General features: G+C 59.6%; 131 protein-coding genes and 1 tRNA gene (2 of these 132 running past the window's edge). 50 read left to right on the forward strand and 82 right to left on the reverse strand.

All coding sequences use genetic code 11. From position 1 onward, the window contains the following. The 6 genes from rpsN to rpmC all read right to left on the reverse strand — a co-directional run. Nucleotides 1-200 carry the 5' portion of a 30S ribosomal protein S14 gene (gene rpsN, locus Q0859_RS00310; RefSeq protein WP_299146835.1) on the reverse strand. Its footprint begins 106 nt before the window's first position, so only the first 200 of its 306 coding nucleotides appear in the window; the start codon lies at nt 198-200; its stop codon lies off the left edge, out of view. A gap of 19 nt (nt 201-219) precedes the next feature. Next, the gene (rplE, locus tag Q0859_RS00315) at nt 220-783 is read right to left on the reverse strand and encodes a 50S ribosomal protein L5 (protein WP_299146836.1); all 564 of its coding nucleotides are present in this window, start codon (nt 781-783) and stop codon (nt 220-222) included. After that, the gene (gene rplX / locus Q0859_RS00320) at nt 783-1,088 is read right to left on the reverse strand and encodes a 50S ribosomal protein L24 (RefSeq protein WP_299146837.1); all 306 of its coding nucleotides are present in this window, start codon (nt 1,086-1,088) and stop codon (nt 783-785) included. The genes rplE and rplX overlap by 1 nt, the downstream gene beginning before the upstream one ends. Next, on the reverse strand, nt 1,088-1,456 hold the full coding sequence (rplN, locus tag Q0859_RS00325; RefSeq protein ID WP_113821507.1) for a 50S ribosomal protein L14: 369 nt from the start codon (nt 1,454-1,456) through the stop codon (nt 1,088-1,090). The genes rplX and rplN overlap by 1 nt, the downstream gene beginning before the upstream one ends. Nucleotides 1,457-1,532: 76 nt before the next feature. Beyond that, nucleotides 1,533-1,763, reverse strand: a complete 231-nt coding sequence (gene rpsQ, locus Q0859_RS00330; protein ID WP_076628854.1) for a 30S ribosomal protein S17 — start codon at nt 1,761-1,763, stop codon at nt 1,533-1,535. Between the two features lie 12 nt (nt 1,764-1,775). Next, nucleotides 1,776-1,976: a 50S ribosomal protein L29 gene (gene rpmC, locus Q0859_RS00335; RefSeq protein WP_299146843.1), complete on the reverse strand. Its 201-nt coding sequence runs from the start codon at nt 1,974-1,976 to the stop codon at nt 1,776-1,778. A 273-nt stretch (nt 1,977-2,249) separates the two neighbouring features. Here rpmC and Q0859_RS00340 point away from each other — a divergent pair, with 273 nt between their 5' ends. Then, the gene (locus Q0859_RS00340) at nt 2,250-2,948 is read left to right on the forward strand and encodes a hypothetical protein (protein ID WP_299146845.1); all 699 of its coding nucleotides are present in this window, start codon (nt 2,250-2,252) and stop codon (nt 2,946-2,948) included. 6 nt (nt 2,949-2,954) lie between these two features. Beyond that, nucleotides 2,955-3,575: a TIGR02466 family protein gene (locus tag Q0859_RS00345; protein WP_299146847.1), complete on the forward strand. Its 621-nt coding sequence runs from the start codon at nt 2,955-2,957 to the stop codon at nt 3,573-3,575. Here the strand turns inward: Q0859_RS00345 and Q0859_RS00350 are convergent. Further along, nucleotides 3,556-3,768 carry a hypothetical protein gene (locus tag Q0859_RS00350; protein ID WP_299146848.1) on the reverse strand — a complete coding sequence of 71 codons (213 nt, stop codon included), beginning with the start codon at nt 3,766-3,768 and terminating at the stop codon, nt 3,556-3,558. The genes Q0859_RS00345 and Q0859_RS00350 overlap by 20 nt on opposite strands. A 394-nt stretch (nt 3,769-4,162) precedes the next feature. Between Q0859_RS00350 and Q0859_RS00355 the strand changes: the two genes are divergently transcribed. Continuing rightward, nucleotides 4,163-4,747, forward strand: a complete 585-nt coding sequence (locus Q0859_RS00355; protein WP_299146849.1) for a thermonuclease family protein — start codon at nt 4,163-4,165, stop codon at nt 4,745-4,747. 84 nt (nt 4,748-4,831) lie between these two features. On the opposite strand, the gene rplP is transcribed toward Q0859_RS00355, so the two are convergent. The 14 genes from rplP to rpsL form a co-directional block, all read right to left on the reverse strand. Continuing rightward, nucleotides 4,832-5,245, reverse strand: coding sequence for a 50S ribosomal protein L16 (gene rplP, locus Q0859_RS00360; RefSeq protein ID WP_299146850.1), 414 nt, complete (start codon nt 5,243-5,245; stop codon nt 4,832-4,834). A 15-nt stretch (nt 5,246-5,260) separates the two neighbouring features. Then, nucleotides 5,261-5,968: a 30S ribosomal protein S3 gene (gene rpsC / locus Q0859_RS00365; RefSeq protein ID WP_299146851.1), complete on the reverse strand. Its 708-nt coding sequence runs from the start codon at nt 5,966-5,968 to the stop codon at nt 5,261-5,263. After that, entirely contained in the window at nt 5,968-6,348 is a 381-nt protein-coding gene (gene rplV / locus Q0859_RS00370) for a 50S ribosomal protein L22 (protein WP_299146852.1), read from the reverse strand. Before rplV ends, rpsC begins: the two co-directional genes overlap by 1 nt. After that, complete coding sequence (gene rpsS, locus Q0859_RS00375) at nt 6,345-6,623, reverse strand: 30S ribosomal protein S19 (protein ID WP_025059469.1); 279 nt, start codon at nt 6,621-6,623, stop codon at nt 6,345-6,347. The genes rplV and rpsS overlap by 4 nt, the downstream gene beginning before the upstream one ends. A 3-nt stretch (nt 6,624-6,626) precedes the next feature. Then, entirely contained in the window at nt 6,627-7,469 is an 843-nt protein-coding gene (gene rplB, locus Q0859_RS00380; protein ID WP_299146853.1) for a 50S ribosomal protein L2, read from the reverse strand. A 228-nt stretch (nt 7,470-7,697) separates the two neighbouring features. Then, nucleotides 7,698-8,852: a Fic family protein gene (locus tag Q0859_RS00385; protein WP_299146854.1), complete on the reverse strand. Its 1,155-nt coding sequence runs from the start codon at nt 8,850-8,852 to the stop codon at nt 7,698-7,700. Nucleotides 8,853-9,067: 215 nt separating this feature from the next. Beyond that, a complete protein-coding gene (locus tag Q0859_RS00390; RefSeq protein WP_299146855.1) occupies nt 9,068-9,364 on the reverse strand; it encodes a 50S ribosomal protein L23 in 297 nt (98 codons plus the stop codon). Beyond that, nucleotides 9,361-9,978 carry a 50S ribosomal protein L4 gene (gene rplD, locus Q0859_RS00395; protein WP_299146856.1) on the reverse strand — a complete coding sequence of 206 codons (618 nt, stop codon included), beginning with the start codon at nt 9,976-9,978 and terminating at the stop codon, nt 9,361-9,363. The genes Q0859_RS00390 and rplD overlap by 4 nt, the downstream gene beginning before the upstream one ends. Then, complete coding sequence (gene rplC, locus Q0859_RS00400) at nt 9,975-10,841, reverse strand: 50S ribosomal protein L3 (protein WP_299146857.1); 867 nt, start codon at nt 10,839-10,841, stop codon at nt 9,975-9,977. The genes rplD and rplC overlap by 4 nt, the downstream gene beginning before the upstream one ends. 14 nt (nt 10,842-10,855) lie before the next feature. Then, nucleotides 10,856-11,176 (reverse strand): 30S ribosomal protein S10, encoded by a 321-nt coding sequence (rpsJ, locus tag Q0859_RS00405; RefSeq protein ID WP_195819727.1) that lies wholly within the window; start codon nt 11,174-11,176, stop codon nt 10,856-10,858. A 166-nt stretch (nt 11,177-11,342) separates the two neighbouring features. Next, nucleotides 11,343-12,518 carry an elongation factor Tu gene (gene tuf, locus Q0859_RS00410; RefSeq protein ID WP_299146858.1) on the reverse strand — a complete coding sequence of 392 codons (1,176 nt, stop codon included), beginning with the start codon at nt 12,516-12,518 and terminating at the stop codon, nt 11,343-11,345. 90 nt (nt 12,519-12,608) lie between these two features. Beyond that, a complete protein-coding gene (gene fusA, locus Q0859_RS00415; protein WP_299146859.1) occupies nt 12,609-14,726 on the reverse strand; it encodes an elongation factor G in 2,118 nt (705 codons plus the stop codon). 26 nt (nt 14,727-14,752) lie between these two features. Beyond that, nucleotides 14,753-15,223 (reverse strand): 30S ribosomal protein S7, encoded by a 471-nt coding sequence (gene rpsG / locus Q0859_RS00420; RefSeq protein ID WP_299146860.1) that lies wholly within the window; start codon nt 15,221-15,223, stop codon nt 14,753-14,755. A gap of 12 nt (nt 15,224-15,235) precedes the next feature. Next, nucleotides 15,236-15,607: a 30S ribosomal protein S12 gene (gene rpsL / locus Q0859_RS00425; RefSeq protein WP_024809820.1), complete on the reverse strand. Its 372-nt coding sequence runs from the start codon at nt 15,605-15,607 to the stop codon at nt 15,236-15,238. A gap of 475 nt (nt 15,608-16,082) precedes the next feature. Between rpsL and Q0859_RS00430 the strand changes: the two genes are divergently transcribed. After that, nucleotides 16,083-16,793 carry a heparin lyase I family protein gene (locus tag Q0859_RS00430; RefSeq protein WP_299146861.1) on the forward strand — a complete coding sequence of 237 codons (711 nt, stop codon included), beginning with the start codon at nt 16,083-16,085 and terminating at the stop codon, nt 16,791-16,793. Then, complete coding sequence (locus tag Q0859_RS00435) at nt 16,750-17,619, forward strand: putative rhamnosyl transferase (protein WP_299146862.1); 870 nt, start codon at nt 16,750-16,752, stop codon at nt 17,617-17,619. The genes Q0859_RS00430 and Q0859_RS00435 overlap by 44 nt, the downstream gene beginning before the upstream one ends. Here the strand turns inward: Q0859_RS00435 and Q0859_RS00440 are convergent. Next, entirely contained in the window at nt 17,608-18,474 is an 867-nt protein-coding gene (locus Q0859_RS00440; protein WP_299146863.1) for a DMT family transporter, read from the reverse strand. The genes Q0859_RS00435 and Q0859_RS00440 overlap by 12 nt on opposite strands. Nucleotides 18,475-18,611: 137 nt before the next feature. On the opposite strand from Q0859_RS00440, the gene Q0859_RS00445 reads away from it, so the two are divergent. Then, nucleotides 18,612-19,421, forward strand: a complete 810-nt coding sequence (locus tag Q0859_RS00445; protein ID WP_299146864.1) for a M90 family metallopeptidase — start codon at nt 18,612-18,614, stop codon at nt 19,419-19,421. Between the two features lie 92 nt (nt 19,422-19,513). On the opposite strand, the gene rpoC is transcribed toward Q0859_RS00445, so the two are convergent. The 11 genes from rpoC to Q0859_RS00500 form a co-directional block, all read right to left on the reverse strand. Beyond that, the gene (gene rpoC, locus Q0859_RS00450; protein WP_299146866.1) at nt 19,514-23,758 is read right to left on the reverse strand and encodes a DNA-directed RNA polymerase subunit beta'; all 4,245 of its coding nucleotides are present in this window, start codon (nt 23,756-23,758) and stop codon (nt 19,514-19,516) included. Nucleotides 23,759-23,836: 78 nt separating this feature from the next. Then, nucleotides 23,837-27,973, reverse strand: a complete 4,137-nt coding sequence (gene rpoB, locus Q0859_RS00455) for a DNA-directed RNA polymerase subunit beta (RefSeq protein ID WP_299146867.1) — start codon at nt 27,971-27,973, stop codon at nt 23,837-23,839. Nucleotides 27,974-28,265: 292 nt separating this feature from the next. Further along, a complete protein-coding gene (gene rplL / locus Q0859_RS00460) occupies nt 28,266-28,640 on the reverse strand; it encodes a 50S ribosomal protein L7/L12 (protein WP_299146868.1) in 375 nt (124 codons plus the stop codon). A gap of 75 nt (nt 28,641-28,715) precedes the next feature. After that, on the reverse strand, nt 28,716-29,231 hold the full coding sequence (gene rplJ, locus Q0859_RS00465; RefSeq protein ID WP_299146869.1) for a 50S ribosomal protein L10: 516 nt from the start codon (nt 29,229-29,231) through the stop codon (nt 28,716-28,718). 348 nt (nt 29,232-29,579) lie between these two features. After that, nucleotides 29,580-30,278, reverse strand: coding sequence for a 50S ribosomal protein L1 (gene rplA, locus Q0859_RS00470; protein ID WP_299146870.1), 699 nt, complete (start codon nt 30,276-30,278; stop codon nt 29,580-29,582). Between the two features lies 1 nt (nt 30,279). Continuing rightward, entirely contained in the window at nt 30,280-30,705 is a 426-nt protein-coding gene (rplK, locus tag Q0859_RS00475; protein WP_299146871.1) for a 50S ribosomal protein L11, read from the reverse strand. 178 nt (nt 30,706-30,883) lie between these two features. Continuing rightward, the gene (locus Q0859_RS00480) at nt 30,884-32,062 is read right to left on the reverse strand and encodes an OmpA family protein (RefSeq protein ID WP_299146872.1); all 1,179 of its coding nucleotides are present in this window, start codon (nt 32,060-32,062) and stop codon (nt 30,884-30,886) included. A 308-nt stretch (nt 32,063-32,370) separates the two neighbouring features. Continuing rightward, complete coding sequence (gene nusG / locus Q0859_RS00485; protein ID WP_299146873.1) at nt 32,371-32,904, reverse strand: transcription termination/antitermination protein NusG; 534 nt, start codon at nt 32,902-32,904, stop codon at nt 32,371-32,373. Nucleotides 32,905-33,068: 164 nt separating this feature from the next. Continuing rightward, on the reverse strand, nt 33,069-33,266 hold the full coding sequence (gene secE / locus Q0859_RS00490; protein ID WP_299146874.1) for a preprotein translocase subunit SecE: 198 nt from the start codon (nt 33,264-33,266) through the stop codon (nt 33,069-33,071). Between the two features lie 125 nt (nt 33,267-33,391). Next, entirely contained in the window at nt 33,392-34,036 is a 645-nt protein-coding gene (locus Q0859_RS00495; RefSeq protein WP_299146875.1) for a hypothetical protein, read from the reverse strand. A 301-nt stretch (nt 34,037-34,337) separates the two neighbouring features. Beyond that, a tRNA-Trp gene (locus Q0859_RS00500) sits at nt 34,338-34,413 on the reverse strand. An 81-nt stretch (nt 34,414-34,494) separates the two neighbouring features. Between Q0859_RS00500 and Q0859_RS00505 the strand changes: the two genes are divergently transcribed. Continuing rightward, on the forward strand, nt 34,495-34,788 hold the full coding sequence (locus Q0859_RS00505) for a DUF892 family protein (protein ID WP_299146876.1): 294 nt from the start codon (nt 34,495-34,497) through the stop codon (nt 34,786-34,788). Nucleotides 34,789-34,912: 124 nt separating this feature from the next. Here Q0859_RS00505 and tuf (Q0859_RS00510) read toward each other — a convergent pair whose 3' ends face one another. From tuf (Q0859_RS00510) to Q0859_RS00520, 3 genes are all read right to left on the reverse strand, one after another. Then, nucleotides 34,913-36,088 (reverse strand): elongation factor Tu, encoded by a 1,176-nt coding sequence (gene tuf, locus Q0859_RS00510; protein ID WP_299146858.1) that lies wholly within the window; start codon nt 36,086-36,088, stop codon nt 34,913-34,915. An 86-nt stretch (nt 36,089-36,174) separates the two neighbouring features. Continuing rightward, a complete protein-coding gene (locus tag Q0859_RS00515) occupies nt 36,175-36,711 on the reverse strand; it encodes a hypothetical protein (RefSeq protein ID WP_299146877.1) in 537 nt (178 codons plus the stop codon). A 47-nt stretch (nt 36,712-36,758) separates the two neighbouring features. Further along, the gene (locus Q0859_RS00520; protein WP_299146878.1) at nt 36,759-37,364 is read right to left on the reverse strand and encodes a hypothetical protein; all 606 of its coding nucleotides are present in this window, start codon (nt 37,362-37,364) and stop codon (nt 36,759-36,761) included. 115 nt (nt 37,365-37,479) lie between these two features. On the opposite strand from Q0859_RS00520, the gene Q0859_RS00525 reads away from it, so the two are divergent. After that, nucleotides 37,480-38,844, forward strand: coding sequence for a cytochrome P450 (locus tag Q0859_RS00525; RefSeq protein ID WP_299146879.1), 1,365 nt, complete (start codon nt 37,480-37,482; stop codon nt 38,842-38,844). Here Q0859_RS00525 and Q0859_RS00530 read toward each other — a convergent pair. From Q0859_RS00530 to Q0859_RS00540, 3 genes are read right to left on the reverse strand one after another with little or no spacing between them, the layout of a single operon-like run. Beyond that, nucleotides 38,841-39,968 (reverse strand): M48 family metallopeptidase, encoded by a 1,128-nt coding sequence (locus tag Q0859_RS00530; RefSeq protein ID WP_299146880.1) that lies wholly within the window; start codon nt 39,966-39,968, stop codon nt 38,841-38,843. The genes Q0859_RS00525 and Q0859_RS00530 overlap by 4 nt on opposite strands. Continuing rightward, entirely contained in the window at nt 39,968-41,149 is a 1,182-nt protein-coding gene (locus Q0859_RS00535) for a DUF898 family protein (RefSeq protein ID WP_299146881.1), read from the reverse strand. Before Q0859_RS00535 ends, Q0859_RS00530 begins: the two co-directional genes overlap by 1 nt. Nucleotides 41,150-41,188: 39 nt before the next feature. Continuing rightward, the gene (locus tag Q0859_RS00540) at nt 41,189-43,462 is read right to left on the reverse strand and encodes a DNA topoisomerase IV subunit A (protein WP_299146882.1); all 2,274 of its coding nucleotides are present in this window, start codon (nt 43,460-43,462) and stop codon (nt 41,189-41,191) included. A 258-nt stretch (nt 43,463-43,720) separates the two neighbouring features. Here Q0859_RS00540 and Q0859_RS00545 point away from each other — a divergent pair, with 258 nt between their 5' ends. The 6 genes from Q0859_RS00545 (at nt 43,721) to Q0859_RS00570 (ending at nt 47,988) form a co-directional block, all read left to right on the forward strand. Then, complete coding sequence (locus Q0859_RS00545) at nt 43,721-44,314, forward strand: SH3 domain-containing protein (RefSeq protein ID WP_299146883.1); 594 nt, start codon at nt 43,721-43,723, stop codon at nt 44,312-44,314. A gap of 58 nt (nt 44,315-44,372) precedes the next feature. Then, nucleotides 44,373-45,203, forward strand: a complete 831-nt coding sequence (locus Q0859_RS00550) for an SDR family NAD(P)-dependent oxidoreductase (RefSeq protein ID WP_299146884.1) — start codon at nt 44,373-44,375, stop codon at nt 45,201-45,203. A gap of 74 nt (nt 45,204-45,277) precedes the next feature. After that, nucleotides 45,278-45,484, forward strand: a complete 207-nt coding sequence (locus Q0859_RS00555) for a twin transmembrane helix small protein (RefSeq protein WP_299146885.1) — start codon at nt 45,278-45,280, stop codon at nt 45,482-45,484. A 4-nt stretch (nt 45,485-45,488) separates the two neighbouring features. Then, nucleotides 45,489-46,064: a cob(I)yrinic acid a,c-diamide adenosyltransferase gene (locus Q0859_RS00560; RefSeq protein ID WP_299146886.1), complete on the forward strand. Its 576-nt coding sequence runs from the start codon at nt 45,489-45,491 to the stop codon at nt 46,062-46,064. 239 nt (nt 46,065-46,303) lie between these two features. After that, complete coding sequence (locus Q0859_RS00565) at nt 46,304-47,062, forward strand: electron transfer flavoprotein subunit beta/FixA family protein (RefSeq protein WP_299146887.1); 759 nt, start codon at nt 46,304-46,306, stop codon at nt 47,060-47,062. Beyond that, on the forward strand, nt 47,062-47,988 hold the full coding sequence (locus tag Q0859_RS00570; protein WP_299146888.1) for an FAD-binding protein: 927 nt from the start codon (nt 47,062-47,064) through the stop codon (nt 47,986-47,988). Before Q0859_RS00565 ends, Q0859_RS00570 begins: the two co-directional genes overlap by 1 nt. Nucleotides 47,989-48,047: 59 nt before the next feature. On the opposite strand, the gene Q0859_RS00575 is transcribed toward Q0859_RS00570, so the two are convergent. After that, a complete protein-coding gene (locus Q0859_RS00575) occupies nt 48,048-48,869 on the reverse strand; it encodes a DUF6473 family protein (protein ID WP_299146889.1) in 822 nt (273 codons plus the stop codon). 153 nt (nt 48,870-49,022) lie between these two features. Between Q0859_RS00575 and Q0859_RS00580 the strand changes: the two genes are divergently transcribed. After that, nucleotides 49,023-49,898 carry a 3-hydroxybutyryl-CoA dehydrogenase gene (locus Q0859_RS00580; protein ID WP_299146890.1) on the forward strand — a complete coding sequence of 292 codons (876 nt, stop codon included), beginning with the start codon at nt 49,023-49,025 and terminating at the stop codon, nt 49,896-49,898. 10 nt (nt 49,899-49,908) lie between these two features. Here the strand turns inward: Q0859_RS00580 and Q0859_RS00585 are convergent, their stop codons facing one another. From Q0859_RS00585 to Q0859_RS00615, 7 genes are all read right to left on the reverse strand, one after another. Continuing rightward, a complete protein-coding gene (locus Q0859_RS00585; RefSeq protein WP_299146891.1) occupies nt 49,909-50,766 on the reverse strand; it encodes a lysophospholipid acyltransferase family protein in 858 nt (285 codons plus the stop codon). 66 nt (nt 50,767-50,832) lie between these two features. Beyond that, on the reverse strand, nt 50,833-51,102 hold the full coding sequence (locus Q0859_RS00590; RefSeq protein WP_299146892.1) for an HPr family phosphocarrier protein: 270 nt from the start codon (nt 51,100-51,102) through the stop codon (nt 50,833-50,835). A 2-nt stretch (nt 51,103-51,104) separates the two neighbouring features. After that, nucleotides 51,105-51,500: a PTS fructose transporter subunit IIA gene (locus Q0859_RS00595; RefSeq protein ID WP_299146893.1), complete on the reverse strand. Its 396-nt coding sequence runs from the start codon at nt 51,498-51,500 to the stop codon at nt 51,105-51,107. Then, nucleotides 51,497-52,390, reverse strand: a complete 894-nt coding sequence (rapZ, locus tag Q0859_RS00600; RefSeq protein WP_299146894.1) for an RNase adapter RapZ — start codon at nt 52,388-52,390, stop codon at nt 51,497-51,499. Before rapZ ends, Q0859_RS00595 begins: the two co-directional genes overlap by 4 nt. Next, on the reverse strand, nt 52,390-52,806 hold the full coding sequence (locus tag Q0859_RS00605; protein WP_299146895.1) for an HPr kinase/phosphatase C-terminal domain-containing protein: 417 nt from the start codon (nt 52,804-52,806) through the stop codon (nt 52,390-52,392). Before Q0859_RS00605 ends, rapZ begins: the two co-directional genes overlap by 1 nt. 12 nt (nt 52,807-52,818) lie before the next feature. Next, nucleotides 52,819-54,507, reverse strand: coding sequence for a sensor histidine kinase (locus Q0859_RS00610; protein WP_299146896.1), 1,689 nt, complete (start codon nt 54,505-54,507; stop codon nt 52,819-52,821). Nucleotides 54,508-54,552: 45 nt separating this feature from the next. Then, entirely contained in the window at nt 54,553-55,254 is a 702-nt protein-coding gene (locus Q0859_RS00615; protein ID WP_299146897.1) for a response regulator transcription factor, read from the reverse strand. Nucleotides 55,255-55,602: 348 nt separating this feature from the next. On the opposite strand from Q0859_RS00615, the gene Q0859_RS00620 reads away from it, so the two are divergent. Then, nucleotides 55,603-57,201 (forward strand): phosphoenolpyruvate carboxykinase, encoded by a 1,599-nt coding sequence (locus Q0859_RS00620; RefSeq protein WP_299146898.1) that lies wholly within the window; start codon nt 55,603-55,605, stop codon nt 57,199-57,201. 15 nt (nt 57,202-57,216) lie between these two features. On the opposite strand, the gene Q0859_RS00625 is transcribed toward Q0859_RS00620, so the two are convergent. Beyond that, nucleotides 57,217-57,921 (reverse strand): hypothetical protein, encoded by a 705-nt coding sequence (locus tag Q0859_RS00625; RefSeq protein WP_299146899.1) that lies wholly within the window; start codon nt 57,919-57,921, stop codon nt 57,217-57,219. Between the two features lie 88 nt (nt 57,922-58,009). Beyond that, nucleotides 58,010-58,912 (reverse strand): LysR family transcriptional regulator, encoded by a 903-nt coding sequence (locus tag Q0859_RS00630; RefSeq protein WP_299146900.1) that lies wholly within the window; start codon nt 58,910-58,912, stop codon nt 58,010-58,012. Nucleotides 58,913-59,096: 184 nt separating this feature from the next. On the opposite strand from Q0859_RS00630, the gene Q0859_RS00635 reads away from it, so the two are divergent. Next, nucleotides 59,097-59,456 carry a helix-turn-helix transcriptional regulator gene (locus tag Q0859_RS00635; protein ID WP_299146901.1) on the forward strand — a complete coding sequence of 120 codons (360 nt, stop codon included), beginning with the start codon at nt 59,097-59,099 and terminating at the stop codon, nt 59,454-59,456. Here the strand turns inward: Q0859_RS00635 and Q0859_RS00640 are convergent. Next, the gene (locus tag Q0859_RS00640) at nt 59,453-60,220 is read right to left on the reverse strand and encodes a sulfite exporter TauE/SafE family protein (RefSeq protein WP_299146902.1); all 768 of its coding nucleotides are present in this window, start codon (nt 60,218-60,220) and stop codon (nt 59,453-59,455) included. The genes Q0859_RS00635 and Q0859_RS00640 overlap by 4 nt on opposite strands. 145 nt (nt 60,221-60,365) lie before the next feature. On the opposite strand from Q0859_RS00640, the gene Q0859_RS00645 reads away from it, so the two are divergent. From Q0859_RS00645 to Q0859_RS00660, 4 genes are all read left to right on the forward strand, one after another. After that, nucleotides 60,366-62,054 carry an acyl-CoA dehydrogenase family protein gene (locus Q0859_RS00645; RefSeq protein ID WP_299146903.1) on the forward strand — a complete coding sequence of 563 codons (1,689 nt, stop codon included), beginning with the start codon at nt 60,366-60,368 and terminating at the stop codon, nt 62,052-62,054. A gap of 42 nt (nt 62,055-62,096) precedes the next feature. Continuing rightward, on the forward strand, nt 62,097-62,693 hold the full coding sequence (locus Q0859_RS00650) for a LysE family translocator (RefSeq protein ID WP_299146904.1): 597 nt from the start codon (nt 62,097-62,099) through the stop codon (nt 62,691-62,693). A gap of 123 nt (nt 62,694-62,816) precedes the next feature. After that, a complete protein-coding gene (locus Q0859_RS00655; RefSeq protein WP_299146905.1) occupies nt 62,817-63,341 on the forward strand; it encodes a TetR/AcrR family transcriptional regulator in 525 nt (174 codons plus the stop codon). Beyond that, on the forward strand, nt 63,338-63,730 hold the full coding sequence (locus tag Q0859_RS00660; protein ID WP_299146906.1) for an META domain-containing protein: 393 nt from the start codon (nt 63,338-63,340) through the stop codon (nt 63,728-63,730). Before Q0859_RS00655 ends, Q0859_RS00660 begins: the two co-directional genes overlap by 4 nt. On the opposite strand, the gene recO is transcribed toward Q0859_RS00660, so the two are convergent. The 13 genes from recO to folK all read right to left on the reverse strand — a co-directional run bounded on the left by recO (nt 63,714) and on the right by folK (nt 73,327). Beyond that, nucleotides 63,714-64,439: a DNA repair protein RecO gene (gene recO, locus Q0859_RS00665; RefSeq protein WP_299146908.1), complete on the reverse strand. Its 726-nt coding sequence runs from the start codon at nt 64,437-64,439 to the stop codon at nt 63,714-63,716. The two genes, Q0859_RS00660 and recO, sit on opposite strands and share 17 nt — an antisense overlap. Nucleotide 64,440: 1 nt before the next feature. Next, entirely contained in the window at nt 64,441-64,770 is a 330-nt protein-coding gene (locus Q0859_RS00670) for a DUF1491 family protein (protein ID WP_299146909.1), read from the reverse strand. Nucleotides 64,771-64,830: 60 nt separating this feature from the next. Next, the gene (gene era / locus Q0859_RS00675) at nt 64,831-65,739 is read right to left on the reverse strand and encodes a GTPase Era (protein WP_299146910.1); all 909 of its coding nucleotides are present in this window, start codon (nt 65,737-65,739) and stop codon (nt 64,831-64,833) included. After that, nucleotides 65,736-66,422, reverse strand: coding sequence for a ribonuclease III (gene rnc / locus Q0859_RS00680; protein ID WP_299146912.1), 687 nt, complete (start codon nt 66,420-66,422; stop codon nt 65,736-65,738). Before rnc ends, era begins: the two co-directional genes overlap by 4 nt. Continuing rightward, a complete protein-coding gene (lepB, locus tag Q0859_RS00685; RefSeq protein WP_299146914.1) occupies nt 66,419-67,243 on the reverse strand; it encodes a signal peptidase I in 825 nt (274 codons plus the stop codon). The genes rnc and lepB overlap by 4 nt, the downstream gene beginning before the upstream one ends. A gap of 113 nt (nt 67,244-67,356) precedes the next feature. After that, a complete protein-coding gene (gene acpS, locus Q0859_RS00690) occupies nt 67,357-67,764 on the reverse strand; it encodes a holo-ACP synthase (RefSeq protein ID WP_299146915.1) in 408 nt (135 codons plus the stop codon). Further along, a complete protein-coding gene (locus tag Q0859_RS00695; RefSeq protein WP_299146917.1) occupies nt 67,761-68,075 on the reverse strand; it encodes a Dabb family protein in 315 nt (104 codons plus the stop codon). Before Q0859_RS00695 ends, acpS begins: the two co-directional genes overlap by 4 nt. A gap of 30 nt (nt 68,076-68,105) precedes the next feature. Then, the gene (locus tag Q0859_RS00700) at nt 68,106-68,549 is read right to left on the reverse strand and encodes a hypothetical protein (protein ID WP_299146918.1); all 444 of its coding nucleotides are present in this window, start codon (nt 68,547-68,549) and stop codon (nt 68,106-68,108) included. Then, nucleotides 68,546-69,307 (reverse strand): pyridoxine 5'-phosphate synthase, encoded by a 762-nt coding sequence (locus Q0859_RS00705; protein WP_299146919.1) that lies wholly within the window; start codon nt 69,305-69,307, stop codon nt 68,546-68,548. The genes Q0859_RS00700 and Q0859_RS00705 overlap by 4 nt, the downstream gene beginning before the upstream one ends. 126 nt (nt 69,308-69,433) lie before the next feature. After that, the gene (locus Q0859_RS00710) at nt 69,434-70,105 is read right to left on the reverse strand and encodes a DUF2062 domain-containing protein (RefSeq protein ID WP_299146920.1); all 672 of its coding nucleotides are present in this window, start codon (nt 70,103-70,105) and stop codon (nt 69,434-69,436) included. 21 nt (nt 70,106-70,126) lie between these two features. Continuing rightward, entirely contained in the window at nt 70,127-72,268 is a 2,142-nt protein-coding gene (locus Q0859_RS00715) for a bifunctional (p)ppGpp synthetase/guanosine-3',5'-bis(diphosphate) 3'-pyrophosphohydrolase (RefSeq protein ID WP_299146921.1), read from the reverse strand. A 20-nt stretch (nt 72,269-72,288) separates the two neighbouring features. Next, nucleotides 72,289-72,642, reverse strand: a complete 354-nt coding sequence (gene rpoZ / locus Q0859_RS00720) for a DNA-directed RNA polymerase subunit omega (RefSeq protein WP_299146922.1) — start codon at nt 72,640-72,642, stop codon at nt 72,289-72,291. A gap of 73 nt (nt 72,643-72,715) precedes the next feature. After that, nucleotides 72,716-73,327, reverse strand: coding sequence for a 2-amino-4-hydroxy-6-hydroxymethyldihydropteridine diphosphokinase (gene folK / locus Q0859_RS00725; protein WP_299146924.1), 612 nt, complete (start codon nt 73,325-73,327; stop codon nt 72,716-72,718). A gap of 99 nt (nt 73,328-73,426) precedes the next feature. On the opposite strand from folK, the gene Q0859_RS00730 reads away from it, so the two are divergent. From Q0859_RS00730 to Q0859_RS00765, 8 genes are all read left to right on the forward strand, one after another. Next, nucleotides 73,427-73,999, forward strand: coding sequence for an NYN domain-containing protein (locus Q0859_RS00730; protein ID WP_299146925.1), 573 nt, complete (start codon nt 73,427-73,429; stop codon nt 73,997-73,999). 150 nt (nt 74,000-74,149) lie between these two features. Beyond that, on the forward strand, nt 74,150-74,887 hold the full coding sequence (locus tag Q0859_RS00735) for a LuxR family transcriptional regulator (RefSeq protein WP_299146926.1): 738 nt from the start codon (nt 74,150-74,152) through the stop codon (nt 74,885-74,887). A gap of 70 nt (nt 74,888-74,957) precedes the next feature. Then, nucleotides 74,958-75,908 (forward strand): 4-hydroxy-3-methylbut-2-enyl diphosphate reductase, encoded by a 951-nt coding sequence (ispH, locus tag Q0859_RS00740; RefSeq protein WP_299146927.1) that lies wholly within the window; start codon nt 74,958-74,960, stop codon nt 75,906-75,908. An 88-nt stretch (nt 75,909-75,996) separates the two neighbouring features. Beyond that, nucleotides 75,997-76,611, forward strand: coding sequence for a LysE family translocator (locus Q0859_RS00745; protein ID WP_299146929.1), 615 nt, complete (start codon nt 75,997-75,999; stop codon nt 76,609-76,611). A gap of 81 nt (nt 76,612-76,692) precedes the next feature. Then, nucleotides 76,693-77,145 (forward strand): DUF3429 domain-containing protein, encoded by a 453-nt coding sequence (locus tag Q0859_RS00750; RefSeq protein ID WP_299146930.1) that lies wholly within the window; start codon nt 76,693-76,695, stop codon nt 77,143-77,145. Continuing rightward, entirely contained in the window at nt 77,142-77,738 is a 597-nt protein-coding gene (locus Q0859_RS00755) for a class I SAM-dependent methyltransferase (protein WP_299146931.1), read from the forward strand. Before Q0859_RS00750 ends, Q0859_RS00755 begins: the two co-directional genes overlap by 4 nt. After that, nucleotides 77,731-78,186: a ribonuclease HI gene (gene rnhA, locus Q0859_RS00760; RefSeq protein ID WP_299146932.1), complete on the forward strand. Its 456-nt coding sequence runs from the start codon at nt 77,731-77,733 to the stop codon at nt 78,184-78,186. Before Q0859_RS00755 ends, rnhA begins: the two co-directional genes overlap by 8 nt. 265 nt (nt 78,187-78,451) lie before the next feature. Further along, nucleotides 78,452-78,730, forward strand: a complete 279-nt coding sequence (locus tag Q0859_RS00765) for a hypothetical protein (protein ID WP_299146933.1) — start codon at nt 78,452-78,454, stop codon at nt 78,728-78,730. A gap of 57 nt (nt 78,731-78,787) precedes the next feature. Here Q0859_RS00765 and Q0859_RS00770 read toward each other — a convergent pair whose 3' ends face one another. The 5 genes from Q0859_RS00770 to def (Q0859_RS00790) are packed head-to-tail and all read right to left on the reverse strand — an operon-like array spanning nt 78,788 to nt 81,469. Next, entirely contained in the window at nt 78,788-79,027 is a 240-nt protein-coding gene (locus Q0859_RS00770; protein ID WP_299146934.1) for a hypothetical protein, read from the reverse strand. Nucleotides 79,028-79,040: 13 nt separating this feature from the next. After that, entirely contained in the window at nt 79,041-79,946 is a 906-nt protein-coding gene (gene fmt, locus Q0859_RS00775; RefSeq protein ID WP_299146935.1) for a methionyl-tRNA formyltransferase, read from the reverse strand. Between the two features lies 1 nt (nt 79,947). Next, on the reverse strand, nt 79,948-80,448 hold the full coding sequence (gene def, locus Q0859_RS00780) for a peptide deformylase (RefSeq protein ID WP_299146936.1): 501 nt from the start codon (nt 80,446-80,448) through the stop codon (nt 79,948-79,950). Next, nucleotides 80,448-80,948: a peptide deformylase gene (gene def, locus Q0859_RS00785; protein ID WP_299146938.1), complete on the reverse strand. Its 501-nt coding sequence runs from the start codon at nt 80,946-80,948 to the stop codon at nt 80,448-80,450. The genes def (Q0859_RS00780) and def (Q0859_RS00785) overlap by 1 nt, the downstream gene beginning before the upstream one ends. Beyond that, on the reverse strand, nt 80,945-81,469 hold the full coding sequence (def, locus tag Q0859_RS00790; protein WP_366523157.1) for a peptide deformylase: 525 nt from the start codon (nt 81,467-81,469) through the stop codon (nt 80,945-80,947). Before def (Q0859_RS00790) ends, def (Q0859_RS00785) begins: the two co-directional genes overlap by 4 nt. A 101-nt stretch (nt 81,470-81,570) precedes the next feature. On the opposite strand from def (Q0859_RS00790), the gene Q0859_RS00795 reads away from it, so the two are divergent. Next, entirely contained in the window at nt 81,571-82,740 is a 1,170-nt protein-coding gene (locus Q0859_RS00795; protein WP_299146941.1) for a MalY/PatB family protein, read from the forward strand. Nucleotides 82,741-82,756: 16 nt separating this feature from the next. Here Q0859_RS00795 and Q0859_RS00800 read toward each other — a convergent pair whose 3' ends face one another. Further along, complete coding sequence (locus Q0859_RS00800) at nt 82,757-83,110, reverse strand: hypothetical protein (protein WP_299146942.1); 354 nt, start codon at nt 83,108-83,110, stop codon at nt 82,757-82,759. A gap of 212 nt (nt 83,111-83,322) precedes the next feature. On the opposite strand from Q0859_RS00800, the gene Q0859_RS00805 reads away from it, so the two are divergent. Next, entirely contained in the window at nt 83,323-84,297 is a 975-nt protein-coding gene (locus Q0859_RS00805) for a glutathione S-transferase family protein (RefSeq protein ID WP_299146943.1), read from the forward strand. On the opposite strand, the gene Q0859_RS00810 is transcribed toward Q0859_RS00805, so the two are convergent. After that, nucleotides 84,294-84,653, reverse strand: coding sequence for a response regulator (locus Q0859_RS00810; RefSeq protein ID WP_299146944.1), 360 nt, complete (start codon nt 84,651-84,653; stop codon nt 84,294-84,296). The two genes, Q0859_RS00805 and Q0859_RS00810, sit on opposite strands and share 4 nt — an antisense overlap. Before the next feature lie 186 nt (nt 84,654-84,839). Between Q0859_RS00810 and cobD the strand changes: the two genes are divergently transcribed. Genes cobD through Q0859_RS00825 form a run of 3 tightly spaced genes read left to right on the forward strand, consistent with a single transcriptional unit; the run spans nt 84,840 to nt 87,852 of the window. Beyond that, a complete protein-coding gene (gene cobD / locus Q0859_RS00815) occupies nt 84,840-85,778 on the forward strand; it encodes a threonine-phosphate decarboxylase CobD (RefSeq protein ID WP_299146945.1) in 939 nt (312 codons plus the stop codon). Then, nucleotides 85,775-86,692: an adenosylcobinamide-phosphate synthase CbiB gene (gene cbiB, locus Q0859_RS00820; RefSeq protein ID WP_299146946.1), complete on the forward strand. Its 918-nt coding sequence runs from the start codon at nt 85,775-85,777 to the stop codon at nt 86,690-86,692. The genes cobD and cbiB overlap by 4 nt, the downstream gene beginning before the upstream one ends. A 20-nt stretch (nt 86,693-86,712) precedes the next feature. Continuing rightward, complete coding sequence (locus Q0859_RS00825; RefSeq protein WP_299147504.1) at nt 86,713-87,852, forward strand: lytic murein transglycosylase; 1,140 nt, start codon at nt 86,713-86,715, stop codon at nt 87,850-87,852. A gap of 305 nt (nt 87,853-88,157) precedes the next feature. Here Q0859_RS00825 and smc read toward each other — a convergent pair whose 3' ends face one another. Together smc and Q0859_RS00835 are read right to left on the reverse strand one after the other, a co-directional pair. After that, complete coding sequence (gene smc / locus Q0859_RS00830; protein ID WP_299146948.1) at nt 88,158-91,613, reverse strand: chromosome segregation protein SMC; 3,456 nt, start codon at nt 91,611-91,613, stop codon at nt 88,158-88,160. A 127-nt stretch (nt 91,614-91,740) separates the two neighbouring features. Further along, a complete protein-coding gene (locus Q0859_RS00835; protein ID WP_299146949.1) occupies nt 91,741-92,157 on the reverse strand; it encodes a hypothetical protein in 417 nt (138 codons plus the stop codon). A gap of 131 nt (nt 92,158-92,288) precedes the next feature. Here Q0859_RS00835 and Q0859_RS00840 point away from each other — a divergent pair, with 131 nt between their 5' ends. Beyond that, a complete protein-coding gene (locus Q0859_RS00840) occupies nt 92,289-93,056 on the forward strand; it encodes an FCD domain-containing protein (protein ID WP_299146950.1) in 768 nt (255 codons plus the stop codon). 116 nt (nt 93,057-93,172) lie between these two features. On the opposite strand, the gene Q0859_RS00845 is transcribed toward Q0859_RS00840, so the two are convergent. The 6 genes from Q0859_RS00845 to Q0859_RS00870 form a co-directional block, all read right to left on the reverse strand. After that, complete coding sequence (locus Q0859_RS00845) at nt 93,173-93,748, reverse strand: F0F1 ATP synthase subunit B (RefSeq protein ID WP_299146951.1); 576 nt, start codon at nt 93,746-93,748, stop codon at nt 93,173-93,175. A 4-nt stretch (nt 93,749-93,752) separates the two neighbouring features. Next, a complete protein-coding gene (locus tag Q0859_RS00850; RefSeq protein ID WP_299146953.1) occupies nt 93,753-94,289 on the reverse strand; it encodes a F0F1 ATP synthase subunit B' in 537 nt (178 codons plus the stop codon). A gap of 111 nt (nt 94,290-94,400) precedes the next feature. Continuing rightward, nucleotides 94,401-94,625 (reverse strand): F0F1 ATP synthase subunit C, encoded by a 225-nt coding sequence (locus tag Q0859_RS00855; protein WP_015496525.1) that lies wholly within the window; start codon nt 94,623-94,625, stop codon nt 94,401-94,403. Nucleotides 94,626-94,687: 62 nt separating this feature from the next. Continuing rightward, the gene (locus Q0859_RS00860) at nt 94,688-95,446 is read right to left on the reverse strand and encodes a F0F1 ATP synthase subunit A (protein ID WP_299146954.1); all 759 of its coding nucleotides are present in this window, start codon (nt 95,444-95,446) and stop codon (nt 94,688-94,690) included. A 19-nt stretch (nt 95,447-95,465) separates the two neighbouring features. After that, the gene (locus Q0859_RS00865; RefSeq protein WP_299146955.1) at nt 95,466-95,801 is read right to left on the reverse strand and encodes an AtpZ/AtpI family protein; all 336 of its coding nucleotides are present in this window, start codon (nt 95,799-95,801) and stop codon (nt 95,466-95,468) included. A gap of 203 nt (nt 95,802-96,004) precedes the next feature. After that, nucleotides 96,005-96,886, reverse strand: coding sequence for a LysR family transcriptional regulator (locus tag Q0859_RS00870; RefSeq protein ID WP_299146956.1), 882 nt, complete (start codon nt 96,884-96,886; stop codon nt 96,005-96,007). A gap of 112 nt (nt 96,887-96,998) precedes the next feature. Between Q0859_RS00870 and Q0859_RS00875 the strand changes: the two genes are divergently transcribed. From Q0859_RS00875 to Q0859_RS00885, 3 genes are read left to right on the forward strand one after another with little or no spacing between them, the layout of a single operon-like run. Beyond that, entirely contained in the window at nt 96,999-97,208 is a 210-nt protein-coding gene (locus Q0859_RS00875; RefSeq protein ID WP_299146958.1) for a hypothetical protein, read from the forward strand. A 41-nt stretch (nt 97,209-97,249) separates the two neighbouring features. Beyond that, a complete protein-coding gene (locus Q0859_RS00880; protein WP_299146959.1) occupies nt 97,250-97,585 on the forward strand; it encodes a metalloregulator ArsR/SmtB family transcription factor in 336 nt (111 codons plus the stop codon). A gap of 6 nt (nt 97,586-97,591) precedes the next feature. After that, nucleotides 97,592-98,551 (forward strand): glycosyltransferase family 61 protein, encoded by a 960-nt coding sequence (locus tag Q0859_RS00885; protein ID WP_299146960.1) that lies wholly within the window; start codon nt 97,592-97,594, stop codon nt 98,549-98,551. On the opposite strand, the gene Q0859_RS00890 is transcribed toward Q0859_RS00885, so the two are convergent. Both Q0859_RS00890 and Q0859_RS00895 read right to left on the reverse strand, forming a co-directional pair. Beyond that, nucleotides 98,536-99,435: a DMT family transporter gene (locus Q0859_RS00890; protein WP_299146961.1), complete on the reverse strand. Its 900-nt coding sequence runs from the start codon at nt 99,433-99,435 to the stop codon at nt 98,536-98,538. The genes Q0859_RS00885 and Q0859_RS00890 overlap by 16 nt on opposite strands. Beyond that, nucleotides 99,432-100,313, reverse strand: a complete 882-nt coding sequence (locus tag Q0859_RS00895; RefSeq protein WP_299146962.1) for a LysR family transcriptional regulator — start codon at nt 100,311-100,313, stop codon at nt 99,432-99,434. Before Q0859_RS00895 ends, Q0859_RS00890 begins: the two co-directional genes overlap by 4 nt. Before the next feature lie 116 nt (nt 100,314-100,429). On the opposite strand from Q0859_RS00895, the gene Q0859_RS00900 reads away from it, so the two are divergent. From Q0859_RS00900 to bluB, 9 genes are all read left to right on the forward strand, one after another. Beyond that, entirely contained in the window at nt 100,430-101,005 is a 576-nt protein-coding gene (locus Q0859_RS00900) for an NAD(P)H-dependent oxidoreductase (RefSeq protein WP_299146963.1), read from the forward strand. 389 nt (nt 101,006-101,394) lie between these two features. Then, nucleotides 101,395-101,874, forward strand: a complete 480-nt coding sequence (locus Q0859_RS00905; protein ID WP_299146964.1) for a hypothetical protein — start codon at nt 101,395-101,397, stop codon at nt 101,872-101,874. A 412-nt stretch (nt 101,875-102,286) separates the two neighbouring features. Next, nucleotides 102,287-103,786: a signal recognition particle protein gene (gene ffh / locus Q0859_RS00910; RefSeq protein WP_299146965.1), complete on the forward strand. Its 1,500-nt coding sequence runs from the start codon at nt 102,287-102,289 to the stop codon at nt 103,784-103,786. Then, the gene (locus Q0859_RS00915) at nt 103,783-104,115 is read left to right on the forward strand and encodes an NIPSNAP family protein (RefSeq protein ID WP_299146966.1); all 333 of its coding nucleotides are present in this window, start codon (nt 103,783-103,785) and stop codon (nt 104,113-104,115) included. The genes ffh and Q0859_RS00915 overlap by 4 nt, the downstream gene beginning before the upstream one ends. Then, entirely contained in the window at nt 104,112-104,624 is a 513-nt protein-coding gene (locus Q0859_RS00920; RefSeq protein WP_299146967.1) for a GNAT family N-acetyltransferase, read from the forward strand. The genes Q0859_RS00915 and Q0859_RS00920 overlap by 4 nt, the downstream gene beginning before the upstream one ends. Nucleotides 104,625-104,685: 61 nt before the next feature. Then, on the forward strand, nt 104,686-105,288 hold the full coding sequence (locus Q0859_RS00925; protein WP_299146968.1) for a GNAT family N-acetyltransferase: 603 nt from the start codon (nt 104,686-104,688) through the stop codon (nt 105,286-105,288). Then, nucleotides 105,281-105,577 carry a chorismate mutase gene (locus tag Q0859_RS00930; protein ID WP_299146969.1) on the forward strand — a complete coding sequence of 99 codons (297 nt, stop codon included), beginning with the start codon at nt 105,281-105,283 and terminating at the stop codon, nt 105,575-105,577. Before Q0859_RS00925 ends, Q0859_RS00930 begins: the two co-directional genes overlap by 8 nt. Before the next feature lie 48 nt (nt 105,578-105,625). Continuing rightward, nucleotides 105,626-106,009, forward strand: a complete 384-nt coding sequence (rpsP, locus tag Q0859_RS00935) for a 30S ribosomal protein S16 (RefSeq protein ID WP_299146970.1) — start codon at nt 105,626-105,628, stop codon at nt 106,007-106,009. Nucleotides 106,010-106,023: 14 nt separating this feature from the next. Next, nucleotides 106,024-106,653, forward strand: coding sequence for a 5,6-dimethylbenzimidazole synthase (gene bluB / locus Q0859_RS00940; RefSeq protein WP_299146971.1), 630 nt, complete (start codon nt 106,024-106,026; stop codon nt 106,651-106,653). On the opposite strand, the gene Q0859_RS00945 is transcribed toward bluB, so the two are convergent. Together Q0859_RS00945 and Q0859_RS00950 are read right to left on the reverse strand one after the other, a co-directional pair. Beyond that, nucleotides 106,650-106,967 (reverse strand): multidrug efflux SMR transporter, encoded by a 318-nt coding sequence (locus Q0859_RS00945; RefSeq protein ID WP_299146972.1) that lies wholly within the window; start codon nt 106,965-106,967, stop codon nt 106,650-106,652. The two genes, bluB and Q0859_RS00945, sit on opposite strands and share 4 nt — an antisense overlap. Nucleotides 106,968-107,081: 114 nt before the next feature. Next, nucleotides 107,082-107,543, reverse strand: coding sequence for a GNAT family N-acetyltransferase (locus Q0859_RS00950; RefSeq protein ID WP_299146973.1), 462 nt, complete (start codon nt 107,541-107,543; stop codon nt 107,082-107,084). Nucleotides 107,544-107,843: 300 nt separating this feature from the next. Between Q0859_RS00950 and Q0859_RS00955 the strand changes: the two genes are divergently transcribed. The 3 genes in view from Q0859_RS00955 to trmD are tightly spaced (at most 31 nt apart) and all read left to right on the forward strand, a layout consistent with a single transcriptional unit that may run on beyond the window. Continuing rightward, entirely contained in the window at nt 107,844-107,981 is a 138-nt protein-coding gene (locus tag Q0859_RS00955) for a hypothetical protein (protein WP_299146974.1), read from the forward strand. Further along, a complete protein-coding gene (rimM, locus tag Q0859_RS00960; RefSeq protein ID WP_299146975.1) occupies nt 107,974-108,480 on the forward strand; it encodes a ribosome maturation factor RimM in 507 nt (168 codons plus the stop codon). The genes Q0859_RS00955 and rimM overlap by 8 nt, the downstream gene beginning before the upstream one ends. A gap of 31 nt (nt 108,481-108,511) precedes the next feature. Further along, nucleotides 108,512-108,933: the 5' portion of a tRNA (guanosine(37)-N1)-methyltransferase TrmD gene (gene trmD / locus Q0859_RS00965; protein WP_299146976.1), read on the forward strand. It continues 376 nt past the right edge of the window; 422 of the gene's 798 nt are visible here — the first part of the coding sequence; the start codon lies at nt 108,512-108,514; its stop codon lies beyond the right edge, outside the window.

The following is a 108,933-nucleotide window of genomic DNA, read 5'->3' on the forward strand; positions in this document are numbered from 1 at the left end:
GTCAGTTGGCAACGATTGTGAAGACGCACGGCGCTGCTGTTGCGGGGCAGTTTTGCCAGCTTCAGCGAGGCGCGAAAGCGCTCTTCCATCGGTTTGGTTTCGTCGCTGATGATTGCTTTGAGCTCGGCCCGCTTGGCCGCGTACTTTTTCACCAGCTTTTCGCGCTTCACTTCGCGCGCGATCATGGATTTTTTAGCCATATCTTTTTCCTCTTCGCGCTTACGAGTTGAAGGGCATGTTGAAATGCTTGAGCAAGGCTTTTGCTTCGGCATCGGTCTGGGACGTGGTCGTGATCACGATGTCCATCCCCCAGTTTTCATCGACCTTGTCAAAGTCGATTTCGGGGAAAACGAGGTGTTCCTTGAGGCCCATGGCATAGTTGCCACGCCCGTCAAAGGATTTACCCGGAATACCGCGGAAGTCACGGATACGAGGCATTGCGATGGTGATCAGACGGTCAAGAAATTCATACATCCGATCGCCGCGCAATGTCACCTTGGCCCCAAGCGGCATGTCTTCACGCACGCGGAAACCAGCGATGGACTTTTTAGCGATGGTGGTCAGCGCCTTCTGGCCTGCGATTGCGGTCAGGTCCTCTTGGGCGGACTTGGCTTTCTTGCTGTCGCGGACGGCCTCGGCACCGCAGCCGATGTTCAGGACAATCTTGTCCAGACGCGGGATCTGCATGTCGTTCTTGTAGCCGAACTCTTCTTTCATGGCCGCGCGGATCGTGTCCTTGTAAACGGCCTTGAGGCGGGGGGTGTAGGTTGCAGTGTCGAGCATCAGATCACGTCCCCTGTTGTTTTGGCAAAGCGGACTTTCTTGTCGCCGTCCATTTTGAAACCAACGCGGGTGGCTTTGCCATTGGCATCCAGCAGTGCGAGGTTGGAAAGATCAACGGGCATCGCCTTGGGGATGCGGCCGCCTTGGCTTTCCTGTGTTTGACGGGTGGCGCGGATGGCGATGTTCAGCCCGTCAACGACGGCCTTGTTCGCCTTGGGGTCGATCGAGGAAATCGTGCCCTCTTTGCCCTTGTCCTTGCCCGTGAGCATGACGACCTTGTCGCCTTTTTTGAGTTTCGCAGCCATCAGAGCACCTCCGGAGCCAGCGAGATGATTTTCATAAAGTTCTTGCCGCGCAACTCGCGCACGACGGGGCCAAAGATCCGGGTACCAACAGGTTCGTTGTTGTTGTTCAGGATCACGGCCGCATTGCGGTCAAAGCGGATGGCCGTGCCATCGTCGCGACGGACTTCCTTGGCGGTGCGCACGACGACGGCCTTGCGGACGTCACCTTTCTTTACGCGACCACGTGGGATGGCTTCCTTGACGGACACGACGATGACGTCGCCGACCGAAGCGTATTTACGCTTGGAACCACCCAGGACCTTGATGCACTGAACACGGCGTGCGCCGCTGTTGTCAGCAACATCCAGGTTGGTTTGCATCTGGATCATTTGGTTTCTCCCGACCTTTGGGGGGCGATGCGTGCCTGATCCCCAGGGTTTCGATTAATGCGGCGAAGTACCCGGCTTACGCCTCAAGCACTTCCCAACGTTTCGTTTTCGACTTGGGCGCACATTCGATGATACGAACGGTGTCGCCGACCTTGAACGCGTTCTGTTCATCGTGCGCCCGGTACTTCTTGGACTTACGAATGGTCTTTTTCAGAACCGGGTGCGTAAAGCGACGCTCGACGGACACGGTCACGGTTTGGGCGTTTGCGTCGGAGGTCACGACGCCAGACAGGATACGCTTTGGCATGTCATGCTCTCCTTATTCGGCCGCTTTGGCGGCAAGTTCATTGAGGATCGTCTTGACGCGTGCGGCATCACGACGGGCACCACGCAGACGCGCGGAGTTCTCAAGCTGACCCGTGGCCTGCTGGAATCGCAGGTTGAAGGCTTCTTTTTTCAGGTTTGCCAGTTCATCGCGAAGCTGGTCCGGGGTCTTGTCCCGAAGTTCTTGGGCGTTCATGCGCCTGTTCCTTTCAACATCACGAGCGGGCCACCAAAACGGCGTCACCCTGATTCCCGTGGAGTGGATGATAGAGGGGCCGTATATGAGGGGTGCAGACATATGGCAACCCCTGACGGGCGTTGATTCACAGTGTTTCCGCGTTCCTGCGCAACGAGGATGACAAAGCCACAATATGTCGGGTCATTAACCGCAATATCACCGCTTCTGCGTCACGAATTTGCCCAGTCTCGGCAGGATACTGACCCAAAGCACGATCCGAAAGGCACCATGATGAGCAGAAATCTGGTTGACCGCGCGAACGAAGCGCTGCTTGCCACCTTGCGGGCCGGTAATCCCGAACGGTTCAAGGACTTGGAGGCCGCAGATCTGCGGGCACAAACGCGCGACACATTCGAGGCCACGCGACTGCCGCTGATCTCTGTTCCGGATTTGGGTTTTGGGCAACGAGCTCGGCTATCATTTCTGGGCTTTCCCAATATCGAACAGATGGTCGCGCTCATGGCCCCCATTACCCGCGATACCATGGTTGTGACCTGGGCCACCATCGGACAGGCATGGCGGGCGCCGGAGATGGATGCGCATCTTGGCGACCATCCGCACGCCCCCCTGGGCTCCGCACTGAAACAAGTGGCGCAATCCTGTTTTCAGCCCGAACACTGGGTCGAATTCGAAACCTATTTTAAACACCCAAACCTCAAAGGCACGTATGACGCGGCGCGGGTCACGCGTGTCTACACGATCTTTGCCTATCTCTACGGCACCGAACGCGCGGCGCAGAAAATCTCGCGGATTGTCCCGATGGGCCCCGATCTGGACACGTTGCGCTGCGATATCATGGCAGCAAAGACGCGGTTTGATGCACAAAGTGCGCAGGTCGATCAAGATATCGCCGATCTCAAGGCCCATAGACTTTCTGGAAGCGAAGGCGCACACCCGGACTGGCAAGACTATCTTACAACCAGAGCCTGACCCCGGATGCCCAAAGTAACCTCTCTATTTGCCACCCGCTTGTATCACGCCCCCCTGTCCGAGTTCGATCCCCGGATCGATCCGGCGGAACTGGAACGCAACTGCTACGGCATCGCCGAAGACGACGAGGCGGGGCACGGCTGGTGTGAGGCGCAGGGCTATCCCGGCTACACCTCATATGCGTCGCTAACCGACCTGCCCTGGCGGTTCCCGATCTTTGGCGATCTGGTAAAATCGCTGGACGCCCATGTCGCCGCCTTTGCCCACAATCTAGCCTTTGATCTGGGCGACAAGACCCTCACACTCGACAGTATCTGGATCAACATCCTGCCCGAGGGCGGCATTCACACCGGCCACATCCACCCTCATTCGGTGATTTCGGGCACAACCTATGTGGCCATGCCCGAAGGCACGAGTGCGCTGAAACTCGAAGACCCGCGCCTGCCGATGATGATGGCTGCGCCCGGGCGGACAACGGACGCGCCCGAGGATTTGCGCCAGTTTCACTATGCCAAGCCCGCCGTGGGGGACGTACTGCTGTGGGAAAGCTGGCTGCGCCACGAAGTGCCGATGAACATGGCCGAGGATGAGCGGGTGTCGGTGTCGTTCAACTACGGTTGGGAGTAGACGCCTTTCGCGCTTCCTCGGCTGCCTTGCGCGCCGCCTTTTCCTCTTTGGTCAGCGTGTTGCCCCACTGATTGTTGCTGAGGCCCATCCCGTCGGGCATCGGCTTGGTCTTGCCTTTTTTGACCTTGCCTCCGTTGTTGAGGAACTCCTGGATCAGGTCCGCATCAGTATTCGGCTTGGGAACTTGCTTCATGTTCGGCCTTTCAGGACGTAGGGTTTCCGAGCCAGCTTAGCGGAGCGGCGGACAATAGCCACAGTCAAGAGACACGGCGTGACCTCACCCGCTTGGTTTGACGGGGGCATAGCTCGACCTGTCCCACTCAAATTAAGGACTAAGCCGCGCCATCGGCAGGTCACGGTCTGTCGATCCAACGCTTTGGCGGTAGTGCTTTATGGCAGCCAAACACATTTTCCACCCAAGCGGCGCGCTAACGTCACCCGGTCGACAGGCCCGAGGGTGGCCTGTCGATGGCGCGGCGGCCTGCGGCCTTGACTCCGGACCCTGTCATTTACCGAGCACGTTTTTCTTTGCATAGCCACTTATTTCAGCCTTAGGTTGTCTAAAACAAATTTGGTGTGTGTGCGTTTTGGAAATTCTGTTTTTGCTGTTGGTTCTCGGTGTCGTTGTATGGGTCAGCGCGGGTCTCCAAAAACCCGGTGCCAACGACCGGTCAAATAGAGGCGGCGATACAAGGCCAACACAGACGGCAGTACCGCGGGTGCCCAGCACCGATGCGCCAACTGCCAAGCAACATGTGGTACCCAAGCCAAACCCGAAATCAGATCACGCACCACCCCCGCCCATTCCTTCATCCATGCAACTGAAAGGCCGCGCTTGGGTAATTGACGGCGATACGATTGCGATTAACAGGATAAAGATCCGGCTTGCGGGCATAGATGCACCTGAACTCGATCAGCCTTGGGGTCAAAAATCGAAGTGGGAAATGGTGAAGCTGTGCAAGGGCCAAGTCATCACGGTGAAACTCACAGGCGAGACATCCTATGACCGCCTCGTCGGGACGTGTTTCTTACCTGACGGGCGAGATTTGGGAGCCGAGATCATCAGTGCTGGTTTGGCACTTGATGGTGGGCACTTTTCGAAAGGGAAGTACAAACACCTAGAAGATGCAGATATGCGCCGAAAGCTGAAGGGATATGGCCGCTGGAGATAAGGCCGAACCCAAAAGAAAAGCCCCCGACGCTTTCACGCCGGGGGCTATCAATCACATCCGTAGGGTGGGCAATCTGCCCACCATTTACCAGTCCTCGCGGACCACAACGCGTGTCTTGATCGGCAGCTTCATCGCCGCCAGGCGCAGGGCCTCGCGTGCGATGTCGTCATTCACACCGTCGATCTCGAACATCACGCGGCCAGGTTTGACCTTGGCCGCCCAACGGTCGACCGAGCCTTTGCCCTTACCCATACGCACTTCGATGGGTTTGGCTGTCACGGGAACGTCGGGGAAAATCCGGATCCAGACCCGGCCTTGACGTTTCATGTGACGGGTCATGGCACGACGCGCCGCTTCGATCTGACGGGCGGTGACCCGCTCAGGCTCAAGTGCCTTGAGACCATAGGTGCCAAAGTTCAGGTCAGACCCGCCCTTTGCAAGACCCTTGATCGAGCCCTTAAACTGTTTGCGAAATTTGGTACGCTTTGGTTGAAGCATCTAAATGCCCTCCGATCAACGACGACCGCCTGCACCGCGAGGTGCTGGGCCGTCCTGGAGTTCCTGTGCTTTACGGTCACGTGCCTGCGGGTCGTGCTCCATGATTTCACCTTTGAAGATCCATGTCTTGATCCCGATGATACCATAGGCAGTTGTCGCTTCGACGTGGGCGTAATCGATGTCGGCCCGCAGGGTGTGCAGGGGCACGCGGCCCTCGCGATACCACTCGGTCCGCGCGATTTCGGCACCGCCAAGGCGGCCCGCGACGTTCACGCGGATGCCAAGGGCACCCATACGCATGGCGTTCTGCACGGCACGCTTCATGGCGCGGCGGAACGACACCCGGCGCTCAAGCTGTTGTGCGATGCTTTCACCCACAAGGGCAGCATCCAGCTCGGGCTTGCGGACTTCAACGATGTTGAGGTGCAATTCGCTGTCGGTCAGGTTCGCCAGCTTCTTGCGCAGACCTTCGATGTCCGCACCTTTCTTGCCGATGATGACACCGGGGCGGGCTGTGTGGATCGTGACACGGCACTTTTTGTGCGGGCGCTCGATGATCACACGGGCCACACCGGCCTGCTTGCACTCATTCTTGATGAAATCACGGATTTTCAGATCTTCCAGCAGAAGATCACCGTAATCCTTGGTGTCGGCATACCAGCGGCTGTCCCAGGTGCGGTTCACCTGCAGGCGCATGCCAATCGGATTGACTTTGTTACCCATCAGGCTTGCTCCTCGACTTGACGCACTTTGATCGTGATTTCGGCGAACGGCTTCATAATCTTGCCGAAACGGCCGCGCGCCCGGGGACGCCCACGTTTCATGGTCAGGTTCTTGCCAACCCAGGCTTCGGCGACGATCAGCTCGTCAACGTCCAGGTTGTGGTTGTTTTCAGCATTGGCGATCGCGGATTGCAGGCACTTCTTGACGTCCTGTGCGATGCGCTTTTTGGAGAAGGTGAGGTCGGTCAGGGCCTTGTCCACCTTCTTGCCACGGATCAACTGCGCCACGAGGTTCAGCTTTTGTGGGGAGGTGCGAAGCATGCGGGTCTTGGCCATGGCTTCGTTGTCCGCCACGCGGCGTGGGTTCTTGTCCTTGCTCATTTGCGTTTCGCCTTTTTGTCAGCGGCATGACCGTAATAGGTCCGCGTGGGCGAATATTCACCGAACTTCTGGCCGATCATCTCTTCGGACACGTTCACGGGAATATGCTTGTGGCCGTTATACACCCCAAATGTCAGACCCACGAACTGGGGCAGAATGGTGGAGCGGCGCGACCAGATCTTGATCACTTCGTTGCGCCCGCTCTCGCGCGACGCTTCCGCTTTCTTCAGCACATAGCTGTCGACAAACGGACCTTTCCAAACAGAACGAGACATCTATCAGCGCCCCTTTTTCTTGGCGTGACGCGAGCGAATGATCAGCTTTTGCGACGCTTTGTTCTTGTTGCGGGTGCGGGCACCCTTTGTGGGCTTGCCCCATGGGGACACAGGGTGGCGACCACCCGATGTGCGCCCCTCACCACCACCATGGGGGTGATCGATCGGGTTCATAACCACACCACGCACAGATGGGCGGATACCCTTGTGACGCATGCGGCCCGCTTTACCGTAGTTCTGGTTGCTGTTGTCGGGGTTGGACACGGCACCAACGGTGGCCATGCATTCCTGACGGACCAGACGCAATTCGCCCGAGGACAGGCGGATCTGGGCATAGCCCCCATCCCGGCCCACGAACTGGGCATAGGTGCCCGCGGCGCGCGCGATCTGACCACCCTTGCCGGGTTTCAGTTCGATGTTGTGAATGATTGTCCCGATGGGCATCCCCTGGAACGGCATTGCGTTACCGGGTTTGATGTCCGCCTTTTGGGAGGAGATGATCTTGTCACCGACCGCCAGACGCTGCGGGGCAAGGATATAGGCCTGCTCGCCGTCATCGTATTTCACCAGTGCGATGAACGCAGTCCGGTTGGGGTCATATTCGATGCGTTCGACCGTGGCCGATACATCCATTTTGTTGCGGCGAAAATCGACGATCCGATAGAGACGTTTCGCGCCCCCGCCTTTGCGGCGCATCGTGATCCGTCCGGTGTTGTTCCGTCCGCCATTCTTGGTCAAACCCTCAGTGAGAGACTTGACCGGGCGGCCTTTCCAAAGCTCCGAACGGTCGATCAGTACCAGCCCACGCTGGCCCGGCGTCGTCGGCTTATACGACTTGAGTGCCATGATTGCTGTCTTCCGTTTTGCTGTGCGCGACCATGCGGGCCGCGATGGTTATAGGCCCCCGTAGGTGCCCGAAGTTGGGTAGCGTGGGGCGAACGACACGTCCGCCTTACAGCCAAAGACAAAGCCCCGGACGAATCCGGGGCGCTGCCGATGGGGTCTGTTATGGGATGGCGGGGGTGGGGTCAAGAGCGAGAGGGTTAAACGACACCACCAAAGATGAAACCAGCTTCAGGCCGCATCAATCAACTCGAGCAGAGATGGGAATGCGTACAGTCCCGGCGCTCGCCCGGACGGTGGAACGATGGTCCTCAGAAGACCCGCATTGACCAGTCTTGGTGTGAAATTTCTAAGAGTAGATGGCGGGGCTAAAGCATGCTCGACAAAGTGATTGTTCCAGAACACCGGGTTTGTAAACATATAGTCAGTCGCTGCGGCGAAATACTGAGATCGCAACACATCCCTGAACTGCTCTTTCATCAGCTCATAGTGTGCTTGGATACGTGTCACGAGATCAATGTTTGCAATTGCCTGTGCGTCAAGCGCGTTCAGAAAGAATGAACACCAGCTATCCCAATCCGCCTCCAACGAGACCATTCTAAGCCTGCCAATATACTCATCCTTGTTCGCTTCAAAATAGTCGCTCACAAAAAAATGCGGTGTACTGAGGAAGCCTTGTTGCCACAACATCAAAGGGATGAGCATGCGACCCACACGACCGTTTCCATCTTCGAATGGATGCAATGCTTCGAATTCAGCATGAGCGATCGCTGTTTTGAGTAGCGGATGGCGTGGGTCTTCATTGAAAAATTGAATGGTGTCCTGCATCCCCTGTTGCAGCCGATCTGGAGATATTGGAATGAAATCGACCCGCTTTTGGCGGCGGTCTCCTATATAGTTTTGTTGGCTTTTGTACTGGCCAGGGCTCTTTTCGGCACCCCGACCGTAACTCAGAAGGGTTTGGTGGGCGTTTTTGATCAGTAATTCAGAAAGCCCGTACCCCTGCGATACTTGCTCTTCGGCCTGTTTCAATGCCCGGGCATATAGCGCAACCTCTAACGTGTCATTCCGGGCTAGACCTTCGGTCCGGTTCGCACTTGTACTTGCCTCCAGACGCAGAACTTCCTCCAGCGTTGAGATGGTTCCCTCCATTCGAGACGACACCACAGCATCTCTCTGCCGCAACGGAGCAAGCAGCAGCTCTGAATTCGGCATGTGAAGTAGCTTTTCATCGTAGCGAGTTAAGTTCTGGAGCGCCCGTGTTAGCGGGTCGAGAACTTTTGAAAGTTCAATTGCTGCCGGTGGAAACCCTCCATAGTGGTACACTGCGGCATTAGAACTGTCATATGTAGTGTTGTTGATAGATATGGTCTGTCCAGTAGTCATAACTGGGATTGTATCCTGCCTGCTCGCAATGAACAAGCTTGTATCTTCAAGGTGCCACTTCGTAGTCACAAGAAAGCTTGTCGATACTCGGCTCTCAACAAACATGCTCGTTGAGAGCTAGGCACAAAAATCTGGAGAGAAGAGCCTAAGCCACTAAAAACCCCGGCCACTTTCGCAGCCGGGGTCTAAAACCTCACAAACGTCTCACTCAGACCTTACAGCCCGGTGCTCACGTCAATCGTGTTGCCTTCTTCAAGCGTCACATACGCCTTTTTGACGTCCTTGCGTTTGCCGAGCGCACCACGGAAGCGTTTGACCTTGCCCTTGGTGATGGTCGTGTTCACGGCCTTCACCTTGACACCGAACAGGGCCTCGACGGCTTCTTTGATCATCGGCTTGTTGCTGTCCATCGCCACTTCGAACACGATTGCGCCGTTTTCAGACGCCATGGTGGCCTTTTCAGTGATGATCGGCTTGCGGATCACGTCGTAATGTTCTGCCTTGGCACTCATTTCAAGCGAGCCTCCAGTGCTTCGATCCCTGCCTTGGTGATCACAAGCGTGTCACGTTTCAGGATATCATATACGTTGGCACCCATCGTCGGCAGGATGTCCAGACCTTCGATGTTGCGCGATGCGGCGAGGAAATCCTCATTCACGGATGCACCGTCAATGACCAGCGCGCGTTTCCAGCCTAGGTCCTTGACCTGTTTAGCCAAAGCGGCGGTTTTGCCCGTTGTGGACGCATCCTCGATGATGACCAGCTCACCGGCCGCCATTTTGGCGGACAGGGCGTGGCGCAGACCCAGCTTGCGGAACTTCTTGGGCAGGTCGTGACCGTGGCTGCGGACAACGGGACCCTTGTAGATACCACCACCGCGGAAGATCGGAGCCGAACGCGCGCCGTGGCGTGCGCCGCCGGTGCCCTTCTGGCGATAGATCTTCTTGGTCGAGTATTTAACTTCGGACCGCGTCTTGACCTTGTGGGTGCCGGCCTGGGCGTTGTTACGCTGCCAGCGGACCACGCGGTGCAGGATATCTGCGCGTGGCTCGAGGCCAAACAGAGCCTCGTCCAGGTCAACAGAACCGGCCTTGCCGCCGTCTAGTTTGATGACATCAAGTTTCACGCGTCACCTTCTTTCTTTGCTTCTTCAGCGGCTTGGGCTTCGGCCACGACATCTGTCTTAGCCTCTTCAGCTTCGGCGGCTTCCATTGCGGCTTGCTCTTCTGCGGCGGCGGCCTCGGCTGCGGCTTCAGCCTCGGCAGCAGCGGCTGCGGCGGCTTCTTCTGCGGCTTTGGCGGCTTCTTCGCGAGCAGATTTCAAAGCGGCGGGCAGGATCGCGTTTTCGGGGAACGGCTTTTTGACCGCATCCTTGACGGTGACCCAGCCACCTTTCGATCCGGGGACAGCGCCCTTGATCATGATCAGACCACGGTCGGCATCGGTGCGCACAACCTGAAGGTTCTGCGTGGTCACCTTGGCCGCGCCCATATGGCCCGCCATTTTCTTGCCTTTGAAGACTTTACCCGGGTCCTGACACTGACCGGTGGAGCCGTGCGAACGGTGCGAAATCGACACACCGTGGGTGGCGCGCAGACCGCCAAAGTTGTGGCGTTTCATGGCACCGGCAAAGCCTTTACCAATCGATGTGCCTGTGACGTCGACGAACTGACCTTCGAAATAGTGGTCGGCGATGATCTCTTCACCGACGTTGATCAGGTTGTCTTCGGTCACGCGAAACTCGACCAGCTTGCGCTTGGGTTCCACTTTTTGTGCGGCGAAGTGGCCGCGCATGGCTTGGCTCACGCGCTTCACTTTGGGCGAACCTGCCCCAAGTGTCACAGCGGTGTAGCCGTCCTTGTCCGATGTGCGTTGGCCAACGACCTGCAGGCCGTCCAGTTGAAGAACGGTGACAGGAACCTGTTTGCCGTCTTCCATGAACAGCCGGGTCATGCCGACTTTCTTTGCGAGAATTCCAGAGCGCAACATGGGTGTACCCTCCTTTACGATTGCAGTTTGATCTCGACGTCCACGCCAGCGGCCAGGTCGAGCTTCATCAGCGCGTCCACGGTCTGGGGGGTCGGATCAACGATGTCGAGCAGACGCTTGTGCGTGCGGATCTCGAACTGGTCACGGGATTTCTTGTCGACGTGGGGGCCACGCAGAACGGTGAATTTTTCGATCTTGTTCGGCAGTGGGATGGGTCCACGGACGGACGCGCCTGTGCGTTTGGCGGTGTTGACGATCTCTTGTGTGGAGGCATCCAGCACACGATAGTCAAACGCCTTGAGGCGAATGCGGATATTTTGGCTTTGAACGGCCATGATGTGCGTTCCCTTACTCGGGGCTCTTAACGGAGAGGAGGAGCGTCGCTCATCGACACCCCTCGTCGCGTCTGTTTTTTTCGGTGCAGGGCGGATCGGGATCCGCCTTACGGGTATTGCGCTGATGAAGTGGCGTAAGGCGGAGGTGTCGTCCGCCCTGCACCCATTACTCAGTGATCTTGGACACAACGCCCGCGCCGACCGTGCGGCCGCCTTCGCGGATCGCAAAGCGCAGGCCCTGCTCCATCGCGATCGGGGCGATCAGCTCAACACCGAACGACACATTGTCGCCGGGCATGACCATCTCGGTCCCTTCCGCCAGGTTCACCGTCCCGGTCACGTCCGTGGTCCGGAAGTAGAACTGCGGGCGATAGTTCGCAAAGAACGGCGTGTGACGGCCACCCTCTTCCTTGGTCAGGATATAGGCCTCGGCCTCGAACTTCGTGTGCGGCTTCACCGAACCGGGCTTGCACAGAACCTGCCCACGCTCCACCGCTTCACGGTCGATACCGCGCAGCAACGCGCCGATGTTGTCACCCGCTTCACCGCGATCCAGCAGCTTGCGGAACATTTCAACACCGGTACATGTGGTGGTCTGGGTGTCCTTGATCCCCACGATCTCGATGTTGTCGCCCACGTTGATCACGCCACGCTCAACCCGGCCGGTCACAACCGTGCCGCGACCCGAGATCGAGAACACGTCCTCGACCGGCATCAGGAAGGGCTGGTCAATCGCGCGCTCAGGCGTCGGGATGAACTCGTCAACCGCTTCCATCAGCTTCTTGATCGAGTTCGCGCCGATTTCCTCGTCGCGCCCTTCCATCGCCGCCAGAGCCGAGCCGGGGATGACGGGGATGTCGTCGCCGGGGTACTCATAGCTCGACAGCAGCTCGCGGATTTCCATCTCGACCAGCTCCAGCAGCTCTTCGTCGTCGACCTGATCCACCTTGTTCATGTAGACGACCATCGTCGGGATGCCGACCTGGCGCCCCAGCAGGATGTGCTCGCGGGTTTGTGGCATCGGACCGTCAGCCGCGTTCACAACCAGGATCGCACCGTCCATCTGGGCGGCCCCGGTGATCATGTTCTTGACGTAGTCGGCGTGGCCGGGGCAGTCGACGTGGGCATAGTGGCGGCTTTCGGTCTCGTATTCCACGTGCGCGGTCGAGATCGTGATGCCACGGGCCTTCTCTTCGGGCGCACCGTCGATCTGGTCATAGGCCTGAAAGTCGCCAAAATACTTCGTGATCGCCGCCGTCAACGTCGTCTTGCCGTGGTCAACGTGACCAATCGTGCCGATGTTTACATGCGGTTTGGTACGTTCAAACTTTGCCTTTGCCATGGTGTTGGCTCCTCTTTTACTTCTGGTCGCGGTGGGCAGCGTGCCCACCCTACGGGGTTGGTAGGGTGGGCGATCCGCCCACCGCTGGAATTAAGCGAATTTCGCTTGGATCTCGTCGCTGATGTTCTGCGGAACACCGTCATAATGGTCGAACTGCATGGTAAAGTTCGCGCGACCCGACGACATCGAACGCAAGGTGTTGATGTAGCCGAACATGTTGGCCAGCGGCACGAAGGCGTCGATGGCAATCGCGTTGCCGCGTGTGTCCTGCCCCTGTACCTGACCGCGACGCGATGTGAGGTCGCCGATGATGCCACCGGTGTACTCTTCGGGCGTCACGACCTCGACCTTCATAATCGGCTCGAGCATCTTGGCACCCGCCTTTTTCATGCCTTCACGCATACCCATCCGAGCCGCGATTTCAAAGGCCAGAACCGATGAGTCAACGTCGTGGAATTTACCTTCGATCAAGGCAACCTTGAAGTCGATCACAGGGAAACCCGCCAGAGGACCGGAGTCCATGACCGACTTGATGCCCTTTTCAACGCCCGGGATGTATTCCTTGGGCACCGACCCACCCACAACACGGGACTCGAACGAATAGCCTTCGCCCGGCTCGGTTGGGGTGATGATCAGCTTGACCTCGGCGAACTGACCGGAGCCACCCGACTGTTTCTTGTGGGTGTAAACGATCTCGGCTTCGTGACCGATGGTCTCGCGATAGGCCACCTGTGGGGCACCGATATTCGCCTCGACCTTGAATTCGCGCTTGAGGCGATCCACCAGAATGTCGAGGTGAAGTTCGCCCATGCCCTTCATAATGGTCTGACCACTTTCGAGGTCAGTTTCCACGCGGAAGGAGGGATCTTCGGCAGCCAGACGCGCCAGACCTGTCGACATTTTCTCTTGGTCGGCCTTCGTCTTGGGCTCAACCGCGATCTCGATGACGGGATCGGGGAAGGTCATCGTTTCCAGAACCACAGGGTCGTTGACCGCACACAGCGTGTCCCCGGTTGTGGTGTCTTTCAGACCTGCCAGCGCGATGATGTCGCCTGCGAACGCTTCGGTGATCTCTTCGCGGTCGTTGGAGTGCATCATCATCATCCGGCCAACGCGCTCTTTGCGCTCTTTGGTCGAGTTCAGCAGTGTGTCGCCCTTGTTCAGCACGCCCGAATAGATGCGTGTGAAGGTCAGCGTGCCCACAAAGGGGTCGTTCATAATTTTGAACGCAAGAGCCGAGAACGCCATATCGTCGTCAGCACGACGCGCAATCACACGTTCTTCGGTTTCGTCACCGGGTTTGAAGCCCATGTAATCGACAACGTCCAGCGGGGACGGCAGATAGTCGATGACGGCGTTCAGAAGCGGCTGCACACCCTTGTTCTTGAAGGCCGAGCCACACAGAACAGGGATGAATTTGATCCCCAGCGTGCCTGCACGGATCAGACGGCGCAGGGTCGGCACATCAGGCTCTTCGCCTTCGAGGTACGCTTCCATCGCGTCGTCGTCCATTTCGACGGCAACTTCGATCATGTTGGCGCGCCACTCGTCGGCCTGATCCTTCAGGCTGTCGCGGATGGGGCGTTTTTCCCAGGATGCGCCAAGGTCTTCACCGGCCCAGACCCACTCTTCCATGGTAACCAGATCGATCATGCCTTCCAGCTCGGTCTCGGCCCCGATCGGGATCTGGATCGGGCAAGGTGTGGCACCTGTGCGGTCTTTGATCATGTGGACGCAGTTGAAGAAGTCGGCGCCGATCTTGTCCATCTTGTTGACGAACACGATGCGTGGAACCTTGTAGCGGTCAGCCTGACGCCATACGGTTTCGGTCTGCGGCTCAACACCTGCGTTGGCATCCAGCACAGCGACCGCACCATCCAGAACCGCCAGTGAGCGTTCGACTTCAATGGTGAAGTCCACGTGGCCGGGGGTGTCGATGATGTTCATGCGGTGCTTTTCAGTGTCCGCCGTCTCACCGTCTTCGGTGCGTTCCCAGAATGTAGTGGTCGCAGCCGAGGTGATCGTGATGCCACGCTCTTGTTCCTGCTCCATCCAGTCCATGGTTGCGGCCCCATCGTGGACCTCACCGATGTTGTGGGACTTGCCTGTGTAGTACAGGATGCGTTCCGAACATGTGGTTTTGCCGGCATCAATGTGTGCCATGATGCCAAAGTTGCGGTAGCGGTCGAGCGGATAATCGCGTGCCATGGGGCTGCTTCCTCAGAGTGTCTGGGTTACCAACGGTAGTGGCTGAACGCTTTGTTGGCGTCGGCCATCTTGTGTGTGTCTTCGCGCTTTTTGACAGCGGTGCCGCGGGACTGAACAGCGTCCATCAGCTCGCCTGCCAGGCGCTCTTCCATCGTGTTTTCGTTGCGGCCGCGGCTGGCATTGATCAACCAGCGGATCGCGAGAGCCTGACGGCGCTCGGGGCGGACCTCAACAGGCACCTGATATGTGGCACCACCAACCCGGCGCGAACGAACTTCGACCGAAGGCTGAATGTTTTCGAGCGCTTCGTGGAACACTTCCACAGGGGCGCGTTTGATCTTGGCTTCGACGCGGTCGAACGCATTGTAAACGATGCTTTCGGCGGTCGATTTCTTACCATCGATCATCAGGTTGTTCATAAACTTGGTCAGGACCTTATCGCCATATTTGGCGTCGGGCAGGACTTCGCGTTTCTCGGCGGCGTGACGACGTGACATCTACGGCTCTCCTTATTTGGGGCGCTTGGCGCCGTATTTCGAACGGCGTTGCTTACGATCTTTGACGCCTTGGGTATCCAGAACGCCGCGCAGGATGTGGTAACGCACACCGGGAAGGTCTTTGACACGACCGCCACGGATCAGAACAACCGAGTGTTCCTGAAGGTTGTGGCTTTCACCCGGAATATAGCTGATGACCTCAAAACCATTTGTCAGGCGCACTTTGGCAACCTTACGCATGGCCGAGTTCGGCTTTTTGGGTGTCGTTGTATAAACGCGCGTACACACACCGCGTTTCTGCGGGTTCCCTTCAAGGTGAAGGGATTTGGAGCGTTTTACTTTGGGCTGGCGCGGCTTGCGGATCAGCTGTTGGATCGTTGGCATTGCAGGTCTGTTCCCCGTCTCATCAACATATGTCGTGCGGGGCGACCCCGCGGTTTCAATTCAATCACCCTTGTGCGTCCACAAAAGCGCAAAAACCGCAATCGCTCCCGTTAGGGGCGACGCGGTGGGTTTCCAGAGGATCGGACCAATGCAAAGGCCGGATCGTGTCCACTTCGGTTCTGATTTCGGTTTCGGGGGGCAAACCCCTCTCCGAGATAGCGGGCGTATAGGGGGAGTCTCTGTGGGTGTCAACAGGCGCAACCGCGCCTTGCGCCATATGGCCCATGTTCCCTCAGGTCCGATGGGGCACCCTTGGGGCTGGACAGGCGCGCCGGACCGTCGCTACACATTTACGGATAAAATTCAGGGTTTTACAATGCGCTCAGTCCTTCAGTTTTTCTGCCTTTCCATCGTGGCATTTGCCATCGCAATTCCAACACTCGTTCAAGCGCAACGCCTGCCCGTTGAACGCAGCATGAAATACAACACCACCCCCCACGGTTTCATCAAAGTGCGCGAGCGGACGAGACTCGGCAAACGCGCCCAACGCTTTGAAGTGCGGGCCGGGGATTGTGGTTGGGATGACGGGTGGAGCGATTGTGACAACGACCGTGAACGCTCTGAGCTTTACGTCGCAAAGGATTGGAAGCACGGCACCGACCAGTGGATCGGCTTTTCCATCTATCTGCCCGCAGATTTCAAGACCAGCAGCCGGGTACGCACCACCGTTGGTCAGGTCAAGATGAAGGGTGGGCCGACCGGGTTTGCCGGTGGCTTTCCGTCCGAACCCGGCGTCTTTCAGATGGAGATGAAGGGCAACCGCTATTTCCTTCGGGTACACGTGCTGTCGGGCCCCTTCGACAATGTGCGCAACGATATCAAGGATTACAATCTGGCCAGCATCGACGAGTTGCGAGGCAAGTGGACCGATTTCGCCGTGCGGGTGAACACCAGGACCGCGCCGGGCACCATCGAGGTGTTCAAGAACGGTCAGGGTGTCGCGCGCCACGCCTTCAATCAGAATTACGCGCCCAAAGCCTACTATTTCAAATACGGGGTCTATCGCTCGTTTGTCAGCGAAAACCGCGCGCCGATGCCCACACAGGTGGTCTATTTTGACGAGGTGCGTCTTGGTCGATCCTATGACAAGGTGGCGGTCGAACGACAGCGCCGGGCGGTCGACTAGACAGGAATTCAACACCATGCAGGTTATCGGGCTGTGCCGCTTCTCCTATCCGGCCATTGGCGGCTTTCAGGTGGATTTTGAAACACTTGAGGAAAAGCTGGCCTATCTCTATGCCCCCGCCCGCATGGAAGAGCGGTTTGCCACGTTCGAGACCATCACCCTGCCCCCGTTGCGGGCCCAGACGGATCCCGACTTTACCTTTGTGGTCGTCATCGGCGACAGCCTGCCCGACATGTATCGCGACCGGCTTGAGGCGTTGCTGTCGGATATGCCACAAGCCGATTTGCAGGTGCATGCCCCCGCGCAACATCGCCCGGTGATGAAGAAGATCATCAATTCCGTACGCCGCAACACAGACGCACCCTGCCTGCAATTTCGCATGGATGACGATGACGCGGTAGCCATGGACTATGTCGAACGGTTGCGCGGGGTCGCGACGGACGTGCGCACCCTCGCAGCACGCAACGAGTTGCTTGGGATCGACTTCAATCGCGGATACATCATCCGGCCCCGCGCAAAGGGGATCGAGGCGGCGGCAACCTCCGCCCCGTTTCAGACGGCTGCATTGGCGATGATGGTCCATCCCAAATCGCGCCAGACCATTATGAATTTCGCCCATTTCCGCCTGCCCAACATGATGGCCTGCGTGACCCTGACCGAGCCCGTGATGCTGCTGCGCGGACACAACGATTTCAACGACTCGCGCCAGGGCCCGTCCGTGAAACCCCAAAAGCTCGCGATGATGGACGCTGCGGGCGAGGCCGAATTGGCCGATCGGTTCAATATCGACGCAGATGCCGTGCGCGCCGCCTTTTCACGCCTGTGACAGACGACGTTCGCGGTAAAGCGTGAACAGGCCCGTCGCCACAACAATAGCCGCTCCAAGCAGGGTCACAGAGCTGGGCCAATCATCAAACACCACCCAGCCCAGCACCAACGCCCATATGAGCCCCGTGTAGCGGAACGGCGCGATAAAGCTGATCTCGCCCACGCGCATCACCTGCACCGAAAAGAAATACCCGCCAATGATGAACACCGAAGCGCCACCGATCAACGCGGCAAGGCGGGTGTCAATCGGCACCCATTCGGTTGTGACCGACGCCGCCCCCGCACAGATCATCACCGTCACCGCAGCCACCAGGGTGACCGTCATGGACGGCACACCGGGGCTAAGCCGCCGCGTCGACAAATCGCGCACGGTCACGCAGGCGACAGCCACAAGCGCATACCCCGCATAGATCGAAAACCCCTCGGGTCCCGGACGTACGATCAACAACATGCCCATGAACCCAAGCAAGATCGCAGACATGCGACGCCATCCAAGCGGTTCGCGAAAAAACAACGCCGCCCCAACTGCAACCGTCAGGGGCAGGACCTGCAAAACCGCGGTTACATTCGCCAGCGGCATGTTCAGAAGGGCGGTGATAAAGAAATAGGCCGCGCCCACTTCGGCAATGGACCGCAGCGCGATCAGCCCCCAATCCCGCCCTGAGATGCGAAAATGGATCGTACCCAGCCAACGGGCCAGCGCCAAGATCAGAACCACGCTCAGCACGCCACGCAGAACCAACAATTGCGTCAACGGCACGTCCCCGTTCGTAAGCTTGATCAGCGCATCGTTGAAGGTAAACGACGCCATCGAAGCCATCATCAAAAGCGCACCGGTGGTGTTGGGGGACATCCGTGTAAACCTGATCCGTGTTGGGGCAACGCTATCGCGCTCGGAAGCGTGACGCCAGTGGATCACTCGGTCTATTTTCGGCGTGACGTGCGATTTCTGGGATTCGCAAAGCCGTGGACCTGCGTTACGGTCCGCCTATGAGCTTGTTTTTCCTCCTGATCCTGATCGGCGTCGCGATCTTTTTCTACCGACAATGGGCAAAGAAGCAGCATCGCCTGACACTGCTCAGGAGTCGGATCACCGACCATCAGCGCGACGTGATCGGACGCTGTGTGCCCATGGTCCACAAGATCCCGACCGAATTTCACCGCCCCCTTGAGGGCAAGATCAATCTGTTCCTCGATCAGGTTACGATGGTTGGCTACCACGGGCTCGAGGTCACCGAAGAAATGGAGCTGTCCATCGCAACCCAAGCCTGTCTGCTCGTGATGAATACGGATGCCTGGTACGACACGCTGACGACGGTGATGATCTACCCCGGTGCCTTCAAATCCAAAACGGCGCGACATGACGGGTTCGTCGTCACCGAAAAGGAAACCGTGCGTACCGGCGAAAGCTGGAACCGCGGGCCTGTGATCCTGTCATGGACACATTCAAATGACGGCGCATTGGACACAGGCGACGGGGACAACGTCGTACTGCACGAGTTCGCGCATCAACTCGATGAACGCTCGGGCCGCGCGGATGGGGCCCCTATCCTGCGCAGGGGGCAGGATTTCAGCACGTGGGAGACTGTCTTTCTCGCCGCTTTTGACCGCCTTGATGACAGGGTGTCGCGCGGGCTGCCGACGGTGATGGATGCCTACGGCGCGGAAAACCATCAGGAGTTTTTTGCCGTCGGGGTCGAGACGTTTTTTGAGCGCCCTAATGAGCTGAAACGGGCCGAGCCCGCGTTTTACGAGCAACTGTCGGAATTGCTGGGCCTGGATCCTGCAAGTTGGGTCTGACGGGCAAAGCCCCCGGACAAACCACGTTGCACCCACAAAAAACCCCGCCTCACTGGGCGGGGTTTTTCAATTTTCACTGTGGTGACAAAAGCTTAATCGCGGCTCTCGTCACTAGGTGTTACAGGCGTGTCAAACACATCGCCACCGACCACATCATCTGGTGTAGGCGCAGCCAGCGCGGCTGCGGCCTCGGCTTCTTCGCGGCGGGCCTCGATGACAACGTTGTCACGATCCGATGCGATCTTGCGCATCGCTTGGGTCGCGCCACCAGTCCCGGCAGGGATCAGACGGCCCACGATGACGTTTTCCTTGAGGCCAACCAGCTTGTCTTTCTTACCCTGTACAGAGGCTTCGGTAAGAACGCGGGTTGTCTCCTGGAAAGACGCCGCCGAGATGAACGAACGGGTCTGCAAGGACGCCTTGGTGATGCCCAGAAGGATCGGCCCGCCTTGGGCCGGACGGCCCTTCTTGGACAGTGCCTTTTCGTTGGCCAGATCGAATTCCTGCTTGTCCACATGCTCGCCCTTGAGCAGCGTGGTGTCGCCGGAGTCCTCGATCTCCCATTTCTGGAGCATCTGACGCACGATGACTTCGATGTGCTTGTCGTTGATTTTCACACCTTGCAGGCGATAGACGTCCTGCACTTCGTCGATCATGTAATCCGCCAGCGCCTCAACGCCCATAATGGCAAGGATGTCATGGGGGGCCGGGTTGCCATCCATGATGTAGTCACCCTTCTGGACGAAGTCGCCTTCGGCCACAGGGATGTGCTTGCCCTTGGGCACCATGTACTCAACCTTGTCCATGGATTCATCCGATGGCTCAATCGCGATACGGCGCTTGTTTTTGTAGTCCTTGCCAAAGCGCACGTAGCCATCGATTTCGGCGATGATCGCGTGATCCTTTGGACGACGGGCTTCGAACAGTTCGGCCACACGAGGCAGACCACCGGTGATGTCCTTGGTCTTGGCGCCTTCACGGGGAATACGCGCCACGACGTCACCGGCTTCGACCTTGTCACCATCTTCGACCGACAGAACCGCATCCACGGACATCGGATAGGTCACCGGGTTGCCCGCATCGTTGCGGACCGGCTCGCCATCGTCGCCCACAAGAATGATCTCGGGCTTGAGTTCGTTGCCTTTGGGGGCAGTACGCCAGTCGATGACGATTTTCTGGGTCATGCCTGTCGCATCGTCGGTTTCGTCGCGCACAGCCAGACCGCTGACCAGATCGACATATTTCGCCGTCCCGGCCTTTTCGGCGATGATCGGCAGGGTGTAGGGATCCCACTCGAACAACTTGTCGCCGCGTTTGACGTCCTGACCTTCGGTAACGAACAGAGCCGTGCCGTAGCCCAGCTTGTGGCTGGCGCGCTCTTCGCCGTTCTCGTCCTGGATGACCAGTTTCATGTTCCGGCCCATGACCAGAACCTGACCGCTCGCGTTTTTCAACGTCTGCGCGTTCTCAAAGACGATCTTGCCCTCTTGGCTCGCCTCAAGGAACGACTGTTGGCCACCTTGGGCAACGCCGCCGATGTGGAAGGTCCGCATCGTCAGCTGTGTGCCGGGTTCACCAATGGATTGGGCGGCAATGATACCAACCGCTTCGCCGGTGTTGACCATGGTGCCGCGGGCAAGGTCACGACCATAGCAGGTCGCGCACACACCTTCTTCGGCCTCACAGGTCAGCGGCGAGCGGATGCGCATCGACTGCACGGCAAACTCGTCAACCGAATCTGCCATCCGTTCGTCAATCAGCGTCCCGTGGGCCAGCAACACCTCGTCGGTGCCGGGTTTGAGGACATCCTCGGCCGTGACACGACCCAGCACACGCTCGGCCAGCGACGACACAACCTCACCGTCATTCACTGCCGCTTCGGCTGTGATCGCGTTTTCGGTGCCGCAATCGCGATCACGCACGATGCAGTCCTGTGCGACGTCCACGAGACGACGGGTCAGATAGCCCGAGTTCGCCGTCTTGAGGGCGGTGTCGGACAGACCCTTACGGGCACCGTGGGTCGAGTTGAAGTATTCAAGAACGGTCAGACCTTCCTTGAAGTTCGAGATGATGGGCGTTTCGATGATGTCGCCGTTCGGCTTGGCCATCAGGCCACGCATCCCGCCAAGCTGTTTCATCTGAGTGACCGAGCCACGCGCACCGGAGTGGGCCATCATGTAAACCGAGTTCGGTTCACGCTCTGACCCGTCCGCATCTGTCTGCGCCGCCGAAATGGAGCCCATCATGGCGTCGGTAACCTTGTCGTTACATTTCGACCAGGCATCGACGACCTTGTTGTACTTCTCACCCTGGGTGATCAGACCGTCCATGTACTGCTGTTCGAAATCCTTCACCTGCTCCCGCGTCTCATCGACGATGGGCCATTTGGTGTCGGGGATCAGCATATCGTCCTTGCCGAACGAAATGCCCGCCTTGAACGCGTGGCGGAAGCCCATGGTCATAATCTGGTCGCAGAAGATTACCGACTCTTTCTGACCGCAATAGCGATAGACTGTGTCGATGACCTGCTGCACCTCTTTCTTGCGCAGCAAACGGTTGACCAATTCAAACGGGGCCTTGTTGTTGAGCGGCAACAGCGCGCCAAGCAGCACACGACCGGGGGTCGTTTCAAACCGCTGCGTGACTTCGATGCCTTCGTCGTTGATCTGCGGAATACGGGCCACGATCTTGGTGTGGAGGTGCACGATGCCTGCGTCCAGCGCGTGCTGCACTTCATCGATCGAGCCAAAGACCATGCCCTGCCCTTTCAGGCCCTCACGTTCCAGCGTCACGTAATACAGACCCAGGATCATATCCTGCGACGGCACGATGATCGGCGCGCCGTTGGCGGGCGACAGAACGTTGTTGGTCGACATCATCAACACACGGGCTTCCAACTGCGCCTCGAGGCTCAGCGGCACGTGCACGGCCATCTGGTCACCGTCAAAGTCGGCGTTGAAGGCCGAGCAGACCAGCGGGTGAAGCTGGATCGCCTTGCCTTCGATCAGGACGGGTTCGAACGCCTGAATGCCAAGACGGTGCAGCGTGGGCGCACGGTTGAGCATAACAGGATGTTCGCGGATGACCTCGTCAAGGATATCCCACACCTCGGGGCGCTCTTTTTCGACCAGTTTCTTGGCCTGTTTGACGGTCGAGGACAGCCCCTTCGCCTCAAGCCGCGAATAGATGAACGGCTTGAACAGTTCGAGCGCCATCTTCTTGGGCAGACCACATTGGTGCAGCTTCAACTCAGGCCCGGTCACAATGACCGAACGGCCCGAGAAGTCGACGCGCTTGCCCAAAAGGTTCTGGCGGAAGCGGCCCTGCTTACCTTTCAGCATGTCTGACAGCGATTTCAGCGGGCGCTTGTTGGCACCTGTAATCACCCGGCCACGACGGCCGTTGTCAAACAGCGCATCCACGGATTCCTGCAACATCCGCTTTTCGTTGCGCACGATGATATCGGGCGCACGCAGTTCGATCAGACGCTTCAGACGGTTGTTCCGGTTGATGACCCGACGATAGAGATCGTTGAGGTCGGAGGTCGCAAAACGGCCCCCATCCAGCGGCACCAGCGGGCGCAGTTCCGGCGGGATCACGGGGATCACGGTCAGAACCATCCACTCTGGCCGGTTACCGGATTCAAGGAAGGATTCCACGACCTTGAGGCGCTTGATGATCTTCTTGGGCTTCAACTCGCCTGTCGCCTCTTTTAGATCGGCGCGCAGGGTTTCGGCCTCTTGCTCAAGGTCGATCTGGGACAGCATCTCGCGGATCGCTTCGGCACCGATATTGGCGGTGAACGCGTCCATGCCGAACGCGTCCTGGGCGTCCATGAACTCTTCTTCGCTCAACATCTGGCCATAGCTGAGGTCCGTCAGACCGGGTTCGGTCACCACGTAATTTTCAAAATACAGCACACGTTCGAGATCGCGCAGCGTCATGTCCAGCATCAGACCAATGCGGGACGGCAGCGATTTCAGGAACCAGATGTGGGCGACGGGGGCCGCCAGTTCAATGTGGCCCATCCGCTCGCGGCGGACCTTTTGCAGCGTGACTTCCACGCCGCATTTCTCGCAGACAACGCCGCGATATTTCATGCGTTTGTATTTGCCGCACAGGCATTCGTAATCCTTGATCGGGCCAAAGATACGGGCACAGAACAGCCCGTCACGCTCGGGCTTGAACGTGCGGTAATTGATGGTCTCGGGCTTTTTGATCTCGCCAAAAGACCACGAGAGGATGCGTTCGGGCGATGCCAGCGAAACCTTGATCTCATCAAAGACCTTGGGCGGCGTCAGCGGGTTGAACGGGTTGTTTGTCAGTTCCTGGTTCATTTTCAAATCCTTGAAAGGGGCGCTATGGGAAACGAAAGGCAGGTAAGGCGGATTTAAATCCGCCTTACGCGGGTTGCGTTATTCGTCTTCCTCGGCGTCCAGGAGTTCCATGTTGAGGCCCAGACCGCGGACCTCCTTGACGAGAACGTTGAACGATTCCGGCACGCCGGCCTCGAAGTTGTCCTCACCCTTGACGATGCTCTCATAGACCTTGGTCCGGCCTGCCACGTCGTCCGACTTCACCGTCAGCATTTCCTGCAGGGTGTAGGCGGCGCCGTAGGCTTCCAGAGCCCAGACTTCCATTTCCCCGAAACGCTGGCCACCGAACTGCGCTTTACCGCCCAGAGGTTGCTGCGTGACAAGGCTATAAGGCCCGGTGGAGCGTGCGTGGATCTTGTCGTCGACAAGGTGGTGCAGCTTGAGCAGGTACTTGATGCCGACCGTCACTGGGCGGCTGAACTGCTCGCCCGTGCGCCCGTCAAACAGGACCGACTGACCCGAGGTCGAGAAGCCCGCGCGTTCCAGCGCGTTGTTCACGTCCGCTTCCTTGGCACCGTCAAAGACCGGTGTTGCGATCGGCACACCGCGTGTGACGTTGCCCGCGGCTTCGACCAGCGTGTCTTCGTCCATGGACGTGATGCCTTCTTCATAGACATCCTCACCATAGGCCAGGCTCATCGCCTCGCGCACAGGCGTCAGATCGCCCGAGCGGCGATACTCTTGCAGCGCCTCGTCCACGTTCAGACCCAGACCGCGCGCGGCCCAGCCCATGTGGGTTTCAAGGATCTGACCGACGTTCATGCGCGAGGGCACGCCAAGCGGGTTCAGACAGAAATCCACAGGGGTCCCGTCGGCGAGGAACGGCATGTCCTCCATCGGCACCACTTTGGAAATCACACCCTTGTTGCCGTGACGCCCGGCCATCTTGTCGCCCGGTTGCAGCTTGCGCTTCACCGCAACGAACACCTTGACCATCTTCATCACGCCCGGGGGCAGATCGTCACCACGGCGTACTTTTTCGACCTTGTCCTCGAAGCGGGCGTCAAGCGCGCGTTTCTGCACCTCGTATTGCTCGTTCAGAGCCTCGACCACCTGCGCCGACTGCTCGTCCTTGAGGGCAATCTGCCACCATGCCGAACGCGGGAACGCCTCAAGCAGATCCGCATCAACGTTCGAGCCTGCTTTGACGCCTTTCGGCCCCTTCGCAATCTCTTTGCCAAGCAGCATGTCGCCGAGACGGGCGTAGATGTTACGATCAAGGATCGCCAGCTCGTCGTCGCGGTCGCGGGCGAGGCGTTCAACCTCTTCCCGCTCGATCTGCAAGGCACGTTCGTCCTTTTCGACGCCGTGGCGGTTGAACACACGCACTTCGACAACGGTGCCGAAATCACCCGGCTTGACCCGCAGGGAGGTGTCCCGCACGTCGCTTGCCTTTTCACCGAAGATGGCGCGCAGCAGTTTTTCTTCTGGCGTCATCGGGCTTTCACCCTTGGGCGTAATTTTACCCACCAGAATGTCACCGGGTTCAACATCCGCCCCAATATAGACGATGCCCGCCTCATCGAGGTTGCGCAGTGCTTCCTCGCCGACGTTCGGGATGTCGCGGGTGATTTCCTCGGGCCCGAGTTTCGTGTCACGGGCCGCCACTTCGAATTCCTCGATGTGGATGGACGTGAACACGTCGTCACGGCTGACCCGCTCAGAAATCAGGATCGAGTCCTCGTAGTTGTAGCCGTTCCACGGCATGAACGCGACGACCACGTTCTTGCCCAAGGCCAGTTCACCCATGTCTGTGGAGGGACCATCGGCGATGACCTCGCCTTTGACCACGGTGTCACCCACCTTCACCAGCGGACGCTGGTTGATGCAGGTGTTCTGGTTCGAGCGTTGGAATTTGCGCATCCGGTAAATGTCAACGCCCGCATCCCCCAACTCGAGGTCGGAGGTGGCGCGGATCACGATGCGGGTTGCATCGACCTGGTCGATGATACCCGCACGTTTGGCCATGATCGCAGCGCCGGAATCGCGGGCCACAACCTCTTCGATGCCGGTCCCGACAAGTGGGGCCTCGGCCTGAAGCAGCGGAACCGCCTGACGTTGCATGTTCGAGCCCATCAGGGCGCGGTTGGCGTCGTCGTTTTCAAGGAACGGGATCAGCGAGGCCGCAACAGACACCAATTGCTTGGGCGAGACGTCGATCAGGTCCACGCTGTCGACGGGCGACAAAGTATAGTCCCCGGATTTCCGGGTGTTGACCATCTCGTTGTTGAACTTGCCGTTCACATCCAAGGACGCGTTTGCCTGCGCCACGGTGTGCCGCATTTCTTCGGTCGCGGACATGTAGTGCACTTCGTCCGTCACCTGACCTTCGTTCACAACGCGGTAAGGTGTTTCGATGAAGCCGTATTTGTTCACGCGAGCAAAGGTCGCCAACGAGTTGATCAGACCGATGTTTGGCCCTTCGGGTGTTTCAATCGGGCACATCCGGCCATAGTGGGTCGGGTGCACGTCGCGCACCTCAAAACCAGCACGTTCGCGGGTCAGACCGCCGGGCCCAAGCGCCGACAGGCGACGCTTGTGCGTCACTTCGGAGAGCGGGTTGGTCTGGTCCATGAACTGCGACAGCTGCGACGAGCCAAAGAACTCGCGCACGGCTGCGGCCGCCGGTTTGGCGTTGATCAGATCCTGCGGCATGACGGTGTCGATTTCGACCGAGGACATACGCTCCTTGATCGCACGTTCCATGCGCAGCAGGCCGACGCGGTACTGGTTTTCCATCAACTCACCGACAGAGCGCACACGGCGGTTGCCGAGGTGGTCAATGTCGTCAATATCGCCCTGACCGTCGCGCAGTTCCACGAGGGCCTTGATGCAGGCCACGATGTCTTCGCGGCGCAGGGTGCGTTGCGTGTCTTCGGCATCCAGCGCCAGACGCATGTTCATCTTGACCCGGCCCACGGCGGACAGATCATAGCGTTCGCTGTCAAAGAACAGCGTGTCAAACAAGGCCGAGGCCGCATCAACGGTGGGCGGCTCGCCCGGACGCATCACGCGGTAAATGTCCATGAGCGCAGTTTCGCGGTTCATATTCTTGTCGCCCGCCATGGTGTTGCGCATGTAGGGGCCGACATTCACGTTGTCGATGTCGAGAACGGGAATCTCGGTGATGCCCGCATCGATCAGTTCCTTGGCGGTACCGCCGATCAGCTCACCATCCTTGTCGTATTCCAGCGTCAGCTCATCACCGGCTTCGACATAGATCGCGCCGTTTTCTTCGTTGATGATATCCTTGGCGACGAACTTGCCCACGATGTGTTCAAACGGCACAAGCAGTTCCTTGACCGATCCTTCGTCGATCAGTTTCTTGACTGCGCGTGGAGTGACCTTTTTGCCGGCTTCGGCAATGACTTCACCGGATTTGGCATCCACCAGATCGTAGGTCGGGCGGGTCCCGCGCACACGATCAGGGAAGAATGGGGTAACCCAGCCCTTGTTCTTTTTCAGGGTGAAATTCACCGTCTCGTAATAGGCATCCATGATGGATTCCTGATCGAGGCCAAGCGCATAAAGCAGCGTGGTGACGGGCAATTTGCGGCGACGGTCGATCCGGCAGAACACGATGTCCTTGGCATCGAATTCAAAGTCCAGCCACGAGCCGCGATAGGGGATGATACGGCAGGCGAACAGCAACTTGCCCGACGAGTGGGTCTTGCCCTTATCGTGGTCAAAGAACACACCGGGCGAGCGGTGCATCTGGCTGACGATCACCCGCTCGGTGCCGTTCACGATGAACGTCCCGTTCGGCGTCATCAGAGGCATGTCGCCCATGAACACGTCTTGTTCCTTGATATCCTTGACGGATTTTGCGCCGGTGTCTTCATCCACATCAAACACGATCAGGCGCAGCGTCACCTTGAGAGGGGCGCTGTAGGTCATGTCACGCTGCTGACATTCCTCGACGTCGTATTTGGGCTTTTCAAGCTCGTACTTGACGTATTCCAGAACGGAGGTCTCGTTAAAGTCCTTGATCGGAAAGACCGACTGGAACACACCCTGAATGCCGTCCCCATCGGTGGGGACCTCTGCATCGCCGGAGTTCAGGAACAAATCATACGAGGATTTCTGTACCTCGATGAGGTTGGGCATATCCAGCACTTCGCGGATTTTGCCATAATATTTACGAAGACGTTTCTGGCCAAGGAACGATTGCGCCATACTATAAGTCACCTTTCAGCGTTTCTCTGGGGTGCGCGCGCCGTCGGGCTCCGGTGCGCCGCCCCGTCGAGATCGATGGGATCTAGGTCAATTCATAGCCACCGTCCCACCGGTGGCCTCCCGACCTTTGAACCGCATCTTGGAAAAGACTTTTGAAGGAAAGCCCTTACCAAGACGGGTCGGGCCGGACACGCGATATGCGCATCCAGCCCAGATTTTTCAAGGAGGAGCGGGAAACGAGGTGGTTCCCAGTCACTTTTCAAAACCGAAAAGCGCCCCCTGATGTCCGGCCTTAGGCCAGTTCGACTTCGGCACCAGCTGCTTCCAGCTTGGCTTTGACGTCTTCGGCTTCGGCTTTGTCCACGCCTTCTTTGATCTTGCCACCGGCTTCGACCAGGTCCTTGGCTTCTTTCAGGCCAAGACCTGTGATGCCGCGGACTTCTTTGATGACGTTGATTTTCGATGCGCCTGCGTTTTTCAGGACGACGTCGAATTCCGATTTTTCCTCTTCAGCGGCACCGCCACCGTCAGCAGGACCAGCCATCATCACAGCGCCGCCAGCGGCGGGCTCGATGCCGTACTCATCCTTGAGGATTGTTTTCAGTTCTTGTGCTTCCAGCAGGGTCAGACCAACGATGTCTTCTGCCAGTTTTTTCAGATCAGCCATTTTATCAGCTCTTTCCGTTTCGATATGTGTGTTCCAACGTGTGCAATTTTCCACACGCCGCTCAGACGTATTGCTTTACGCGGCCGCCTTGTCCTCGATGGTGGACAGGATGGATGCGATGTTGCTTGCAGGTGCGCCAATGGACCCGGCGATATTGGATGCAGGTGCGCCAAGCATGCCCGCGATGGTGCTGATAAGCTCCTCGCGCGAAGGCATCTTCGACACAGCCGTGACACCGGCCCGGTCCAGAGCGTTCTCACCCATCGCCCCGCCGAGGATCACGAACTTGTCGTTTTCCTTGGCAAAGTCCTCGGACACTTTGGCGGCTGCCACAGGATCTTCGGAATAGGTCAGAACAGTCATGCCCGTCAGAAAGTCAGCTATGCTTTCGCAAGGCTTCCCATCAAGGGCGATTTTGGCGAGCCTGTTTTTGGCAACACGAACGCTCGACCCGTTGTCGCGTGCACGGGCACGCAGGTCTTGCATTTCGGCAACTGTCAGACCGGCGTAGTGGGCAACCACGACGACGCCAGAGCTTTCAAAGATCTGGCCGAGTTCGTCGACCACTTTCTCTTTCTGGGCTCTATCCACAGTTTTCTCCAAATTTGGGGGCGAACCCCCGGCTCAGTTTGCACCGGATCTCTCCGGCGGTTTGGTCCTCGAAATGCACGGGTCCAAAGCCGCCAGAAGCTCGACAGAGCATCTGAGTTAGAATGGCCTGTTCCCGTCTCGGGCAGGAATTATGATTGAAGGATTTCAACCACCCACCGTCTCGGACGAATATAGGCCCGCGCGAATCATCGTGCGGACCTATGGGGATGCTCTAGGATGTTTCGCATGAGGATGGAACCCTTGGATGCGGATTTTGCGCCTTTACGCCGATCAAACGGAAAAAGGGCGCCCCAATGGACGCCCTTCCCCACATATCTTACGGTCCGATTATTCGGTGACAGCGCTGTCCACTGCAATGCTGACGCCCGGACCCATGGTCGAGGACAGAGACACCTTTTTCATGTAGGTGCCTTTGGACCCGGCGGGTTTCGCCTTGGCCACAGCGCCCACAAAGGCGCGGATGTTTTCGACCAGCTTGGCCTCGTCAAAGGATGCTTTGCCGACACCTGCGTGGATCACACCAGCTTTTTCGACCTTGAACTGCACTTCGCCGCCTTTGGCCGCTTTGACGGCTGCCTCGACGTCCATTGTGACCGTGCCAACCTTGGGGTTGGGCATGAGGTTGCGGGGGCCAAGCACCTTACCCAGACGACCCACGATGGGCATCATGTCGGGGGTTGCGATGCAGCGATCAAAGTCGATCTTGCCGCCCTGGATGGTTTCCATCAGGTCTTCGGCACCGACGATGTCCGCGCCAGCCGCCTGGGCCTCTTCAGCCTTGGGGCCACGGGCAAAGACAGCAACGCGTACGTCCTTGCCGGTGCCGTTGGGCAGGCCGACCACACCGCGCACCATCTGGTCTGCGTGGCGGGGGTCGACACCAAGGTTCATGGCGATCTCGACGGTTTCGTCGAATTTCGCATTGGCATTGCCTTTGACGAGGCTTACGGCCTCTTCGACGGTGACGTTGTGTTTGTCAGCGAAGGCGGCGCGCGCCGCAGTTGTGCGTTTTCCGTGCTTTGCCATCTTACTTCACCTCGATGCCCATGGAGCGGGCGGAGCCCAGGATGATCTGCATTGCGCCTTCGATGTCGTTGGCGTTCAGATCTTTCATTTTCGCTTCAGCGATTTCCTTGACCTGTGCGGCGGTCACGGTGCCGACAGTCTCACGGGAGGGGGTGTTGGCCCCGGATTTCACCTTGGCCGCCTTCTTCAGATAGTAGGACGCAGGTGGCGTCTTGATATCCATGGTGAAGGATTTGTCCTGATAATAGGTGATCACGGTCGGGCATGGCGCACCGGGCTCCATGTCTGCGGTCTTGGCGTTGAACGCCTTGCAGAATTCCATGATGTTGATGCCGCGCTGACCCAATGCGGGGCCGACGGGGGGGGACGGGTTTGCCTGCCCTGCGGGCACTTGCAGCTTCATGCTGCCGACGAGCTTCTTGGCCATGAGCCATTCTCCTGTTCAACTCCACCCCATCGCGACAGGGCAGATATGGTTGATGTGGTCCGGTCAGCGGCGACGCGTCGCCATAACCTCCCACATGGGATGCTGCCTAATGCAACAAGGGCGCCGATTACAGCGCCCTTGCCTTGGGTTCAATACCTAATTGGGGGATATGTCCCGATCAGCCCTCTTCGAGGATAACGTCAAAGTTGACGCGGCTGCCGGGCAGACCGGACTCGTTCAGCGCACGGGAGGGGGCGGCAATGATGATCTGTTCGGGGGCAACCCCGCGACCCACCAGCATCGCCATCAGCGCCTTGGCCCGCAGCAAGCCGGTTTTCACATCTTCGCGGGCCTGCACGTCGCCGGTGTGGTGGCCGATCACGCGCAGACGTGCATGCGGACATTCCATCGCCAGCGTGGCAAGGCCCAGTGCGGTTTCCAGGTCGTTGGACTGCAACGACACCGAGCGGGGCGCATAGAACAAAGCCGTGTTGGCGACGGCACGCTCCAATTCGGTGACGCAGGCGGCATTTGACCATGGGTTCGCCACAGCAGGCTGCGCGCGCACGGACACGCGGGTCACGTTGTCCACAATCGAAAATTCCACTCGGCGGTCATAAAAGGCGCGCGGTTGCGGACCCACTTTGCCCGACGGTTCGCGATCGCCCATGCCTTCGGGGAAGAACATGCTGGTATCAAGGCCCGACGCGGCAATGCGCTGGATCACCTGGCTGGCTCGCTGTTCGCTCAGACGCAGGTTCGCCGCAGGATCACCCGATGGGTCCGAGTGGCCCTCGACCCGGATTTGAACGCCGGGGCAGGATTGCGCGACCAGACCGATCAGACGGCCCTGTTCAATCCCACCGGCATCTGCAGTCAAACCGCCGCTCGGGAAATAAACGGTCGCCTGGCTGGCAAGATTACGCAGATCTTCGATGCACTGTGCCTGATCCTGTGCCGCTGTCGCATCCGAGGAGAAGAAGGGCGTCGCAGCGGGTGCAGCACTCAGCAATGCCTGCCGTTGATCCTGTGGCGCGGGGGGCGGCGCAACGACCGGGGCCTCGACCGCGGCCAAGGGCGTGGCAAGTGGCGCGGCGGGCTGCAAATCCGACAGCGGGTCGGAGGCATTGGATTGCCGGGCGACGATCTCTTCTTCGCCAAGGGCAGCCTCGTTCGCAACGACCGCGATCTGCGCCGTCTCGGGCTGCGGTGCAGGGGCCGAAAACGTGGCAGCGGCAGGCGCAGTTTGCACCACTTCAGCCTTGTCGCCGTCCTTCAAGAAACCCGATGCTGCGAATACGATTGCGGCAGACGGAACCAGCCATGGAAGGCTGTCCCTCACATATTTCAAAATCATTATATCCCCCAAGATACACTGCTCTATTTTGGCCCGGACACCTACATACAGTATCGGGCCATATGAGTAGGCGTGAATCCGCCACATTCGTCAACAGCCATTGGTAGAATATCGCGCAGTTTATTGCATACAAGATACCGCGCACCCGGATGAGCACGCAATCGGGTCAAATTGACTCAAAAACAGGCAGCGCTGTGCCGTTTCATGGGTGCCGCCTGCCCCATCCGCTTATGGCCCAAGTACCCACGAAAAAGGCCGACCCCTTTGCAGAGACCGGCCAACATTCCAAAACCCGGAAACTGTCAGGTTCAGGTCTGTTTGTTCACTTGGGTGAATTCCAGTTCGACAGGTGTCTCGCGGCCAAAGATGGACACCGTGACCTTGAGGCGCTGGTTCTCGTCGTCGACTTCTTCGACCATGCCGTCGAAATCCTCGAACGGGCCATCGTTGACTTTAACCTTTTCGCCAATCTCGAAGTGGATCAGGGTGCGTGGTGCGTCCTCGCCTTCCTGAACACGGTTGAGGATCTGGTTCACCTCGGCATCGCGCATGGGCATCGGGCGGCCTTGGGGGCCCAGAAAACCTGTAACGCGGTTGATCGAGTTGATAAGGTGATAGCCTTGGTCAGACATTTCCATGTGGACCAGAACATAGCCGGGCATAAAGCGACGCTCGGTCGTGACCTTCTTGCCGCGACGCACTTCGATCACTTCTTCGGTCGGGACCAGAACTTCGTCGATCTCGTCTTCAAGGCCCTTTTCAGCAACAGAGGTCCGGATTGTCTCTGCAATCTTCTTTTCGAAGTTGGAAAGCACGCTGACCGAATACCACCGTTTTGCCATGTGTCTCGAGGCCCCTTGCCTAGTTCAAACTTATCTTCACGCGCTGGCCTGAATTAAAATCGGCGCGGGGCTCGAATCGCCGCGCGCCTGTGTCAGACCAAGTCAGGGCTGCGGCATAGCTTGGGCGATTTCAAAGTGCAAGAGGTGGCGGGGTTTTGTGGTCTTTAGCCGAACTGAGTCAGGATGAGTTCCAGACCACCCCGGATCAGGATATCGACAATGGCAAAGAACACGGCTGTCAGGGCGGCAAGAATAAAGACCATGACAGTGGTCAGCATCACCTCGCGGCGGGTCGGCCACACGACCTTGGACACTTCGGAACGGACCTGCTGGATGAACTGAAGTGGGTTTGTGGTGGCCATGATGTCGCTCCCGGGTTGCAGATGAAGGGCATGTAACGGGCGCAACCATCAAATTCAAGACAGGAACGGCGCGTGCGCCATCCCCTGTTGCGTCGTTGCAAACCATGCCCTCGCGTAGGGTTCGCTCAGCTTTCCTCGGCCATTCGGCGCATGCGTGCGGCCACCGCGTCGGCATGCTGGGCTTCGGCGTCCTCGGCCTCTTGCAGGTCGGGCATATAGAGGCTGTCGACCATACCATCCGGGAACATGTCGAGGATCGCATCCCACCGGCAGGCAAAGCGATCAAGACGGGTACGCAGACGGGCTGCACGCTCAGGGTTGGCAACCTCGATCCGGGCCAGTCGGGCCACGATACCACGCCAGATGCGGTCCGATCCGATCAGCAAGAAGACCCCAACGACCAGCGTCACTATCAATACAGCCGCGATTACGAACCAATGCGGACGAACGACAACCAGCAACAAGGTGCTCACGATTGCCAAATGACGCGTCGAGGGGCGAAAGGCACGTATGCGGGCCACAGTGCGCGCAAGCGCATCCATCCGCAGAACGGGACGGCGCGGTTTTGCAGGACGCTCTTCTTCTTGCTGGGCGATCTCGGGCAAATCATCGGTACGGCGGCGAGGGGTGAATGCGCGATGGATCGTTTTGGCACTACGCTTAGGTGCGGGATCGCTCGGCACATCCTCTGTCAGCACGGACCGGATTACCGACATCATGTCTTCATCGCTTATCTCGTGGGATTGGCCCGGCATAAGAGTATAGGTCATCAGCAGCATCCTTGCCCCAAAACAGATAGGGGTCTGTTTACGAGCCTGCGCAGAACAGGCCTTGAAATGTACAACCGCATTGTGCGGATACGGCAAAGGTAGGGCTACATTGTGCGGGTCAGGTGTCAGATATGTGGCAGGAATAAGGCACTGTCGCGCAGACCACGACAAAGCAGACCGTTCCGGTAAAACTGTCGACAAACTGAACAGCATAGAGGCGGGAACATGGCACAAGAGGTCACAACATGGCCGCGATTCGACGCCGTGCGTTGTCGTCCGATCCGGTGACTATCTGGGAAAATGGCAGGGGCACCAGGGCTCGAACCCGGGACCTACGGTTTTGGAGACCGTCGCTCTACCAGCTGAGCTATACCCCTAACGTGCAGGCGGAATATGCGATGGTCAGATTAAGATCAAGCGCTCATTGCCATCGATGGCCACACGATCTTTTCCACCGAATGGACCGTGCCGACGGAACCGCTGGTCACATGTATCTGTTAAGCTTTCGAATATGGCAACGCGGACCGAAAACCGGACACCCAGATCAAATCGATCTGCACATCACCTCATCAATCCAAATGGCGCACAACGCGATAATCGTCACACAATATCAACGCATGGTGCACCATCCGCTTGCAGACTATGGCGGCCGAGGGGCCTTTGCACGTCGCCTGGGGCCGAATGACGACGGCGCGGTCCTGCAAAAACTGCCGGAGGACATCTATTGCGGTGACAGGTGGCTGAACAAATAAAAGGGCCACCCAACGATGGACGGCCCCTTTTTGACTTCCCGTTGCAGGGCGGATCGGGATCCGCCTTACGGGTATTGCGCTGATGAAGTGGCGTAAGGCGGAGGTGTCGTCCGCCCTGCACCCATTACTCAGTGATCTTGGACACAACGCCCGCGCCGACCGTGCGGCCGCCTTCGCGGATCGCAAAGCGCAGGCCCTGCTCCATCGCGATCGGGGCGATCAGCTCAACACCGAACGACACATTGTCGCCGGGCATGACCATCTCGGTCCCTTCCGCCAGGTTCACCGTCCCGGTCACGTCCGTGGTCCGGAAGTAGAACTGCGGGCGATAGTTCGCAAAGAACGGCGTGTGACGGCCACCCTCTTCCTTGGTCAGGATATAGGCCTCGGCCTCGAACTTCGTGTGCGGCTTCACCGAACCGGGCTTGCACAGAACCTGCCCACGCTCCACCGCTTCACGGTCGATACCGCGCAGCAACGCGCCGATGTTGTCACCCGCTTCACCGCGATCCAGCAGCTTGCGGAACATTTCAACACCGGTACATGTGGTGGTCTGGGTGTCCTTGATCCCCACGATCTCGATGTTGTCGCCCACGTTGATCACGCCACGCTCAACCCGGCCGGTCACAACCGTGCCGCGACCCGAGATCGAGAACACGTCCTCGACCGGCATCAGGAAGGGCTGGTCAATCGCGCGCTCAGGCGTCGGGATGAACTCGTCAACCGCTTCCATCAGCTTCTTGATCGAGTTCGCGCCGATTTCCTCGTCGCGCCCTTCCATCGCCGCCAGAGCCGAGCCGGGGATGACGGGGATGTCGTCGCCGGGGTACTCATAGCTCGACAGCAGCTCGCGGATTTCCATCTCGACCAGCTCCAGCAGCTCTTCGTCGTCGACCTGATCCACCTTGTTCATGTAGACGACCATCGTCGGGATGCCGACCTGGCGCCCCAGCAGGATGTGCTCGCGGGTTTGTGGCATCGGACCGTCAGCCGCGTTCACAACCAGGATCGCACCGTCCATCTGGGCGGCCCCGGTGATCATGTTCTTGACGTAGTCGGCGTGGCCGGGGCAGTCGACGTGGGCATAGTGGCGGCTTTCGGTCTCGTATTCCACGTGCGCGGTCGAGATCGTGATGCCACGGGCCTTCTCTTCGGGCGCACCGTCGATCTGGTCATAGGCCTGAAAGTCGCCAAAATACTTCGTGATCGCCGCCGTCAACGTCGTCTTGCCGTGGTCAACGTGACCAATCGTGCCGATGTTTACATGCGGTTTGGTACGTTCAAACTTTGCCTTTGCCATGTGTCCAGATGCCCTTTAGCTGACTGCGGGCCTGCATGGCCCAGGATTTGATATCGCCGGGCATTTAGAGCGGATCAGACCGGAAATCAAGCGCCGCTGGCTGTGCCCGAGGCGGGGCCGTAGATCTGATTGCGCACAGAGGCGGCAAAGCCATCAACCGTCTGACGGTAGTCATTTCCGGCCGACGGGCTGGTTGCAGCCCCAATCACACCGGGCACCCGGGTGAATTCGGAGAATCCCGTAATCTGGGTGGGTGGGATCAACACCTCACCGGTATTCACATCACGTACACTCAGGACAGCTGTGATCCGGCTGTTACCGCCAAAGGCGGCGGCCGAGCCGGGCGACGTCAGTTTGACGCTGGTCAATTGCACAAGCACATCCGCCGTTTGCTCGCCCGGACGCGCAAGTGCTGTCTCTAGCGCGCCCTGCACATCAGCCACCACTTGCGCCGTCGGTACAGATATCTCACGTCCGCTCACACCGGTGAACGACGTGCTGTCAACCGTCACATTGCGCACGACAAATGTCTGCGGGGTCCCCTCTTGCAACACCGGCTGCGTGCAGGCAGCCACCACGAAAAGGACCAGCATCAGGCTCAGACGGCGGATATTCTCTAGCATAGGGGCGGACCTTCTCTGGGGTGTATGTGACTGGGGATCAACCCAGCTTAGTTGACCACCGCCGGTTCAGGAAGGGGTCGTGTAAGCGTGCCGATAACAGTCCCGTCAACCGGGTCGGGCACGAACCACCCCTCTTCGGCCTGTTGTTTCACAAGGTAGCGTTCTACCGCCTTGGCGGCGTTCTGGCTGAGTTGGTCAAGCTGTTCCTGCGCATTCAGCGTGAACCCCGACCCGATCACCGACCCGGCCCCGAAGGTTTCCAGCACGGTGATCTGCTTGGGCTCGTCGTTCAACTTGGCACCCGCCGCATCATCCCACACCGTCACATTGAGGATCAACGCAGATTTCGGGGCCAGAACCAGCGGCACACCCGGTTGGGCCAACACATAGCCTTCGACCGAGATGCCAAAATGATAGCGGCTGGCCCCCTCATAGCGCCCGAACCGCTGCGCCATCGCCACTTTGACGGTTTCGACCAGTTGCTCTTCGCTTGCGTCCCGGCTGAGCGGGCCCTTGGTGGCTTTGCTGGCCACCACGATATTGTGCTCAAGTCGGAAATCGCCAAGGGGGACGGGGGCCTCTTCCAGATCCGCGACACCGCCACAGGCCCCAAGCAATCCAAGCAGCACAAGGCCGAACATCAGTCGCATCATTCTTGCGCACTCCACAACTCATTCCTGGCCGCAGCGTTATCGCAGGTGCGGCACCTGTGCAATTGCCCGCACTGATCCTCGGCATATATGTGTCACAGTCAAGGAGCCTGCTTTCATGCCCGATACCGCTCTGCCCAAGCGCCTGCCGGTGCGTGTCCCCCTCGTCAATGAAGAGTGGGGTGTGCTCAAAAGTCTGCAAATGGCGCGCACCAACGTGCTGCGGATCATCCCCGAGGTCGCAACGACCCAAGCCATCGTGTCGGGCAAGACAGGCAAACGGTGGCATATGATCATGGACCCCGGCGCGATCCGCGAAATGCTGCTGGACCGACTTGATCAATACCCAAAATCGGTGGTCACCAAGAACTTGCTCAAACCTGCCATCGGCGAGTCGCTGTTCATCGCCGAGGGCGTGCATTGGCGCTGGCAACGCCGCACGGCAGCCCCTGTGTTTACCCATCGCAACATGATGAACCTGTCCCCGATTATGACATCTGCTGCCGCGCGCTGCGCCGACCGGATTGCCGCCGCAGGCCCTCGGGCCGTCAATCTGCTGGATGAAATGGTTACAACCACCTTTGATGTGATTGCGGACGTGACGTTTTCGGGTGGAGATACCTTTGACCGGGATGGGGTGCATAACGCAATTGAGGATTACATTTCGGAGGCGGGCAAGATTTCCCTGTTCGACGTGTTGGGCGCGCCCGATTGGGTGCCGCGTCCGGGCCGGATCATGTCGGGCAAGGCGATGCGCGACATGAAATCGGTTGCCGACAAGGCGATTGAGGCGCGCATGCAGCGTGGCCCCGAGGGTGTGCCCGACCTGCTCGATCTGCTGTTGCAGGGCGAGGATCCCAAGTCGGGACGCAAGATGAACACCGCAGAACTGCGCGACAACCTGTTGACCTTTATTGTGGCGGGGCACGAGACAACCGCGTTGACGCTGGCATGGTCGATGTACCTGTGCGCCTTTGATCCCGAGGTGCAGGAGCGCGCCCGCGTCGAGGCGCAAACCGTATTGCAAGGCCGCGCAGCCACCGGAGACGACGTGGCCCACCTGCCCTTCATCCGCCAGATCATTGACGAGGCATTGCGCCTGTATCCGCCCGCAGGGATCGTGTCGCGCACTGCCTTGGCACGGGATGTGCTGTGCGGCCACGAAATCCGACCCGGCGACACCTGTATGATCCCGATCTATGCGCTGCAACGCTCCAAACTGTTATGGGACGACCCGGATGCGTTTCTGCCCGACCGGTTTGCGGATCGCAAATCCGTGGATCGCTATGCCTATCTGCCTTTTGGGGATGGGCCGCGCATCTGCATCGGGGCGTCCTTCGCGCTGCAAGAGGCGGTGATCATCTTGGCCACAATCCTAAGCCGGTTCAAATTCACACCTGTAGAGGGGCGCGACCCGGACCCGGTGATGATCCTGACGCTGCGCCCGCAAGGGGGTGTGTGGCTGACGGCTGAACCCGCCTAGGCGCAGATCTTTTTCAGTGCCGCCCACTCCGCATCATCAAGAATAGGGGTCGTCACGCCTTGGTCACGGGCAAAGGCCCGCGCAGCGGCGGCGCGGTCGACAAGCTCTGGATGGGTGGACAGGTATTCGGGCAAATCGGGCGTGAGCCGTTCCAGTTCGGACAGACTGTCAAAGAAGGTGGCAAATGCGGTCGCGTCCGCCCCCGCCGCGTTCAGCATTTCCAGCGCAAAGACGTCCGCCTCCGCCTCAGCCTCGCGCGTGTAAGATGCGGTGAGCGTGTATTCGGCCACAACCACCACCGCAGAACCGCCCGCGAAGTCCCCCAGGATCAACGACAAAAGCCCTGCGGACCCTGCGGCGCGCAGGGCGTTGCGCGTGGTATCGCGCGCCTCCACATGGCCGATCTCGTGGGCAAGGACGCCGGCCACCTCATCGGGTGTCTTGGCCCGTGCGATCAGGCCGCGCATCAACACAATCTGGCCGCCGGGTGCGGCAAAGGCGTTCACCATCTTGTGGTCGAACACATTGACGTTGAGGTCGTATTGCAGATCGACCCCATCGGTCAGTCGGGCTATCATCACATCAAGCGCCGCGCGCCCCTCGGTGCCGGTGCAGGTCAGACCTTGATCGCTACGCCCGCCCATAAAGCGTTCCATCTGCTTCACCACGGCCTTGCCATAGGCGACCTCACGTTCGACCGGGATGAACCGGGCCAGCGTGTTGGCCATGGCAGGCAGGATGACAAAGATCATCAACACCAAGGCCCCGACCGCAAAGCCTGCGCGTTTGGCAATCCGGCCTGTCGTGCCTTTGGGTATGTCGACCTGCCCAATATCCGGGCACAGGCGGCGCAGGATCGACACCATATCAGGGTCGTCCACCGTCAGGCGCGCCGTCACGATCAACGCACTGTCAAGCGCCACATCCGCCTTCAGGGACAGCACAAGCTGGTCCTTGCGCGCATGATCCGACAGCGCCCGGATCGCGCCAAGGGGCCAGTATTGCGCGCCCATCGGCAGATCAAGATGGCTGAGTTTGAGCGTTTCAGCGGCGGTATCGACCGCCAAATCCACGCTCAGCCGCTGGCCGGACTCTCCGTCAAAGAACCGGCCAACGGACTGCATCAGATCGCGCCGCCCACGTCGAGCGCATCCGCAAACCCTTCAGCGTCGGCACCCGTATCGGCGGCGCGCTGGCGGATCGTGTCGAGGTGGTCCGCATTCAGGACCGTCATGTTCTCGACCGCATGTTTGATCATCGGCTGCGTGATCATCACGAGGGACAATCCACCGGCGATCAGGAACGCAAGCGCATAAGGAATGGCCAGCCCCACGAACAAGACAGGCGACAAAGTACCGGCCATGATTGCACCCGACATCGAGGCAACGATCAGCCCGATGATGCCAAAGACCACTGCCATCAGCACACCAATCACAATCGTCCCCACAAGGAAAATGCCAATGACCGCGCCGGTTTCAAGGCGGGCGTCAAACTGCACCTCACCATCAAGAACCTTGTTCTGTGTCAGATAGTTGAAGGCATAGACACGGTAGTAGATCAGCCCGATCAGCAGCCAAATGTAGCCAATGATGCCCGCAGCGGCCGCGATCCAGACCCCTTCGGTCGCGATGCCGAGAATCACACCTACGACGATAATCCCAAGACCGATAAAGACATGCTTCATGCCCGCATAGAGATCCTGCCACCGGCCCATCTGCTCGAAACGCGCATCGCCGTACCAACTGCGGTCAGCCATGTACTTTTCCAGACGGAACGTCGCGAGTGGATTCAACAGGCCCAGAGTAATGATGGTCAGAAAGATGTACCCCAAGGCGCGAAACGCATAGCCCCATGCGCCTTTTTCCATGCCAAACCGGATGCCGCGCCAGCGCGAGCGGGCCATTTTATAGCGCCGCGCCCGGTACTGCGCGAACAAGATCAGCGGCAGCACCGCAAGGATAGACAGGTTGATCGCCACCGCTTGCGCGGCAATCGCGGCTTCGGACTCATTTTCGGGAATGATGCTGATCCCGATAAAGGCCAGCAGCAACTGGAACAGCCCCAGATAGATCGCGAGGATCACAATCGCGACGAGAAACCCAAGGAATTTCTCGAGCCCGGTGCCCGAATACTCAAAGCTGTCGCCGTCCCCGCTGGTCGCGGACCAGATGTATTTGCGAATGCGCGTCTTGGCCCAGAAGCGATAGATGCCGAGGGTCAAGATCGTCAGAATTGCGGTCTTGAGGTACAGCCGAAACAGCGGGCTACCCGTCCCGAAATATTTGCCTTGAATTTGCGAAGTCATGTTGCCCCACCCCTTTGTTTGTCCTGTTTGCGGTTGATGTTAGCCCCCGGTGAACCGGTTGTCGCGGGGAAAGCCGCGCGGTGCCATGCGCCCGGCCCCTGCCCGTTTGCCCCGCCATTCGGCCAGATCGGTTTCGGTGCGGGTGCGCCCCGCCGGATCCAGCCAGCTGAGGCCGTCGGCCAGCGTAAACACGGTCGCATCCGACAGCCCGCCGTCCTTGTACTTTTGCAGCCGCACGCCCTTGCCTTTGACCATCTCTGGCAGTTCTTCGAGGTCAAAGACCAGCACTTTACGGTTCTCACCCACCACCGCGACGCTGTCGCCAAGGGCCGGCTTGCAGACCGCAACCGCTACATCGCCCCGTACCGTCAACACTTGCTTGCCGCTGCGGGTCTGCGCGATGACCTCGTCTTCGGGCACAATGAACCCGTCGCCTGCTGTCGAGCCGATCAACAATTTGCGGCCCGGTTTATGGGTCATAATCGAGTGGATTTGAGCCTCATTCGGCAGGTCAACCATCAAACGCAGCGGCTCGCCCATCCCCCGCCCACCGGGCAGGTTAGAGGCGGACAGCGTGTAAAACCGCCCGTTTGATCCAACCACGACCAGCCGGTCGGTGGTCTCGGCATGAAAGATGAAACGCGGGCCGTCGCCATCCTTGAATTTCAATTCGCGGGTCAGATCAATGTGGCCGGTCATCGCCCTGATCCAGCCCATTTCGCTGCACACGATGGTTATGGGCTCGCGGTCGATCATCGCCTCAAGCGGGACATCCTCGACCGTGCCAGCCTCGGCAAAGGTGGTGCGGCGCGCGCCGCCATGCCAGTCCTTGCCAAACTGCTTTTTGGTCAGCTTGAGCTGATCCGTGATTGCGGCCCACTGGACGGTTTCGCTTTCCAACAGGTCCTCAAGGCCCGCACGTTCTTCCATCAGGGCGGCCTGCTCGCGCAGCAACTCGACCTCTTCAAGCCGCCGTAAAGAGCGCAGGCGCATGTTCAGGATCGCCTCGGCCTGCACATCGCTCAACTCGCCCTCACCGGGGCCGGGGCCAACATAGTCTACCTCGTTCATGGCGCGCGGATGATCGCGGCCCCAGTCCTCGCGCATCAGCGCGGCCTTGGGATCCTCATCATAGCGGATGATGTCGATCACCCGGTCGAGGTTCAGGAACGCGACAATCAGCCCTTCCAGCACTTCGAGCCGGTGGTCGATTTTTTCCATCCGATGCTGGCTGCGGCGGATCAGCACCTCGCGGCGGAAATCAAGGAAGGCGCGCAGCACTTCCTTCATAGAACAGACCTTGGGTGTGACCCCGTCGATCAACACATTGAGGTTCAGAGAAAACCGCACCTCAAGGTCGGAATTGCGATAAAGCATGCCCATAAGCACGTCCGGATCGACATTCTTGGACCGCGGTTCGAGGATCAGGCGAATATCATCGGCGGATTCGTCGCGCACATCTCCAAGGATCGGGACCTTTTTGGTCTGGATGACCTCGGCCAGTTTCTCGATCAGCTTGGACTTTTGGACCTGGTAGGGGATTTCGGTGACAACAATCTGCCATTGGCCGCGACCCAGATCCTCGACCTCGTAGCGGCAGCGCAGGCGGAAACCACCCTTGCCGGTGCGGTAGGCCTGCGCGATCTGGTCGGCCGGTTCGACAATGATGCCACCCGTCGGGAAGTCGGGGCCGGGCACGAAATTCAGCAACGTGTCGTCGCGCGCATCCGGGGTCTTGATCAGATGAAGGCAGGCATCGCACAACTCGGCGATGTTGTGTGGCGGAATGTTGGTGGCCATGCCCACCGCAATCCCGCTTGATCCATTGGCAAGCAGGTTGGGAAACTGCGCGGGCAGCACCGCGGGTTCGGTCAGGGTCCCGTCATAGTTTTCGCGAAAATCGACCGCGTTCTCGTTCAGCCCGTCAAGCAACGCCTCGGCCACGGCTGTCATGCGCGCCTCGGTATAGCGCGAGGCGGCCGGGTTATCGCCGTCGATATTGCCGAAATTGCCCTGCCCGTCGACCAGTGGATAGCGGACGTTGAAATCCTGGGCGAGCCGGGCCATCGCGTCGTAAATCGCCGCATCCCCGTGAGGGTGGTAGTTGCCCATCACGTCGCCCGAAATCTTGGCCGATTTGCGGAAGCCGCCATTCGAGGCAAGGCGCAGTTCGCGCATCGCGAACAGGATGCGCCGATGCACCGGTTTCAGCCCATCGCGCGCATCAGGCAATGCCCGGTGCATGATCGTGGACAGTGCATAGGTCAGATACCGTTCGCCCAACGCACGGCGGAGTGGTTCGGATAGGTCCATATTGGGGGGATCACCGGGTTCTGACATAGATGCTGTGTACCCGCCCACATGACGCGGAACAAGCATTGAAGCGGTCCAAACGGAACATCGGGAACCTTTGGTACTGGCATCGCGTTGCACAGGCACAACAAAATGGGGTTGGGGGGAAACAACATCCCCTTTTACCACTGGCGGGAATCGCCCTCTCTGTTATCGACGTGATGTGTTACCATGCTGCAAGGTAACATCAGTACATTTAGGTTTGGGGGGACTCGCACGATGGGCAAGTTCATTATTATCAGTTTCGCGTTCATGGGCTGGGCCTTTTACGAGATCAGTGGCGGTGCCGATTTTGACCCGGTCGAGACGCGCGAGGCCCGGATTGAACTGCCCGCCCCCGTGGCCAAAGAGGCGTTGGAACCTGTGCGCATCGCAGCCAACCCTGCGACACCGCAAAACGTGACACGCGTCTCGTTGAACCTCACATCGGTTGATGATGTGGTGCGTACTGCACCTGCAACTGGAGAGAGCGTTGTGGTCCAGGCCGTCGCCGAGACGCCGGTAGAGGCAATCAGCGAAGAGGCTCCGACAATCGTGCTGCCAAGCCTTGTCGGCAACGCAGCCTCGATCACACCGGTGGATTTCAACCGGGACGAACCCCCTGTAACTGCGGAGATTGAATTGCGCGCCGTCACCGGCACCCGCGTGAATGTGCGCGGCGGACCGGGCACCGATTTTTCGGTGGTCAACAGCCTTGTGCGGGGCGATGAAGTCGAAATCCTGCAAGACCCCGGCAACGGTTGGGTGCAGCTGCGCCCCGTCAATGGCGGCCAAATTGGCTGGATGGCGGACTTCCTGCTGAGCGAAGGCTGATTGCATCCGCGCACTTCTCGGCTATGACTGCGCCCGTTGATCTGACGAGGGCGCGGTAATGACACAGAAATCCATCCTTATTACGGGCTGTTCGTCCGGCATCGGATATGCCGCTGCCGTTGGTTTGCGCGATGCAGGCTGGCGGGTGTTTGCATCCTGTCGCATGGCCGAAGACTGCGTGCGGCTGAAGGCCGAAGGGTTTGACAGCCCTTTGATTGACTACGCTGACACAGCTACCATTGCGGCTGGTGTAGCCGAAGTACTGGAACAAACGGGCGGCACGCTGGATGCGCTGTTCAACAACGGAGCGTTCGGCACTCCGGGCGCGGTCGAGGATTTGCCCACCGACGCATTGCGCGCCATTTTCGAGGCGAATTTCTTTGGCTGGCACGAACTGACCCGCGCGATCATCCCTGTCATGCGCGCGCAAGGGCATGGGCGGATTGTGCAGTGTTCCTCCGTTTTGGGCTTTGTCACCCTGCCTTGGCGGGGGGCCTATAACTCAACCAAATTTGCGCTTGAGGGGCTCACGGACACGTTGCGCGTCGAAATGCGCGACACACCCATACACGTGATCCTGATCGAACCCGGCCCCGTCACCAGCAAAATCCGGGCCAACTCGATCCCGCATTTTGAACATTGGATTGATTGGGAAGGCTCGGTGCGCACCAAGCAGTACCGAGACGATTTGCGCAAGCGCCTTTATGAAGACACCGGGCCTGACACTTTCGAACTTCCACCCGAAGCGGTCGTCAAAAAGCTGCGGCACGCCCTTGAATCGCCGCGTCCCCGGGCTCGGTATTTCGTCACGACGGCGACCTATATCATGGCGACATTACGGCGCATTCTGCCAACACGCGGCCTCGACTGGGTGCTTTCGCGGATATAACTTGATCGCGCAGTCGCTTTTTACCCGCTGCCCGCTATGTCCAGTGTCGAGCCCAACCAAAAGGACCACCCGAGATGGCCCAAGACCCCCTTTTCATTCTGATCCTTCTGGCCTGCCTTGCCGTTGTCATCGTGCTGATGCTGGGCCTTGGCGGGTTCGCCAAAGGGTCGGGTTGGGCCAAGGACAACTCGAACAAGTTGATGCGGTACCGGATTGCGGCACAATTTATCGCTGTCTTGCTGATCCTGGCCTACGTGGCTCTGAAACAAACCGGAGGATAAGCAGATGGTCGTTCTGAACAAGATTTACACGAAAACCGGCGATGCAGGTGAAACCGCACTTGGGAACGGGGCGCGCGTTGCCAAACATGCGATGCGGGTCACGGCCTATGGCACGTCGGATGAATTGAACTGTTTTGTCGGCATTGCCCGCCTTGAGGCGACGGGGGATGTGGATGCGGCCCTCAGCCGAATCCAGAACGACCTGTTCGATCTGGGCGCGGACCTGTGCCGCCCCGACATGGAAAAGGACGCCGGGTCGGAATACCCGCCCCTGCGGATGACAGATGCGCAGGTCACCCGGCTTGAGGCCGAAATTGATGCGATGAACGACGCCCTTGAACCGTTGCGCAGCTTTATCCTGCCCGGCGGATCGACCTTGTCCGCACATTTGCATGTGTGCCGCACGGTTGCGCGCCGCTCCGAACGGCTGGCGGTGGAGCTTGCCACGATGGAGGCGGTCAATTCGGCCGCTGTCAAATACCTCAACCGGCTGAGTGACTGGTTTTTTGTCGCAGCACGGATCGCAAATGACGGCGGCAAAGCGGATGTTCTCTGGGTTCCAGGGGCGAACCGAACCTAGCCGGTTCAATATCCTGCGGAAATCTTACGTTTTCTTGCTAAAACCTTGCGTCCGGGTACGTTTCGCGCAGTTTTAATCCCCGACGCGGCGTCGTTAGGATGTGACGTGACGATTTTGTCCTGTTTCCGTAAGCACGGGTTGGGTAAACCATGCGAGACCCACTATCTCGATTAGCGAAGTTGAGTCGTAATGTTTTGACCGGTCCCTGACGGGTTGCAAATTTGAAGAGAGGAACGCTCATGAAGGTGCTTGTGCCTGTCAAACGCGTGATCGATTACAACGTGAAAGTGCGCGTAAAAGCGGACGGTTCCGGTGTTGATCTCGCCAATGTGAAAATGTCGATGAACCCGTTTGACGAAATTGCCGTCGAGCAGGCTATCCGCCTCAAAGAGGCCGGTCAGGCCGAGGAAATCATCGCCGTCTCCGTCGGTGTCAAACAGGCACAGGAAACGCTGCGCACAGCACTTGCGATGGGTGCAGACCGCGCCATTCTGGTGATTGCAGCCGATGATGTGCACACCGATATCGAGCCGCTGGCCGTTGCCAAGATCCTCAAAGAGGTCATCGATGAAGAACAGCCCGGCCTCGTGCTGTGCGGCAAACAGGCCATCGACAACGACATGAACGCCACCGGTCAGATGCTGTCTGCCCTTATGGGGTGGAGCCAGGCAACGTTCGCCTCCGAAGTCGAGATCGCAGGCGACACAGCCAAGGTGACACGCGAAGTGGATGGCGGTTTGCAGACTATCGAGGTCAACATGCCCACGGTCGTGACGGTCGACTTGCGCCTGAACGAGCCACGCTATGCCTCGCTGCCCAACATTATGAAGGCCAAGAAGAAGCCGCTGGATGAAAAGACGGCGGCGGATTACGGCGTCGATGTTACGCCTCGTCTTGAGGTCGTGAAAACAACCGAGCCAGAGGCGCGGGCCGCCGGGATCAAAGTCGGCTCTGTCGAAGAGCTTGTAGCGAAACTCAAAGAAGCGGGGGCTGTGTAATGGCTGTACTTCTTCTGGCAGAAATCAATGACGGCGAACTGGCAATGGACGCCACGGCCAAGGCTGTGACCGCATGTGCCTCACTGGGTGACGTGGTTGTGCTGGCCGCGGGTGCCACATGCGCCACCGCCGCCGCCGAAGCCGCAACAATCAGCGGTGTGTCCAAGGTGCTGTGTGCCGAAGACGCGCTTTATGGCAAGCGTCTAGCCGAGCCGGTCGCCGATCTGATCGTGTCGCTTGCAGGTGATTTCGAACATATCGTCGCTCCCGCCACAACTGACGCCAAGAACGTGATGCCCCGCGTGGCCGCACTGCTTGACGCGATGGTGATTTCGGACGCAACGGCCGTGATCGACGCTAGCACCTTCGAGCGGCCCATCTATGCGGGCAACGCGATCCAGACGGTGAAGTCCGGCGATGGCAAAAAGGTCATCACTTTCCGCACATCGACCTTTGATGCAGCCGCAACCGGCGGGTCAGCACCGGTCGAGAGCATCGGCGCGGCAGCGGACCCTGCTTTGTCCTCATGGGTCGAAGACAAGGTCGCAGCCTCGGATCGTCCCGAGCTGACATCGGCTGGCGTGGTCGTGTCCGGCGGGCGCGGTGTCGGGTCCGAAGACGACTTTGCGCTGATCGAAAAACTGGCGGACAAACTGGGCGCTGCCGTAGGTGCCTCGCGCGCGGCGGTTGACTCAGGCTATGCCCCCAACGACTGGCAAGTCGGCCAGACGGGCAAGGTTGTGGCCCCGGACTTGTATGTCGCGGTCGGTATTTCGGGCGCGATCCAGCATCTTGCCGGTATGAAAGACAGCAAAGTCATCGTCGCCATCAACAAAGACGAAGAAGCGCCTATCTTCCAGGTGGCCGATTACGGGCTGGTCGCTGACCTGTTCGATGCCGTGCCGGACCTGATCGAAAAGCTCTGATCGCGTCTCACCCAATTGGAAAGGCCCGTATGCACGTCGCATGCGGGCCTTTTTTCATTTCAGGTTATGGATTTAAGCAACGGGACCAGCATATCCGCGATATCGCGGTGCATCTGCGGGCCCAGCATCATCTTCGCGGCAGGAGCTTCGAGTTCCGAAAATACCATGCCTTCAGTACGCGCCTCAACGTCTCTTGGGGCGGCCACAACCTCGGCGTATTTGGTCGCCAACGGGATCACCGCATCAAGCATATCACGCGTGACAAACGCCGGGTCCGCATCAATGTCGGTGCCAATCTCTTCGGGGGTATGTTCGCTGGCCCACAGCAGGATCGTTTTGCCCGTGATCTGACTAAGAACAAGGCGCATCCGCGCAATCCACGCCGCGCGCAATTCATCCAGCACCGCCTGGAACCGGTCGGGCGACACGAGGCACAGACGTTGCAGCATGTGGTTGGTAAAGTTGAATTCTGCAAAGTCCACGTCCCGGTAAATCGCGCGCAGCAAGGCGGATGCCTCGACAAAACGATCATTACGGCGTGGATGGACCCGGTAGAACCTGTTGGACATGTTGCGCGGGCTGGTGATCTGGATCACGGTCACACGCGCCTGCACCGACATTTCGCGCAAAACGGGGTCGCTCGCGATCACATCCAGCCCCCCATTGAGGCTGCCGAAATTCACGCATGTGAGCCCGGTCTGGGCCTCGACAATGTCAGGAAAGGGCGTCGGGATGAACTTGCCATACGTGGTCGTCCCTCCCAAAAACGCGACAAACGGTTTGTTCAAGGACCGCCTCGGCCCCCGAAACAGGACTTTGGAATTTCCATAGCGGCACGGCAAGTAGTCCAAGCCACCCGGACTCAATGCTTCAAAACTCATAACGACCCACTCACTTCGTATTTACCCATGCTCAACATCGCACAGGCATGTTTCCAAAAGCCTAACGAAACATGACCACTTTATGGCATTGGTAACACTTGCCCCCCATCACGCCGCGCCCCTATGGTGCAGAAGTTGTCGGAAAGGATCATCATGGACATCAAAACGGTCGGGATTGTGGGCGCGGGCCAAATGGGCAATGGGATTGCGCATGTGATGTCCCTGGCAGGCTATGACGTGCTGCTGAATGATGTCTCGGGCGATGCGTTGGACGCTGCTGTCGCCACCATTGACCGCAACCTTGAACGTCAGGTGAGCCGAGACAAAATCAGTGCCGACGAAAAGGCCGCCGCCATGGCCCGCATCAAAACAACGCCGACGCTGACCGATTTGGGCCGGACTGACCTTATTATCGAGGCCGCAACCGAACGTGAGACCGTCAAACAGGCCATTTTCGAAGACCTGTTGCCTCACCTGCAACCTCATACGATCCTGACATCGAACACCTCTTCGATCTCGATCACGCGTCTGGCAAGCCGGACGGACCGACCCGAGAAATTCATGGGGTTCCACTTCATGAATCCGGTACCCGTGATGCAACTGGTCGAATTGATCCGGGGCATTGCAACAGACGCAGAGACTTTTGACGCCTGCCGTGCGGTTGTCGACAAGCTTGGCAAAACCGCCGCGACAGCTGAGGATTTTCCGGCCTTCATCGTCAACCGCATCTTAATGCCGATGATCAACGAGGCGGTCTACACGCTGTATGAAGGCGTCGGATCGGTCCAATCCATCGATTCCTCAATGAAGCTGGGGGCAAACCATCCAATGGGCCCCCTGGAGTTGGCTGACTTCATCGGCCTGGACACTTGCCTTGCGATTATGAACGTGTTGCATGACGGGTTGGCGGACACCAAATATCGCCCCTGCCCGCTACTGACCAAATATGTCGAGGCCGGGTGGCTGGGTCGCAAATCTGAACGCGGATTCTATGACTATCGCGGGGACGTGCCGGTACCGACGCGCTAGATCGCTGACGTCAGTCCGTCAGCGCAAGCGTGTGATCCCGCAACCACGCCATGAACCCGCGCGGGTCGTCTTTCCATTTGTCCACATCGTCTTGTGGTAGCGGGTGTCCGACAATCGGGCCTTGCGGTTTATTCAGGGAATGCACGATCTCGTGCAACAACAAGCCCTGGCGCAACATGGGCGACAGCTTGTTGGCGATCTGATAGGCGCGGCTGTTTTGTCCGGGGAATTTCATAGGCACAACGGTCGCACCCGACCGGCGGATCAACTGGGCGGTAAACACGTTCCACTCCGCCTCGATCGCCGGGCCGAAATATGTCTCGGATGCCGCGACGCCACCGGACGGGAACAAGGCCACCACGCCGCCCGCCTTCAGATGGGCCATCGCCTTGGCGCGCATTTCAACACCTTTGCGCTGTGCATCCGGTTCGTGGGGGAACGGCACGGGGATCATAAAGCTGCCCGCCACCTCATCAATGGCCGTCAGAAGCGAGCGGGTCAGAATGCGATAATCCGGACGCACCCGACCAATCAGATCGGCAAAAATCATACCGTCTACCATGCCATGCGGGTGGTTGGCCACGACGATCACAGGGCCCTCTTTGGGAATTCGATCCAATTGATATTGCGGGGTTGTCAGGTTGATCCCCATGACATCCAGCGCCGCACGCCAGAACGCCTGACCTTGCGGGGCTCCTTGACGCTCGAACTTTCGGATCAGCCGCAAAATGGTGAGCTTGCCGGTGAAGGCTTCCATCACCGTGATGAACGCAGCCTTCCAAGGGTCCTGAAAGGTGGACGCATATGACAGGCTGCGCCGATCATATTTGGCAAAGCTGACCGTTTCCGGTTTTGCCATCTTCGCCATGTTTTGCGTGCTTTCGACCAATGGATCGTCACCCTTTTTTGACGTGCCGGGCCCAACACAACTGGCTCAGCTCTCTTCTCCGAACTTGTCAGCCACAAGGGCTGTCACAGCCTCCGCCAACGCATCCGCGTCCGGCCCTGAGGTTTCAACGTCAATAAAACTTCCCATGGACGCTGCCAACATCAAAAGACCCATAATGCTGTCTCCTGATGCAGACATACCATCTTTGTTGACAAGTGCACGCGCGTCAAAGGCTTCGACCACCTCAACCAACTTGGCAGAGGCGCGCGCGTGCAAGCCCTTGATATTGACGATTTCCAGTCTGCATTGGGCCATGGTTATGTGTCCGCGCTTACATTTTGGCTGTCGATATATTTCTTGCCTGCGTCAAGCGCCATACGCACCGCATCGGTCACATCCAAGTGGCGACTTTTAGCGAGTTTGATCAGCATCGGTAGGTTTGCACCATATAGGATGCGTCGGTTTTGCGGTCGGCACGCCAGCAGACTCAAGTTCGAGGGCGATCCCCCAAACAGGTCCGTAACAACCACGACCCCACCGCCATTGTCGACCTCGTTGGCGGCGGCACAAATCTCGTCCTCTTTGGCTTCGCGGTTGTGATCGGCTTCGATTGCGATGGCGCGCACGCCAGGTTGCGCGCCGACGACATGTTCGATGGCACGCAGATATTCCGCGGCCAATCCCCCATGTGCTACGATCACAATTCCGATCACGTCGATGCCTCGTCCCGTTTGCGGCGATCCAGTTCGCGATGGCGAATAGACACCTGCCAGTCCGCCTCTGCAAGGGTTGCCGCCAAGGTTTCCGCCATGGCAACGGAGCGGTGTTGCCCGCCGGTACACCCCAATGCGACCGACAAATGCGACTTGCCCTCGTCCAGATAGGCGGGCAGCAGCCATAACACCATGTCCTTCAGATGCTGTGCAAATATGGGCGCGCGCGGGTCGGTCCAGATGTGATCCCGCACCAACGGGTCCTGCCCGTTCAAGGCGCGCAACGCAGGTTCCCAATAGGGGTTCTTCAGAAAACGGCAGTCGAACACCATATCGACAGACCGTGGCAACCCGCGTTTATAACTGAAACTTTGAACGGAAACAGCCAGTTGGCTATGACCACCCGGCGAAAACCAATGTTCAACCTCGGCCCGCAACTGATGCACGTTCAGCCCCGTTGTGTCGATCAGCACATCGGCGCGGGCGCGCAGAGGGCCAAGCAAATCCAGCTCGCGCTGAATGCCCGCCTCGACACGGTCCGCGGGCGCAAGCGGATGACGTCGCCGCGTTTCGGAAAATCGCTGCAATAAGACGCCCGTGTCGCAATCAAGATACAACAACTCTGGCACCAGCCCATCAACGGCGGCGATCTGGCCCATCGCATCCATGATCGCAGTAATCGAGAAATCGCGGTTGCGCGTGTCGATGCCAAGGGCCAGCGGCTTGTCCGTCAGCGGGTTGTCCAGCAACGGACGGATCAGGCGCAGCGGCAGATTGTCGATCGCCTCATAGCCCAGATCTTCGAGCACACGGATCGCGCTTGAACGCCCGGCCCCCGACGGGCCGGTGACCAGGACCAAGCGGCGCGCAATCGAATTGGTTTGTGTCATCACGGCTCTCTTCTCCCGCCTTTGACATATTGCAGGACCCCGGCGGGCCAAGCATCCGTCTCGGCTTTGTGTAAACAAGGTAATGTGCAGCCGAGTATTTCGGTCTGGTGCGCATATGGCAGACGTTGCGTTTCAATCTGATCGAGGTCGATGACAAGGCGGATTGTCGCCTCGACCGCCTCTGCATGCAGCAGCCCAATGCCGCGCGCTTCGATCAGTCCACGAATGGATGCAGGCGCACGGGCGTGAAGCATGCTCTGATCCACGCGCAATTCCGTCTGATCATCTGAAATCAGCTGCGCACCAAGTGCCATCAGCTGCAAGGCGAGGCTGGACTTTCCACTGCCTGAGGCACCGCGGATCAGAACACCCTGACCGTGAATTGCGACCGATGTGGCATGCAGTCGTGTGTGCATGCGCGCCCGGAATTATACGGGCAGACCCACGACAAAGCGGGCACCCAAAGGTTCTGAGGTAATATCGGCATCTGTGGGGCGAATATTTTCTGCCCAGATCACCCCGCCATGCGCCTCGACGATTTGTTTCGAAATCGCCAGACCAAGGCCGGAGTTATTGCCAAAATGTTCGTCAGGGCGCTGCGAATAAAACCGTTTGAAAATCTTGGTCAGCGCTTGATCGGGGATACCAGGGCCGGTGTCTTCGACCACCACCAGCACACGGTTTTCACGTTTTCGGGCCCAGATGCGGATCGCATCACCTTCCTCGCAAAAGGAGATCGCGTTGGTGATGAGGTTCACGAAAACCTGCGCCAATCGCGCCTCAAGCCCTTGCACTTCGATACCTTGTGCAGGCAGATCCGTGATGAACTCGATCCCCTTGCCACGGGCGTCCTCGCCCAGATATTGGCCAAGGTTTCCAAGCATCGTCAGAAGGTTGAACGATTCCTCCTCCTCTTTCACCAGCTCACTGTCGAGACGGGATGCGTTCGAAATGTCGCTGACCAGACGGTCAAGGCGGCGGACGTCGTGGTCAATCACATCCAACAGCTTCTCACGCTGGTCCTCGCGTTTGATCATGCGCAGGGTCCCAACGGCAGACCGCAGAGAGGCCAGCGGGTTCTTGATTTCATGTGCGACGTCGGCTGCAAATTGTTCGTTGCCATCAATCCGGTTGTAGAGGGCCGCGATCATGCCGCGCAGCGCGCCTGAAAGGCGGCCGATCTCGTCCGGGCGGGCCGTCAGATCAGGGATGCGAATGCGCCCCGGATTGACCTTGCGGGCGTTTTTGTCACGCCCAAGCTCAGCGGCTGCCGCCAAATCGGCAAGCGGGTTGGCGATGGTCGAGGCTAGCACGAGGCTGAGACCAATAGACACCAACGTGGCGATCACGAACATCTGCAACACCCGCTCACGCTCGCTGCGCACCATTGCGTCGATTTCGCCAGACGCGCTGGTGAGGGCAACAACGCCCACAGCCGTGCCGTCCTGCTGGATGGGGGTCACGACGCTGAAAATCGCGCCACCCGCCCCGTCCAATGCATCACTCACCTTGGTTTCGCCCGCAAGGCTTTGTGCGACAAGTGGGCGCAACTGATCCTCGATTTCGGGGGTTTCAGCAGCGCCCGACCGGGCAAATGGCCCCGAAACAATGTTCCAGACCCAGCTCAGACCGTCGGTCAGGATCGCCATGTCTGCCGATCCGGTGTTGGGTTGGTCAGTTCGCAGCGTGCCTTGGCTTTCGGCAATCAAAACCTCGGTCGGGTCAAAGACATAGACCGTGTGCCCATCCCCCAGATCAAGCGCATCAAGGGTTGCGGCAACATCTACACCATCGCCCGTGGCAAGGTTCACGGGCGCACCGGCAGGCAGTTGTGCCTCGAACACGTCGGCCACCAGTTCGGCCTGCGCCACCAGTGCCGCAATACGCTGCACCGCGAGACTGTCACGGGTCGAGTTCAGATACAGGATGCCCGCGACCAACACGTTCAGTGCGATCAGGTTGAAGGTGATGATCTTGCGCGCCAAGGGTGAACCGCGCAGCGAGAACAGGCCCCGCCGCGCACGATCATCACGCAACTCGGACGAGGCTGCGGTTTCAGGTGCAACCCAATCTTCGCCCAACACGACGTCGCCGTCGCGTGATGGTGGCGTGCTCATGTCTCGCACGAATGTCCCCTCGGCCAGCGCCCGGAATGGCGCGGTTTATTCTTCGTTGTAACGATACCCGATGCCATACAGCGTCTCAATCGCCGAGAATTCATCGTCCGCACTGCGCATCTTTTTGCGCAACCGTTTGATGTGGCTGTCGATGGTGCGGTCATCGACATAGACCTGATCATCATAGGCCACGTCCATCAGCTGATCGCGCGATTTGACAAAACCGGGGCGCTGCGCCAACGCCTGAAGCAACAGAAACTCAGTCACTGTCAGCGACACATCCTTGCCCTTCCAAGACACGGCGTGGCGTAGCGGATCCATGCGCAGATCACCACGATCCATAACCTTGGTTTCCTCGGTATCGCCGACGATATCACCGTCGACCGCATCCTGACGGCGCAGCAATGCGCGGATCCGTTCGACCAGAAGACGCTGTGAAAACGGCTTCTTGACGTAGTCGTCAGCCCCCATGCGCAAGCCAAGCACCTCGTCAATCTCGTCATCCTTGGAGGTGAGGAAAATCACCGGCATCGTGGTTTTCTGCCGCAAGCGCTGCAACAAATCCATACCATCCATGCGGGGCATCTTGATGTCCAGCACCGCCATGTCCGGCAGACGCTTGTTGAATGCGTCCAGCGCGGCCTGGCCGTCATTATATGTTTCCACCTCGAAGCCCTCAGCTTCGAGCGTCATGGATACCGACGTCAGGATGTTCCTGTCGTCGTCCACCAATGCGATCTTGGACATTGCCCGTTTCCTTTTTACTGCTCAAACTTTTATTTTTTCGGCCACTCTCTCGGTTTTACGCTTTCGAATCAATCCATAAGTGCGAATCACATGCCAAATGCGCCCTTACTAGGCGCTGAAATTGGTTAGGAATGACTAAATTGCCGCACATTCACCCTAAAGCTGTGCCCATCGGAAACAGTGTTTGCGCAATCTCCTGCTTTGGTGGCGCTAACGACGGCCGGCCCACCTATCCCTCGCCGGAATCTGCGTGCTAAGACGCCGGAAGGGGGCGACGTGCTGTCGTTTTGGGACTTGCACACCCACCCTGCACCAAAATAGCCGCGCTGCGGCATCAGGAGAGTTCATATGACATTTGGACGGGTCAACCCGCAGTTCCGCCTCGAAGATCAAGGGATCACGGAGTTGGGCGATGTCTATTACAACCTCATCGAACCTGACCTGATGGAACGGGCGCTGGCCCGTTCTGAGGGGCGCTTGGGCAAAGGTGGCACATTTCTGGTCACAACCGGCAAGTTCACCGGTCGATCGCCCAAAGACAAACACGTGGTCAAAACGCCAAACGTGGCCGATCACATCTGGTGGGACAACAACGCACAGATGTCGCCCGAGGGGTTCGACGCACTTTATGCCGACATGATCGCGCATATGAAGGGGCGCGAATATTACGTGCAGGATCTTACCGGCGGGGCCGACCCAAGCTATGCGATCAACGTGCGCATGGTGACGGAAATGGCATGGCATGGCCTGTTTATCCGCCACATGCTGCGCCGCCCTGATGCCGACGATCTTGCCGATTTCGTGGCTGATTTCACCGTGATCAACTGTCCATCGTTCAAAGCGGACCCGGACAAACATGACTGTCGCTCCGAAACCGTCATCGCGATGAACTTTGAGCGTAAGATGATCCTGATCGGGGGCACTGAATACGCAGGCGAAAACAAGAAATCCGTCTTTACCTTGCTGAACTACCTATTGCCCGGGCGCGGTGTGATGCCGATGCACTGTTCCGCCAACCATGCCCATGGCAATCCAGTCGACACGGCGGTGTTTTTTGGCCTGTCGGGCACAGGCAAGACCACCCTGTCCGCTGATCCGGGCCGGACGTTGATTGGCGATGATGAACACGGCTGGTCCGATCGCGGCACCTTCAATTTCGAAGGTGGGTGTTATGCCAAGACCATCAACCTCAGCCCGGAAGCAGAGCCTGAAATATATGCCACGACCGAGAAATTCGGGACCGTGATCGAGAACATGGTTTACGATCCCGACACGCGTGAGCTCGACTTTGAAGATGACAGCCTGACGGCCAACATGCGCTGCGCCTATCCACTGCACTATATATCAAACGCGTCGGCCTCGGCGCTTGGCGGGCACCCCAAGAATATCATCATGCTGACCTGCGATGCATTCGGGGTCCTGCCTCCGATTGCGCGGCTGACGCCAGCGCAGGCGATGTATCACTTCCTGTCGGGCTTCACGTCGAAGGTGGCGGGCACCGAGCGGGGCGTGACTGAGCCCGAGCCCACTTTCTCGACCTGTTTTGGGGCACCCTTCATGCCGCGCCGCCCGGAGGAATATGGCAAGCTGTTGCAGGGCAAGATCGCCAAACATGGGGCGACCTGCTGGCTGGTGAATACTGGCTGGACAGGCGGGGCGTATGGCACTGGCAGCCGCATGCCGATCCACGCGACGCGCGGCCTGCTGACAGCGGCACTTGATGGCACTCTGGCGACCGGTGAATTCCGCAAAGACCCCAATTTCGGCTTTGATGTGCCGGTGTCTGTGCGCGGCGTCGCTGATATTCTGCTGGATCCCCGCCGTACGTGGGACGATGGCGCGGCCTATGATGCCCAGGCCAACAAACTGGTCGAGATGTTCTCGACCAATTTCGAGCAGTACCTGCCACATATCGATGACGATGTGCGCGCCGCCGCCCTTGGGTAGACGACGCAGGGTGGCTCAGGCCGCTTCCTGAAGTGGAATATCCAACAGGTATTCCAGGTCCTCACGGCTGTTATAGGCCAGAAATGTATCGATGGGCGCGTCGCGGCCATCGACAACCCATTTCAACGCACTCGGCTCAAGATGAAGATACCCGATACGCGCGCCAAACCCTTTGAAGGCCACCACGTTCAGGATGAACCCATATATCCAATCCGGGTCCCATCGCTGCATCATTTCGAGCATACCGGTACGTCCAAGGACGGGCGCGAGGCCGACTCCGCGATATTTGCCACGCTCGGGAGCCACCCAGAACTCGCCATGATACGCTACCGTACCGGCGATTCGGTGGGTGCCCGGTGTGGCCCGGAACCGGGATCGGGCCAGGTCGACACCACGCAAGGGCGGCGGAAAGGCACGGAACTGGCGCAACAGGTAACTGCTGAGCGGACGACCGCCCAATCGGATCCGCCGCGCGGCCTGGGTGTGGATCAGCTCACCCTCTTCGTTGCGACCGATCAGCCAGAAAGCATTGCTTTTATTCAGATTATGCAGGTCAGGATCAAAAGGGGCACCAAGTTTCTGCATCGGGCGCTCGTCAGCCACGAGTGCTTTGTATTCCTCAAAATCACTGCCAATCGTTAACTTGATACCTTGCGCAACCAAGATATCACGGCTTGTCGCAATAAACGGGGCTGCGTTACCTGAAAATTGAATCGTCATGCATTGTCTCCTGTGCCGCACAGGGACAAAGTTAAGACAATATTAGTCAAATTACCCGCAAATAACTCACGTAAAGGTGGTGTTTTCCTTACCTTGCACTGGGGCCATCGCGGGCCAACTTCTCGAAATAGGCATTTTCGGGGTCAAAATCGGGCGGCACGATATCAGTCGTGTCGGCGCGCTGCTGACCATCAAGCTCACTGATGTTCACGTCAGAAGTTGGCACCACAAGTGACATGACCGCCGGTGACCGATCAGGGAAGAAGCCGGGCATCATCAGCCGTTGATAGACCATCGTGGCTTGATCCGGGTCCTGCCGCTTGGGCATCCGGGTATAGACGTGATCAAGACGCGCGCTTTGCGTCGCCTCGACATCATAAAACGCCTGATCCATCAGACGCCCGAATTCCTCGCCCGCAGGCATGCGGGTGATGGGACGCCCGATGCTGGACCGGGCGTAGTCGCTGCCAAACCAGCTGACATAGGCCGACTTCATACCAAACTCGACGCAGATCCATCCTGCATTCGTATGACGATAGATCATCAAATGGGGGCGGACATGCGCCAGACAGGGGTTTTCGATCTCGTGCGAACACATCATCCATGCGCGATATGTCTCGCGCAGCAAAACGGAGTCATCACTCCAGACCCCACCCATGGGTTGCTGCTGCTGATAAAAGAACCAGTCACCGCTGCGCGCCTTCAGGTATTGCAGTGCCCCAAATGATCCTGTCTGCCCACGGGCCCAGGCACGGGCGCGCAGAATCAAATCCTGTGCTTCGGGCAATGCGGCCTCACCGGCGGCGGTCAACTCATAGCGTCGATCCCGTACTTCGAACAGTGGCTCACCCCGCAACACCTCAAGCTGCGCGACGTGGCGGCGCACCGTTTGGCGGGTGCTGTTCAGCTCAGCCACCGCATGAGACAGGTTCAACGTGTGCGCCAGCGTCGTAAACGAGCGGATCATCTCGAACATCAGAGGCTGGTTCATATCGGCCAAATTTGACAAAGGAGCGTTCACAAGCAATCTCAACGTATGATCAGCAATACGCTATGGGTACACAGATCATACAATAATGCAACATTTACGTGTGAAAGAAACGCATATCTAGCCAATTGAACCGAGTCGGGGGATCGCCGATCACTTCCACATAACAACCGGAGGTAATTATTTCATGTCGCATCCTGTCGACGTCCATGTTGGAAAACGTCTTAAACAAATTCGCACTCTGCGCCGCATGTCACAAACCGATGTGGCGAAACGGTTGAACTTATCGTTCCAGCAAATTCAAAAATACGAGATCGGATCCAACCGGGTTGCCGCAAGCCGCTTGTTCGAACTGTCGCGGATCCTTGATGTGCCCACGTCCTACTTTTTCGAAGGGCTGGTCGAAGCCGAACCTGCACAGCGCCGTGACAACGGTATGGATATCGTAAACGCGCTGGCCGCGATCGAAGACGAACAGATCAAATCACGCATCGTGACATTTATCGAAGACGTCTCGGGACTGACGGTTGCGCGTCGCGCAGGCTAACCCGTCAACGCCCGCCGAATAAGGTTCAGGCCGACCACGAACAGCACCACAAGGGTCGTTTTTCGGAACAGAGCCTGATCCACCCGGTCCAGCACCTGCCCCCCGAGCCATTGACCGGCAAGGGCGGGCGGGACCAGTGCAAGGCTCAGCGGCAGTGTCTCGGCCCGCAACACCCCCGAGCCCAGATGCGCCCCTGCCAGCGCCAAGGCACCCAGCCCATAAATCACACCCTGCGCCCGCATCTGTTCGGATTTTTCCGTATCGAGGGCGGTCAGATACAATACCGTCGATGGCCCCCATATCCCCGATATCCCGCCCAGAAAGCCCGTAAACGCACCAATCCCCGCCTCGACATCCGCGCGCTGCCGCGCCAGCCGGAACTGAAAACCCGTCAGTTGCAACACCGCAAGGCCTGTCACCGGAAAGCCGATCAGCCCCACCATCACAGAAAGCGGCAACACCCGGACCAGTTGCGCACTGACCATCAGTACCGTGCCGCCCACCACCAGATAGATCCAGAAACGTCTGGCGGACGCCCAAGCGGCACCAGGTCCCTGCCGCAAAGCCTGCGTAAGATTGGTGACCAGTGTCGGCAGGATCAGTCCGGCAAGCGCCAACTCAGGGTCCATAAAGCTCGACAGGCCCGAAATCAGAACCATCGGCATCGCGAATCCAACAACCCCTTTTACGAAGCCCGCCAATGCGGCGATGATGAACGCAATCACCCAAAGGCTGATCGGCAAAAGGGTCACGAACATATCCATAGCGCCCTCTTACGCCGAACCGTGCTGCACTGCAAAATAACGACGCGAAACAATAGAACAAATTGCCGCATCGAAATGAATGTTAATTGCGCTGCACCTGCAAAGTAGGTAGTGAGTCGCACAGACCGAGATGGAGAAAAACACCATGGCACATGACGGACAGGACTTGGGTGACGTTGCCCCGATTTTGCTGGATGATCTGCTGGCCCTGACCGCCGCAGCCATTGCCCCTGTTGAGGCGATCACCGAACTGGCGCGCAGCTCTCTGCGGGACCAACTCAGCGTGGATGGCCGCGTGAACAACGCACTGGTCGAAGAACATCAGACCGCCGCCCACGGCCTTGCCTGGCTTGCCACCTACACCGAATCCCTGCGCCAGATGCACAAATGGGCCACCGTGCTCAAGGCGCAGTCGCAATTTGGCGAGGTTGAGGCACTGATCCTTCAGATCGCCTTTGGTGAATACCTTTGGCAGATCTATGGCGGTATCCAGATGAACCAGGGTGAAGTGCTGCGGTTGCAGGACCTTGGTCTGTCGCAAGATGATATGCGCGGCATGATGGACCCGGCGGTGATAGCTCTGACCCAGGGCGGCAACACCCAGGCCGCCCGCCTGCGCCTTGTCGAACTCATGCAGGAACGCAGCGCCGAGATCATCGTGGGCACCTCCGGGCTGGATGAAGAACTGGAAATGATCCGCGCCCAGTTCCGCCGCTATGCGGTCGAAAAGGTCGAACCCTTTGCCCATGACTGGCACCTCAAGGACGAGTTGATCCCGATGGAGGTCATCGAGGACCTAGCCGAGATGGGTGTGTTCGGCCTCACAATCCCCGAAGAATACGGCGGCCTTGGTCTGTCCAAGGCATCAATGTGCGTGGTTAGCGAAGAGTTGTCACGCGGCTATATCGGCGTCGGCTCGCTTGGCACCCGGTCCGAAATCGCGGCCGAGTTGATCATCGCGGGCGGCACGGACGCCCAAAAGGAAAAGTGGCTGCCGCAACTGGCCAGCGCCGAAACCCTGCCCACAGCCGTCTTCACCGAACCCAACACCGGATCCGACCTCGGGTCTTTGCGCACCCGCGCAGTCAAGGATGCCAAAGGCGACTACAAGATCACCGGCAACAAGACGTGGATCACCCACGCCACCCGCACCCAGATTATGACGCTGCTGGCGCGCACCGACCCGAACACGACCGACTACAAGGGGCTGTCGATGTTTCTGGCCGAAAAGACGCCGGGGGACGAGGCCAACCCGTTCCCAACGGACGGCATGACCGGGGGCGAGATCGAAGTGCTCGGCTATCGTGGAATGAAGGAATACGAACTGGCCTTTGATGATTTCCACGTGAAAGGTGAGAACCTGCTTGGCGGGGAAGAGGGCAAAGGCTTCAAACAGTTGATGGAGACGTTTGAAAGCGCCCGCATCCAGACCGCCGCCCGTGCCATTGGGGTTGCACAATCCGCGCTCGATATCTCGATGCAATACGCACAGGACCGCAAGCAATTCGGCAAATCCCTGATCAACTTCCCCCGCGTCGCCAACAAGTTGGCGATGATGGCGGTCGAAATCATGGTGGCGCGCCAACTCACCTATTTCTCGGCCTTTGAGAAAGACGAAGGGCGGCGTTGCGATGTCGAGGCGGGCATGGCCAAGCTGCTTGGGGCGCGGGTCGCCTGGGCGGCTGCGGACAATGGGCTGCAAATCCATGGTGGCAACGGCTTTGCGCTGGAATACAAGATTAGCCGGGTGCTGTGTGACGCACGCATCCTCAATATCTTTGAAGGGGCCGCCGAAATTCAGGCTCAGGTCATCGCACGCCGCCTTCTGGGATAAGGCGACCATTGACCACCCTGCCTAAGCGGTGAAAGTGGGCGCATGTTCACCTTTGCCGCAGCCGTCTTTTTTCTGATCATCACCCCCGGACCCGGCGTCCTGTCCGCAGCCGGGGTGGGCGCAGCCTACGGGATGCGGTCGGGTCTGCGCTATGTGCTGGGACTGTTCATCGGCAACATATTGGTGATTCTGGCAGTGGTCACGGGGCTCGCAGCACTCGTTTTGGCCAATCCGCTGGTGCGCAACGTCCTTTTTGCACTCTCGACGGCCTACCTGCTCTATCTTGCCATGCGCATCGCATTTGCGGGCTCCACCCTCGCCTTCCGGCCCGCACAAAGCGAACCGGGTGTGCTTGCAGGCATCCTGCTGCAACCGATCAACCCCAAGGCTTACGCCGTCAACACCGCGCTTTTTTCAGGTTTTGCGATCTTTCCCGACGCGTTGGTGGTCGAGGCGATCTGGAAACTGATCGTCGTCAACCTGATCTGGGTGCCGATCCACGTGCTGTGGGTCTGGCTGGGGGTGCGGCTGAAGGCGCTGAACCTTGCACGGGAACGGCAACGGCTGATCAATTACGCCATGGCCGGGTCCATGCTGATCGTCGTCGCACTGGCCGTTTTCGCAGAGCTGCGCGGCTGAAACAGGGAGCCTGTCGCCCGCGTCTTGAGCAGCTTTTCACCCCAATGTGCGGCAAAGCGCCCAAAACCTGAGGTTGTCACGCTTTCCCTTGCACCCCAGCATACCCGGGCGTATCGCGAATTTATGGCCAAAGCACCTCTCTCCCCCGCCGCCTGGATCGAAGCCGGGCTTGATCAACTCACCGCCGTTGGGCCGATGGCCCTGCGCGCTGAACCACTGTCGCGTTACCTCAAGACCTCGAAAGGGTCGTTTTACTGGCATTTCAAGGATGTGCCCGCGTTTCAGGCCGCCATTCTGGCGCATTGGAAAGACCACGCGATGGCCGAATTGAAGGCCGAAGCGGCAATGGACGGCACCCCGACCGACAAAATGATCCGCTTCGGTCAGAACGTGCAGAACGACACAGCCGGCCCGGCACTGCGTGCATGGGCACATGCGGATGCCGCAGTGAAGGCGGCGGTTCGTGATGTCGACAGTGCGCGTATGACCCGTCTTGTGGCTTTGATGTCCGACATTGGGGTCACCAATGATGATTTCACCAAAGCAGCTTACGGCGCTCTTGTCGGCCTCAAGCAGATGAATTCGGATGATGGCGAAGCGTTGGTCGCCTTTGCGGCCCTTGTCGATCTGGTTATGGCGCTCAAGTGACTAGAATCGCGGCGTTCGCGCTTATTGGATTTATTCCGACGTGTCAGGCTGATGAGACCGTCGCACGCTATGGTGCGGCGGGTGTCACTTGGACCCTCACAACGCTGAACGGAGCCACCTTTGCACCCCGCGCAACGCTCGAGTTCGAACCCGGCGGGCCGATGTCGGGACAAGCACCCTGCAACCGGTTTACTGCCACAAATTCGGTCCCCTATCCCTGGTTCGAAACGGGCCCGATTGCGGCGACCAAGATGGCCTGCCCCGACCTTGATGCCGAAACCGCCTATCTTGGCGCGCTGTCGCTGATGACCCAATCCGAAGTGCGGGGCGACACGCTGTTCCTGCGCAACGATGATGGCGGCGAGATGGTGTTCACAGCGTCCGAGTGAGGGCATCGACAAACCGCGCCCGCGCTTCGGGAAGCGGGCGTGTGCCCAGACTGCGCGCCACATGCGCCTCAAAGAAGTAGCCTGTGGTGGACAGGGCCTGCACGATCTCCGTGTTTGAGGCATCGCCTTCACCGCGCAGCACCGGGGGCAAAGGCAGCAACCGATCGGCCCATTCGCCCGCACCTCCGCCAGATACAGCCCGCCCGGATTTAGGCGAGACATAGCGCAAGTCGTCACTGCCCCCCGTCACTGCACACACGCTCAGATCAAGACCAAACCCAAGCTCTTCGAGCAGCGCAACCTCCCACTGCACATAGGCCAGCGGCCACACATCATTCTGGCCCAACAGATCAAGCAATTTCTCGGTGCGCCGATAAAGCGGCGCATGCGCCTCGCGTTCGGGCAACGCATAGGCCAGCAACGCGGTCACCGTATTCAACCCGGCCAAGGCCAGCCGATCATCCATCACCAGAGCAGCCCGGCTGCGCACAGGCTCGACCGTAAAGCTTCCGATATGTTCTTCAAGACGCGCGCGCCACGCCACGTCCAGCTGCGCGCCCGGTTGTAGAATAGGCGCGATCTTGCGGCTGGTGCCACCGCGCACCACCCCGGCATGACGGCCCTTGTCTTCGGTAAACACATCGATGATGGCGCTGCTTTCACCATGGCGGCGCACGCTCAGCAATATGCCGGTGCCGCGCCAGTCCATCTCAGGCCAACCCGTCCTGATCCAGCAGGTGTCGTCCCGCGCGGTCCTCGACCTCGATCACCCACAAATCAGGATCAAAGCCGCGCTGGCGTGCCACAGCCGCATCAACATCCTGCTCAGGACCGGCCTCCAGTTCGCTCCAGACACGGGTGTCGGTCATCAGATCAAAGGTGCGCTGAAACAAGGTCGCGTTCCCATCCAGCATGTTCAGCTTGACCAGCACGACCCCGCCCGTGTCATCCCCGTGCGCAACAACAAAGGCCGGGATATCCGCCAGCCGCAACCGCGCCAGATACGCATCCACCCAGAACCGAGAGGTCAGACGAGGCACGATATCCTCCGCTTTTCCGTTCTCAAAAAACGCACCCAAAGAGGGTGGGCCACAACCGACTCAGGCGTTTCCATCTTTGAAATCCAGACCCATTTCGGAATAACGCTCCGCCTCTTCCTGCCATTTCTCACGCACCTTGACCTGAAGGAACAGATGCACCTTTCGGCCCAGAAATTCAGTCAATTCGGCGCGGCTGGCTTGCGAGACAGACTTGATCGTCTCGCCTTTGTTGCCCAGCACGATACCTTTGTGACCATCGCGGCTGACATAGATCACCTGGTCGATGCGTGCGGTGCCGTCCTTGCGCTCTTCCCAGCTCTCGGTCTCGACAGTCAGTTGATAGGGCAGTTCCTGATGCAAACGCAGGGTCAGCTTTTCGCGGGTCATTTCAGCCGCGATCATGCGCATGGGCAGGTCGGCAATCTGGTCTTCGGGATAAAGCCACGGGCCTTCGGGTACATGCGTGGCCAGCCATTGACGCAGCGTGTCGACCCCATGCCCCTTTTCGGCAGAGATCATAAAGGTTTCGGCAAAATCAAAGCGTTTGTTCAGATCATCCGTCAGTCCCAGCAAGACGGGGGCCTCCACCCGATCGATCTTGTTGATCGCAAGGGCCACGGTTCGCCCCTGCCCGATCTCGGCCAGCCGTTCCAACACCCGTTCCACACCCGGTGTCACACCGCGATGGGCCTCGACCACCAGTACGACCACATCCGCATCCGCCGCACCACCCCAGGCGGCCGCGACCATCGCGCGGTCCAGACGGCGGCGGGGCTGAAACAACCCCGGCGTGTCGACAAACACGATCTGCGCCTGCCCTTCCATCGCGACCCCGCGGATGCGGGCGCGGGTGGTCTGGACCTTGTGGGTCACAATGCTAACCTTGGCCCCCACCATCCGGTTGAGAAGCGTGGATTTGCCCGCATTGGGCTCTCCAATCAGGGCAACGAAACCGGCGCGGGTGTTCATGTGTCTTGCTCCAATGCGTCCATCAGCGCCTTTGCGGCGCTTTGCTGGGCCTCACGCTTTGATCCGGCGGTGGCGCTGGCCTCGGCACCTGTATCCAGTTGCGCTGATATCGTGAACACCGGCGCATGATCTGGGCCCGTGCGGGCCGTTTCGACATAGCGGGGCGGGGCCAGCCCCCGGGCCTGTGCCCATTCCTGCAAGGCGGTCTTGGCATCGCGCGCGTCATCCTCGACTCGGCCAATCCGGTCACGCCACAGGCGCAGGATCATGTCGCGGGCCACGGCAAATCCCGCATCCAGATAAACGGCGGCAATCACCGCCTCGACCGCATCACCCAGCAACGCCTGCTTGCGCCGTCCGCCCGACATCATCTCGGATCGCCCAAGGCGCAGCACATCCCCAAGCCCGATATCACGCGCCACATCCGCGCAGGTTTCCTTGCGCACAAGCGCATTGAACCGGGGGGCAAGCAACCCTTCGGCGGCCTCTTTGTCCGCGGACAACAACGCCTCGGCCATCACAAGGCCCAACACCCGGTCCCCCAGAAATTCCAGCCGCTGATTGTCAGATCGGGTGGGCGAGGACATCGAGGCATGCGTGACCGCCTCGATCAAAAGGTCGGGGGCGTTGAACGCATGCCCGATCCGCGCCTCAAAGGCCTTGAGATCAGCGCCCAGCTTCACTCGATTCCCTTAAAGAAACGGTCGCTGCGCCATGTCCAGAAATACAGCATCGACCGGCCTGCGGATGAAAAAACGACCCGATCCGCGCGCCCAATCAGGTTCTCAAACGGGACATAGCCAACGCCGCCCGCAACCTGGGCCAAACGGCTGTCGGATGAGTTGTCACGGTTGTCGCCCATGAAAAAGAAATGCCCCTCGGGCACACGGTAGACGGACGTGTTATCCGACCCCTGCGCACCCACATTCAGCACCACATGTTCGCGCCCATCGGGAAAAGTCTCGACAAAGCGGGACTTGGTGCAGGCGGCACCCTGCCCCACTGCCCCGCTTTCGCAACGTGGCAGCAGGCCTTGCGGACCCTGGCGGTCAAACACTTCGGAAAATGTGCCTGCGGCCTCCTGCGGCACAGGGGTCCCGTTCAGAATGATCTGACCGTTGGTGATCTGGACCGTGTCACCAGGCAACCCAACAAGCCGTTTGATGTAATCCGAGCCTTGGACGGGGTGACGGAACACAACGACATCGCCCCGCTCTGGCTCGCCGGCCCAGATACGGGTGTTGTCCCCGTCGATGAACCCGCACAGCTTTTTCGCATCCAGCCCGATCAGCGGGATCGAGGGGCACGAGGCATAGGAATACCCATAGGCCATCTTGTTCACGAACAGGAAATCCCCAATCAACAGCGTCTCTTTCATCGACCCGGACGGAATCCAGAAGGGTTGAAAGAACAGGGTGCGAAACACGCCCGCAATCAGCAGCGCGTAGACAACTGTTTTGATCGTTTCGATCACGCCGTTCTGGGACTTTTCCTTGGCGGCCATGGGGCGCTCCTGCTGGGGTCGGGTTCAGGGGTACATGCGGGTGCGGGGGTGGGGTGTCAAGGCACGGGCCCGCTTTGGGCCACCACCCGCAATTTCGTGATGAGATGTCGGATCTAGGCGGCAGGCATGGGGCGCGCTTCGATCACCACAAAGGCCTGCGCCCATGGGTGATCATCCGTCAGCGTGACGTGAATGATCGCCTCGTGCCCTGCCGGTGTCATCTGGGCAAGCCGTTCCGCCGCCCACCCGGTCACGGCCATGACAGGCTGGCCCGTGCGTAGGTTTGATACTGCCATGTCTTTCCAACTGATGCCCATGCGCAGGCCAGTACCAAGCGCCTTTGAACATGCCTCTTTCGCGGCCCACCGTTTGGCATAGGTGCCTGCCACATCCTTGCGCCGTTCGGCCTTTGCCTGTTCCACGTCCGTGAACACGCGGTCGCGAAACCGGTCTCCGAACCGATCAAGGGTGCCCTGGATGCGCTCGATATTGGCCAGGTCGGTGCCAATACCGAGGATCACGCGGGGGCCTCGATGTCATAGACCCGGATGCCGTCCGCGCCCCCTTCACACAACGCCACCAATTGGGCACCAAGGGCCTGATGATCGGGGTGGACCGCATAGGCCGCCAGCGCCCTGGGGTTTTTGGCGTCCAGCGTGAAGCCATAGGTGTAGCCCGGCGATTTGCCCTCGTAATCCCGGTTTGGGCCGGCGCGAAAACCGCTGCACCCGTCAAGCTGGTCAACCAAATCCCCAAGCGACAGCATGATTTTATCAAGCGCAACCACGTCAACTCCGTCAGGCAGGCGCAACATCACACAATGGCGGATCATGGGCGGGGTCCTTTCCTTGGGGCCACGGGGCTAGTTCAAACGCTCCACGGCGCGGGTGTTCAGATCAATGCGCCAGCGCGTGGGTTGCGTCGGGCAACAGCGGGGGTCATTCGGGCCTGGCATATCCGTCGTCAGTTCCACATGGGTAGGTGTGAACGCATGATCACGGGGCGAGTGGCCGAACAGGCCTTCGACCCGGCCTGCAAACTGCCAGCCTTGCGTCGTGCGCACATACAGTCCAACCGCGATTCCGGTATTGCCAGCAGCCCCCGGAATAGCCTCATAGACCACCCCAACAGCACGATTGGCGACGTTGGGATCTTCGGCATTTGGCATCCAGAACGACGCCTCGGCCCGGCCAGAGGCGGTCATCGTCCCAAAGAGCAACTGATCAAGATCTGGCCACCCCGCCTGCTGCGCTGAAACAGGCGTGGTCAGCAAGGCGGCAATCAGGACGAGGGTGCGCGCGATCATTGTGCGGCCTCGCGCGCGGCATCCATCAGTCTGCGCATCTCGCGGATGGCAGGATCAAGACCCAGAAAGATCGCCTCACCGATCAGGAAGTGACCGATATTCAACTCGCGCGCCTCGGGAAAGGCCGCAACGGGGGCGACCGTTTCATAGGTCAGGCCGTGGCCCACATGCACTTCAAGGCCAAGGTCATGGGCAAATGTGCTCATCTCGCGCAGGGCGGCCAACGCGCGGTCGCGGTCATCAAACCGTCCCTCGTGGTGGGCATCGCAATAGGCCCCCGAGTGCAGTTCGATCACTTGCGCCCCGATGCGATGGGCCGCTTCGATCTGGCGTTTGTCAGCCGCGATAAAGATCGACACCCGACAGCCCGCATCACGCAACGGTGCAATGAAATGCGCCAGCTCGTTTTCCTCGCGCGCAACTTCAAGGCCACCTTCGGTGGTGCGCTCTTCGCGTTTCTCGGGGACGATGCACACGGCGTGCGGTTTGTGGCGCAGGGCGATGGCCTGCATTTCATCCGTTGCCGCCATCTCGAAATTCAGCGGCACGCTGAGGATGTCCATCAGCCCTTCGATGTCGGCATCCGAGATATGGCGACGGTCTTCGCGCAGGTGGGCAGTGATACCATCGGCACCCGCGTCTTCTGCGATGCGGGCCGCACGCAACGGATCGGGTGTGTCGCCACCACGGGCATTGCGCACAGTGGCCACGTGGTCAATGTTCACGCCAAGGCGCAGACGGTCGCGCAGTGCAGTCATTTGAGTTCGTCCTCTTTCAACAGTGAGGGGCATGGTACTGCGCCAAGGCGGCGCTGGAAATGCAAACAAAGGGGCAAAATTGTACCAAGGCTGGCCCGCGTAAGGCGTACCCGTGGTGCGCCCATGTTAGTCTGGTTTGGGTTTGGCATCAGTTGCCTTCGCCGCCGTTTTGGCCGCTGCTTTGGCCTTGAGAGCCTCGAACTTGGCCTTGATCGCGCCCTTGCGCCGCTTTTGATAGGCCCGGATCAGCGGCACAGACACGTAATATGCGATCGTGGCCGAAACCACGCCGGGGATGATACCGCCGACCATGTAGGGAAAGAATATCTCGTCATAAAAGATCGACAGCCCCCTCCAGTCGCGCGGCTCGCCCATCGCGACACCTTTGAGGTTGTGCCAAAGATCACCGCCCGCATCGACGAATTTGCCACCAAAAGAGCGTTCGGTTTCCTCTTTCATTTCAGCGCCCAGCAACCAGTGCCCTGTCTGCAAGGACACGACGCCAATGGGCACATATGTCAGCGGGTTGCCAAAGAACGTGGCCATGAGCGACGCGAGGATGTTGCCGCGCATGGCTGTCGCAAGCCCTGCGGCGATGAAAAAATGGATACCGTAGAACGGGGTGAAGGTGGTGAAGACCCCGGCCCAGATTCCCCGCGCAATACGTTCCGGCTGGTCCGGCAAGCGGCGCACCCGGTGTTTCACATACTGAAACGCACGCGCCCAGCCACCGCGCGGCCACAATAGCTCGAACGCGGCGCGCAAAAACGGTCTGGTGTCGCGGCGTTTGAAAACCACTGTCTGCCCTTCGTGTTGCGCCTAGTCTGCCACCGTTGCCGGGCCCACGGTCGGCAACACTCGGTGGTAGCGTTCAATGGCCGCTACGTCACTTTCTGCCTGAAGCGCCCCCATCAGCGTGTGCAGATGCAAAGCGTCCCGCAACTCCACATAGATCAGCAACCGGTAAAAGTCAGGTTTGCGATCCATAAATTCCAGATTTGAGATATTGGCCTTACTTTCCCCGATCAATGTGCAAATACGCCCCAGGACCCCTGCGTCGTTGCCAATCGTCAGATCCAGCGTACTGCCATAGACCGCAGGGTGCGATCCGTCATGCCAGTGCAGGTCGATCCAGCGATCAAGCTGGTTTTCATATTCCGCCAGTCGCGGGCAGTCGATGGCGTGCACCACCACCCCTTCACCTCGAAAGGTGATGCCCACGATCCGCTCGCCCGGCAGCGGTTCGCAACAGGTGGCGCGCTGAAAGGATTGGCCGGGCAAAAGACCAATCACCGCACGTTTGACGTCAACCTCCTTTCCGGGTTTCGGCGTCAGGTCAGGGTAGATGGATTGCACCACATCGCGTCCGGTCAATTCGGCCGATCCGAGCCGCGCCAGCACTTCGTCCGCCCGGCCAAGGCGCAACTGTTTGGCTGCCGCCTCAAGCGCCTTGTCGGTCGCCTTCTTGCCCACATGGGCAAAGGCCGAGCGGGCCAGTTCGCGGCCCAATGTGATGAAACGCTCGCGGTCCGCTTCGCGCAAGGACCGCCGGATCGCCGTCTTGGCCTTGCCTGTCGTCGCGATCTCGAGCCATGTGGCCTGCGGTGTCTGCCCTTCGGCGGTGATTATCTCGACCGACTGCCCGTTCTTGACACGGGTCCACAGTGGCACGCGCATCCCGTCGACCTTGGCCCCCACACAAGCGTTCCCGATGCGGGTATGGATTGCATAGGCAAAATCAATCGGTGTCGCCCCGCGCGGCAACTTCACCACCTCGCCTTTCGGCGTGAAACAGAACACCTGATCCGAGTACATCTCGAGCTTGACGGCTTCGAGGAAATCCTCGTGATCATCCTCGCCGTGGAATTGCTCGGTCAGTTGCGCGATCCACTTGGCCGGATCGACGGCAAAGGGGTTCTGGCTGCGCACCCCATCGCGATAGGACCAGTGGGCGGCGACCCCGGTTTCGGCCACATCATGCATCTGGCGGGTCCTGATCTGCACCTCCACCCGCTTGCCATCGCGGCCCGACACGGTGGTGTGGATCGACCGATACCCGTTCGACTTCGGTTGGCTGATATAGTCCTTGAACCGCCCCGGTACCGCGCGCCAGCGTTGGTGGATCGCGCCCAGAGTGCGGTACACGTCCTCCTCGGTTTCCGTGATGACGCGAAACCCGTAGATGTCGGACAGGCGCGAAAAGGACTGGTCCTTTTCCTGCATCTTGCGCCAGATCGAATAGGGTTTCTTGGCGCGGCCAAACACTTCGGCCTCGATCCCCGCCTTTTCCAACTCGTGACGCATATCGCCGGTGATGCGCTGGATCACGTCACCCGTTTCGCGCTGCATCGTGATGAAACGGCGGATGATCGACGAGCGGCCCTCGGGGTTGAGCACCTTGAAGGCGAGATCCTCAAGTTCCTCACGCATCCACTGCATCCCCATGCGCCCCGCAAGGGGGGCAAAGATATCCATCGTCTCGCGCGCCTTCTGGACCTGCTTGTCGGGGCGCATCGATTTGATGGTGCGCATGTTGTGCAGTCGGTCGGACAGCTTGACGAGGATGACGCGCAGGTCCTTGGACATGGCCATGAACAGCTTGCGAAAATTCTCGGCCTGTTTGGTTTCGATGTTGGAGAGCTGGAGGTTGGTCAGCTTGGTGACCCCATCGACCAGCTTGGCCACGTCATCGCCGAACTGTTCGGCCACCATGGCATAGCTCGCCTTGGTGTCCTCGATCGTATCATGCAGCAGGGCGGTGATGATGGTGGCATCGTCAAGCTGCTGTTCGGTCAGAATGGCGGCGACGGCGACGGGGTGAGTGAAATAGGGCTCACCTGAATGACGGAGCTGGCCGTCATGCATGTGCGCACCGAACTCATAAGCGGCGCGGATCAGCTTTTCGTTTGTCTTCGGGTTGTAGTTGCGGACCAGCGCGATCAGATCATCGGCAGATATCATGCGGTCCGCACCTGACTTGGTCAGCCCTGACCTTGGGCGGCCATCAGCTGACGCAGCAACATCTCTTCGGACATGCTGTCCTCTTCGGGTTTGTCCTGCTCGGCCCCCATGAGAAGCGCCATGGCGTCCTCTTCGGCCTCGTCAACCTCGATCTGGCTTTGGTTGCTTTCGATCAAACGCTCGCGCAGATCATCCGCGCTTTGGGTTTCGTCTGCGATTTCGCGCAAGGACACGACAGGATTCTTGTCGTTGTCGCGGTCCACGGTCACAGGCGCACCGGCGGAAATCTCGCGGGCACGGTGTGCGGCCAGCATCACCAGTTCGAAACGGTTTGGAACTTTATCAACACAGTCTTCAACGGTCACGCGGGCCATGGGAATGCTCCAGATCAGCAGATGGATGTCAGAAGCGCTTTAGTTATGCGCGATTGAGGGGAATGACAAGCCGCTAATCCAGTGCAACAATGGGCGCACGGGCCTCAGGGGGCAAGGCGTCGCGCATCTCGATGACGGACTTGCGCAGAATGGGATGGACCCAGTCCGGGGCCACATCTGCAAGCGGTTCCAGCACAAAGGCGCGTTCATGCATCCGGGGATGCGGCAGGATCAGCTGACCAGGCGCATTTTCCTGCTGGGCCTCAAGAGGCAGAGCCATCCACTGGCGCGCGACCGCCATATTGGGGCGAATCGCTGTGTCCACAGCCAACAGATCAAGGTCGATAATGCGCGCGCCCCACCGTTTTGTACGGCGTCGGCCCAATTTCGCCTCGATCCCGTGAAGAATTGTGATCGCCTCGACGGCGGACCACTGTGCCTCCAGTGCCAGGGCCGCATTTACAAAGTCAGGGCCGCTGCCTGCGGGCACGGCTGGGGTCACATAATAACGGCTTTCAGCCCGAATCACGGCACCTGCCTGCACGATTTCTGCGACAGCTTTTTGAAGCACCTGCACGGGTGACCCCGCGTCAGATGGCATGTTTGACCCTAGGGCAATCAGCAAAAGTGATCGGTTTTGAGGCAGGTTTCCGCCCGTTTCCCCCCTACCTACGTCTTGCGACATACTCAAAATCACCTATTTTCCACCAACCGTCTTTTCGCGCTTTTACGCACTCACTCACGGAAATCACAGGCGGTACCCGTATTTTCGGAAGGACATATTATGTTTTACAAAGACGAACGGCTCGCGCTGTTCATTGACGGATCGAACCTCTATGCCGCCGCCAAAGCGCTTGGGTTCGATATTGACTACAAGCTGCTTCGACAAGAATTTATGCGCCGTGGAAAGTTGCTGCGCGCATTCTACTACACTGCCCTGTTGGAAAATGACGAGTATTCTCCGATCCGCCCACTCGTGGATTGGCTGAACTACAATGGTTTCACCATGGTGACCAAACCGGCCAAGGAATACACCGACTCGATGGGTCGGCGTAAGGTCAAGGGCAACATGGACATCGAACTGGCGGTGGATGCGATGGAACTCGCGCCGCGTGTCGATCACATCGTGTTGTTTTCAGGGGACGGAGATTTCCGCCCGCTGATCGAAAGCCTGCAACGCCAAGGCGTGCGGGTGTCTGTGGTGTCCACCATCCGCAGCCAACCACCGATGATCTCGGACGATCTGCGCCGGCAGGCTGACAACTTCATCGAACTGGATGAGCTGAAGGACGTGATTGGCCGCCCGCCCCGCGAAGCCGTGATCGAACGCGACGAGCGAATCGAAGCACAGGGATAGAGTGATACGGGCAGCGGCACTCACTCACCGCTGCCCGATGTCTCTATAATTTCATGCTAAAATCTTCAGCGTGGGCGAAAAACCGTTGCCCACCAAAGTGTTCTATTACGTGGCGTAATGTGCAAACATCCCCCCAAACAGGGGGATCACATGTATCAGGATGCTGCGAGACTCGAACAAGCCGAAACGATTGATGCGCTGTGGTCGGGCGTCGTCACCGAGTTGCGCGGGCACGGCATCCACCATGTCATCTACATCTCGGCAACCGGGACACCGGCGCGCGATCCGCGTCTACTGTCCACATGCCCCGAACTCTATACCGATACAGGCCCTGACGACGATCCGTTCCTGACCCATTGCTGCAACAGTTACGACATAACCCCGACCGGCGCGGAGTTTCTGCCCGATCACTTGTACCTTGATGCCCAGGCCAAGGCGTTCATCGGCAGGGCCTGCGCGCTCGGGTTTCTCAGCGGTTTCGGGATCCCGACACGACTGCGCGGAGGTGCGCGCTATGGCGGGTTCAACCTTGGTACGTCACTGGATCGCGCGGCGTTCATGGACAGCATGTGGCCCCGCGCCGAACAGTTTCGCCTGTTCTGCCTGCTGGTCCATCGCCGGATCGAAGAGTTGTCGGGCCGGGCCGCAGGGCCAGAACCTGCGATGATTGCCCCCAACCTGTCGCCGCGCCTTGATGCACTCAGCCCGCGCGAAACCGAGGTGATCTACCTGCTTGCCCGGGGACTGAGCCGCAAAGAGGCGGCGCGCACATGCGGGATCAGCCAACATACAATTGCCGAATACGCCAAAAGTGCATATCGCAAACTGGGTGTGCGCAACCGGGCCGAAGCGGCACGACTGATCTATGGTGCAGTGCAGGGCACCTGATCCGCGCCGCGCCGGACTTTACCATGCCCGCCCAAAGCCGTAGGTCTTAACAAAACATCTCGGAGCCCCCATGACAAAACCACCTCTCACTCTGTATTTGGCCGCCCCGCGCGGGTTTTGCGCAGGGGTGGACCGGGCAATCAAGATCGTGGAAATGGCGCTCGATAAGTGGGGGGCCCCGGTCTATGTCCGCCACGAAATCGTCCACAACAAGTTTGTGGTCGATGGGTTGCGCAACAAAGGGGCGATCTTTGTCGAAGAGTTGTCGGATTGCCCCGATGACCGCCCGGTGATCTTTTCCGCCCACGGCGTGCCCAAATCGGTACCTCGGGCGGCCCAGGCGCGCGAGATGATCTATGTGGATGCGACCTGCCCGCTGGTCAGCAAGGTGCATATCGAGGCACAGCGCCATGCGGAGAACGGTTTGCAGATGATTATGATCGGGCACAAAGGCCATCCCGAGACGGTGGGGACCATGGGTCAACTGCCGGACGGTGACGTGCTGCTGGTCGAAACAGTCGAGGACGTGGCGCAGGTTGCGGTGCGCGATCCCGAACGCCTCGCCTTTGTCACCCAGACCACTCTGTCCGTCGATGACACCGCGGATATCGTGGCCGCCCTGCACGCCCGGTTTCCTGCCATCGTCGGCCCGCACAAGGAAGACATCTGTTACGCGACCACCAACCGGCAGGAGGCGGTCAAGGCAATGGCCCCCAAATGCGACGCAATGCTGGTGGTGGGCGCGCCGAACTCGTCCAACTCCAGACGGCTGGTCGAGGTAGGTGCGCGCGCGGGGTGTCCCTACGCACAACTGGTACAACGCGCGGATGAGATTGACTGGCGCAGCCTTGACGGGATCACATCCATGGGCATCACCGCAGGCGCATCGGCCCCCGAAGTGCTCATCAATGAGGTGATAGACGCCTTTCGCGCCCGGTATGACGTCACAGTCGAGATGGTGGAAACAGCCGTCGAGAACGTGGAATTCAAAGTGCCACGGGTCTTGCGCGAACCGGCCTGAGGCGCAGCGCACAACACGTGCGCCGAGGTTTACGCCCGCGCGCACTCTGCCTATCGTGCCCGGCACACCCTTTGCCTCCGGAGGCCCCATGCTCTCATTTCAATTCCTGCTGACGGCATTTGTCGTGGTGATCGCACCCGGCACAGGGGTGATTTACACGCTCGCATTGGGTCTGGGTCAGGGGCGACGCGCCGCACTTTGGGCCGCACTTGGATGCACGTTCGGGATTGTGCCGCATCTGGCCGCCGCCACCTTTGGGCTTGCAGCGATCCTGCATACCTCCGCCCTGCTGTTCAACATCGTGAAATTCGCAGGCGTTGCCTATCTGCTCTATCTCGCATGGGGCAGTCTGCGCAGTGAAGGGGCGCTGGCGATCACGTCCAAACACACCGGTGAAGCAGGGTGGCGCATCGCGCGGCGGGGGGCTTTGATCAATATCCTGAACCCGAAACTGTCGATCTTCTTCCTTGCACTGCTCCCCCCATTCCTGTCGGGCAATCCGACCACCGCCACGATCGAGATGGCGATGATGGGTGCCGTGTTCATGGGCATGACCTTCGGGGTCTTTGTCCTTTATGGCGTGTTCGCCGCCGCCGCGCGCCAATGGATCCTTGGATCAGAGCGGGTCATGGCATGGCTGTCGCGCAGCTTTGCCACCATCTTTGCGGCCCTGGCGGGGCGACTGGCGCTGGAACGCGCATAGGTGCCAACTTGCGCCTTGTCATCGGGTGCAAAACCACCCACACCCGAAAGCGACCCACAAAGCAACCGTGACGACCCTGCCATGACCCGCATCCCCCGCGCGCCCCTGATCCTTGGCCTTGCTGGCCTCACGCCCTTTGTCTGGGGGGCCGCAACCGTGGTCAGCAACGATCTCGCCGCCCTTGGCGCAGAGGTACTGGGCCCCCGCTTTATCGGTCCATATGTGCAACTGTTTTACGGGTCGGTCATCTTGTCTTTCATGTCTGGTGTCCTCTGGGGCTTCGCCACGAAAGCCACAGGCGCGCAGGCCGCAACGGGCTACACTTTATCGGTGATCCCCGCACTTTGGGCATTTTTTATGACGGGTGGCGGGCCGACAAGTGCGGCAACCAACCTGCTCTTTGGGTTTGCAGGTCTGTTGATGCTTGATTTCGCATTCGCCCAATGGGGGCTGACGCCCACGTGGTGGATGCGCCTGCGCGTCTTATTGACGGCCATCGTGGTGGCCTGCCTTGGCATAACGGTGATCTTATGAGTGATGCACAAACCCTGTCCGTCTATGCGGCCAAGGCGGTGGAGTACGCCAGACTGGTGACCGGAGAGAAGGTGAGCCCGCGCCTGCTGCGCTTTATCGACGGGCTGCCTGCCAAGGGGCGCACGCTTGATCTGGGCTGTGGCCCGGGATTTGCAGCCGGTGCGATGGCGGCGGCAGGCATCGAGGCGCATGCCTGGGATCCGGTGCCCGAGATGGTGGCGATGGCCGCAGACCACCCCGGCGTGATCGCGCGCCAGGCGGTCTATGCGGATCTGGCCGAAGTGGACGCCTATGACGGGATTTGGTGCAACTTTTCGATGTTACACACGCCCCTTGCCGACTGGCCTGCCCAGTTTGCGGCAATCGCGCGCGCCCTGAAACCGGGCGGGCTGTTCCACTTTGGAACCAAACTGGGCACGGGCGAGGCGCGCGACAGCATTGGCCGGCTCTATTCCTATATGACCGAGGCTGATCTGATGGACCTGTGCGCCGCCACGGGCCTGACGGTCGAATACAGCAAGACCGGGGAAGAGGCCGGGCTGTCCGGGGAAATCGCGCCGTTCATCGTGTTTCAGGCCCGCATCGATGGCTGACTTGTTTGCCTATACCGATGGGGCCTGTTCAGGAAACCCCGGCCCCGGAGGGTGGGGTGCATTGTTGCGCGCGATGGACGGGGACACCATTGTCAAAGAACGCGAGCTGAAAGGCGGCGAGGCGCTGACCACCAACAACAAGATGGAGCTGATGGCCGCGATCTCGGCCCTTGAGGCGCTCGACAAACCATCGACCATCACAGTGGTGACCGACAGCAACTACGTCAAAAACGGGATCACCAGCTGGATTCATGGCTGGAAACGCAACGGCTGGAAGAACGCCGCCAAGAAGCCCGTGGCCAATGTTGAGCTGTGGCAACGACTCGATTCTGCCCAGGAGCGCCACGATGTGACGTGGAAATGGGTCAAAGGGCATGCCGGTCATGCCGAAAATGAGCGGGCGGACGAGTTGGCCCGCGCAGGCATGGCCCCCTTCAAACCCAAGTGACGTAGGGGCAAAACAGTTTTTGCACTGTTTTTGCACGCCCACACCACACCCTAAATTCTATTTGTTACATCTTTTGACCAGATTAACTTATTGCTTCAAAAAGACTTTTCTAAATATCGCGATGCCCGGCGCGCCCACACCTCCGGTTTCTTCAGGCGTTTGTGACCGTTTGGTCCCTTACTGTTACAGACCTTTTCGGCTATCTCTTTCCCAAGACGAGCGGCCACCCCGGCCACACGGACAAATGCCAAGAAGGAGACGAGACATGAAACTCAGAGCCACAAAAACCCCGCTTCTGATCGCAGCCATAGCGACAGCAATCACCTTGACCGGCTTTGCCCCTGTGCAAGCGGCCAATCCGGTATGGATCACCGCAGATGCTGAAACCGCTCAGGTGATTGATGCCAACTTCAAGTACAAGAAGCATCACTACAAGAAACACCATTACAAGAAACACAGCTACAAGAAGCACCACTACGGCTACGGCGGCTACAAGAAAAAGCACCACGTGAAGAAGAAGATCATACTGAAAAAATTCTTCTGAGACGATCTCGGAAATCGATTCACACGGGTAGGCGGTCCAGAGGAAACTCCGGGCCGTTTATCTTTTGCGCCAATGCGTTGGCACGATGATCAAGGCCCCGATGGATGCGGTGATCGCATTCAGGCCCGGACTGGCGAACCCGAACCCGAACATGATCCGCACAAAATAAAACAGGAACGCCCCACCAACGCATATGATGATCGACTGCAAAATGCCGTTGCGGGTAAAGCCAAACTTTTCCGTCAGATAGCCGATGATGCCTGCGATCACGACAGTGCCTATGAGGGTCGGAAACATGGGCGATCCTTTGTCAAAGCTGCGTGCCGGGCGGCGTGGGCATCCCGCGCAGAAACACGTCCACATCCTGCGCGCCTTTGCCCGCCCGTTGCAAGCGCGTCAGTTGCACGGCCCCCATGCCGCACGCGACCGTCATGGCCTCGTCAAGCACAGTCCCCGGCGCACCTGAACCGTGGCCAAGCGTCGATCCAAGCACTTTTATCCGCGTTCCGTCTTTCTCGAACCAGGCGCCCGGAAAGGGGGACAACCCGCGGATTCTACGATCAACCTCGGTGGCAGGCTGGGTCCAGTCGATGGCCGCCTCAGCCTTGTCGATCTTTTTGGCATAGGTCACGCCGTTGTCGGGTTGAGGCACAGGTTTCAGGTTGGGCAAGTCCCGCAAGGTCGCGGTGATCAGCTCCGCACCCATAGCGGCCAGTCGGTCATGCAAGTCAGACGTTGTTTCTGTCGCCCCAATCGGAGTTTCGCCGCGCATCAGAACGGGGCCAGTGTCCAACCCCGCCTCCATCTGCATGATGCAGACCCCGGTTTCCGCATCTCCTGCCATGATCGCCCGGTGGATCGGGGCGGCACCCCGCCACCGCGGCAGGAGGCTCGCGTGAATGTTCAGGCACCCATGGGTCGGCGCATCCAGAATCGCCTGAGGCAGGATCAGGCCATAGGCGACGACCACGGCGATATCGGCATTCAGCGTGGAAAAGTCGGCCTGCGCCTCGGGCGTGCGCAGGCTGATGGGGTGGCGCACCTGTAATCCCAACGCTTCAGCGCGGGCCTGTACCGGGCTGGGGCGGTCTTTCTTGCCACGACCCGCAGGGCGTGGGGGCTGGGAATAGACACAGGCGATATCGTGACCCGCCGCATGCAGGGCCTCAAGTGCGGCCACCGAAAAGTCGGGGGTTCCCATAAAGATCAGACGCATCTCACCTGGCCTTTCGAGCTTTGCGTAGCAGCATATCGCGCTTTACCCGGCCCAGATTGTCGAAATACATCCGGCCCCCAAGATGGTCGATCTGGTGCTGTACGGATCGCGCCTCCATCTCGGCAAAGTCGCGGCGGTCAATCACGCCTTCAGCGTTCAGAAAACGAACCGTGACGGCCTTGGGGCGGGCGATTTGGGCGTCCACGCCCGGCAGGCACGGGCTCGCCTCGGTTCCGGTTTCCACATCGGGCGAGGCGGTCAGAACCTCGGGATTGGCCAGCAGGATGCGGCGGGACCGGTCAGGCGTCACGTCCACAACAGCCAATTGCAACATCACGCCGATCTGCGGTGCCGCCAGTCCGACGCCCATGCCAGACATCGCGTCCATGCTGTCGATCATATCGACCCAGATCGCGCGCACCTCTTCGGTAATTTCGGCAACGGGGGCCGCAGGGGTGCGCAACCGCTTGTCCGGCCACATCACGAAAGGGCGGACCGCCATCAGATCAGTGCCTTTACTTGCGCAAGTATTTCATCCCGTTGCGCGACGTCGACCCGGTCGAGCGTCACGACGCCATCAAGGTGATCCAATTCATGTTGGGCGCATATGGCGGCAAAACCGGTCAGCGTTTCGTCGTGGCGCATACCATCAATGTCGGTCCACGTCATGCGCACCTCACCGGGGCGGCTCACATCCGCAGAGACGCCCGGAATGGACAGGCACCCCTCGGCATTGGTTTCGTGAACATCGCCTTGGGCCACCACCGCGGGATTGATACAGACAACAGGCTCAGGCGCGCCATCTTTCCATGCGACATCCATCACGAAGATACGCTGCAACACACCCACCTGAGGGGCCGCGAGACCGCGACCGGGGGCGGCATACATCGTCTCAAGCATATCAGCGGCAAGCGTCCTGATCTCGGGGGTGATCGCATCAATCGGCGCACATACCGTGCTGAGACGCACATCAGGCCATATCAGAATGGGGCGCAGGCTCATGCTTTTTCGCGGGCGCGCTCGCGCTTGAATTTGACCATCTTGCGGGTGATCATCTGGCGCTTGAGCGGCTTGAGATAGTCGATGAACAACTTGCCATCGAGGTGGTCAATCTCGTGCTGCACGCATGTCGCCCACAGCCCGTCCATGCCTTGTTCCTGCTCGTTCCCGTCCCGGTCGATCCAACGCACCTGCACTTCGGCGGGGCGGGTCACATCGGCGAATTGTTCGGGGATCGACAGGCACCCTTCCTCATAGACGTTTTGTTCGTCCGAGGCAGCGATGATTTCCGGATTGAACATGATTGTGGGGCGCGGCTTTTCGTCATCGACCTTCACGCAATCCAGCACGATCAGACGGTGCAACAGCCCCACCTGTGGGGCGGCCAGCCCGATACCCGGCGCATCATACATCGTTTCAAGCATATCATCGGCGAGCGTGCGCAAGGCGTCCGACAGATCCCCAACAGGGTCTGACAGTTTCTTGAGGCGCGGGTCGGGGTGCAGAATGATCGGGCGTTTCATACCTTGCATTTAGGACAGATGCAGCAGGGTCGCAATGTCCCCTTGCGCTTGGAGGCGATCAAGCTAGCCTGTCGCCGAATTATAACCCCCGGAGACCTCACATGAGTTTTGACACCATCATCGACCGACGCGGCAGCCACTGTGTGAAATGGGACATGATGGAGCGTATCTATGGCGTGCCCGTGGACAAGGGCATTGCCATGTGGGTAGCAGACATGGATTTCCGCCCGCCCCAATGTGTGCTGGACGCGGTGCAAGCACAGGTCGATCACGGGATCATGGGGTATTTCGGGGATGATGGCCCCTACCGCGAAGCGATCCAGTGGTGGATGCAGAACCGGCATGGGTGGGCTGTCGAGGCGGGCGATATCTTTACGACGCATGGGCTGGTGAACGGCACGGCGATGTGTGTCGACACCTTTACCACACCCGGTGACGGGGTTGTGCTGTTCACACCCGTCTACCACGCCTTTGCCAAGGTGATTAACGCAAGCGGTCGCCGCGTCGTTGAGTGCGAGATGACCCAAGTCGATGGGCGCTACGAAATGGATTTTGACGCCTATGACGCGCAGATGGATGGGTCCGAGCGCATGGTGATCCTGTGCTCTCCCCACAATCCGGGCGGTCGGGTCTGGTCGCGGGCCGAACTTGAAGGTGTGGCCGCCTTTGCCAAGCGGCACGAACTGATCCTGGTCTCGGACGAAATTCACCATGACCTTGTGATGCCAGGGCACACCCACATCCCGATGACAGCAATCTCCGGTATCGAGGACCGGCTGGTGATGATGACGGCGACCACCAAGACCTTCAACATCGCAGGCTCTCACAGTGGCAATGTGATCATCGCCGATCCGGATTTGCGCGCCCGGTTCGCTACACGCATGGCCGCCTTGGGCATGTCACCCAATTCGTTCGGTCTGTTCATGGCAACGGCGGCCTATTCACCGGCGGGGGCCAAATGGGTGGATGAGTTGGTCACGTATATCGACGGAAACCGGCAACTGTTTGATGCCGCCATCAACGCGATTCCGGGTTTATCGTCCATGGCACTTGAAGCCACCTATCTGTCATGGGTCGACTTTTCGGGCACGGGCATGGACCGGGCCGACTTCACGAGGCGAGTCGAACAGGACGCCTGTATCGCGGTCAATCACGGGCCAACCTTCGGCACCGGAGGAGAGAGCTTTCTGCGCTTCAACATCGCCACCCCCCGCGCGCACGTCCAAGAGGCGGTCGAGAGGTTGGCCGCCGCCTTTCAGGATTTGCAATAATCCGGGGCACAGCCCGTCAGGTCAGCTTTTCGATCAGGCCGATGGGCGCATCAACCGCACGTTCGAAATCCAGCGCAGGCGCGGTAGATACCGCAGTCAACCGCTTGAATTCATAGCGCATCTCATCGCCTTCGGGTTCTGATGCAACGATCAGGCACTGAAACAGGTGGATCGCGCCATCATAAAGGTCGACATATCCGCGCAGCCGTGGCGCGGTATCGGCATCCATCGAAAACCCGGTTTTCCACATCTGCAAAACGGGGTGCGTCTCGCCATCTACGGACAGGCGCAATCGGGATGCTTTTTTCAACGACGCACGGCGCGCCCTATCAAGTCCGGCTTGCACTTCCTTAGGTACAAAGGTCGTCATGGCAGTCGCTCCTTGTCTTCCCCATCGTCAGTTTGGGCCCGGATCAATTTCGATCCAGTTAATTGCGCAAATGTGACAGCGACTCTTCGAAGATGTGACATTCGCGTGACTCAGACATGTGCAGCGGCGCAGAGGGCGTGCGCGATGGGCGGCGTTTGCAGGTGTACGCGCACAACGTATGTCAGGGTGAAGCAGAATAGGGAGGCGGCGATATGGGACTTTTGGTAGACGGCATCTGGCACGACACGTGGTACGATACCAAATCCTCGGGCGGCAAGTTCGAGCGCAGCCAGGCCAAGTTTCGCAACTGGATCACAACGGATGGATCGGCCGGATCATCCGGCGGCGACGGGTTCAAAGCAGAAAGCGGGCGCTACCACCTCTATGTCTCTTATGCCTGTCCATGGGCGCACCGCACGCTGATCTTCCGGGTGCTTAAGGAATTGTCCGATCATATCACCATCTCGGCTGTGCATCCCGACATGCTGACGGATGGATGGACGTTCCAGACGGATACGAATGGGGCGACGGGGGACAGCCTCTATGATCTGCCCTTTGCCCGCGACATCTATACCAAGGCTGATGCGATATTTTCGGGCCGTGTGACGGTGCCGATCCTATGGGACAAACAGCGTGAAACGATTGTCAGCAACGAAAGTTCCGAAATCATCCGCATGTTCAATGCCGCCTTTGACGACATAACGGGCAACACCGACAACTACTGGCCGCACGCACTGCGCGACGATATCGCGCCAGTCAACGACCGAATCTATGACACGTTGAACAACGGGGTCTACAAGTCCGGCTTTGCCACAACTCAAAGCGCCTACGATGCGGCTGTCCACCCGCTGTTTGACACGCTTGACTGGCTTGAGGATCGCCTGTCACACAACCGCTATCTCATGGGTAACCAAATCACCGAAGCGGACTGGCGCCTGTTCACGACGCTGGTCCGCTTCGATCCCGTTTATCACCTGCATTTCAAGTGCAATCGTAAACGCCTGACCGACTACAGTAACCTTTGGGCCTACACGCGGGAGCTTTACCAGTGGCCCGGCGTCGCCGGCACCGTGAACATGGATCACATCGTGCGCCACTATCATTTCAGCCACGAAAGCATCAATCCGCACCGGATCATTCCGATCAATCCGACTCTGGATTTCGCGGCACCACACGGACGCGGCTAGATCACACCGTAGTGTTCGACCATCGCTGCCAGATCTTCAGGCGGGGTGCCCGAGGGCACGAAGGCGCATGCGTTACTGGCGTGATTGAAGATTGATCCATCAGAGAAAAAAGACGTATCGGTGACAAAAATCACCCGCGCCTGCGGGCAACGATAGCTGGCAAAGTCGGCCACCGCGAGGGCGCTGCCCTGCTCAAGAACCAGATCAAGGACAATAATGTCCGCCCCCACGCGTGACAGATGATCAACCGCCGCATCCTGCGTGTCCGCCCGCGATACGGACAGGCCCTGCCGCTCAAGATGGCGTTGCCACATCAGGCCCAATTCAGGGCGGCTTTCTACGATCAGAACTCTCATCAATACTCCGGGGTCGCCTAATTCTGGCACCATCTTTGGGTACATGGCGCACATTTCATTAACAAACTATTAACGTCCGACATAAACTATTAACGCGACAGGTTTGTCTTGAAAATCACGCGGTAATCCGCTTTTTGCGGGCAAAATGTCGCCGATACGGGCGGCCTGTGAACAGGGAGCTTGCACTTGGGCGGAAATCGGGATCACGGCGGCAATCTCGACAACGCCATCATGCAATATGGCGGTGACCGAGAGGACTGGATTGATCTGTCTACCGGCATCAACCCCGTGCCCTACCCGGTTCCGTCCTTGCCCAAGCAGGCCTGGACCGCGTTGCCTGACCGCAATCCGGCGACCGCACTGGTCAACGCTGCCGCTGCATTCTGGAAGGTGCCAACCGGGGCTGCGATCCTTGCGGCACCCGGTGCCTCAAGCCTGATCGCGCATATTCCACGCCTTGCCGATGCAGGTACGGTCACCGTCCCCGCCCCGACCTACAATGAACACGCGGCCAGCTTTGCAGCGCATAGGTGGGTTGTACAGTCCGGCGGTGCCGCACAAGCACAGGTCCTCGTTCATCCAAATAATCCAGACGGCAAGTTATGGTCAAAGAACGATCTACACTCTGACCTCACGGTGGTAGACGAGAGCTTTTGCGACGTCATGCCCGCGTGCAGTCTGATCAACGCCGCCACACGGCCCGGCACCCTGATCCTGAAAAGCTTTGGCAAGTTCTGGGGATTGGCCGGACTACGCCTTGGGTTTGCGATTGGCGATCCGGTTCTGATTGCACGTCTGAGCGAGATGCTGGGGCCATGGCCTGTGTCGGGCGTTGCCCTGGAGGTCGGTCGCGCCGCTTTGCAGGATCAGGCGTGGGCTTGGGCGACCAACCAACGCCTCAAACATGATGCTGCCCGCCTCGACACCCTCATGTCAGACCGCGGCGCGCAGGTAGAGGGCGGCACGTCGTTGTTTCGCCTTTACCGCCTAAACAATGCCGCGGCCTGGCAGGACCGATTGGCCCGGCACCGCATCTGGTCGCGCGTCTTTCCCTACCGCACGGATTGGATTCGGTTGGGCCTGCCCGCCCCCAACCAGTGGGATCGCTTGGAAGGTGCGCTGTGACGCCCGCCCTGGTGGCCGCCGCATTGTGTCTGGATGCGGTACTGGGCGAGCCGCGCAGCCTGTGGGCACGCGTTCCGCATCCGGCAATCATCATGGGCCGCGCGGTCGGTGCGCTTGATGCCGGGCTCAACACCGGTGAACACCGCAAGACGAAGGGAATATTGGCCGTCGCCCTCCTTGTACTCGGCGCGGGGTTGATCGGGGCCGCACTTCAATCCCTCGGCCCCCTCGTCAGCATGATCTGCGCGGCCATCCTGATCGCGCAACGCTCGTTGATCGACCATGTGCGGGCGGTCGCCATGGGGCTGCGCCAATCGCCCAAAGCAGGACAACAGGCAGTCGCGATGATCGTGAGTCGCGACGTCAGCGCAAGCACACCGTCTTCGACCGCACGCTCCGCCATCGAAAGCCTGTCCGAGAATTTCAGCGACGGTGTGGTGGCACCCGCGTTCTGGTTCGCCGTTGCTGGCCTGCCGGGCATCGCGATCTACAAGGTAGTGAATACCGCCGACAGCATGATCGGCTATCTGACGCCGCGCCATGCCGCCTTTGGCTGGGCGGCTGCGCGGCTTGATGACGTGCTGAACTGGATACCAGCGCGGATGACTGCACTGCTGATTGCCGTCAGCACGGGTATCCCCGGACAGTGGGCAGGCATTCGACAGGACGCAGCACTGCACCGATCCCCAAATGCAGGATGGCCCGAGGCGGCCATGGCACACGGACTCGATATCGCCCTTGCGGGGCCGCGCAGCTATCACGGCACGGTTCAGGATCTTGCCTGGGTGCACCCTAACGGGCGACGCGATCTGACCCCGGCCGACATTGACGCCGCCATCCTGATCGTGTGGAAGGCATGGGGGGTCGGCATTGTGGCCCTGTTGGGATTTGGAGTATTGATTTGGGTCTTTTGAAACACGCGGCAGTGGTCGCGATGATGCTTGTGGCACCCGTCGTGGCACAGGCCCAGTGCGGTGGGTCATTCACGTCCTTCAAAGCGGGTCTGGCAAGCGAAGCCGCCACACGCGGGATCGCCCCGACAACCGCCAGAAGCTTTCTCAGCGGCGTGCGGCAGGACCCCGCCGTGATCCGTGCCGACCGCGCGCAGGGGGTGTTTCAACGCCCCTTTATTGATTTCTCCCGGCGCTTGATTTCGCAAAACCGGATTGATGCAGGCCGTGCCAAGGCGCGCCAATATACCAGCGTGTTTGACCGGATCGAACGGGACTACGGCCTCGACCGACACGTCTTGCTGGCTTTCTGGGCGTTTGAGACCGATTACGGCGCGTTCCAAGGCGACTTCAACACCGCAAATGCGTTGGTCACATTGGCCCATGATTGTCGGCGACCCGACCTGTTCCGCCCCCAGGTCTTTGCCGCGATGACGCTTTTCGCCCAAGGCGACTTTGATCCACAGCAGACCACCGGCGCGTGGGCCGGAGAGATTGGCATGGTGCAGATGCTGCCCGTCGACATCCTCAAAAATAGGGTGGACGGCGATGGGGACGGTGTGGTGCGGCTGAAATCCTCTGCCCCCGATGCGCTGATGTCGGGGGGCAAGATGCTGCAACATCTGGGTTGGCGCGCGCAGGAGCCGTGGCTGCAAGAGGTCCGCGTGCCTACGCAAATGGACTGGTCGCTGAGTGGGTTGGCAACGCGCAAATCCATCGCCGAGTGGCAGGCACTTGGGGTGCGCGCCCGGACAGGGCAGTTAAGCAATCTGCCCGCATCGCTGATCTTACCACAGGGGCACAAGGGCCCCGCCTTTCTCGCTTACCCCAATTTCAACACGTATTTCGAGTGGAACCAGTCGTTTACCTATGTGCTGACAGCGGCCTATTTCGCAACACGGCTGGCGGGCGCGCCTGTTTATGACGCAGGCAACCCGGATCCGGGACTTGACGGAGAGCAGATGAAACGACTCCAGACCAAGTTGCAGCAACGCGGGTATGACGTTGGCAAAATTGACGGGATCCTCGGCTCAGGCACACGCGCTGCGGTTCAGGCCGAACAAAAGCGGCTTGGTTTGCCTGCGGACGCATGGCCGACCCGAGCCTTGCTGGATCGTCTCTAAAGGTGCATCGTGTTTGTAACTTGGTAAGGATTGGGTTATATTCTGAGGATCGGAATGTTTCTTCAGTATCCTTATCTGAATAAACGACCCGGCAGAGCTGTAACTCTGCCGGGTCACTCTTTTTTCAGGCTACAGCCCGATCAAGAGCCGGATGATCGTCACACACAATGTCATCACTGCGATGGCGACCATCCATTTGCGGAATGTATTTTCCGTCAGTATCCTTACCTTCTTGCGCGGCCCATTTGGGACCACACACCAGAGGTACTGACTAAAGATTAATTCAAAGTTGAACGACGCGCGCGTCAGGCAACCATGGTTTCGGCGTTTTTCAGGTCCACCGACACAAGTTGACTGACGCCCTGTTCGGCCATCGTCACCCCGAACAGCCGATCCATACGTGCCATCGTCACCGCGTGGTGCGTAATGATCAGAAACCTTGTATCGGTGCGGCGGCACATCTCGTCCAGCAGATCGCAAAAACGGGTGACGTTAGCGTCATCCAGCGGCGCGTCGACCTCGTCCAGAACACAGATCGGGGCCGGGTTCGCAAGGAACACCGCAAAGATCAACGCCATCGCCGTCAGCGTCTGCTCCCCCCCAGACAACAGGCTGAGCGTTGACAGTTTCTTACCGGGGGGCTGGCACATGATCTCAAGACCGGCCTCCAGCGGGTCGTCGCTTTCGACCATCACAAGGTTCGCCTCACCGCCCCCGAACAAGTGAGTGAACAACAGGGAAAAGTTGGAATTGACCTGCTCGAAGGCCGTCAGCAACCGCTCGCGCCCTTCGCGGTTCAGACTGGCGATCCCGCTACGCAAGGTCTTGATCGCCTCTTCAAGGTCGGCCTTTTCGGAGACAAGCGTGTCGTGTTCAACCTGGACCTCTTTGGCGTCTTCTTCGGCGCGCAGGTTCACCGCACCCAAGGCATCCCGTTGGCGTTTCAGGCGGTTCACATCCCCCTCCAACGCTTCGGCAGCGGGCATCTGGTCGGGCGTTACATCCAAGATCGTCAACAACTGGTTCGGGGTCATTTGCTGATCATCGGCAATCCGCTCGGCGGCATAGGCCACAGTTTCGCGGGCAGCCTCGGCGCGGGCTTCGGAGCGCGCGCGCGCCTCGCGCCCTTCGGAGGCCAGACGTTCGGCCTCGCGCTCGGCCAGGGTCGCATCGCGCAGCCGTCCTTCGGCTTGAGACAGCATATCGCTGGCCTCGGCCTTGCGCGCTTCGGCGCGGGTGATTTCCTCGCCCAAGGCTTCGCGTTTGGCGGCCAAGACACCGGGGGCCTCCTGCGCCGTTTTCAACTCAGCCTCCGAGGTCGCTTTGCGGTCCACAAGCTCGGTTGTGCGCCGCTCGGCTGTCTCAAGACGATGTTTCCAGCCACTGATCTCCTTGGTGATCTCCTGTGCACGCTTGACGCGGGCCTCACCCGTGCGGCGCACATCGTCATGGGCCGAACGACGGGACATCATGGTGATGCGCGCTGCCTCGACCGTCATACGCAGGTCTTCGATATCGGCGCGGGCAGCGTCCAGATCGGGCAGTTCAGCAAGCGCCCCTTCGGCTTCGGCCACACGGGCGCGGGCCGCCATGGCGTCCTCTTCGTGACGGGTGACCGCCAGCCCAAGCGATTCCAACCGCCCTTCGGCGAGATTGCGATCCGCCTCCGCGCGGCTGAGGGCACGGGCGGCATCAGCCACCATCCGGTCGGCCTCGCGGCGGGCATGTCGGGCCTGCTTGTCCGCTTCGGTCAGTTCGGCCATGCGCAGCGTCAGAGCCTCGTGCGCCTGACGGGCCCCATCGGCGCGGGAGGATGCGCGCTCAAGCGACTGCTTCAACTCTTCGAGACGGTTCAACTGCTGCAAACGCAAGGCGGCGGCACTGGGCGCATCCTCGGCCCAGGCCCGGAACCCATCCCACCGCCACAGATCACCCTCGGGTGAGACGAGACGCTGACCGGGCTGCAACAGCGGTTGCAAACGGGGAGCATCGTCGCTGTCACACAAGCCGATCTGGCTCATCCGGCGGGCCAGCACATCGGGCACCGAGACGTGTTGCGTCAACGGTGTCACGCCACTGGGCAAGGGTTGGCTTTGGTCGTAAGGAGGCAAAGTCGCCCAGCCCGACGGGCCATCTTCGTCAACCTCGGGCGCGCGCAAGTCGTCGGCCAGCGCAGCCCCAAGCGCCTTTTCAAAGCCCTGTTGCACCTGAAGGCGGTCTAGGATCTGACCACCCTCGGCGGTGTCACGCTCGACAAGCTTGGCCAACGCACCGGCTTCCGCGCGCAGCGCATTCATCTCGCCCTCGGCTTCGGAGCGTTCAGCACGGGCATCGGCCTCGCGCGATTGGGTTTCGGCGCGCGCCTCTTCGGCGGCGATGAGGGTTTCATCGGCGCGCAACGCAGTTGCCTCGGCAGTGCTGGCCGCAGTTTGGGCGGCAGCAAAGTCCGTACCTGCCTTGTCCAGTGCCGTCTGACTTGCGGCAACGGCCTGACGGGCGCGGTCCGCTTCGGCTTCGGATTTGGCTTCGACCTTGCGGCTGTCTTCGAGCAGACGTTGGGCGGATCCGTGACGCGCGGCCAAGCGGGCGACATCCTCGGTCTTGTCTGACTGATCCGCCTCGCGGGCCTGCAACACCTGCCCGGCCTCGCGTGATGCGACACTTGCGGCCTCAAGCAAAGCCTCGTGGCCCTCGCTGGCCTTGGCGATCTCGGCAGCTTCCCATTCCAATCGCTCGATTGTTTCGCCGGCATCGCGGTTCAACCCGCCTTCGCGTTCGATATCGCGGGCCAGTTGGGCGATGCGCCCTGTCAGTGTCTCAATGGTCTGGGCGGCCTGCCGTTCCTGATCACTGAGCGTGTCACGCTGCACGGCAAGGCGCTGCAAAACGGCAGCGGCAATTGCGTCCTCTTCGCGCAAGGCAGGCAGCGCCTCCTCGGCCTCCTGGCGTGCCTTGGCCGCGATCCGCACAGCACCCTCGGCCTGAGCGGCGGCTGTCGTGCGATTGCGGAGCTCTTCGTCCGCAGTTGCGCGCGCCTCATCGGCTTCACGCCAGCGGCGATACAGCAATTGACCTTCGGCGCGTCGCAACTGGTCGCCGATCTCACGATATCGGGCGGCCTGTCGCGCCTGGCGCGCCAGTTGCGAGAGCTGCGCAGCCAGCTGTTCGATCACATCATCGACACGGGCGAGGTTCTGTTCGGCCCCTTTCAGTTTCAGCTCGGCCTCGTGGCGACGCTGATAAAGGCCCGAAATACCGGCGGCTTCTTCCAGAATGCGGCGGCGGTTCTTGGGTTTGGCGTTGATCAGTTCGGCAATCTGCCCCTGCCGCACCAGTGCCGGGCTGTGCGCGCCGGTGGAGGCATCCGCAAACAGCATTTGCACATCGCGCGCCCGCACGTCCTTGGCATTGGTTTTGTAGGCGCTGCCGACATCGCGCGTGATGCGGCGTACGATTTCGAGCGTGTCTGCATCGTTGAACCCGGCGGGGGCGAGCCGTTCAGAATTGTCGATATGCAGGCTGACCTCGGCAAAATTCCGGGCCGGACGCGTGGCAGCACCAGCAAAGATCACATCCTCCATCCCGCCACCCCGCATGGCGGTGGGCCGATTTTCCCCCATCACCCAACGCAGCGCTTCGAGCAGGTTGGATTTGCCGCATCCATTCGGCCCGACAACACCTGTCAGACCATCCGCAATGATCAGGTCGGTTGGATCGACAAAGGATTTGAACCCTGTGAGTCTGAGTTTCGAAAAGCGCAAAAGAGGGCCCGGTTGTTCATCTGATTGGGATGTTATCGTGAACGGATGGTCAGGCGTCTGTCAACGGGTCCACACCAGAAAGGGCGTTTTCCGGCAGGTTATCCACAACATATTGCGGTTTGCGCGCTCAGATCAGCTGACAATCCAGATCGAGCACGAGTTCGTTCGTGGCCGGGCTGATATATTTATCGATCGTGTGACATGAATATTCGCCCTGTGGTTTTAACCGATCGATGGCAGGCCCGCCCTTGCCGCATTTCAGGATGCCCGTGGCAAGGGCCTGATCGCCGCGCACCTCTTTGACGGGGCATCCGCTGACCATTTCCATGGCCTTCGCCGCACGCGCCTTGATCGGCCCAAACCGTGGTGCGTATTCCATATTGGTGCGCAGCGCCTCGGCCAGTCGCCCGTTGACGCGCACATCAAAGGTCGATCCCTCAACCGTAACAGTTGTGGCGGGCAAGCCGCGAAAATGGGGGCCGGGTGTATTGCAGCCCGCAAGAAACAGGCCTGCATAGCACGTCAGACAGATCAGTGTTTTCATGTCCTCACTCTGCCCATCGCATGGTTAACACCAACTTAACGCAGGCGGACGGCACGTCCGCCTTACGGGGATGATTGCGCCATCCGCCAATTGGTCATATGAATTTACCAATTCTGACAAGGATGCGTGTCATGCCCTTTCGCCCTGTACAGCCCGAGAAGCTGTCCTCTGCCGTCGTTCGCCAGATTGAGCAGTTGATCCTGCGCGGCATCCTGCGCCCCGGAGAGCGTTTGCCGCCAGAGCGGGATCTGGCCGACAGGATGGGTGTGTCACGCCCGTCCTTGCGCGATGCGATTGGGGCGTTGCAGGACAGCGGTTTGCTGACAGCGCGCCCCGGTGCGGGCGTCTATGTAGCGGATGTGTTGGGTTCTGCCTTTGCCCCCGCCCTGACCGAGCTCTTTGCCCGCCATGATGAGGCAGTGTTTGACTACCTCAGCTTTCGTCGGGATATGGAAGGCCTGGCCGCTGAGCGGGCGGCCCGCCTTGCCTCCGATACCGATCTGGCCGTGGTTCAGGCAGTCTTTGAAAAGATGGAAGCCGCCCACCCCAAACGCAACAGCGATGAAGAGGCCCGGCTGGATGCCCAGTTTCACATGGCCATCATCGAGGCGAGCCACAACGTGATCATGCTGCATATGATGCGATCCATGTATCAATTGCTGCGGGACGGTGTGTTTTACAATCGCCAGATCATGTTCAAACAGCGCACCACCCGGCAGGCTTTGCTCGACCAGCATCGCGCCATCAATGACGCCTTGCAGTCGCGCAATGCGCAAGCCGCACGGGGGGCGGTGCATGCACATCTCGACTACGTAGAGCGCGCGCTGCGAGATCAGCAAAGGGCACAGCAGAACGAGGATATTGCACGCCAGCGGCTGGATCACGAGACGGGCGCATAAGATCCAGGGGGCGCTGCCCCCACGCGGTATTTCTGGTCAGAAGAAAACTGTGGCCGTTGCCGCAACGGAAAAGCCCGGCGCTGAGGCCGGGCTTTGATTGGATCCTGTGACGCGTATCAGTGCAGCTTGGCGTCAACTTCGATGATAGCGGCGTCGATCAGGGCGTTGCCGCTTTCGGCTGTCATCTGCTTTGCGATCACGTCGCGTGCGGCTTGAACTGCCACAGTGGCGGCCGTGTCACGCACTTCTTTGACTGCACCCGCCTGAGCCGATGCGATTTGTTCCTCGGCGGCGGCGACGCGGCGCTCGATGGATGTCGCAAGGTCTGCGCGGGCTTGATCCGCGGCGGCTTCGGCATCGGCCTTGGCTTGCGCGACAATCCGGTCTGCCTGCGCCTGCACTTCCTGTTGCTTGCGCTCGTAGGACGCCAGAAGGGTCTGGGCCTCTTCGCGCAGGGCCCGGGCTTCGTTGATCTCGCCTTGGATACCAGTGGCGCGATCATCCAGCATCTTGGACACCATCCCCGGCACCTTGAAGTAGAACAGGACGGCGATGAACAGGATGAACGCCACCAACACGATAAAGTCGGTGTTGCTCAGCTTCCAGAACTCTGCGGAGAACGGGTTTTTGGACGCCGCAAGAGCGGGGCCTGCCACCACGATCAATGCGGATGTGAGTGTTGCGATGCGCATGTATCTACCCTTTCATCCGCGACGTAACCGCAGTGGTGATGCTGCGCGCGTCGGCCTTGCCACCCAGATGGGCGACGATTTCCTTGGCGGTGTCCTTGGCGACCTCTTTGATGGCCTCCTGTGCACCGGCGCGGATTCCGGCAATCGCCTTTTCGCTTTCGGCGGCTTTGGCTGCAATCTCGGCGTCGGCCTTTTCGATGGCGACGTCCAGATCCGCCTGAATGGCGGCCTTGGTCTCGCCTGCGATCCGCTGTGCTTCAGCGCGCGCATCCGACAGCGCATTGTCATAGGCAGCTTCGGCTTCCAGCGCCCTGGCTTTCAGATCCTCGGCAGCGGCAATGTCATTTGTAATGGTGCCCTGACGTTCGGCCAGAATACCCGCGATCCGTGGCAAGGCCACGCGCGAGAGCACGAAATAGATCGCAACCAGTGCGATGAGCAGCCAGAAAATCTGGTTCTCGAAGGTCGAGACGTCCAGTTGTGGCATGCCCGGTGGTGCCCCGGCGGCCACCTCGGCTGCTGCGTTTGTGTTATCTGCCATATCGGTCGTTCCTCTGGGGTGCCCTGCCAGACAGGGCTAAAATGCGAGCCTTTACATCGGGCAGCGTGATCTGTACCACGCCGCCCGACCGTAAGGAATGCCGCTCAGAGTTTAGACAGCAAACATCAAGAGCAGAGCGACGAGGAACGAAAAGATCCCCAGAGCTTCTGCAAAGGCGATGCCGATGAACAGAGTAGCGGTTTGACCGGCGGCTGCCGATGGGTTGCGCAATGCGCCAGCAAGGAAGTTGCCGGCCACGTGGCCAACACCGATCGCGGCTGCGCCGGATCCGATTGCTGCAAGACCTGCGCCGATATGTGCGAGTTCACCTTCCATGAGAATTCTCCTTACGATTGGAAGTTAGTAGTGCTGTTCGGCGGGATCAGCCCCGCCTTACATTAGTGATGCGGGTGCAATGCGTCCTTGAGGTACACGCATGTAAGAATGGTAAAGACGTAGGCCTGAATCGCGGACACAAGCACTTCGAGCCCGTAGATCGCCATGACCCCGATGATCGCGACGGGGGCGATTGCAGCGACTTGGGCAAAGCCTGCGAACACTTTCAGAACCGCGTGACCGGCCATCATGTTGCCTGCCAGACGAATGGAGTGGCTGACGGGGCGCACGAAATACGAGATGATTTCGATGATCGCCAGGACGGGGCGCAACGGCAGGGGTGCGCTGGACACCCAGAAGAGGCCCAGGAACGAGGCACCGTTTTTGACGAAGCCAAGGATCGTCACCGCAAAGAACACCCCGAAACCCAGGATTGCTGTGACCGCAATATGCGAAGTTGTGGTGAACGACATCGGGATCAAGCCGAGGAAGTTGGCGCACAGGATGAACATGAACAGCGTCATAATATAGGGGAAATACTTGATCCCGTCCTTGCCGGTCACATCCTCGACCATCTTGTAGACAAAGCCGTACATCAACTCGGCGATGGATTGCCCACGGCCCGGCACAACGTCCCGCTTGGACGTGGTCAGTACCATCAGCGCAATCACGGCGAGGATCGACAGACCCAGCCACAGCGTCACGTTGGTGACTGTGTACCAGTGGATCGGATCACCATAGCTGCCAAACAGCGGTTTGACCTGAAACTGATCCATCGGGTGAAACGAAAGTCCACCACCACCATGTGCTTCATCTGCCATCCGGCTCTTCTCCACCTTGTCACCCTTTCGGGTGGGTCTCGTCCTCGGCCTGTTCGGCCGCCTGTTTGCTTTGAACCTCTTCGGCGCTGCGCATCATCGTTTTGATGCCCGCCGCAAGGCCCAGAAATATAAACACAACCATGAGCCACGGAGAGGTGCCAAGCAGTGCATCCAACCCGTATCCCATGCCAAACCCGATCCCGAGACCGGCCACCAACTCGATCACCATGCGCCAGGCCAGTTGCGCCTGCGAATGATGATCCGGCGTGCGGGGCTTTGGCGCGTGTTCGTCCTTGATGGCGTCGATCCGGGCGCTCAGCGCATCCAGTTTCGCTTTGTCATCGGGGTCGGTCACGTGCCTTGGTCCCGTCATTTGGATGAGCTGATGGATATGTCGGGCGACGCCATGAGTCAACGCATGCCACGGGCTGTGGTGTCGCACCTCAATTTGTTGATATTAAATAATAATAATTACTGGAAGGTGCTGCATAGGCTGCATTCCAACCTTGGACACCCGAGCATATCCCCGTTTGCGCACATTCAACCATTTGGTTGATTTTAACCACTGCGCAGACTTCGCGTCTGGTCCAGCAGCCATGTGCGCACGGATCGGACGGCCTTGCGGCGTCCAGCCAGCCCGCTCGTCAACAGGTGGAAGGAGCCTTGCTGAAATCCCACATCAGACACCCGCACCAGACGCCCCGCGGTTTCGTCAAGGTGAGTGCCATCCGAGGCCCCAAGATACACGCCTGCACCATGCACCGCCATCTCAAGCGCGAGTGCTGCGCGCATGCGCCATGGTGGATCCGGCACTGCCACATCAAAACCGGCATGTGCGGCCCAGTCGACCCAGATGTTCGGGCCACGGTCGCGCAGCAGCGGCACACGCGTCAGGTCTTCGGGGCGCAGAGTATCATCGGTCAGGTATCCCGGTGCCGCAAACGGGTAGATCGGCGCATCGCTCAGCAGGTCGGAGGGGCTGTCGAGATGGCCGCTCTTGGCATAACGAACAGCGAGGTCCGCCTCGAACCGATCCAGATCGGCGAGTTCATTCGACCCCACAAGCCTCAGCTCGATCTCGGGGAAGTCCCGCTGAAACTGCGCCATGCGCGGCACGACAATCTTGGCAGCAAAGACCGGTTCGCTGTTGACCACCACGCGACCCGCAGGCTTGTCGGCCAATCCTTCGGTCGCATCGCCGATGACGTCCAGCGCGGGGGACACGCGGCGCAGATAATGCCCACCCTCAGCCGTCAGAACAACACCGCGCGCGGCATCGCGAAACAGGTGCACACCCAATCGCTGCTCAAGGCCGCGCACATGACGGCTGATCGCAGAATGGCTCACCCCCAACTCCTCCGCCGCCCGGCTAAAACTTTGATGTCGCCCCGCCGCCTCGAAGGCCCGCAAAGCGTTCAGCGGGGGCAGAGACCGTGCCATGGCATGTCCTATCTGTGCATTTTTTGCACAAGTCATGTCAGGCAACGCTGATTGTGGCAAGGCCCGTTTGCGTCGATAGTGAGGTCATAACCCCACAAATGCGAGATATGACATGCAACGCACCCACGACAACACGCTTTGGCGTGCCCTTTTGACATGTGCTTATTTTCTGCGCATCAAACCTCGGGCGACACTCCCAAAAGGCACCGCCCTGCCCCCGCTCAGCCCCCATATCCTGCGCGATATCGGACTGACACCGAGCGAAGCGGAGCGCTTGCGCCATCGCTGGCCGTCGCAGTCCACGCATCATCCCTATCTTTGACGGGCTTTTCACCGGGCTGTCAGCGGCCTATGACTAGGCGTATGTCCAAGTCTCTCGACACCACGTTCTCTGCCCTTGCGGACCCGACCCGCCGGGCCATTTTGTCGATGTTGCTGGAGGATGACATGGCCGTCACGGATGTCGCCGACCCTTTCGAAATGTCGCTGGCCGCGATTTCCAAACACCTCACGATCCTGACCCGGGCCGGGCTGATCGCGCAGGAAAAGCGGGGGCGGGTAAAGTGGTGCAAGCTGCAACCGGATGCGATGCGCGCCGCCTCGGTCTGGATGCAGGGGTTTGGCCAGTTCGAGCCGGTGAACCTTGATGCGTTCGAACGGTTTCTGGCCGCCGAATTGCCCGACACCCCCGGCGGCTAAGACCGTATGGCACCCCTGCCCGACACGCTGCCGACCCCGCGCATTCGCATTGTGCGCAACGCGCTTGTGCTGCCAGCCGACGACACACCCCAATCGGCCCATGGTGTCTATGATCGTGCGGGCGGGTTCGCGCCCCTGTCTCAGACCCGCATGTCACGTGACCGGATCAGCGGGGTGCCCGATTGGGCAAAGGCCACGGATCATTTGCCCGGAACGCACCTTTATGCCGGGTTGGGGCGGCGTCATTTCGGACACTTCCTCATCGAAACCATGGCGCGGATATGGGCGCTTGAGCGCAGCGACCGCAAAGTTGACGGTGTGGTGGCCCCCGAACTGCCCGGCTCCAACCTGCAATGGGCGTTGTTGCGGCATCTGCGCCCGGTGTCTGATCGGTTGTGCGACGGCTTGCCGGTCCTCGCCATTGTTGAGCCCACGCGGGTGGAGCGGTTGATGCTGCCCACCCAAGGGTTCGGGCATGGTCCATGGATCACCGGCACGCCGGAATTTCGCAGCTATATCAAGGCCCGGTTTGCGGATGTGCGCCCCAACGGACCCGAGCGGCTGTACCTCACACGCAACCGGTTGACGGCCGAGTCCAAACAGGTCGATCAGGAAGACGCCATCGAGGCGATGATGGCGGATGCAGGATACGAGATATTTGCCCCCGAGGCGCATAGTTTCGAAGACCAATGCGCCCGGCTCAAGGCTGCCCGTTTCGTGGTCGGCGCAGATGGCAGTGCCTTCCACCTCGCGCCGTTTTTGCTGCAACCCGGTGCACGGGCTGCGATCTATTTGCGGCGCAACCGGCCTGAAATGCTGACGCTGCTCGGTGCCCAGATGCAAGCGTTTGCAGGGATCAAGCCTGCCTTGATTGACCCACTGGTGCAGCCCTACAGTCAAGTCGCCCCAAGCCCGCTGGACCTTGCGCGCCTCAAGGTCGGCCTGTCGGATCACGGCATGCTCTGAGGCTGGTTGTCGTCCCGCAGCAACAAGAACAGTGCGATGATCGTCAACCCGATCCCCCCGAATACCAGGCCGCCCGGCACCGGATTCCCAAGCGCGATTTGCCAACAGATCACCCAGCTTGGGGTGAGGTAGGTATAGGCCATGACCTTGGCACTGGGCAGGCGCAGGGTTGCGAATTGCAGCAACACAAAGGTGGCCGCAGACGCAAAGACCGCAATGTAGACCAACGTGATCCAGACAATGCGCGGCAGGGCCGCCCAATCGGTCGCGACGATATCGGACCAGCCATAGATCACCAGCAACAGCACCCCGGCCAGCAATGTGCCGAAGGTGAAGACGACCGCAGGCTCGCCCCTGTTCAGTTTGCGGATCATGGGGGTGTAGATCGCGTGCGCAATGCAGCCCACGAAATATATGGCCTCGCCCCGGCCCACCTCGAATGCAAGCAATGCCGATATGTCGGCGCGAAAGATCACCCAAAGCGCGCCTGCCGCCCCAATGACCAGCGCAAGCAGCATGCGCGGGGTGGTGACCTGTGCCAGCAACAGCCAGCCAAACAGACCGGCAAGGATCGGCGTCAGGGTGAACACGGCCGCCGCACTCACGGGGGGTGCGGTTTTCAATCCTTCGAACATCAACACGAAATAGACAGAGAATAACGCGCCCAGTAACAGATACCGCCAGGGTGCGCGCAAGGCTGACCGTGGCACTCCGCCCGTGGCCAGCACCGCGGCCCCGATCACGCTGGCCGCAATCACGAAACGTGCCGCATTCAGCGCGGCGGACTCAATCTCGTTCGCGGCGAGCGACCCAAGCGCAAAGGACCCCGCCACAAGAGCCGAGAAACACAGCATCGCAGCATGGCCCCACATTGCCGGGCTCACAAAACGCGCCACTCCTTTGAGGTGTCTTTGAGGAACGTCAAAAACGCCTGCACCTTGTTGGTGCGATGCAAATCCACGTGGGTGACCAGCCACAGGGGCGATGACCAATCTTCGCGCGGGGTCATAATCTCGACCAGATCGGGGTTGGCACGTGCCTCCATCACGGGCAGAAACCCGATGCCTGCCCCCGCGAGCACAGCCTGTTCCAGGGCGCGCACGTCCGTGGAGCGAAAGGTGATATCCTCTTCGCGCACTTGGGTGCGCAGCCACTTGTGAAAGGGCGCACGGTTGTCTTCGGCATCATGGCTGACGAAACGATGCCCCGAACAGCCCTCGATCTGCTTGGGATGCCCGTAGGCCGCCACATAGGTCTTGGTCGCATAAAGCCCCATGGACTGGCGCACAAAGGGTTGCACAACATTGTCCGGCTGGTCCGGCGCGGTTCCGGCCCGGATCGCCACATGCGCCTCGCCATATTCAAGCCGAAACAGGCGGTCCCCGGTCAGATAGCGCACGACCACGTCCGGGTGGGCATGCTGAAATGCGGTCAGTACAGGGGCCATGCGTGGGGCCATTGCAACCAGTGAGGTCACCACCAATTCGCCCGAGACCTCGGTGCCGCGCCCCTTGATCCGCCCAACCAGCTGGCTGAACTGGTCATCGGTGGCCTGCGCGACCCGAAACAGATCGTCGCCCGCCTCGGTGGGGGTGTAGCCGCGGGCATGACGCTGAAACAATTTCACCCCCAGCCGATTTTCCAGCGCATCAATGTGGCGGATGACGGTGGCATGGTGGACACCCAACATCTCGGCAGCCCCGCTGACCGTCCCCATGCGAGCCACTTGGTAGGCCGTCTTGATCTCGTCCCAATTGTCCATGCTGCCCTCATGTGCAAATCCAAACAGATGCTGTTGAGTTTCAGTAATTGCGTTCGAATTTGCAAGGGTCAACTATTGTTACATCCAGACACGATTCCTGTTGAAAGGGACCCAATATGACCATCCTGCACATAGATAGCTCTGCCCGCACTCAAAGCTCCGTCAGCCGCAATCTCAGCGCCCGGATCATTGCCCAACTTGGTGGGGGAGACGTGATCCGCCGCGATCTGACCGAATCCCTGCCGCTGATTGACGAGGCGTGGATCGGGTCCGCCTGGACCCCGAAGGATGAACGGGACCTCGTGCAGCGCGACAAGCTTTCGCTGTCCGAAACCCTGATCGCCGAGTTGCGCGCCGCTGATACTATCGTCATCGGCGCGCCCATCTACAACTTTTCGGTGCCTGCCGCACTCAAGGCGTGGATCGACCTTGTGGCACGCGCTGGCGAGACCTTCAAATACACGGAAACCGGGCCCGTGGGACTGCTCGAAGGCAAACGCGCCATCCTCGCCATTGCCTCGGGAGGGACGGCGGTCGGCAGCGACATTGATTTCGCCAGCGGCTACCTCAAGCACATCATGGGCTTCATCGGCATCCACGACGTCGAGATTATCGCCGCCGACCGGGTCATGGCCCAAGGCGACCAAGCGATTGCCGAAGCCAACGCACAGATCGACAAGCTCGCGGCCTAATATCACGCGGCGCGCCTAAAGGTACCCTTGGGCGCGCCAAACTCTTTTCATTTACAGTATTGTTAATGGCAATGAACCGGCTGTGATCCGCCATGACAGCATTGACCTGGCGGGGAGCTTTTGCGGCAACCGCCGCTATGCTACATGGCTTTTTGGCTCGATATGGAAACTGTGGGTGCAGTAGCGGCTTGAACGGACGGTACACTCATGGCGACGAGCGCCAAAACAACTAACAACTTCAATACTATTCTCCAACAATAAGTTATTTTCCAAGGGCCTAAGCGGTCCGGTAGGTTAGCCTTTCATCAACTGTTGCCGCAGTCCAACCCCTCGCGCCAGAACCGTCTCGGACTGGACGCCTTACCACCCTGCTGGCTAGGATCACGGCCATGACGATCCTGCGCAACATGCCAAGTCAATTGATCCTTGCCCACGCCCCTTGGGTGCTGGGTGGCGGGCTGATCGTGTGCATCATTGCATGCGCCGCGGCGGGCCTCGCACTGCTGGCACAGGGTGAAGTCGTGGGGCTGGCCACCGTAGCGGCGGGTGCGGGCGTGCCCTTGGGTATCTTTGCGCTGGCAATCAAACGCGATCAGGTGATTTTCGACGCAAGCGCGGGAACCGCCACCGTGCAACGGCGCACGCTGTTGCGCTATCACAGCGCCACCTTCCCACTGGACACCGTGCGTCGGGCCGAAGTCGAAGAGTTTTCCGACACCGCCCGGCCGACACTGACTTTCCACGACACCACCCCCGCCTATCCGTTGATCGAGGCTTATGTATCCGGCAACGGGCCCCGTCAGGCGGCGGACGAGATCAACAACTGGATGCGCAACGCACGCCGCTCAGCGACGCGCAACGGCACCTGACAAAGCGGGCGCGGTCTTGTCTGGTGCACGGCACAGATGGCACCAGTATAGGTCTGGTGAACCGTTTGCCAAAACCACCCTCAAACACCAACGGCTCGCTTTGGCGCGCAGTTCCACACGTCTTGATCACCATGCCAGCGCATTCTGAATAAACACCCGTCACCGCGGGTGCCCAAGGTGAGGGGGCGCAGCTTGCCCGCCTGCCACACTTGACTCGCGTCGCGCTCTCCCCTAACCCGCGACCAACACCCGGAAGCATTACACTTCCGGTCCCTTGGGATTTGCCCGGGATCGCCCTCCGTCAGCGCGTTGCGCCCACGGGGGCAGTCTTCGTTTTGGCCTCGCCTTGGGAAAGCCACCGCCCGGCATTATCTGTCAGGCATACGTCAACGGTCGCAAAGGAGCATGGCCCATGTTTGAAAATCTATCCGAACGCCTCTCCGGGGTCTTTGACCGGCTGACGAAACAGGGTGCGCTGTCCGAGGATGATGTGAAAACCGCGCTGCGCGAGGTACGCGTGGCCCTTCTTGAGGCGGACGTATCGCTGCCCGTGGCCCGCGATTTCGTGAAGGCGGTGCAGGAACAGGCCACAGGCCAAGCGGTCACCAAGTCGATCACCCCCGGCCAACAGGTCGTCAAGATCGTCCATGACGCGCTGATCGACACCCTCAAGGGCGAAGGCGAACCCGGTGCACTGAAAATCGACAGCCCGCCCGCCCCGATCCTGATGGTCGGCCTGCAAGGGGGCGGCAAGACAACCACCACCGCGAAACTGGCCAAACGGCTGACCGAACGGGATGGCAAGCGCGTGCTGATGGCCTCGCTCGACGTGAACCGCCCCGCAGCCATGGAACAACTCGCCATTCTGGGTCATCAGATCGGCGTCGACACCCTGCCTATCGTCAAGGGCGAGGACCCCGTCGCCATCGCCAAGCGGGCCAAGACTCAGGCCAGCATGGGCGGCTACGACGTCTACATGCTCGACACCGCCGGTCGCCTCTCCATCGACGAAGAGCTGATGGCGCAGGTCGAGGCCGTGCGCGATGTTGCCAACCCGCGCGAGACGATCCTCGTGGTTGACGGGCTGACAGGGCAGGACGCGGTGAACACCGCTCAGAACTTTGACGACCGGATCGGGATTTCGGGCGTCGTGCTGACCCGAATGGACGGGGACGGGCGCGGCGGTGCGGCCCTGTCTATGCGTGCGGTGACCGGCAAGCCGATCAAGTTCGTGGGTTTGGGCGAAAAGATGGACGCCCTCGAAACCTTCGAGCCTGAGCGGATCGCAGGCCGAATCCTCGGCATGGGCGACATCGTGGCCCTCGTCGAAAAGGCGCAGGACACGATCGAGGCCGAACAGGCCGAGCGTATGATGAAGCGCATGGCCAAGGGTCAGTTCAACATGAACGACCTGCGCATGCAGCTGGAACAGATGCTCAAGATGGGCGGCATGGAAGGGATGATGGGCATGATGCCCGGCATGGGCAAGATGGCCAAACAGGTGCAGGATGCCGGCTTTGATGACAAGATCCTCAAGCAGCAGATCGCGATGATCGGCTCGATGACCAAGAAAGAACGCGCCAATCCGCAAATCCTGCAAGCCAGCCGCAAGAAGCGGATCGCGCGCGGCTCTGGGATGGAGGTCAGCGATCTCAACAAACTGCTCAAGATGCACCGGCAGATGTCGGACATGATGAAAAAGCTCGGCAAGGGCAAAGGCGGGATGATGAAAAAGGCACTCGCGGGCATGATGGGCGGCAAGGGCGGGATGCCCGACATGGGCGGTATGGACCAGAAACAGCTCGAAGCAGCGGCCAAGCAACTGGGCGGCAAGATGCCCGGCGGTATGCCCGGTCTGGGCGGCGGCATGGGTCTGCCCTCCGGCCTGTCGGGGTTCGGCAAGAAAAAATGATCACCGCACTGATCACATATGTGATCGACCCCACCAGGGTCGAGGCGTTCGAGGTCTATGCGAAGGCGTGGATTCACCTCGTGAACCGGATGGGGGGCACCCATCACGGCTATTTCCTGCCGCATGAGGGGGCGAATAACAAAGCATGGGCGATGTTCTCCTTCCCCTCGCTGGCAGCCTACGAGACCTATAGGCACGCCATGGCCGAAGACGCCGAGTGCCAGCGCACCTATGACCACGCCGTAAAAACCAAGTGCATTCTCAGCTATGAGCGCACCTTTACCCGGCCCGTCCTGAACGGCGCGTCGGTCGAGGATCTTGGCCTGTGATCCCGACGCTCATCACCGACAGACTGACGCTGCGCGCGCCACAACGGCGCGACTTTGACGGCTATGCCGCGATGCTGGCCGATCCGCGGACAGGCTACATGGGCGGACCATTCAGCCGCGCGCAGGCCTGGGCCGAGTTCAATCAGATTGTCGCCGCCTGGCATCTCGACGGGTTTGGCGGCTGGATCATTGTGGATGCACACGACACCCTGCTCGGTGAAATCTTCATCACACAAAACCAGCACTTCCCCGAACCCGAAATGGGGTGGACCCTGACGCCCGATGCAGAAGGGTACGGCTACGCACAAGAGGCCGGACGGGCCGTGCTCCATTGGTACTGGTCCAACACGGCGGCAACCACACTGGTCAGCTATGTGACACCCACCAACACACGGTCCGCCAAACTGGCCCAAAAACTTGGCGCACAAGTCGACGATCACGCCCAACGCCCCACAGGCGAAACCGCACAGGAAACAACGGTCTACCGGCACATGCGAGGTGCCGCATGATCGCTTCATCTTGCCAAATAAACTCCCCCCGGAGGGCCGATCCGCCACAAGGGACAACGCCATGACCCTGTCGCGCATCCCAACACTGGAAACCAGGCGGCTGTCACTGCGCGGCCCACAGCCCGAGGATTACCCGGACTTCAAGGCGACCTTTGCCTCTTACCGATCGCGGTTCATGGGCGGGCCGCTCAATGCGTATGAGGCATGGATGCTTTATGCAGCCGAGATCGGGCACTGGGATATCCGGGGCTTTGGGATGTGGATGATCCACGACCGGGATACGGACGAAACCTACGGCATGGCGGGGGGCTGGCAACCTGCCAAATGGCCCGAGCGCGAAATCGCCTGGATCATCTGGCCAGACAAGGCGGGCAAGGGCTACGCGCTTGAGGCGACGCATGCGGTGCGTAAGCACTACTATGCGAACGGATGGGACACCGCCGTCAGCTATATCGACCCCAAAAACCTCGACAGCATCCGGCTGGCCGAACGGCTTGGGGCCACGAAGGACGCGCAGGCCGCAACCATCGACGGCTCGGACGCTGTCTACCGCCACCCAAGCCCTGCGGCCCTCGCAGACAGCCAGCTGGCGCACGGGATCGAAATGGAAATCGGGCACTACGCCAATCCAATGTTCAAACCGAAAGGATGGGCCCTTGACTGACGCAACCACCCGCGCCGCCGAGGTGCTCAGGGAACACCGCAAAAGCATCGACCGGCTCGATGCGGTCCTCGTCTACACCCTAGGCGAGCGGTTCAAACACACGCAGGCCGTGGGGAAACTCAAGGCTGCACACGACCTTCCACCGTCCGATCCGACCCGTGAACGGGACCAGATCGCGCGGCTCGAAGCTATGGCGACCGAGGCCGATCTCGACCCCGAATTTGCCAAGAAGTTCCTGAACTTCATCATCGCTGAAGTCATTCAGCACCACAAAAGTCACCAATCGTAAGGCGGGGGTGTCCCCCGCCAAGCTCAAGCAATCAAAAGGAATTACAACATGTCTATGAAAATTCGTCTGGCCCGTGGTGGGTCCAAGAAACGCCCCTTCTATCGCATCGTCGCCGCCGACAGCCGCATGCCCCGCGATGGGCGCTACATCGAGAAACTTGGCACCTACAACCCTCTGCTGCCCAAAGACAGCGAAGAGCGCGTGAAGATGAACATGGAGCGTGTGCAATACTGGCTCGGCGAGGGCGCACAGCCCACAGACCGGATCGCGCGCATGCTCGAAGCCGCTGACGTGCTGCCCAAGAAAGAGCGCGCCAACCTGAAAAAAGGCGCACCCGGCAAAAAGGCACAGGAACGCGCGGAAGAAAAAGCCGCCAAGGCAGCCGCAGCCGCCGAAGCCGCAGCCGCCCCTGCCGAAGAAACCACAGAGTAAGCAGGACACGCGCGGTGGATGCCTTTTCCCAAGACTTCCGCCGCGACCTTGCCGATCTTATGGCATGGCGGCGCGATGTGCGCCGCTTTCGCATCGATCCCGTGGACGAGGCAGTGCTGATGCGCTGCCTCGACACGTTTCAACTGGCCCCATCGGTGGGTCTGTCCGAACCCTGGCGCGTGATCCGGGTACAAAGCACACAGGCCCGCGCCGCCGCGCTTGACAATTATCGCACCGCGAATGCCGATGCGCTCGCCGGCTATGACGGCGATCAGACCGCCAAATACAGTCAACTCAAACTCTCGGGCATGGAACAGGCCCCCGAACATGTCGTGGTATTTTGTGATGACGCTACCCCCAAAGGGCATGGGCTAGGCGCGGGCACCATGCCCGAAATGCGGCGCTATTCAGTGGTGGGGGCAATTACGCTGATGTGGCTCACCGCGCGGGCCGAAGGGTTGGGCATGGGCTGGGTGTCGATCCTTGATCCCGACCGGCTGACCCGCGATCTTGGTGTGCCGGGCACATGGTCGCTGGTTGCCTATCTCTGCATCGGCTGGCCTGAAACCACATCGCAAACACCCGAGCTTGAGACCAAAGGCTGGGAAGACCGTCGCGGCTCGGTTCCGATTGAGATCCGCTAACCGGCCGAGATTTTCAGCCCAGCCACCCCGGCCACGATGGCCAGCGCCGACAACATCTTGAGAGGGGTCAGCGCCTCGCCCAGAAACACGTATCCCAACGCCACGGTGCCAAGTGTGCCCACCGCCGTCCAGATCGGATAGGCCACACTGACGGGCAAGTCGCGCAAGGCCAGCGTCAGAAAGCCAATCCCCGCGATCACCGCAACAGCCGTGATCAGGCTGGCGCGCAGGTTGGTGAACCCTTCGGAATATTTCATCGACATTGCGAAGGTGACTTCGAACACAGCTGCGAGCCCCAGATAAAACCATGCCATCGCCGACCTTCTCCTACAATTGGAACCAAGTGGTTCAGAATTAAAGCGGACACGGCGAAGAGACAAGCCCCCAATGTGCCGGGGGCCAGAATCGCCCCTGCCCCCGGCCTTGGATCAAGTCAGCGTCTTGATGAACGTGACTTTGTCTTCGTCCGGGCCGAAGAACCCCGGGATCGTTGCGACATGTGTGCATCCCCGCGCCGCATAGAACCGGCGGGCGCGGGTCTGATCATCGGTCTGGGTCGTGTCGATAACCAGCAACCGAGCCTCATTCAGTGCAGCCTCGACGGCAGCCAGCAACGCGGTGCCCGCCCCCGATCCGTGCAAGGCGGGGTCCGTGGCGATGGCGCGCAGGTTCCACGTGCCTTGGGTCATCGGCTCTGATTGTGCAAAGGCGAACCCGACGGGCGTGGCATCCTTGCACACCACTCGCCAGATATCCTCGCCTTCCCCCTTGAGTGCGGGGGCCATCATGTCACCCAACATCTCACCGGGAAACAGCGTCGCATCAGCGATCGCTGCAAGGGCAGGAATGTCGGAGGTGCGTGCATCACGCGTTTCGTATAGGTCTGGCATTGGCCATCCTCTTGATAAGTTACGTCATTTCAGAAATGTTGCGGCCATTCGGCCAGCCTGTCGCTCGGGCACACAAACAGCGCCGCTCAAGCAGCCATCTGTCATCCTCAACGCCATCTGGTCTTAGATGGCTGGGCAGGTGCCCAACGTCACAAACATGAATACTCCGATGCCACACCCCATGGTGCAGCGCACGTTCAGGGTCGCGCAACAGCGCCGACGTTGCAACCCTGCTCTGGACAAGCCCCCCGTTGGTGGCCCAAATGCACAGGCTCGTCTCCGCCATATCAAAGGGCGCTCATGTTCGGTCTGTTTCGCACTGCAATCCTTGTTCTGATCGCCTTTTTGGCGGGATTGATGTTCGAACGCAGCGGAGTGGCAGATGCCTGCGACGGGATGGGCGGGATCATGCGCGAAGGAATGTGCTGGGATGAGTGAAGGGCGGATTTGTGTCGGGGCCATCAGTGGTGCCTACGGGGTGCAAGGCGAAGTGCGGATCAAATCCTTCTGCGCCCAACCTGACGATATCGAAACCTACAGCCCTCTCACCACCGAAGACGGCACACGCAGCTTCGCGCTGGCCCTGATCCGCCCCATGAAAAACGGCTTTGTCGCGCGGATCGCAGATGTGGCGACCAAGGAACAGGCCGACGCGCTCAAGGGTGTGCAACTGTTTGCGGCCCGCGATCAACTGCCCCACCTTCCGGATGATGAGTACTATTATACCGACCTTGTCGGGATCGAGGTGTTTGACACAGGCGGTACGTCCCTTGGGCATGTGAAATCCGTGCAGAACCACGGGGCCGCTGATCTGCTCGAAATTCACCGGGCTGATGCAACGGCCACCGTATTGCTGCCCTTTACCCAAGCCGCCGTGCCCACCGTCGACCTGGGCAGCCGCCGCATCATCGCTGACCCGCCCGAGGGCTTGTTCTAACGCCCCTCCCAAGACAGGACAGCACGCGCCCATGACCACGCCCGACCCAAAGCACAAATCCCACGGACGCAAATCCATTCGCCCGACGCTCAAGCCCGCGTCGTTGATGGACGAAACGCCCGATCTGGTCGGCATCTGGCAGGCGCGGGTCATAACCTTGTTTCCCGACACCTTCCCCGGTGTGCTTGGGGCCTCATTGACGGGCAAGGCGCTGCAAGAGGGCAAGTGGCAGCTCCACACCCATAACCTGCGCGCGCATGGGATCGGCAAACACCGCAACGTCGACGACACACCCGCAGGGGGCGGCGCGGGCATGGTGCTGCGCGCCGATGTGGTGGGTGCAGCGTTGGCCGAGGCGCAGGCCCACGCCCGCGGACGCTGGCCGATCCTCTATATGTCGCCGCGGGGCCGCCCCTTTGATCAGGTGATGGCCCGCGATCTGGCCCGCTGTGA

This window comes from uncultured Tateyamaria sp. (assembly GCF_947497045.1).
Taxonomy (GTDB): domain Bacteria; phylum Pseudomonadota; class Alphaproteobacteria; order Rhodobacterales; family Rhodobacteraceae; genus Tateyamaria.

Bases quoted from the DNA above. Each gene is read 5' to 3' on its own strand.
- rplE (WP_299146836.1), bottom strand. From the start codon at position 783: ATGCTCGACACTGCAACCTACACCCCCCGCCTCAAGGCCGTTTACAAG.
- rplX (WP_299146837.1), bottom strand. From the start codon at position 1,088: ATGGCTGCGAAACTCAAAAAAGGCGACAAGGTCGTCATGCTCACGGGC.
- rplN (WP_113821507.1), bottom strand. From the start codon at position 1,456: ATGATCCAGATGCAAACCAACCTGGATGTTGCTGACAACAGCGGCGCA.
- rpsQ (WP_076628854.1), bottom strand. From the start codon at position 1,763: ATGCCAAAGCGTATCCTGTCTGGCGTCGTGACCTCCGACGCAAACGCC.
- rpmC (WP_299146843.1), bottom strand. From the start codon at position 1,976: ATGAACGCCCAAGAACTTCGGGACAAGACCCCGGACCAGCTTCGCGAT.
- Q0859_RS00340 (WP_299146845.1), top strand. From the start codon at position 2,250: ATGAGCAGAAATCTGGTTGACCGCGCGAACGAAGCGCTGCTTGCCACC.
- Q0859_RS00345 (WP_299146847.1), top strand. From the start codon at position 2,955: ATGCCCAAAGTAACCTCTCTATTTGCCACCCGCTTGTATCACGCCCCC.
- Q0859_RS00350 (WP_299146848.1), bottom strand. From the start codon at position 3,768: ATGAAGCAAGTTCCCAAGCCGAATACTGATGCGGACCTGATCCAGGAG.
- rplP (WP_299146850.1), bottom strand. From the start codon at position 5,245: ATGCTTCAACCAAAGCGTACCAAATTTCGCAAACAGTTTAAGGGCTCG.
- rpsC (WP_299146851.1), bottom strand. From the start codon at position 5,968: ATGGGTAACAAAGTCAATCCGATTGGCATGCGCCTGCAGGTGAACCGC.
- rplV (WP_299146852.1), bottom strand. From the start codon at position 6,348: ATGAGCAAGGACAAGAACCCACGCCGCGTGGCGGACAACGAAGCCATG.
- rpsS (WP_025059469.1), bottom strand. From the start codon at position 6,623: ATGTCTCGTTCTGTTTGGAAAGGTCCGTTTGTCGACAGCTATGTGCTG.
- rplB (WP_299146853.1), bottom strand. From the start codon at position 7,469: ATGGCACTCAAGTCGTATAAGCCGACGACGCCGGGCCAGCGTGGGCTG.
- Q0859_RS00385 (WP_299146854.1), bottom strand. From the start codon at position 8,852: ATGACTACTGGACAGACCATATCTATCAACAACACTACATATGACAGT.
- Q0859_RS00390 (WP_299146855.1), bottom strand. From the start codon at position 9,364: ATGAGTGCCAAGGCAGAACATTACGACGTGATCCGCAAGCCGATCATC.
- rplC (WP_299146857.1), bottom strand. From the start codon at position 10,841: ATGTTGCGCTCTGGAATTCTCGCAAAGAAAGTCGGCATGACCCGGCTG.
- rpsJ (WP_195819727.1), bottom strand. From the start codon at position 11,176: ATGGCCGTTCAAAGCCAAAATATCCGCATTCGCCTCAAGGCGTTTGAC.
- tuf (WP_299146858.1), bottom strand. From the start codon at position 12,518: ATGGCAAAGGCAAAGTTTGAACGTACCAAACCGCATGTAAACATCGGC.
- fusA (WP_299146859.1), bottom strand. From the start codon at position 14,726: ATGGCACGCGATTATCCGCTCGACCGCTACCGCAACTTTGGCATCATG.
- rpsG (WP_299146860.1), bottom strand. From the start codon at position 15,223: ATGTCACGTCGTCACGCCGCCGAGAAACGCGAAGTCCTGCCCGACGCC.
- rpsL (WP_024809820.1), bottom strand. From the start codon at position 15,607: ATGCCAACGATCCAACAGCTGATCCGCAAGCCGCGCCAGCCCAAAGTA.
- Q0859_RS00430 (WP_299146861.1), top strand. From the start codon at position 16,083: ATGAAATACAACACCACCCCCCACGGTTTCATCAAAGTGCGCGAGCGG.
- Q0859_RS00435 (WP_299146862.1), top strand. From the start codon at position 16,750: ATGACAAGGTGGCGGTCGAACGACAGCGCCGGGCGGTCGACTAGACAG.
- Q0859_RS00440 (WP_299146863.1), bottom strand. From the start codon at position 18,474: ATGTCCCCCAACACCACCGGTGCGCTTTTGATGATGGCTTCGATGGCG.
- Q0859_RS00445 (WP_299146864.1), top strand. From the start codon at position 18,612: ATGAGCTTGTTTTTCCTCCTGATCCTGATCGGCGTCGCGATCTTTTTC.
- rpoC (WP_299146866.1), bottom strand. From the start codon at position 23,758: ATGAACCAGGAACTGACAAACAACCCGTTCAACCCGCTGACGCCGCCC.
- rpoB (WP_299146867.1), bottom strand. From the start codon at position 27,973: ATGGCGCAATCGTTCCTTGGCCAGAAACGTCTTCGTAAATATTATGGC.
- rplL (WP_299146868.1), bottom strand. From the start codon at position 28,640: ATGGCTGATCTGAAAAAACTGGCAGAAGACATCGTTGGTCTGACCCTG.
- rplA (WP_299146870.1), bottom strand. From the start codon at position 30,278: ATGGCAAAGCACGGAAAACGCACAACTGCGGCGCGCGCCGCCTTCGCT.
- rplK (WP_299146871.1), bottom strand. From the start codon at position 30,705: ATGGCCAAGAAGCTCGTCGGCAGCATGAAGCTGCAAGTGCCCGCAGGG.
- Q0859_RS00480 (WP_299146872.1), bottom strand. From the start codon at position 32,062: ATGATTTTGAAATATGTGAGGGACAGCCTTCCATGGCTGGTTCCGTCT.
- nusG (WP_299146873.1), bottom strand. From the start codon at position 32,904: ATGGCAAAACGGTGGTATTCGGTCAGCGTGCTTTCCAACTTCGAAAAG.
- secE (WP_299146874.1), bottom strand. From the start codon at position 33,266: ATGGCCACCACAAACCCACTTCAGTTCATCCAGCAGGTCCGTTCCGAA.
- Q0859_RS00495 (WP_299146875.1), bottom strand. From the start codon at position 34,036: ATGACCTATACTCTTATGCCGGGCCAATCCCACGAGATAAGCGATGAA.
- Q0859_RS00505 (WP_299146876.1), top strand. From the start codon at position 34,495: ATGGACCGTGCCGACGGAACCGCTGGTCACATGTATCTGTTAAGCTTT.
- tuf (WP_299146858.1), bottom strand. From the start codon at position 36,088: ATGGCAAAGGCAAAGTTTGAACGTACCAAACCGCATGTAAACATCGGC.
- Q0859_RS00515 (WP_299146877.1), bottom strand. From the start codon at position 36,711: ATGCTAGAGAATATCCGCCGTCTGAGCCTGATGCTGGTCCTTTTCGTG.
- Q0859_RS00520 (WP_299146878.1), bottom strand. From the start codon at position 37,364: ATGATGCGACTGATGTTCGGCCTTGTGCTGCTTGGATTGCTTGGGGCC.
- Q0859_RS00525 (WP_299146879.1), top strand. From the start codon at position 37,480: ATGCCCGATACCGCTCTGCCCAAGCGCCTGCCGGTGCGTGTCCCCCTC.
- Q0859_RS00530 (WP_299146880.1), bottom strand. From the start codon at position 39,968: ATGCAGTCCGTTGGCCGGTTCTTTGACGGAGAGTCCGGCCAGCGGCTG.
- Q0859_RS00535 (WP_299146881.1), bottom strand. From the start codon at position 41,149: ATGACTTCGCAAATTCAAGGCAAATATTTCGGGACGGGTAGCCCGCTG.
- Q0859_RS00540 (WP_299146882.1), bottom strand. From the start codon at position 43,462: ATGGACCTATCCGAACCACTCCGCCGTGCGTTGGGCGAACGGTATCTG.
- Q0859_RS00545 (WP_299146883.1), top strand. From the start codon at position 43,721: ATGGGCAAGTTCATTATTATCAGTTTCGCGTTCATGGGCTGGGCCTTT.
- Q0859_RS00550 (WP_299146884.1), top strand. From the start codon at position 44,373: ATGACACAGAAATCCATCCTTATTACGGGCTGTTCGTCCGGCATCGGA.
- Q0859_RS00555 (WP_299146885.1), top strand. From the start codon at position 45,278: ATGGCCCAAGACCCCCTTTTCATTCTGATCCTTCTGGCCTGCCTTGCC.
- Q0859_RS00560 (WP_299146886.1), top strand. From the start codon at position 45,489: ATGGTCGTTCTGAACAAGATTTACACGAAAACCGGCGATGCAGGTGAA.
- Q0859_RS00565 (WP_299146887.1), top strand. From the start codon at position 46,304: ATGAAGGTGCTTGTGCCTGTCAAACGCGTGATCGATTACAACGTGAAA.
- Q0859_RS00570 (WP_299146888.1), top strand. From the start codon at position 47,062: ATGGCTGTACTTCTTCTGGCAGAAATCAATGACGGCGAACTGGCAATG.
- Q0859_RS00575 (WP_299146889.1), bottom strand. From the start codon at position 48,869: ATGAGTTTTGAAGCATTGAGTCCGGGTGGCTTGGACTACTTGCCGTGC.
- Q0859_RS00580 (WP_299146890.1), top strand. From the start codon at position 49,023: ATGGACATCAAAACGGTCGGGATTGTGGGCGCGGGCCAAATGGGCAAT.
- Q0859_RS00585 (WP_299146891.1), bottom strand. From the start codon at position 50,766: ATGGCGAAGATGGCAAAACCGGAAACGGTCAGCTTTGCCAAATATGAT.
- Q0859_RS00590 (WP_299146892.1), bottom strand. From the start codon at position 51,102: ATGGCCCAATGCAGACTGGAAATCGTCAATATCAAGGGCTTGCACGCG.
- rapZ (WP_299146894.1), bottom strand. From the start codon at position 52,390: ATGACACAAACCAATTCGATTGCGCGCCGCTTGGTCCTGGTCACCGGC.
- Q0859_RS00605 (WP_299146895.1), bottom strand. From the start codon at position 52,806: ATGCACACACGACTGCATGCCACATCGGTCGCAATTCACGGTCAGGGT.
- Q0859_RS00610 (WP_299146896.1), bottom strand. From the start codon at position 54,507: ATGAGCACGCCACCATCACGCGACGGCGACGTCGTGTTGGGCGAAGAT.
- Q0859_RS00615 (WP_299146897.1), bottom strand. From the start codon at position 55,254: ATGTCCAAGATCGCATTGGTGGACGACGACAGGAACATCCTGACGTCG.
- Q0859_RS00620 (WP_299146898.1), top strand. From the start codon at position 55,603: ATGACATTTGGACGGGTCAACCCGCAGTTCCGCCTCGAAGATCAAGGG.
- Q0859_RS00625 (WP_299146899.1), bottom strand. From the start codon at position 57,921: ATGACGATTCAATTTTCAGGTAACGCAGCCCCGTTTATTGCGACAAGC.
- Q0859_RS00630 (WP_299146900.1), bottom strand. From the start codon at position 58,912: ATGAACCAGCCTCTGATGTTCGAGATGATCCGCTCGTTTACGACGCTG.
- Q0859_RS00635 (WP_299146901.1), top strand. From the start codon at position 59,097: ATGTCGCATCCTGTCGACGTCCATGTTGGAAAACGTCTTAAACAAATT.
- Q0859_RS00640 (WP_299146902.1), bottom strand. From the start codon at position 60,220: ATGGATATGTTCGTGACCCTTTTGCCGATCAGCCTTTGGGTGATTGCG.
- Q0859_RS00645 (WP_299146903.1), top strand. From the start codon at position 60,366: ATGGCACATGACGGACAGGACTTGGGTGACGTTGCCCCGATTTTGCTG.
- Q0859_RS00650 (WP_299146904.1), top strand. From the start codon at position 62,097: ATGTTCACCTTTGCCGCAGCCGTCTTTTTTCTGATCATCACCCCCGGA.
- Q0859_RS00655 (WP_299146905.1), top strand. From the start codon at position 62,817: ATGGCCAAAGCACCTCTCTCCCCCGCCGCCTGGATCGAAGCCGGGCTT.
- recO (WP_299146908.1), bottom strand. From the start codon at position 64,439: ATGGACTGGCGCGGCACCGGCATATTGCTGAGCGTGCGCCGCCATGGT.
- era (WP_299146910.1), bottom strand. From the start codon at position 65,739: ATGAACACCCGCGCCGGTTTCGTTGCCCTGATTGGAGAGCCCAATGCG.
- lepB (WP_299146914.1), bottom strand. From the start codon at position 67,243: ATGGCCGCCAAGGAAAAGTCCCAGAACGGCGTGATCGAAACGATCAAA.
- Q0859_RS00695 (WP_299146917.1), bottom strand. From the start codon at position 68,075: ATGATCCGCCATTGTGTGATGTTGCGCCTGCCTGACGGAGTTGACGTG.
- Q0859_RS00700 (WP_299146918.1), bottom strand. From the start codon at position 68,549: ATGATCGCGCGCACCCTCGTCCTGATTGCCGCCTTGCTGACCACGCCT.
- Q0859_RS00705 (WP_299146919.1), bottom strand. From the start codon at position 69,307: ATGACTGCACTGCGCGACCGTCTGCGCCTTGGCGTGAACATTGACCAC.
- Q0859_RS00715 (WP_299146921.1), bottom strand. From the start codon at position 72,268: ATGATATCTGCCGATGATCTGATCGCGCTGGTCCGCAACTACAACCCG.
- rpoZ (WP_299146922.1), bottom strand. From the start codon at position 72,642: ATGGCCCGCGTGACCGTTGAAGACTGTGTTGATAAAGTTCCAAACCGT.
- folK (WP_299146924.1), bottom strand. From the start codon at position 73,327: ATGTCGCAAGACGTAGGTAGGGGGGAAACGGGCGGAAACCTGCCTCAA.
- Q0859_RS00730 (WP_299146925.1), top strand. From the start codon at position 73,427: ATGTTTTACAAAGACGAACGGCTCGCGCTGTTCATTGACGGATCGAAC.
- Q0859_RS00735 (WP_299146926.1), top strand. From the start codon at position 74,150: ATGTATCAGGATGCTGCGAGACTCGAACAAGCCGAAACGATTGATGCG.
- ispH (WP_299146927.1), top strand. From the start codon at position 74,958: ATGACAAAACCACCTCTCACTCTGTATTTGGCCGCCCCGCGCGGGTTT.
- Q0859_RS00745 (WP_299146929.1), top strand. From the start codon at position 75,997: ATGCTCTCATTTCAATTCCTGCTGACGGCATTTGTCGTGGTGATCGCA.
- Q0859_RS00750 (WP_299146930.1), top strand. From the start codon at position 76,693: ATGACCCGCATCCCCCGCGCGCCCCTGATCCTTGGCCTTGCTGGCCTC.
- Q0859_RS00755 (WP_299146931.1), top strand. From the start codon at position 77,142: ATGAGTGATGCACAAACCCTGTCCGTCTATGCGGCCAAGGCGGTGGAG.
- rnhA (WP_299146932.1), top strand. From the start codon at position 77,731: ATGGCTGACTTGTTTGCCTATACCGATGGGGCCTGTTCAGGAAACCCC.
- Q0859_RS00765 (WP_299146933.1), top strand. From the start codon at position 78,452: ATGAAACTCAGAGCCACAAAAACCCCGCTTCTGATCGCAGCCATAGCG.
- Q0859_RS00770 (WP_299146934.1), bottom strand. From the start codon at position 79,027: ATGTTTCCGACCCTCATAGGCACTGTCGTGATCGCAGGCATCATCGGC.
- fmt (WP_299146935.1), bottom strand. From the start codon at position 79,946: ATGCGTCTGATCTTTATGGGAACCCCCGACTTTTCGGTGGCCGCACTT.
- def (WP_299146936.1), bottom strand. From the start codon at position 80,448: ATGGCGGTCCGCCCTTTCGTGATGTGGCCGGACAAGCGGTTGCGCACC.
- def (WP_299146938.1), bottom strand. From the start codon at position 80,948: ATGAGCCTGCGCCCCATTCTGATATGGCCTGATGTGCGTCTCAGCACG.
- def (WP_366523157.1), bottom strand. From the start codon at position 81,469: ATGAAACGCCCGATCATTCTGCACCCCGACCCGCGCCTCAAGAAACTG.
- Q0859_RS00795 (WP_299146941.1), top strand. From the start codon at position 81,571: ATGAGTTTTGACACCATCATCGACCGACGCGGCAGCCACTGTGTGAAA.
- Q0859_RS00800 (WP_299146942.1), bottom strand. From the start codon at position 83,110: ATGACGACCTTTGTACCTAAGGAAGTGCAAGCCGGACTTGATAGGGCG.
- Q0859_RS00805 (WP_299146943.1), top strand. From the start codon at position 83,323: ATGGGACTTTTGGTAGACGGCATCTGGCACGACACGTGGTACGATACC.
- Q0859_RS00810 (WP_299146944.1), bottom strand. From the start codon at position 84,653: ATGAGAGTTCTGATCGTAGAAAGCCGCCCTGAATTGGGCCTGATGTGG.
- Q0859_RS00825 (WP_299147504.1), top strand. From the start codon at position 86,713: ATGATGCTTGTGGCACCCGTCGTGGCACAGGCCCAGTGCGGTGGGTCA.
- Q0859_RS00835 (WP_299146949.1), bottom strand. From the start codon at position 92,157: ATGAAAACACTGATCTGTCTGACGTGCTATGCAGGCCTGTTTCTTGCG.
- Q0859_RS00840 (WP_299146950.1), top strand. From the start codon at position 92,289: ATGCCCTTTCGCCCTGTACAGCCCGAGAAGCTGTCCTCTGCCGTCGTT.
- Q0859_RS00845 (WP_299146951.1), bottom strand. From the start codon at position 93,748: ATGCGCATCGCAACACTCACATCCGCATTGATCGTGGTGGCAGGCCCC.
- Q0859_RS00850 (WP_299146953.1), bottom strand. From the start codon at position 94,289: ATGGCAGATAACACAAACGCAGCAGCCGAGGTGGCCGCCGGGGCACCA.
- Q0859_RS00855 (WP_015496525.1), bottom strand. From the start codon at position 94,625: ATGGAAGGTGAACTCGCACATATCGGCGCAGGTCTTGCAGCAATCGGA.
- Q0859_RS00860 (WP_299146954.1), bottom strand. From the start codon at position 95,446: ATGGCAGATGAAGCACATGGTGGTGGTGGACTTTCGTTTCACCCGATG.
- Q0859_RS00870 (WP_299146956.1), bottom strand. From the start codon at position 96,886: ATGGCACGGTCTCTGCCCCCGCTGAACGCTTTGCGGGCCTTCGAGGCG.
- Q0859_RS00875 (WP_299146958.1), top strand. From the start codon at position 96,999: ATGCAACGCACCCACGACAACACGCTTTGGCGTGCCCTTTTGACATGT.
- Q0859_RS00880 (WP_299146959.1), top strand. From the start codon at position 97,250: ATGTCCAAGTCTCTCGACACCACGTTCTCTGCCCTTGCGGACCCGACC.
- Q0859_RS00885 (WP_299146960.1), top strand. From the start codon at position 97,592: ATGGCACCCCTGCCCGACACGCTGCCGACCCCGCGCATTCGCATTGTG.
- Q0859_RS00895 (WP_299146962.1), bottom strand. From the start codon at position 100,313: ATGGACAATTGGGACGAGATCAAGACGGCCTACCAAGTGGCTCGCATG.
- Q0859_RS00900 (WP_299146963.1), top strand. From the start codon at position 100,430: ATGACCATCCTGCACATAGATAGCTCTGCCCGCACTCAAAGCTCCGTC.
- Q0859_RS00905 (WP_299146964.1), top strand. From the start codon at position 101,395: ATGACGATCCTGCGCAACATGCCAAGTCAATTGATCCTTGCCCACGCC.
- ffh (WP_299146965.1), top strand. From the start codon at position 102,287: ATGTTTGAAAATCTATCCGAACGCCTCTCCGGGGTCTTTGACCGGCTG.
- Q0859_RS00915 (WP_299146966.1), top strand. From the start codon at position 103,783: ATGATCACCGCACTGATCACATATGTGATCGACCCCACCAGGGTCGAG.
- Q0859_RS00925 (WP_299146968.1), top strand. From the start codon at position 104,686: ATGACCCTGTCGCGCATCCCAACACTGGAAACCAGGCGGCTGTCACTG.
- rpsP (WP_299146970.1), top strand. From the start codon at position 105,626: ATGTCTATGAAAATTCGTCTGGCCCGTGGTGGGTCCAAGAAACGCCCC.
- Q0859_RS00945 (WP_299146972.1), bottom strand. From the start codon at position 106,967: ATGGCATGGTTTTATCTGGGGCTCGCAGCTGTGTTCGAAGTCACCTTC.
- Q0859_RS00950 (WP_299146973.1), bottom strand. From the start codon at position 107,543: ATGCCAGACCTATACGAAACGCGTGATGCACGCACCTCCGACATTCCT.
- Q0859_RS00955 (WP_299146974.1), top strand. From the start codon at position 107,844: ATGTTCGGTCTGTTTCGCACTGCAATCCTTGTTCTGATCGCCTTTTTG.
- rimM (WP_299146975.1), top strand. From the start codon at position 107,974: ATGAGTGAAGGGCGGATTTGTGTCGGGGCCATCAGTGGTGCCTACGGG.